Below are 112,841 nucleotides of genomic sequence, written 5' to 3'. Positions count from 1 at the left end.
AGTGGGATGCCAGTCGCCGGAACGCGGCCGTCAGCCGCCGCCAGTGTGCCCGATCCAAACCTGATCGGGACCGTCCCACGTTTGACGAACTCGATGTCGGTAGCTCGCACAAAGGTACCGACGAGAGGGACAACGTGACGCAGTAATCGCGCAGACTCGAGAAGACGGACTGCAGACGAGAGCCGAACGGGTGAGAGGCGAGGGGCATCGGCTGCACTGATGGCCGGCCAGCCCGCCCCATTGACGTGTCTTCCTGTGCCCCCGGATGGGGGCCACCAGTCAGGCGTACTTCGGCCGTTCCGTCGTGTGCTCGACGTCGCCGGTGACGCTCTCCTCGTCGCTGTCCTCGTCGTAGACGTACTGACCGGTCGCACCACAGAGGGTACACTCGTAGGTCTCAGAGATTTCGTTGATCATCTCGCCGTCCTCGAAGTAGACCCGGCTCTGGGTGATCTGCAGAAACTGGGCGGTCTCGCAGTTAGTGCAGGTGATCATATCCGTTCGATAGCCACTACTGGTTGTAGTTATCCGGCTTGTAACCGAACGGGACACGAGACTATAGGGTTCTTACCCGGGTCGCAGTTGTCGACGCGGATTCGGACAGCCCCGTCCGGCATTAGGGGTCGCTCGAGCCGGATTGAACGCGAGTAATACCATCATAATCGCAAGCCAGCAGCGGGTTTCGTGTCGACGATTCGCGAATGGATTACGCTCTCGAAAAACTGTCTTTCGAGACGAAACAAGAGCGTTACACTCCCGATGAGTCATACGGTCTGCTGTACCGAGCTATCGGTGGGTCCGCAGGGCGGGTCGCGCCGCGAGGCCGTGCGCTCGCTCTAACTCGGTCGTCATTGGCGTACTGCCGGTCTGCGGACACATCGGACTGGCGCAGTATTCTTCTGGAGGCGTCGCAAGCAAGCAGTCGCTGTTCGTTCGAGATCGTCTTGTGACGACGTGGGGGACTCGAGTTGTTCGAGTCGAATCCACCGTCGGGCAGTAGCAAGACGCTATACGCCGTTATACGCTGCCTGCGTGTGGTTTGGGGTCACTACGCCGTACCAAGCGGCTGCATAACTATTGGTGAATCACCCATCGACAGACGTGCGGGGTTGCAAACCCCCGCCGGGTACACGCTCGGCTCAAGCGACGCGCTGCCAGCCGATTGCGTGCGTTCGTGCCCGGATCGCTCGGACGTGGACTCGCCCCCGCTTCGAGTACGCTCATGTCTCTCACGCCCAGGGCGGCTCCCCCGCTCCGCCCGGGGTTCCCCGATACACGACTCGGTGAGTGCCAACGCACAACCGAAAGCGCGACAGGTTGGGGCAAGCCGACGGTGGCTGTGTCCTGTGCCATCGAGTGACTCATATTCGACACTGCTGTCCGGTACTTACGATCGGCTCCCATCCTCGAGACGTGTCGGACAGTCCCACCTCTGAAATAAATAATAGCTGATATATGTAGCAAACTACTAGATGATGAATACGTTCTCTCGTCGAAATCGTGCGGGACTGGTAATTAGCCCCCTTCACACCGAAATCATCACAGACGCAACTGTCTAGGCCCGCATAAATCAACGAATGAACGGTTGAAACCCCTTTCAGAACCGGAACTCAGCACGCTGCTAGACGAATCACGATCGCCGGATAAACATGACGTAATCTGCCGGGAGTGGGAAAGAGCGATTCCGGTGAAAACAGCAATCTAGCCGCCTTTAAGCCGTTTGAATCTCGACTTCCGTGCTGCTGGTGTCGGAAGCGTAATGACGATGTTCTAGACAATATGCGTTCCTTCTTCTCAGTATTCTATTTATTATTGAAAGCAAACAGCTATGATGGCTCGCGTAGCGGCGGACGTCCACACCGCGGTTTAGCTCTATCGTTTCCACCACCACAACTGTCGGGTTCCTGCTGGTGTGATGCTCGGATATACCCGCTAGAATTACATTCCTATTCGTGTAATTGACCGCTGCCTTCCGAATCGACGACACGACTCTGGGACGGGATGTCGGGTGATACCGACGATAGGGTCGTCGACGGTGGCTGGTCGCGTCGACGAGCGAGGCTTTTGACCTGACAGGGCGCGATCGGCGGTCAGGAACTGTCGCTCTGAGCGTCGACCGTCGCGACAGCCGCGAGGTTCACGATGTCTTTGACCTCGTCGCCACGCTGGAGCACGTGAACCGGCTTGTCCATCCCAACGAGCATTGGGCCGGTCGCTTCGGCCCCACCCAGCCGCTGGAGCAGCTTGTAGCCGATGTTCCCTGCCTCGAGGTTCGGGAAGACCAGCACGTTCGCGGGCTTTTCCAACTCGGAGAACTCGTAGGTCCCGGTCAGCATCTCTTCGAGGACGGCGGTATCGGCCTGCATTTCGCCATCGACAGGGAACTCGATCGTGGGATCCTCGCGTAGCTGGCGGGCGGCTTCACGGGGCTTGCGGGTCCCCTCGTTGTCGACGCTGCCGAAATCGGAATACGAGAGCAACGCTGCGCGTGGCTCGACGTCGAACCGCCGAGCCAGCTCGGCCGTGTGGCGGGTGACTTCCTCGAGGACGTCTTCGTCGGGGGCCTGATTAACCGTCGCGTCGGCGACGAAGACCACACGATTCTTGAACGTCAGCATGTAGACGCCGGCCGCGTAGTCGGCGTCGGCGGCTGTGCCGATTACCTGCAGCGGCGGGCGCAGCGCCGACGGATAGTGGTTCGTCAGCCCCGTCAACATCGCGTCGACGTCGCCACGATCGACCATGACGCTCCCGAAATAGTTGGTATCGTCGCGGATCATCGACGTGGCCTCGCGGCGGGTGATGCCGTTTCGCTTCCGGCGCTCGTAGAGATGGTCGGCGTAGGCTGCGTACGAACCGCTCGTTGGATCGACCACGTCGGGCTCGAACTCGAGACCGAGAGTTGCGACCGTCTCGCGAATTTCGTTCTCGTCACCGATCAAGACCGGCTGTGCGATTCCGCGGTCAACCATCTGGGAGGCCGCGCGGATGATCGTCTCGTTCGTTCCCTCCGCCAGCGCGATTCGTTTCGGATCGGATTTGGCCTTGTTGAGGACGACGCGCATCATCTCGCGGGATTTCCCGAGTCGAGCCTCGAGGCGCTCGACGTACCGGTCGGTGTCGAGATCGATGCGGGCTGCGCCTGACTCGATCGCCGCGCGGGCAACCGCGGGAGCGACTTCGAAGAGGACGCGCGCGTCGAGTGGTTTCGGGATGATATACTTCGGGCCGAACTGCAGCGGTTCGTCGCCGTAGGCTTTGACGACCGCGTCGGGGACGTCCTGTTTCGCGAGGTCGGCCAGCGCCCTCGCTGCTGCGACCTTCATCGCCTCGTTGATTTCGGTAGCGCGGACGTCGAGCGCACCGCGGAAGATGAACGGAAAGCCCAGCACGTTGTTGACCTGATTGGGGTAGTCAGAGCGCCCGGTTGCCATGATGACGGTGTCGTCGCGGGCCGCTTTGGCTTCCTCGTAGCCGATCTCCGGGTCGGGGTTGGCCATCGCGAAGATGATCGGGTCGTCGGCCATCGATCGCACCATCTCCTGGCTGACGATACCACCAGCTGAGAGGCCGACGAAGACATCCGCGTCGACCATTGCGTCTGCCAGCTCCCCGTCGGGGAGGTCCTGTGCGAACTCCCGGTTGTACGGGTTGAGATCGCCGGCTTCGGCCCGCTCGGTCGTCAGGATCCCGTCGATGTCGCACATCGTGATGTTCTCCCGTTTGACGCCCAGCGAGACGTAGAATCGCGCCGTCGCGACCGCGGCTGCACCCGCACCCGCGAACGTCACCTCGAGGTCCGCGAGGTCTTTCGCCGAGATTTCGACGGCGTTGAGCAAGGCGGCCCCGCTGATGATGGCGGTGCCGTGTTGGTCGTCGTGGAAGACAGGGATCGACAGGCGCTCGCGGAGCCGTTCCTCGATGGCGAAACACTCGGGCGCTGCGATGTCCTCGAGATTGATGCCGCCGAATGTCGGCTCCATTGCGGCGACCGACTCGACGAACGCGTCGGTGTCGTCGTGGGCGAGTTCGATGTCGAAGACGTCGATGTCGGCGAAGCGCTTGAACAGAACGCCCTTGCCTTCCATGACCGGCTTCGACGCCTGTGCGCCGATGTCGCCGAGCCCAAGGACGGCCGACCCGTTCGAAATGACACCGACGAGGTTCCCTTTCGTCGTGTACTGGTAGGCGGAAGTCTCGTCGTCGTGGATCTCGAGACACGGGGCAGCGACGCCCGGCGAATACGCAAGCGAGAGGTCACGCTGCGTGTTCGTCGGCTTCGTCGTCGCGATTTCGATCTTGCCCGGTGGGTCGCCCCCATGGTACTCGAGCGCGTCTTCATCCATTGGTATGTCCGTGTGTCTCCACTGCACCGACAAAAGTGTACGGTTGTGGTCGAATTTCCTGCCAACCGAAAACATGCGTCAGCAAACTCTCCGATACCGTCGGTAACTCCCTGTGACTGGACCGGCGCTTGTCGCATGTCCCACCGTTCGATCGGTCCGTTGACCAGCGCCCGTTCTTCGGCCTCGCCGACTCAGAACGGCTGCGGCGGGCTCCTAACCACAACATTTGTACGACGGGCATCACTGTCATTCGGTATGATTGACGGCTCGAGTCGCCGCCAAACCAAAGTCGAGCGCGTGATAGACGAGTACGACCTCGAGTCGTGGGGTGACCGTCTCGAGGCGAAATGGGTCGGCGACGGGACGGAGCGAACGAGTCTTCGCGATCTTGCAGGCGAGTTCAACAGGGCGGTCCTTCGGGCAGCCGTCCGCGATGCTGGCGGCTCGATGCTCGAGTCCGACATCGACACCCTCTACCGGGCACTGACCGACGACGACGTGTCCCGTTCTGAGACGGTCAGAAAGCGCCGTGAACTGGAACGAACGGGCGTCGATATCGATGCGGTCAGTTCGGACTTCGTCACGCATCAAACGATCTATACGTACCTGACGAACGTCCGCGATGCATCGCTTCCCGAAGCGGACACCGAGGACCGACTCGAGCGAAAGACCGAGACCGTCCAGCGACTCGCCGGTCGAACGCAAGTCGTCACCGAATCCACGCTCGAGGAGTTAGGCAACGCAGGCGAGATCGCGGACCGAGACTACGAGGTATTTGTCGACGTCCGGACGATCTGTGGCAACTGTGGGGCTGATTACCCGATCGCGACACTGCTCGATCAGGGTGGCTGCGACTGTGAGATCGCCGACGGGTCGTAGCGTGGGGCGGCCAGGGTTCCTGTAACCAAATAACATTTATATTGGCCGGCGAGAACCATCGATCGTGTCATCTCCAGCGTCAGTCACCTCCTCGATCACCGTTCTGGCGGAGAATATCGGCGGTATCGACAGTACCGACGTCACACTCACACCCGGTGTAAACGTGTTGACTGGCCGGAACGCGACGAACCGAACGTCGTTTCTCCAGACGATCATGGCGGCGCTGGGGAGCCGTCAGCCCTCGCTCAAAGGAGACGCAGACGCCGGCCGCGTCGAACTGACACTCGACGGCTGGCAGTACACGCGCACACTCGAGCGGTGCAACGGCGAGGTCGTTTTTGACGGCGAGCCCTACCTCGACGATCCCGAACTTGCTGATCTCTTTGCCTTCCAACTCGAGTCCAACGAAGCACGTCGCGCCGTCAGAAGCGGTGACGACCTGCGCGAACTCATCATGCGCCCGGTCGATACAGACGAGATCGAGGCCGAAATCGACTCCCTCGAGGCTGAAAAACGCGACCTCGATGACCAGCTCGAACACCTCGCCCAGCTCGAAACCGAACTCCCCGGGCTCGAAGAAGAGCGAATCGCCCTCGACGACGAGATCGAGTCTGTAACTGACCGGATCTCCGCTCTCGAGACCGAACTCGACGAGTTCGACCTTGACATCGAGGCGAGCCGTGCCCGGAAAGACGCGATCGAGTCAGCGTTTGCCGACCTGCAGGCGGCGCGAACCGAACTCGAGTCAATCGAGTACGATCTCGAGACCGAGCGGGAGAGCTACGCCGAACTCGAAGCCGAACGCGACGACCTGCAAGCGGAACTGGCCGCCCTCGATGATGAGCAGACGTCGCCGGACCGACTCGAGGGACGGATTCAGGAGCTTCGCGCTCGGAAGCGGTCGCTCGATACGACCGTCAGCGAACTGCAGAGTGTGATCCGGTTCAACGAGGACCGTCTCACAGACGATGGCTTCGAGATCGAACTCGAGGAAGCAGCCGACTCGGAGACCGAGACTGACGGCGACATCACTGAGCAACTCCTCGCCGACGACGACGTCGTCTGCTGGACGTGTGGCTCACACGTCGATCGTGACCGAATCGAGTCGACGCTCGAGCGGCTCCGGTCGCTCCGCCACCACAAACTCGAGGAACGGAGCGAGTTGCAGGCACAGATCGACGACCTCACGAGCCGCCGGAAAGCGCTTCGCGAGCGATCACAACGACGGGGCGAGCTCGAAACGCGACTCTCGGCGATCGAGGACGATCTCGAGCGCCGACAGCAGCGCATCGAGGAGCTCGAGGCCGAACGCGACGAACAGCGAGCCCGTATCGATGAGCTCGAATCGGACGCTGACACGTTCGAGAACGCCGAGTATAGCGACATCATCGAGACCCACCGCGAACTGAATCGTCTCGAACTCGAACGCGAAAATCTCGAGGCCGAACGCGACGAGGTGCAGGCCCGAATCGACGATATCGAGACCACACTGGCAGACCGGCGCGACCTCGAGGATCGGCGCGAGACCGTCGAGGAAGCCCTCACCGAGTGTCGGACCCGCGTCGACCGACTCGAAGAAACCGCCGTCGATGCGTTCAACGAGCACATGGACTCGATTCTTTCGCTGCTCGAGTACGAGAACCTCGATCGTATCTGGATCGACCGCCGCGAGAAGACGGTTCGTGAGGGTCGTCAGACGGTCACGAAAACGGCGTTCGATCTACACATCATCCGATCGACCGCGGATGGGACGAGCTACGAGGACACGATCGATCACCTCTCGGAGAGCGAGCGCGAGGTCACGGGCCTGGTCGTTGCACTTGCCGGCTATCTGGTTCACGATGTCTACGACGTCGTTCCGTTCATGCTGCTCGATTCGCTCGAGGCAATCGACTCGGATCGGATCGCCGCCCTCGTCGAATACCTTGAGGACTACGCCGACTGTCTCGTCGTCGCCTTGCTCCGCGAGGACGCCGAAGCGCTTCCGGACTCGTATTCGTACGTACAGGAGATCTAGGTCACATCACGCCGCCGAAGGGTGTCCGTGCTACTCGTCGGTCTCAGTCAGGTTCTCGAGGAAGGCGTCGCCGAGGAGAACGACCAACAGCGCGCCGACGAGGTCGAACACGAGATCAAGGGCGGTGTCGACTTTCCCGTAGGAGACGAGCAGTGGTTCCCAGCCGAGGTGGTTGGCCGTCGCGTGGACGATATACTCGCCGATCTCCCAGAGGACGCCGGCGCAGGCGACGACACCGACGACTCGAGGGTGGGGCTCGCGATCGTTCCGACGGGCCGCAGCAAAGGTCAGGCCGCCAAGCAGCGTCGCCGAGTGGGTGTGTGTCATATGGTCCCACCACCAGACATCGTCGTAGGGACCGAGCATGCCGATAGCGTGGGTGAGCATCGCGCTGTTGAGATACACGCGTTGCCACGGCCGGAAGGTCACATCGTATCGGCGTTCGAAGTGGCCGGGAAGATACGTCGCCACAAGCGCGATGAGTGCGTTGACGACCGCGCCCGGGTCCCGCTGACGGTACCCGACAGCGACCACGGCGAGAAGCGAATATCGGATGCCACGTTCGGCCTCTTTCGCTACCGAGGTCTGCATGTGTTTGCTCACAGGTTACAGCCGAAACTGATAATACTTCCGACAGAAACGCACCGACGCTGCCGTTCGATCGATCACTCGACGTAATCAGGGACGTACCGGGTGGGCAGCCGCGCAAGCATGTGATCCGGAATCGCTTGGAGCAGATAGCCCGCGATCAGCACTTCCGCGATCGCCGGGAGCAGCCGTCGCACGGCGGTATAGACGATCCCGATCAGCACGGCTGTGCCGACGATCACGCGGAGCGTGCCGTCGAGCGCGACCAGCAGCGGGACGGCGACGACCACCGAGAGGACCAGATCCTCGGGTGCGCCGTCGTACCGAATCCACCGTCGCGGTGCGAGCCATCGGTCGTGGTAATGGTTGTAGACGGCCCGGCTCGAGGTCGCTTCCCACGGCCGGAGCTCGAGTCCGCCGCCGAAGACGTCCATCACGCTGTGAGCTGCCGCGCCGAGGAGTCCCATCGCTGCAGCGATCGTCGCCGTCGTCGGGACGAGCGCGGCGACCGGTGCTGCCACGGCGGCGAGTGCCGAGTAGTAGACCGGATAGTGCAGCGTCTTTCGGTGGCCGATGTACATATCCAGATCCGGAATGAGGCCACCGAGCAACCCTGCAGTGAGCGCAATGTCGGCGTGCTCGGGGACGGCGACTGCGACGGGGAGTGCAAGCGCAAGTCCGACGAGCACGTGCGTTGGCAGCATCATTGTGTTACATTACAGGCGACACAACCCTTTGAGTATGTCGGTTACAATGCCATGTCGACACTAACCATGGGGGTACTCACATCGCTGCCGACGTGTTGGCATACCGGAGTTGTTGGGCTGGTGGATCGGTCAACTGGACCCGCTGTCGACTCAGTATGGTGGTCGCTGTTGCCGGATGACGCCCGCGAGCTCCTGTTGTTCGTCCGCGAGGAGTTCGTTGAGGTCGTCGATCGTAATGATGCCCGTCAGCGTGCCGTCCGAGTCCGTCACGGGAAGCCGTCGAACGCCGTGTTCGCTCATCAGTTCAGTGGCGTGGTAGAAGCCCGCGCGATCTTCGATCGTACACAGGTCCTTCGACATCACGTCTTCGGCGACGGCCTTGCCCGGATCGGTTCCGGACGCGAGGATTTGCATCACTAGATCGCGGTCGGTCACGATCCCGACCGGCGCGTCGTCGTCGGTAATCACGATACAGCCAACGCCCTCGTCTTGCATCGTCGCTGCGAGTTCCTGAATCGATTCGTCGGGTGCAGCGGTGACAATGTCGCTCCGAGCGAGATTCTGGACTGGCATAGGTGACTCACTCGTCGGTCCCACGACCAGTAGCATAATCCCTCGCAGCTATCAACGTTCCAACCTGATCGACGGTCCTCTCTTCCGGTCGCACGCACCTCCTCAGACCGTGGCTCACCGTATCTGGTCCGCAACGGCGTAGCGATCAGTTATGCGCTCGAGTACGGGACTCTCAGCTAGTCGCGGCCGGGAAGATCTGACAGGACGACTGACGGAGCTTTTATCTGGTTGTATGTAGTAGTTTTGTCGTGGTAAGTATGGGCTCGAGCACATCGAAACGGGAAAACCTGTACGAATGTATGGTCTGTGGAGCACGAACGAAAGCACGTCATCAAGCCGCCTGTGCGCACTGTGCGGGAGAGATGCAGAACCTCAGCAATACGCGGGAGTGAGGGCAGAGCGATCGCTCGTCGCCCGATGTGTGACCTGCGTCCTATGCCGATACGCGCATGCGGCTCCGTCCGCTGTGTCGGGCGGTGATGGACTATTCCGACGGCCAACCGTGTCGCTCCGTCCGGAGCTATTCTTTGACGAACTCGTTGACATTGTGAAAGAGGATGGCGACGGTCACCAGCGACGTCATCAGATAGATCCGAAGCGGGGTGGGTCGCCGATCGACGCACCGAGGATACCGCCCGTGATGCCGACGACGGTCAGCGCGATGACCGCCAGCCCGATGACGACGCCCGGTAGCCCGTCTCAGACGGACTCCTGTCAGTCAGTTCGGTGGGCCCGCGACCCGCACTGCGGTCCCACCGGGAACTCGTGACAGCAGACCGTCTCAGTCGTCGATCTCACGCGTGGCCGCCTGCGAGAGGTACGCCGCTAGGATCGCGGTATGGATCGTCCGCAGATCCGCCTCTTGAATCGTTGCCGCCGCCTGAAAGCGTTCGCGGGCGTTCGCGACCGCCTGTGGCTCGGCAGCGAGATACGCGAGGTCGAACGCGTCGGCGTCGACTTCGCGGGCAGTTTCGAAGGCCGCCCTGTCGTAGAGGTCGGCAAATTCGGTGACGAGGTCTGAGACGAGCCTGTCGGTCGCGTCAGCACCCGGATCACCCACGGGGATCGTCGACTCCGACGGGTCGAAGTAGCTCTCGTAGTCGACGACGCCAGCCGCTTCGTACAGGTAGTCGGCGAGCGCGTCGAACACGTTCTGAGAGACGTAGACACCGAACAACTTGTACCGATCGTCGGCAGTCATCACATCGGGGTTCTGTGCCGAGACCCATCAAACGTCGCCTTCGACGTCGCCTTCGATCCCGTCTCGCGCAAGCGCATGCGGAACTGTCCGGCGTTGACAGCGTCGATGTCCCGCCGCGCCGCTTAGGCCGTCTTCTTGACGTAGTGTTTGTAGACGTCGCCGTCCTCGACTTGCTCGAGCAACTCAACGCCGTCCGTGCCAGTCGCCCAGCCGTCGAGGTCGCTCATGCTTCCCGAGTCCGTGGCGACTACCTCGAGGACCTCGCCCTCGGCGAGGTCGTCGATGGCAGACTTCGTCTGGACAACCGGCATGGGACACGATGCACCTTTCACGTCGAGCGTCTCCGCGATCTGGTATTCCGAACTCATAGTTTGTGTGCTCTCTTGGAGCTATTTCACAATATTGGCCATGGATTCAAAAGGCCATCGATTCTTGCAGAGTATACAAACAACTGCCCAACCCACGCGCTCGATATATGGTGTATTCAGACACAGCGTTCCCTTTGACCCACTATTTGGCGGCACGGTATTGTGCAATAGTCGAAAAACTATGCAAAGCTTTATGTGGGACGGGCCGGTACTCGTTGGTGTACACAATGGACGACATGGACTTTCCAACCCCAGACGTCGAGGTCGAATCGATCACCCCCAGCGAACTCAAAGCGAGCATCGATGCGGGCGAGGACGTAACGCTCCTCGACGTGCGCGCCCAATCGGAGTACGAGGAGTGGCACATCGATGGCGACAGCGTCGAGTCGATCAACATCCCCTACTTCGAGTTCCTCGAGGACGAGATCGACGAGGACGTTCTTGCACAGATTCCCGACGACCGTGACGTGACGGTCCTCTGTGCGAAGGGTGGCTCGAGCGAGTTCGTCGCGGCCACGCTCAAAGATCGTGGCTACGACGCAAACCAGCTCGAGGACGGGATGAACGGCTGGGCGCGGATTTACGAGCGCGTCGAAGTGTCCGACTACGATGGCGCGGGCACACTCTACCAGTACCAGCGTCCTTCCTCGGGCTGTCTGGGCTACCTCGTCGTCGACGGTGACGAGGCAGCCGTTATCGACCCGCTACGTGCGTTCACGGATCGCTACCTCACCGACGCTGAGGAACTCGGCGTCGACCTGAAATACGCGATCGACACGCACATTCACGCCGACCACATCTCCGGCGTGCGTGCACTCGACGCCGTCGGTGTCGAGGGTGTCATCCCCGGGGCCTCGGTCCAGCGTGGCGTCACCTACGCTGACGACGTCACTCTCGCAGAGGACGGCGACGAGTTCGAGGTCGGCGACGCCACCATCGAGACGGTCTCCACGCCCGGGCACACCTCCGGCATGACCTCGTACCTCGTCGACGACTCGCTGCTGGCGACCGGCGACGGCCTCTTCATCGAAAGCGTCGCCCGCCCCGACCTCGAGGAAGGTGACGACGGCGCACCCGAAGCCGCTGCGCAACTCTACGAGAGCCTGCAGGAGCGTGTCCTTTCGCTGCCCGACGAGACGCTCATCGGTGGCGCACACTTCAGCGACGCTGCCGAACCTGCCGCCGACGGCACCTACACGGCACCGATCGGCCAGCTCGAGGAGGAGATGGATGCGCTCACGATGGACGAAGACGACTTCGTCGAACTCATCCTCTCGGATATGCCCCCACGGCCGGCCAACTACGAGGACATCATTCCGACGAACCTCGGCCAGCAGGAGGCTGACGACGACGAAGCATTCGAACTCGAGCTCGGCCCGAACAACTGTGCCGCCAGTCAGGAATCGCTCGCTGGCGACTAAGCGGAGCCGATCGACGCCAGTTCGTCCGATCACCTCTCGAATCGTCCGTGGTGATCCATCCCCTGCGATCGAGTGAATCGGCTGTTTAGCCGGTGACTCGAGCGGTCCATGCTCCCGAATCCTCGCTTCGCGGTTCGTGCGATCGTAGTTGTCGCGAGTAATGCGGCGTTTTTATGTTACATTATAATACGGGGTGAGTACAGCACCCTCTTCTACCGGTGTCTTCCCATACTCGCTTCGCTCATTTGGCCGCAGCTCGGTATTCCGGCGTCGCTGCCCGGGGTATGCCTATAGGGTTTGCGCTGGAAGACCGAGGCGATGGCCGATCCGCCACACGAGCAGCCGTGGTCACGGGTTCTCGAGGATCTCGAGTCGAACCCCAACGGACTGACGAGCGACGAGGTGCGCCGGCGACGGGAGGAGTACGGTGCGAACGATATCATCGAAGGCGGCGGGCGGACACCGGTCGACATTTTTATCGCTCAGTTCGACAGCGTCCTGATCTGGGTGCTGATCGTTGCGGCCGTGCTTTCGGTCTGGGCGGACCACACTGTCGACGCAGTGCTGATCGGCATTATCGTCATCGCAAACGGGATCTTCGGCTTCGTCCAGGACTACCGGGCCGAGCGAAGCCTCGAGTCGCTACGTGAACTGGCTGCGCCGACGGCAACCGTCCGCCGAGACGGCGAGGTCGTCGAGATCGATGCCCAGGAAATCGTCCCCGGCGATATCGTTGTCTTACGTGGCGGCGACGTCGTCCCCGCCGACGGTCGGTTGCTCGAGGAGACCGACCTTCAGGTCGACGAGGCGGCACTGACTGGCGAGAGCGTGCCGGTCTCGAAGGCAACCGCACCGGTCGAGTCGGAGACGCCGATCGCAGAGCGGACGAGTATGGTCTATAAGGGAACGAACGTCACCCGCGGCAAGGGTGTGGCTGTCATTACCGAGACCGGAATGGAGACGGCGGTCGGTGCGATTGCCCGTGAACTCGCCATGACTGAGGAGACGCAGACGCCGTTACAGACCGAGCTCGATCAGCTGGGTCGCATGCTCGGCGGCGGTGTACTCGTCCTTTCTGCACTGGTTGCCCCGCTGTTGCTCCTGCGCGGGACTGCTGCGATTCAGGCCGCGCTTACGGCCGTTTCGCTGGCTGTCGCCGCCATTCCAGAGGGGTTGCCGGCGGTGGTCACGCTTGCGCTCGCACTCGGCGTCCGGCGGATGTCCGACGAGAACGCACTCGTTCGTCGACTCCCGGCAGTAGAGGCGCTGGGTGCCGTCGACGTCGTCTGTACGGACAAGACCGGAACGCTCACGAAGGGCCAGATGACCGTCAGCAGACTCTGGGTCAACGACATGGCCCTCGACCTCGATCTCGACGGCAAGACAGGGGACACGCAACTCGCTGACCGTGAAGCCCTGCTCTTGCAAATTGGCGCACTCTGTAACGACGCGACGCTCGAGAGCGGTGATCCGACCGAGCAGGCCTTGCTCGAGGCGGCCGACCGTCACGGGTTCGATCTCGAGGACCTGCGGGACGAGTATCCCCGAACTGGCGAGGTGCCGTTTTCCTCGGATCGAAAGTGGATGGGGACCGTCCACGACGATATCGGCTACGTCAAAGGTGCGCCGGAGGTCGTCGTCGACCACTGTGACCGAATTCTGACAGCCGACGGGCCAGTGGCGCTGACCGACGCACGTCGCGATCGGATCGAGACGATGGTTCGCGAGTTCGGCGATGACGCGCTGCGTGTGCTGGCGATGGCCTACTATGAGGAGCCGGACGGTCCCGACGACCTCGCGGACGGGCTGACGTTCGTCGGACTAGCTGGCATGATCGATCCACCGCGAGAGGAAGTCGCCGACGCAATCGCAGCGACGGAACACGCCGGCATCGACGTGAAGATGGTGACTGGCGATAACGTCCGGACGGCCGGTGCGATCGCCAGCGGACTCGGGATCGGCGCTGAAGTGCTCACGGGACGGGAGATCGAACGGATGGACGACGAGGGGTTGCGCGAGCGCGTCGAGGCCGTCGACGTCTTCGCGCGTACGTCGCCAGAACACAAGGTGCGTATCCTGCAGGCGCTGCAAGACCGCGGTCACAACGTGGCGATGACTGGCGACGGCGTCAACGACGCACCGGCGCTGAAAAACGCCGACATCGGCGTCGCGATGGGGATCCGCGGGACTGACGTGGCCAGACAGGCCTCGGATATGGTCTTGCTCGACGACAACTACGCAACGATCGAGCGTGCGATCGAGCGCGGGCGAACGATCTTCGATAACATCTGGAAGTTCGTCGCCTACCTCCTCAGTGCGAACGTCGGTGAGGTGGCGCTCGTCTTCATCGCATCGCTGTATGGCTATCTCATCCTGCCTGCCGTGCAGTTGTTGTGGATCAACCTGGTGACCGACGGGCTGCCGGCGCTGGCGCTCGGGTCGGATCCGAAAAGTGAAGACGTGATGGACCGATCGCCACGCGACCGCGAGCAGGGGATCATCGGTCGCGCGATGCTCGTCATGATCGGCGGAATGGGTGCCGTGACCACAATCGTCCTCCTCGCACTCATGTTCTACACCCTCGAGGGAGCTCCCGCCGTCACCCCTCGCACGATGACGCTCGTGTTCACCGGTTTTGTCTTCCTCGAACTCGTCGGGCTCTACGTCATCCGATGGTTGCGCGAGACGCCGGTGCTATCGAACAACTGGCTCACGGCGTCCGTCGCGGTCTCGATCCTGCTGCACCTCTCGGTGCTGTATACCCCGCTCTCCCAGTATTTCGGGACGGTGCCACTCGATGTGGCTGACTGGGGTCTCATCGCTGTCGTCCTTGCCGTCTGTCTGCCGGGGTATCTCGGGGTTGCCGTCCTCGTCAGGCGTATGCAGGACTGAGCACGGTTTAGAACGGCTGAACGACCGCCGATGTCAGGAATACAGCGCCGTGACACGCGAGTCGTGATTCGGATCGCGTCGTTCGGGTATCGATCAGGAACTCGAGCGGCTCGGTCTCGAGACGGTCAGATGCCGGGCAGTCGGTGACATCCAGTAGCTATGCCGGTCGACGCCGTACTGTTCGATATGCAGCAGCTCTTTCGACGAGACGCCGACGAAACGGATCGACTCATTGCGCTGAGCGACGGTGTGATCGCGATCGCGATCACGCTGTTAGTGCTCGAAATCACGGTCCCGACCGTCCCGGCGGGCAGTTCGCTGTCGATTCTTCCTGAGCTCGTCATGGAGCAGTGGGACGAGTTCGTCGGCTACGTGTTGAGTTTTCTGATCATCGGGCTCTACTGGATGCTTCATCGTCACGTCTTCGTCCACATCGAACAGCACGATCGAGGCCTTCTCTGGCTCAATCTCTTGTTTTTGCTGATGGTCGCGTTCGTTCCGTACGGGACGAGTCTGTTCACCACCTATCCGAATCAGTTCGGGATCTCAGTCTACGCAGGGGTGTTGGCACTGACCGGACTCAGTCTTGCGCTCCTGTGGAACTACGCGTCACGGCAGGATCTCTTGGAGGAGGGGCTCACGTCTCGGATCGTGCTCGTTCAGGAAGCTCGGTTTCTCGCCTCACCACTGGTGTTTATCCTCTCGATCGCTGTTGCGGCAGTCGATCCGACACTGGCTGTTCTCACCTGGGGGCTCCTGCTTCCGATAAACGCCATGTTACAGTCACGGCTCGTCGATAGTCTGGAGCAGGCATCGCAACAGCCTCAGTGAGTGTTCATCACTGGGTTTGGGACACTTGACGGTTGAGATGCGTCCGGATCGGCGTCTGGCAAACAAGGGCAAGCGTTTCTTGGACTGAAAGCGGCCACGAAACGACTTCTACGCGTCGCTTTGCTCGCTCTCGGTCGAGGGTTGTGTTATCGCGTTTATGATTTATGGGTGCGGTCGTCGTACCGTCCCTATGCGGCTCGTGCAGGTGTTGATTCCGGAGGGGAACCGCGATTCGGTCATAGCGGCATTGGACGAACAGGAACTCGACTACGCTATCTTCGAGGAGACGGGCCGAGGCGAGTTCGAGGCGATGGTGCAGTTCCCAGTGCCACCGACCGGCGTCGAACCAGTCCTCGACAACCTGCGAGCCGCCGGCGTCAGTGAGAGCGCGTACACCATCGTGTTGCCGACCGAGACTGTTGTCTCTACGCGGCTACAGGCGCTGGAGGCGCTCTATCCCGGGGATCGACTCTCGCGCGATGAATTGAAGGCGAACGCAGAGAGTCTCGCACCGGAACTCGCGACGTATTTCTCGTTCATCGTGCTCAGTACCGTCATCGCCACGGGAGGGTTGTTGCTCGACTCCTCAGCGACGATCATCGGTGCGATGGTCGTCGCGCCGCTGATGGGGCCGGCGATCACCGCAAGCGCCGGCAGCGTGCTGGCGGATCGCGAACTGGCGACTCGAGGCGTCGCGCTACAGATCACCGGCCTTCTGCTTGCGATCGCCGTCGCCGCCGTGCTCGGGTGGCTGCTCAAGGGAACGGTAATCGTCCCACCCGGAACCGACATCCGGACGATTCCACAGGTCGCAGAGCGGACGAGCCCTGGTTTCCTCTCGCTGTTTATCGCGTTCGGCTCGGGAATCGCCGGTGCGATCAGCGTCTCGCGTGGTTCCGGGTCGACGCTCGTGGGCGTTGCGATCGCGGTCGCGCTCATCCCACCCGCGGCGACGGCGGGACTCGGCATCGCGTGGGGATACGCCGGGGTGGCCGGGAGCGCCGCGGTGCTGGTGTTGGTCAATCTCCTGGCGATCAACCTCTCTGCGCTGGTGATCTTCTGGTCCAGTGGATACCGGCCCGAAGTGACGGACCAACATGGTGCTGTGCGCGCCTCGGTTCTCAAGCGCGTCGCGGTGCTCGTCGTCGCGCTCGTCGGGCTGTCGGTCGTGCTCGGACTGGTCACGTACGGGTCCTATCAGACGTCGACGTTCGAGCACCAGGCGACCGCCGAAACGGAACAGTTCTTCGACCAGTCCGAGTTCTCAGAATACGAACTCGAGAGCGTCGAAGTTGACTACGACTCCCAAGACATTATCCTCGGAGACGACCCGACCGTCTCGGTCATCGTCGGACGGCCGAGTGATGCAGCTGTTCCACCGGATATCGCGGACCGCCTCGATGGGCGTCTCGAGGAAACGACCGGTCAGAACGTTGCCGTTCGGGTCGGATTCGTCATCGGGCAGGAGTCCGAACCGATTCCGCCGACGACCGGGACCTCGACGAGTGCGATGACGATCAGTGCGCCTCGTGCGGAGCGGCCGTTCGCGCCGGTCGATCTGGACGGGTCAGGCGGCCCCTGAAAAACGGTCGGCGATCGATTCACGCTGCAGTGGCCGATTCGTCACTGATGACGCGCCGCTCGGCCGAGCCGACAGACAGCAATGCGACGCCACTGACGACCAGGTTGACGCCAAGCAACACCCCGATCGCCCACAGTGCAGTCGACGGCCAGCCGGCCCAGAGCAAGCCGGCCAGCAAGAGTCCGATCACGCCGCTGACGGCGATCCACAGCCCGTTGGCTTCACGTGGCATGCTCAGCCCGGCGACGATCTCGAAGATCCCCGCGACGAACAGGTACGCGATCACGAGCAGCGTCAGCGTCGTCAGTCCGAGTACTGGGTTCGCCAGCAGGCTGATCCCTGCGATGACGTAAATCACCGCGAGGATCAACTGGACCAAACTGGCAGTCCAGCCGGGCACCGAGAACGCGTGGGCAACGTGGGCGAAGCCGCCGATCACGAGCAATGCACCGAGGAGCAACGACACCGATACGCCGGTGACGAACGGGAACAGGATCGCGAGCACGCCAAGGACGGCCAGCAAGACCCCACCGCCGGCAGGGACTCGCCAGTCGTGATCGGAATCGATACCAGTCGAATGGTCCGCTACAGTGTCTGCCATTGTCTCTCACCCACTATAAGATACGACGCTGCCATCCGTAAACACCAGTTCTCTCCGACTAGTAGCTCTCTCGAGGCGACCTGTCACAGAATTTTTCCGTCGTTGGGACAGTCCGTCCGGCTCCATCGGCCCTCGTCACTAAGGTCATCGAGCGAGACTGATACAGCATGGCAGCCCCGATACGACGGCTCGTTCTCGATGTGATGAAGCCACACGAACCCGACATTCTCGAGTTCGCCCAGTTCGTCGCTGACAGTGACGGAATCGCCGGCGTCAACGTCGCGCTGATCGAGACCGATCGCGTCGTCCAGAATTTGAAGGTGACGCTCGAGGGTGAAGACATCGATGCAGTCGCTGTCGAGGACGCTATCGCCGACCTCGGCGGCACCGTCCACTCGATCGACGCCGTCGTCTGTGGGACACGCATGGTCGACGACCACGAAACGCCACAGGACCCCTGATAGTTTCGAGCCGTGACTGCTATTCGCACGCTACTCGAGGACGAGGACGTCAGGTCGATCTCGCGACGGTACTTCATTTCCAACGGGTTCGACGGCACGCTGACGGCCATCGGGGTCGTCGTCGGCGCGTACCTGTCGGGGATCGACGACGGATTGACCGTCGTGACGATCGGGCTCGGCGCGGCCGTCGGGCTGGGTACCTCCGGTGTCTGGAGCGTTTGGGAGATCGAACGCGCAGAGAAACAGGCCGAGCTGCTGCGGATCGAACAGGCCATGCTAACCGATCTCGAGGACACGGAACTCCAGCAACGACGAACAGGTGCTCGAAAGATCAACGCGGTCGCCAGCGGCATCGGCCCGCTGATCGGCATTATCCTGCCGCTGTTACCGTTTCTTGCACACAACGTCTTTTTCTCGCTGCTCGAGGCGACGCTGGTCGCGGTCGGAATCGGCGTGACCGTCCTGTTTACGTTCGGCGCGTATCTCGGCTCGATCTCGAAGCAAAACTGGGTCGTCGCCGGCGTCCGGATGGGGCTTGCGGGGATCGTCGTCGCGTTTCTCAATCTGTTCCTACCTGGCTGACCGCAACGCGGCCGCGACAGCCGGTCAGTGATCCCCGTAGTCCTTCTCGCCGGCCTCGATCGGCACCTCGAGCCAGTTGTCCATTGGCGGCAGCGGACACTCGTATTGGTCGGAGTAGGCACACGTCGGGTTGTACGCCTCGTTGAAATCGAGGACCCAGTCGCTGTCGCTCGTCCGGTGGCTGTCGACTTCGAGATCGAGATACCGGCCGGCCCCGTAGGTCTCGTCGCCGCTGGTCGCGTCTCGGAAGGGCACCCACAGGCGGTCGTCGTCGGGTTCGGATTTGTAGGCCTGCAGCGTCACGTCCTCGCCGTCGACGGTAAACTGGAACTCGCCCCACTCGAGGTACTCCTGTTCGCCATCCGTGCTCGTTCCGACGGTGATCCCCTCGGGGTCGTCGTACTCCTGAAGCGGGAGTTCGAACCGATACTCCTCGTCGATGGGATAGTACTCGAGGCCGTCGAACGACTCGCGTTCGTCCGGCGAGAGCGGTGAGTGTGGATGCTCGCCGAAGTACTGATTTTTCTGTTCGCGCTGGGTCTCGATCGCGTCGCGCCAGTCGGCTGCCATCTGTACTATCTGGTACGGGTTCGACACATATGGTTCATCGGGCGACGTGAGTTGGTCGCTCTCGACTGGGCGCTGCAGGGGCGCTTGATTTCCTTACATAAATACCCGCATTGATCCGGCAGCACTCACACACGATAGCGGTGAGTATCGACGAGTGATGTCACAGTTGGCCGCCGATCCGTCTCACCGGGACCCAGCCCGTGGCAGCCGTCAGCTGACGACCACGTCGCTGGACGAGGATCGCCAGGTTGCCTATACCGAATACGGCTGTTCGGATGGCGTCCCGGTCGTCTTTCTCCACGGAACACCCGGCTCCCGCCGACTGGGAACACTCTTCGAGACGGTCGCACAGAAACAGGGGATTCGATTACTTGCGTTCGAGAGACCCGGCTATGGCCGCTCGACACCGTGGCCGTCACGCTCGTTGCGTGACGCCGGCACGGTCGTCAGCACCGTCCTCGACGACGCAAACGTCAAGCGCGCGGGTCTCGTCGCCTTTTCAGGCGGTGGACCACACGCACTCGCGACTGCTGTGACACGACCGGCTCGTGTCACCCGCGTCGATATCGTTTCGGGAGCTGTGCCACCCGACGTCAGCGAGGCCCAACCCGCGACACAGCGGCTACTCGCAGGCTTGGCGACGAGGACGCCCACCCTACTTCGTGGCCTCTTCCGGGGCCAGGCGTGGCTCGCCGCTCGGCTCGATCCGTCGCTCGTCGTCTCCCAGTACACGGCAGCTGGGGGCACAGCGTCGGTACCGGACGACACTGCGGCGATCGTGCAGGCGGATTTCGTCACCGCGTTCGCCCGGCACCGAAGCGGGGCCGTCACCGACGTCCGCAATACGGCGTCCGACTGGGGGGTTAATTTGGATGACCTCGAGCCCGACGTATGCTTCTGGCACGGCGAGAACGACACGAACGTCCCGATCGACGGCGTTCGCCGCCTTGCGGCACAACTCCCGACCGCGCAGTTACGGGTTCTCGACGATGCTGATCACCTGCAGACGCTCCTTCGAGCCGTTCCCGAGGTGTTACCCGCACACCGATGACGTGATCGAGATCCCAACTCGTTCTCGTCGACCGGCCTGCACCCAGGGTTGGAAATCACCGTGATTGATATGTCGCTCGAGCGAAACTCGGGTACCGGCGCGATGAAACGCGTTCAGTTCTCGGTCACGTACCCGGATCGGTTCGTGCACCCACTTCAACAGCGGCTCATGGAGACGCAGATATCGCGAGCCGAGTTACTGATGTGGAGTCCGACGGACGACGCAACAACCCTGTTTTGGTGTGACGGCAATCGAGAGGCAACCGAACAGCTCGTCACGGGGCTCGACTCGCTGCTCGTGAGTACCGCTGTCGACGTCTCCGATGGCACCTGCGTGTTTCTCCAGCAGGCCGACTACGAGTTTTCGCCGGCCATTCTCGAGACAATCGCGGATGCAGCGGTGATTTTCCTCCCGCCCGTCGTCTTTCTCGAGACTGGCGAAGTACAGTTCGAGGCGGCCGGCGAATCGGCGGCGCTCAGCACGTTCTACGAGGATCTCTCCGACCTCGGCGTGGTCACCGTCGAGCAGGTCCACGCGTTCGAACGCCGATCCACGCCGTCGGCGCTGACCGATCGCCAGCGAGCCGCCCTCGAGGCCGCTGTCTCGGTCGGCTACTACGAGGTTCCGCGGAACGGTACCGTCGCGGATGTCGCGGCGGTTCTCGAGTGTTCCTCGAGTACGGCCGGGGAACTGCTGCGAAAGGCAGAAGCGGCTGTGGTGACTGGGTTTCTCGAGCGGCGGTAACGGGCGAAGGACCAGACATGATCTTTGACGCTCGGTAGCTACCCAGGTCCACGCTATTTGGGGCTGAAAAGTGTGAGACTACTGTATGCCCCCAGATGGGTCTCCTTCCAACGGGAGTTCTCGTTTCTCTACGGACTTCAAAGCGAGAGTGAAATACTGGGCCCCAGCAATCGCCGTGAGTCTGACGACGTTCCTCATCGTCATCAATGCCTCCCTGATGAACGTGGCGATCCCCACGATGGTGGACGAGTTTGATACCTCGGTCACCGTGATTCAGGGGGCGGTTGCCCTCTACTCGCTGGTGATCGCTGCGCTGATTCTCCCGGCCGGGACGCTGCCATCTCGACATAGTCGGAGACGTATCATGGCAGTCGCACTGATCGTCTACGCCGGTGGGACGCTGGTGGCGGCGATTAGCTGGAATACAACGATTCTCTATCTCGGCTGGGCATTCATCGAGGGGGCCGCTGCCGCTGTGTTATATCCCCTGACATACACTGAATTGAGAGTCAGTTACGACGGCAATGATCGGGCGACGGCGTTCGGGCTGTTGGCTGGTGTAAGCGGGGTTGGAGGAACGCTTGGACCGATTATCGGTGGCGCACTCACCACGTACGCAAGTTGGCGGTGGGGATTTGCGATCCAACTCCTCGGTGTGGCGGTTATTCTCTTCTTCGTTCAGTATATGAGTTCGAACCCACTGTCGGAAACACGCAGTTCGTTAGATAAAGGTGGGACAGTGCTGTCCATCGTCGGTTCGACGTCGCTCGTCATTGGATTCCTTCTCAGTGGGAAGTATGGGTGGCTCCTCGAACGGCGGCCGTTCGCCATCGGCGGCGTGCAGTTCAACCCGTTCGGGACATCGCCGGCGATCTGGTTTCTCGGGCTCGGGTTCCTTGCGTTTGCTGCGTTCATTCAATACGAGCGCCGGCTGCAACGTGCTGGGACGTCACCGCTCGTTCCGCTGCACGTCCTGACGAACCGCCCCTTTGTATCCGGTGTTATCACATACAATATTCGAGCAATAATCTCGGCTGGCTTCTTTTTTATCTTCCCAGTCTATCTCCAGGCCGTACTGGGATACACCGCCTTTGAGACTGGGGTCGCGTTGTTACCGTATTCTCTCGCGTCGATTCTTTTTGCGACGTTTACACCCAACTGGCGGCAATACATCTCACCAAAGACGCTGATCCAGGCCGGGATCGTGTGTCTGGGCGTTGGACTGGTGCTATTGTACGAGCAGACAGGCCCCGAACAAACTATCAGCAGCATGGCGATCCCAATGGCGCTGTATGGAGCCGGTGTCGGGCTCGTCCTCGCACAGATATCCAATATGACAATGTCGGCTGTCCCGACCGCAGACTCCGCCGAGGCATCCGGCGTCCTAAACGTGAGCACTTCGATCGGCTACTCCTTGGGGACAGCAGTCGTTGGCTCGTATTTTCTCGGCCAGTTCTATGGGAGTGTCGTCGATGGCGTTCTCCGAGCAGAACACGTGACCGTTTCAACGGACCGACGAAATGAGCTGGTGATCGCGCTCGAGGATGCCGTCGAGACAGCGACCGACGCCACCCAACAACAGTTCCTGAATCAACTCACGCCGACCCAACGCCAGTTGCTTGAGGGGATCTTTGAGGCTGCGATGTTCGACGCGCAACGGGCAGGGCTGCTCCTCTTGGTACTTTTCGTGTTGCTCCTGCTCGTCGCATCCACGTTCCTGCCCCGGCAGATACCGGACGACGACGACCGAACCGATCACGCCGACTCACCGCAGGATGCAACACGTGAGGGTTCTGAAAGAGCTACGGAGGACTAACCGAACACCTCGGTTCGAGCTGTTATCTGTTCGGTTGGGTTCGTGTGGCTCGAGCGGTCTCTGATGGCTCTCAATTGATGGACTCAGGACGGTATCGGCTGTGATACGGACTCCCGTCCGTTGACTGCAGAAACTGAACAAGGGGTTGGGGCAGATTTGAACCACGCCGAGACGTGCTCGTGGTTCGAGAGAGCGAAGCTCTCTCGTCATCACGAAAGACGCGAAGCGTCTTTCGAACGACTACGCTGCGCGCGACTCGTCTAGTTCAAACTACCCAACGTGACGAATTTGCTGCTCGCGTAGTGCTCGCAGCAAAAGTAGTGGGTTGGGGCAGATTTGAACTGCCGACTTCCTCCGTGTGAAGGAGGTATCATAACCGGACTAGATCACCAACCCGCACGAAACCGTTCCCGTCCGTTCGACTTAAGACTTCCTTTCATCGATCGTCGGCGCACACGCTCGAGCGGCATCCCTTCATACGGTCGCGTGCGCTCCTGACTGTCTTCCGGGCGCGCGTTTCGGTGCGGTGCTCGAGTGCGCACACGCGGCCGACGCGGGTGGGGTTGCGACCAGGCACCTGGCCGAGCTGAGTGCGAACCCAGTCTGTGAGCCGTGCTCGATATGCAGCCACGCCGAGTCAGGAATGAGTGGCGGCTCGCCGCAGATAGTATCGGCTGTCATGGAAGGGTTTGTTCGTGTGGTGTGTTGTCGTATGGGGTCGAGTGAGAATGCGGTCTTTCCGTGGACAACAGAATTGGTAGGCAACGGTAACGAGTGGTGTGATTCGAGCCCGTCGAAGGAGTCATATGGCGAGACGTCGGGCTACGCGCTCACCGTCTGTCCGTCCTAAAATCCGCCGCGATCCGCTCGTTCCGGTACTGGAAAACCCGTGGGCGGGCGTTAGTAGTCCGGTGCGTCTTCTGGTTCGCCGTCGCGTGCGTTGACGACCCGCGCCAGTGTGAACAGTCCGTCCGAGAGCCGATTGAGGTACTGGATCGCATCCTCGTTGATCTGTTCTTCCATGCCGAGCGAGACTGCTCGTCGCTCCGCGCGTCGACAGACGGTACGAGCGTGGTGGAGCGCCGCGCCGTGGTCGCTGCCAGTTGGCAGGATAAACGAGGTCAGCGGCTCGAGTTCGTCGTCGTACGCATCGATCCACTCCTCGACGGTCTCGACGTGGGCGGGCCGAATCACGGGATCGTCCTCGTCAGGGTTGGGGTTTGCGAAGTCCGCCTGCACGACGTGGAGGTGGTTCTGAATCGTCGCCAACTTCTCGTTGATATCGTCGTGATCGGTCGGCCGGATCGTCCCGATCAGTGCGTTGAGTTCGTCGACGGTGCCGTACGCTTCGATGCGGGCGCTGGCCTTCGAGACGCGGGTCATATCGCGGAGGTCGGTCTCCCCTTCGTCGCCGCGACCGGTGTAGATCGACATGGCTTGACCGACGGATGGCGGCCACTTAACTTTCGTGTCACCGGCACTGCCGCCGGTTCGGCTCCTCGAGCGACCGGCGCGAACCCCGCCGGAACCAGTACGTTAAACTCGCTTCGCTGGCTACCACCGGCCATGGCTCTGGAACTCGAACACGAGTGTCCCAACTGCGGGGAGGAGAAGACGTTTTACCGCGCCGCTAGCACGACGCTGCACCTCGGCGAGAAGGTCAAATGGCACTGCCCGGACTGTGACTACGGCTTCGTTCGCATCGGCGATAACGGGACTGCCGTCGACTCGAGTACCGCGTAATCCGATACTTCGTTTTTGCTCTCGGTCTCGAGACTGTCGTTCGGGCTGCGCCCGCAGTCTAGCGGCTACGAATCGTCACTAAGCGCCTGCCACGACAGCCGCGGATTTCGCGCCGCGCTGGTCTGGTCGATCCGGCGGGCGGTGGTCCGTTCCGGCGCGGCCTCGAGCGTGTCGTTGTCCTCGTCGGCGACGGCGTTGAACGCGGCGGCGAGGCGATCTAAGGTGTCCTTGCTCTCGACTTCCGTCGGTTCGGTCATCAGGGCCTCGGGGACGATTTCGGGCCACTTGGTCGTCGGCGGGTGGACGCCGTAGTCGAGCATCCGTTTCGCTACGTCGGCGGCGTCCTGTTCGCCGGCGCTGGCGACGAACTCGTGGTGGAACGGCCCGTAGGGGATGTCGTAGTCGAGCTGTTCGGCGAGGTAGTTCGCGTTGAGCACTGCAGAGGCGCTCGCATCTGCAAGCCCATCATCGCCGAGGCGGGCGATATAGGCGAAGGTCTTGATGAGGACCAGCCAGTTGCCGTCGAACCCGTGGACCTTGCCGATGGTGTGTTCGGGATCGAAGCGTTCGTAGACCGGCTCCCCCGACTGTGACGGCTCGGAGCGCTCGCGGACGCGAGGCGCGGGCAGGAACGGTGCCAGCTTCTCGACGACGCCGACCGGGCCTGCACCCGGCCCGCCGCCGCCGTGGGGCGTCGCGAACGTCTTGTGGACGTTGTAGTGCATCACGTCGAAGCCCATGTCGCCCGGGCGAGCACGGCCGAGCAAGGCGTTGAGATTCGCCCCGTCGTAGTAGAGCAGCCCGCCGACATCGTGGACCATGTCGGCGATCTCCGCAATATCGCGCTCGAAAAGCCCGAGCGTGTTTGGATTGGTCAGCATGAGTGCGGCCGTATTTTCCGAAAGGGCAGCCTCGAGCGCCTCGAGGTCGACTCGGCCCTCGTCGTCGCTGGGCAGGGAAACCACGTTGTAGCCGCCGAGTGCGGCGCTCGCGAAGTTGGTGCCGTGGGCGCTTTCGGGGACGATAACTTCGTCGCGGTGGCCCTCGCCGTTGTGTTCGTGGTAGGCCGCAGCGACGCGGATGCCGACGAACTCGCCGGCTGCGCCCGCGGGCGGCTGGAGCGTCACCGCGTCCATCCCACCGATCCGGCCAAGATAGTCCTGCAGCCGGTAGAGCAGCTCGAGCGTGCCCTGGACGGACGCTTCAGATCGGTCGGGGTGGACCGCCGCCGACGGCAGCGCGGCCACGTCCTCGGTGAACTTCGGGTTGTACTTCATCGTACACGACCCCAGCGGGTAGGGACCGCTGTCGATCCCGTAGATCATCTGGGAGAGGCGCGTGTAGTGGCGCGCCAGTTCGGGTTCGGAGAGTTCGGGTAACTCGAGGGCATCCCGCGTCAGATCGTCGGGCAGCGGTGAGTCGGTCGCCTCTCCATCGTCGCCGTTGCCGTCGTCTTCGCTACCGATTGTGATCCGAGTCAGGTCCTTCTCCGAGAGCAGCGGTTCGTACTCGCCGTTTTCGACGTACCGGGCCTGATCGTAGCGCGACTGTTCGGGTGTGGTGTCGCGGCCGTCGGATCCGTCGTCGCTCATCGTGCCACCTCCTCGAGCGCCTCGACGAACCGATCGAGTTCTTCGTCGGGAACGCCGGCCACGCAGAGCTGAATCTCGTGGTCGCCAACGACGTGGACCGCAAAGCCGAGCCGCTCGAGGTCTTCGGCAACGGCGCTTGCAGGCTGGTCGACGTGGGCGACGAACTCTCGGAAATGCCGGCGGTCGTGGACCGGCGCTTGCACGCCGACGATATCGTCGACGCGCTCCGCGAGGGCCTCTGCGCGCGTGACAGCGCGCTTTGCGAGGTTGACCATCCCGCTTGGCCCGAGGACGGCAGCGTGGATCGCCGTTCGCAGCGCGACCCAGGCCTGATTCGTACAGATGTTACTCGTCGCACGCTCCCGGCGGATGTGCTGTTCGCGCGTCTGGAGCGTGAGCGTAAACGCCCGGCGGTCGGTTGCGTCCTCGCTGACGCCGACCAGTCGGCCGGGAACCTGCCGGAGGTAGTCCTCCTTGGTGGCAAACAGCCCGAGTCCCATCCCGTAGCTCGTCGGGAGGCCGAGGACGCTCGCGTCACCGACGACGACGTCCGCACCGACGTCGGCGGGGCGCTCGAGCAGCGACAGCGCGATCGGATCCGAGCCAAGCGCGAAGAATGCGCCGACGTCCGCTGCGAGGTCACCGATCGCTCCCAGTTGTTCTTCGATCGTCCCGCGCACCGTTGGATTCTCGGCGTAAACCATGACGACGTCCTCGTCGACGGCCGCCTCGAGTCCCGCGAGGTCGACGTTCCCGTCGTCGACCGGGTACGTCTCGACGACGAGGTCAGTACCGGCGACGTAGTTCTCGAGTGTACTTTTCCGTTCCTCGCGCATGCGTTCGGGCACCAGCACCCGATGGCCCGAGGTGTTTCGCACGCGGTCGGCCAGTGTTGCGGCCTCGCCGAGTGCGGTCGCGGCGTCGTAGATCGAGCAGTTCGCGATCTCGAGGCCGGTTAACTCGACCAGTAGCGACTGGTACTCGAATAAGGCCTGCAGGAACCCCTGCGAGATCTCGGGCTGATACTGCGTATATGAGGTCAGAAACTCCGAGCGGTCCGCGAGGTGGTCGACCAGCGACGGGATGTAGTAGCCGTAGTGGCCGCGTCCGAGCAACTCGGTGCGGTCGTCATTTTGACCAAGCACCGAGCGCACCAGTCGTCGCGTCTCCCGCTCCGTTCGTGCGTCGATATCGAACTGCCCGTCGAACCTGACGGCAGCCGGAATGTCGAAGAGTTCCTCGACCGTCTCCGCGTCGACCGCCTCGAGCATCGCCGTGCGGTCCTCCGCCGTATGGGGAGCGTACGGACTCCCCGTGGTGTGTGACCCGTGCATGACTAGGGGTGGTCTCGACCGATCACGCCGTTCGATCCCCCGCATTGATCGAGCCGTTCGGTCCGAGACACGATATTGGCCTCTAGCGGATAGGGGATTATAAACGACGCGAGGCAACGATGCTGGTCTTCAGGCAGGACAGACAGCTAACACGGTAGGTGCCGATCAATCGGTTCTGAGATGCAGCAGGGCGGTCTCTCGGTGTGTCCGTCCATGTGGACTCCGCTTTATCGGTGCGCCGATCGGTTATCCGTCCGACTCGGTGTCTACGTCCGTCGCATCACTCGTCTCTGTCGGCTCGATATCATCCTCAGCGATCGGCTCACCGGTGTGGACACGAGCGAACGAATCGAGGACGAGTTTCGCGCCGCCGAGGACGACGGGACCGATAAAGAGGCCGACGGCTCCGAAAACGACGAGGCCGCCAAAGATGCCGACGACGACGATCGCGGAATTGAAGGCGCTGGTCCGACCGATCAGTGCGGGTCGGAGATACGAGTCCGAGAGGCTGACGACGAGCCCATAAACGGTAACTGCCGCGCCAGCGGTGAGCTGTCCGACCGCGACGAGATAGGCTGCAACCGGAATCCAGACACCGAACGCGCCGACCAGCGGCAGTAGCGTCAGGATGAACGTCGCGACGGTGAGAAAGATAACTGCGGGGACGCCGGCGATCGCCAGTCCGGCACCGAGCATCACCGCCTGGATAGCCGCGACAGCGACGTTTCCGACGACGGAAGCCCACATGAGCCGATCCAGCCCCGTCTGCAGTTCTGCCAGCACGTCGTCGTCGATCGGCAGTACCCACTGGAACCACGCGACGAGTTGCCGCCCATCCCGCAATAGCGCAAAGAGGACGAACAGCGTGATTGTCAGTCCAATGAAAATACTTGGCAGGCCGCCGACGATGTCGATCGCCCCCGTTGTGACCCCCTGCAGGCCGGCTGCGATCCGGTTTTGATTTGCTTCATACAGGGCGACGAGATCGACCGCGTACCCGTTCGTCTCGAGCACCTGTTCGACAGTCTCGACGTCGAGTTGCCCTTGTCTGATCGCACGGACGAGTCGAAGCGACTGTCGAATCGCGAGCAATATGACGTAGACGAGCGGGAGTAACACGACGAGCAACGTCGCCACCACCACTGCTATCGCTGCGACTGTCGGGCGGACGTATTGCTCGAGGCGGTGCTGGACGGGCAGCATGATATAGGCAAGAACGACACCGAAGAGGACGTACTGCAGATACGGCAGAAGCACGAACAGCGCGAGGAGACTGCTCACTAGTGCAAGCACGGTCAGTCCCGGCTGTTCGACGACCCATTCCGGCGGGCCGAGTCTGTCTGTCATAGGTGAGTATACCACATGCCTATAAATTAGTCCGTTGATACGAACGATCGTCGCGGCGGTCGGTCGGGACGTTCAGCAGGTGAATCGTTACGAGGTGTCTATTTCAGCGGAAATAGTTTCCTTAGCACCTTAGTAGGTCCCGAAAACATACAACAAATTACACGTCTATCTCCGCGAGAGCTACTGAACACGGTGGCCCCGTCTAGCGAGCTATCCCGTATACTGAACACAGTGAGAACGTCGCCGCTGACTCTGCCAATGCTCGCGAAACTCCGATCAAAAAACGCGGCTATTCGACGTACCGGTACTTTCGCTCGCCCATGCGGCCCCAGCCGTCGAAGACGAACTCCTCGCTCGGCGTTGTGAACTCCTCGACGTCGACGTCCATCTCGTGGTTGTGGACGTCGTGGATCTCCTCGTAGTCTTCCCACGTCATCTCGTAGCGGTCGGCGAGCTGTTCGTCGACGTTCAAGGCCTCGATTTCGGCTTCCCAGCCGTCCTGAATCGTCTCGGCGTGAATCTCCGCCTGTGCGCCGCTGCCGTAGGAGCCCACGAGCAGTTTCTCACCCGTCATGTCGCGGCCTGCCTCGAGTGCGTGTTTGAGCGCGCTCGCGCGGGCGACGTGAACGGAGCCGGTATACCAGTTGCCCACGTTGCGGGAGATCGTCAGCGTCGGGTCGATCGTCGCGTCGTACCACTCGGCGTAGCGGTCGGTGTCCTTGAGCGCGTCCATGTACTCCCGGAGGGCGTCGCGATACTCCTCGTCGGAGTCGAACGCTTCGGGACGTGGCTGGCGACCGATCTCCTCGGCGAGTTCGTCTTCGGTCGGTGTATCGCGAATGACGTGGCGGAACGCCAGCAGGGCGGCCTTTCGGACCATCCCCGGGAACGGCGTGTGGAACGGCGCGTAGACGAAGTCGTCTTCGTGGACCTCGCCGGCGACGCTCTCGAAGTCCTCGAGTGCCTCGCGCATCCGTGCGAGGTAGACCTGCACGGAGCGTTTACCGTCGACCGACGGGAACTGCTGGTTAGGTTTGAGGAAGTCGGTCTCGTCGGCCGAGCCATACCCCTGCTCGGTCGAGAGTTCGACGAGGTTGGGGTCCTCGCTGATGAGCATCGCGACGGCACCGGCACCTTGGGTCGCCTCGCCAGCATCGCCTCGGGCGTAGAGAGCAGTGTCGGTCGCGATAACCAGCGCCGAGCGACCGCGGTTGCGGCCCGCGCGGATCCAGTTGCAGGCGTCGTCCAGACTCTGGGTCCCCGCGATACAGGCGAACTTCCGCTCGCCTTTGTTCGCATGGTGGAAGTCGCCGTCGTAGACCTGCTCGAGACAGCCAGCGACGTACGTCGAAACCGGTTTCGAGTTGTCGAAGGCACTCTCGGTCGCGACGTCGATTCGGCCGATATCGTCGGGCTCGAGGCCTTTGCGCTCCATCAGCCGGTGGGCGGCGTTTGCCCCCATCGTGACGATGTCTTCGTAGCTGTCGGGGAACGAACTGGCGTTGAGGCCAAGTCCCTTCGTGTATTTTTCCGGGTCTTCGCCCTTCTCCGCGGCGAACGTCCCCGGCAGATCGAGTTTGAGGTTCCCGGTCCAGATCTCGACGGCGTCGATGCCGACTGCTGTCATACCTGTCCAATACAGGTGATAGTACAAGGTATTGTCGTTCCCTGTTTCGACGATCGACGATATTCTCGTGGCACCGATCACGATCGACGTGCTCCATATCGTGCCCGCTCGCGATACGGCTCGAGCGGAAGACGGCGACTGAACGGCCCGTCATTCCTGCGTTCAACGGCTCTAGTAGCCACTGAACGTCACTGCACACCCGGTCGCACGACGGGAGCGGTTCGGAGCGCACCGCGACCGAGATCGCGGACTGTGTGATCGGTGTGTCAATCGGTTCAGTTGTTACTACCGTGACGATCGATCGATGAAAATCAGCACACGCCGCGATCGCGGTTACTCGTCTTCTTCGACGACTTCCGGATCGCTCATCGCGCTCTGGAGGCTGTCGAGGCCGTTGATCCACTCCGTGACCAGGCCGTACTCGAGGCCCTCGGCGACGGTCATATCGAGCTCCTCGCCATCGATGATGAGCGTGCCAGCCTGGGCTGCATAGCCGAGTGCGGCATCGAGGTCTTCCTCGGCTTCGGCGTCGGCGGCGGCGCTGAGATAGTCGCTGACAGTGCCGTCTTCGGCCGGGCCGTTGGCGACGTACTCCTCGGCCGCAAAGAAGACACAGACCAGACTCGTCTGGACACCGTCGACGAGGATCAGTTTCTCCTCGTCGTCGATGCCGACTTCGCTGAGGACGATCTCGCGGACGTCTTCGATCTCCGCGAGCGTTTCCTCCGCATCGAGTTCCCCGTCGTCGTAGGCGGCGACGATCTTTGCGATCGCGATCGCCGTGTCGTCTTGCAGGTTCAACAGGAGTCGGGCCGAGTCTTCGTCTTCCGGATCGATATCTTCGTCTTTGATGCGATCGATCCAGTTCTGCCAGCGTTCCTCCGAGTAGAACTCGGTCGGGGGATTGCTCATACAGACACCTACACCGGCCGCTTGAAATGCCTTTCTCTACATTAGCCGAACGGATCGACTATCAGAGTTCGATAAACGACCGCAACAGCGTCTCAGAAGGCCATTTTGCTGTTTAGCTATGGGTGGTCGCTGGTGTGCGTCCACCACCGCCCGAACGAGCGTCCTCGAGCGCGCCGGGAGCGACCCCGTCACACCCGGTTACGCCTCGCGCTCGAGTGTCGCTTCCGTGTCGATTCCGTACACTCGCTTCGGCGTCTCGACGTGGGCGTTGCGAACCGCCTCGTCGTAGCCGTTCTCGAGCAGCCACCGAACCCGCCGGGGGACCGTCTTGGGGCCGAGCACCGCCCCCGGTCGGTCGGGGTCGTCGATGTAGTCGGTCTCCATGAGGAACGGCTCGCCGCGCTCGGCAGCGCGCTCGAGTTCGTCTTTGTCGCAGATCACGCTCGGAGTCGGTCCCGCGAGTCGACCGCTCGCGTAGTGTTTGACGACCTTGTGGGCCGGCATCCCAGCCTCGATGGCCCAGTCGGCCACCTCGGTCATATCCTCGCTGGCCTCGGCATGCAGTTGGACGGCACACTCGAGATCGGCCGCATGGTCGAACGCCCGGCGCATAACCGCGTTTGAGGCGTCCCAGACGGCGTCGTCGACCTCGTAGTGGGGGCGACCGGATTTCAGCGCCAGCGCATCACCCGAGTCGACGTACTCCGCGGCGATGTCGATTCCGGCCTGCATCAGTTCGCGGGCTTCATCGGGCGTAAAATCGCGGTCATCGACCAGTCGCGAGATCAACCCCGGATGGATGCCCAGCACCGGCCAGGCCTGTCCTGCGAGTTCGCTCGAGGCTTCCTCGACGACCTCGATCGTGCGCTCGAAGACCGCCCGGAAGTCCTCGCCGGTCTCGGCTTCGACGCCGAGGTGCCAGGAGGGTTTGTTCACCACGAGCAGATGGGTGCCGCCGACGCGGGCGAAGTCTTTGACGGCGTCGATGCCCCGGTGGTTGTCCGGATCGAGGTGGAGGTGGTCGTCTAGCACCGGCCGATCGTCGATCATACTCGAGACTCTGCAGGCCGCGCTCGAAAAGTCACCGACTTCCGGACACCGGCGACGGACGGCAGTCCATGTCTATCAATGAGTGACACTCGAGTACCGAGCGATGTCCGCCTTCGCTGTGGCCGCCCAGTACCGACAGCGGGGAAGCGTGATCGATTCTGTTAGGAATAGTTATACTCACGGATACGTATAGTGCTACCGTACGCCAGTATGTGTGATCAAGTATGAGTGATACCGGAAACGGGTCGGCAGATGACGGACCGACAGACCAGTTTACACAACCGGATCGCGATCGTGGGCCGACCGTCGAGTTCTATGGCGGTCGGGGAATGAGCGCGTTCCCGATCGCGTTTTTCATCGTGTGGGCCATCGTCCAGACCGCGCTCTGGCGAATCGGCGACACGGGCGGGCTCATCGTCGGCATCCTGATCGGACTCATCGTCGGCATGTTCTTCGTCCGGGGCAACTGGCAGTCCTACGCCAACACGATATTCGAAGGGATGACCCAGCCGGTCGCCGTGACAGCCATCGTGGCGTGGATCTGGGCGGGGATGTTCGCCCAGCTCCTGCAAGACGGCGGCTTCGTCGGTGGCCTCGTCTGGCTGGCTGACACTGCGGGCATCGGCGCGGCATTATTCCCGGCGATCACGTTCGTCCTCGCGGCCGTCTTCACGACAGGGATCGGGACCGGCTACGGCGCGACCGTCGCCTTCGTTGGCCTGTTCTTCCCCGCTGGCGTGTTACTCGGTGCGAACCCCGTCTTGCTGTTCGGCGCGATCCTCTCGGGTGCGATCTTCGGCGACAACCTCGCACCCGTCAGCGACACGACGATCGTCAGTGCTGTCACCCAGGATGCCGACATCGGTGGCGTCGTCGCCTCGCGGTTCAAGTACGTGATCGTCGCCGCGGTGATCGCCTTCGTCGGCTACGTCGCCGCTGGCAGCGCGATGAGTGGCCTCGAGATCAGCGCCGAAGCCCAGGCGATCTTCCTCGAGAGCAGCGAGGCGATCGGTCTCGTCCACGTCATCTCGATGCTCGCAGTCATCGGCGCGGCGATCGCTGGCCGCCACATCGTCGAGGCGATCTCGTGGGGGATCGTCCTCGCAGTCGTCTTCAACCTCGCGTTCGGCCTGACGACCCTCGGCGACATCGTTATGTTCAACGCTCCACCGGACGCGCCGCTGTCCGAACCGCTTGCGAGCCTGCCGATCCTCACCGTCGTCGAAGAACCCAGTGCGATCGGCGTCACCGGTAGTCTGATGACCGGCGTCGCCGGCTTTCTCGAGCTCTCGATTCTCGTCCTCCTGATCATCGGTGCGGCCCAGATCATGATCCGCGGCGGCGCATTCGAGGCGCTGCTCGAGTGGTCGATCGACAACCTCGCGACGAACGTCCGTAACGCCGAACTCACGATGGTCGGCTCGGCAGCGCTGATCAACGCGATAATCACCATCAACACTGCTGCCGAAGTCGCGATCGGGCCTTACATCTCGAAGATCGGTGAGCGGTTCAACCTGAACGGCTACCGACGGGCGAACATTCTCGACGGCCAGACCGCAGCGTTGGGCTACATCTTCCCGTGGTCGGGCGGCGTGCTGGCCGGCTACAGCGCGATGCAGGAGTTGCCCGGCAATTACGAGTGGCTCGACCAGTCGATGCTCGTCACGCCGATCGACGTCGTCCCGTTCGTCTTCCAAGGCTGGCTACTCGTTGCGGTGTTCGTCGTCGCGGCACTCACCGGCTTCGGCCGCGAATACGTTATCGACCGCCAGAGCGAGGAGGTGGCCCGCGTATGAGCCTCTTCAGCAAGTATCTCAAGGGCTGGCGACTTCGCGCGAACCGGCCGACGCTCGAGCCCGGCTCCGAGATCGACGTTTTCGTCGCCGAAACCAACGGCACTAGCGGCCGCGCGTACATCGGCGATACGGAGCTAATCGTCAACGGTGCCGGCCCGGAGACGGTCGAGAAACAGGTCCGCGTGCGCGTAACCGACTTCGACGAGACGACCGCAACGGGGCAGGGCGAACTGCTCGAGGTCGTTGGCGAAAGCTCCTACAGCGGCTAAAACACGTCTTTTCCCGGCGCGCTCGCATTATGGCTCTGGCTCGAGCGTCACCGCCTCGTCGGCGGCGTTTCGCAGTGCGTCCGAGCGACCATGTGTGCCTGGGGCGATCGCGATCGTCTCGACGCCGACGGTCCCTGCGTGCTCGAGGACAGGCTTGAAATCGGTATCTCTCGAGGCGATCGCAAGCCGGTCGATGGTGCCATCGCCCGCGAACGCGGTCGCGTCGACGGCGAGTTTGACGTCGACGTCGCCGCTGGTGACGATTACTTCGAAGCCGCGGGCCTCGGCGGCCTGAATGAGGCCGGGTGTGGCGTGTTCGTCGAGATAGAGTCGGATAACGCCGATCCGGCCGAGGTCGCGCGCTGCGTCGCGCAGATCGTCGAGGTCGACATCGAACTCGTCGCGGAAGACGTTCGGCCCGTCGACGAACAGCCCCACCGCCGGCTCGGCGTCGAGTTGTGGGTCGACCAGCTGGGCGAGACGGGCGCGAACGCGGTCGAACATACCCTGCTTTCCCGTGGCCGCGAGATAGATGTGACGAAACGTCCCGACGAGTGTGGGAGACGAAACTGCAAGCGATCGCACCCGGCCGACGAAAAGACATTACTATGCTGCGGATGACGGTTCGAGTATGCCGCTTCAGACGCCGCCGTTACGTGGGTTACACGACGAGCGCGGAGCGAAGTTCACGGAGTTTGGCGGCTGGGACATGCCGGTCGAGTTCGATTCGATCCAGACCGAGCACGCGGCCGTCCGGGAAGACGTCGGCATCTTCGATGTCTCCCATATGGGCCAGCTTCACGTCACCGGTCCGGACGCGACGGAGCTCATGCAACGGCTGACGTCGAACGACGTCACCCGGCTCGCGGTCGGTGACTCCCAGTACGCCGCGATCACCGACGAGGACGGGATCATCATCGACGACACCGTCGTCTATCGCCTCCCCGACGAGGGCGAGACGCCCGCGGCGTCTCGGGGAGACGGCGACGCCGTCGATGGTGAGCCGACCTACCTGTTCGTCCCCAACGCCGGCACTGATGAGGCTACCCACGAACGGTGGCTCAGCTACCGCAACGAGTGGGACCTCGAGGCGACCGTCGACAACCGGACCGACGAGTACGCCATGTTCGCCATCCAGGGACCGAACGCGCCCGAGCTGGTCGCGGACGTCACCGACGAGTCGGTCACCGACCTTGAGCGCTTCGAAGCCCGGTACGCGACGATCGACGGCGTCGAGTGCTGGACCGCCCGGACGGGCTACACCGGCGAAGACGGCTTCGAGCTGATCGTCCCGTGGAACGCGGCTGAAGAGATCTGGACGGCATTCGACTGTCAGCCCTGCGGCCTTGGGGCCCGCGATACGCTCCGCATCGAGGCCGGACTACTACTCGCCGGACAGGAGTTCGACCACGAGACCGATCCGCGCACGCCCTACGAGGCCGGCATCGGCTTTACGGTCGCGCTCGAGACCGAGTTCGTCGGCCGCGATGCCTTGGCCGAGATTGACGAAACCGGCGTCGACGAACGGCTCGTCGGCTTCCAGCTGATCGACCGTGGCGTCCCCCGCCACGGCTACGACATCACGTCCACCGAGAGCCGGGTCATCGGCACCGTCACCAGCGGGACGATGAGCCCCACGCTCGAGCAGCCGATCGGCCTCGGCTACGTGCCGGTCGAGTACGCCGAACCGGGCACGACCCTACAGGTCGTCGTCCGCGGCCAGTCGAAAAAGGCAAGAGTTGAGACCACGCCCTTCATTGACACAGTATAACATGAGCTTCGACGTTCCCGACGAGAGACAGTACCTAGAATCGCACGAGTGGGCACTCGAGACAGACGGCGTCGTCCGCGTGGGCATCACCGATTTCGCCCAGGACGAACTCGGCGACGTGGTCTTCGTCGAACTTCCCGACGAGGGCGACGCCCTCGAGCAGGAAGGCGAGTTCGGCGTCGTCGAATCGATCAAAGCCGTCTCCGACCTCTACGCCCCCGTCAGCGGCGAGGTCGTCGCGGTCAACGATGAGCTGTTCGACGCTCCCGAACTCGTCAACGACGACCCATTCGGCGACGGCTGGATGCTCGAGATCGAGCCTGACGACGCTGACGAACTCGAGGACCTGCTGACGGCCGACGAGTACCAAGACCAGATCGCATAAACGAATTAGTTCTGTTCTTGCTCCTGGGCGATTCGGTGGAGTGCATCCGCGATTCCCTCCACAGCAGCGACGAATCGCCACGAGAGATAGAGCACTCCAAGCAGGAAACCAAGCCAGATTATAGTCATAGTATGTTGGGTTATAAATAAATATATTGACAGGATCCCGTAGAGGACACCAATCCCGACGAACCACTTCTGGGGAACTGTCGGCGGAGACCAACTAGACATATTTCATCCTTAAAAACATTCGTATATAATGGTGGCTATTGCTACTCAGATAGATCGCTAGAGACGGATCACTGCGCCGTCTACGCACGTAACTGGAAGCGAGACTCGAGTTGTAGTGGTGGCTCTTAGTTCGTGCTCACGATCTTGATCACGTCTCCTTCCTCGAGTTCGTAGTCCTCCCCCACTTCTCGATTCGACTTGGCGTTGACGGCGTGTAAATAGCCGTCGCCGATGTCGGAGTGGACCGCGTAGGCGAGATCGACCGGCGTCGAGCCATCGGGCAAGAGGAATGCGTCGGGAAGAATATTGCCGCTGCCGTCGGACCACTTTGCGGCGTCCTCAACCGGATAGGCGGTGATGTGCTCGAGTAGGTCGTAGACCGCGTGATCGAGGGCCGCCTGGACGCCGGTGCCGTTCCACTCGGCCATCGTGTCTGCGAGCTCCTCGAGGGCATTGCGCTGGGCGTCGTTGACGTCGTCGCCGATCGCGATCGTGTCGTCGCCAGGGTCGTAGTCGACGAGGCCGTTGTCGGCGGCCCGGCGAAGCGCGAGTTCGCCCTCCGCGGTGGTCGGGATGACAGGTTTGTTTAACTCGAGCAGGCGTTCGACGTTTTCCTCGGGCGCGATGTCGATCTTGTTCGCCGCGACGACGATCGGTTTGGTGCGCTGGCGGACGTCACGCGCGAGCGCCTCGCGGTGCTCGTCTTCCCACTGGATCGGATCGTCGGGGTAGTCCAGATCGCGGAGGACGATCGCGATCTGTTTCGGCGAGGCACCGAATCCGGAGAGCATCTCCGCCAGTGCGTCGTCGATGTCGAAATCGGGCGACCGGGATTTGCGCTCGACGGACTCCCAGTTGCGCTCGACGATGCCTGCCAGCCAGAGGTCCATCTCTTCCTCGATGAAGTCGATGTCCTCGAGCGGGTCGTGTTCGCCGATATCGACGGGTTCACCCTTTTCGTTCGTGCCGCCGGAGGCGTCGACGACGTTGACGATGACGTCCGCGTTCGTCAGTTCGTCGAGAAACTGGTTGCCCAGCCCCTTTCCCTCGTGGGCACCCGGGACGAGCCCCGCGACGTCTAGGAGTTCGATCGGGACGTAGCGCTTCCCGTCCTCGCAGTTGTCGGCGTTACAGCGCTCATCGCGCTCCAGGCAGGGACACTCGGTCCGGACGTAGCTGACCCCGCGGTTGGCGTCGATCGTCGTAAAGGGATAGTTGGCGACGTCTACATCCGCCATCGTCGCCGCCGTGTAGAACGTGGACTTGCCGGCGTTTGGCTTCCCGGCAAGCGCGATCGAAAGCATGGCTCAGGGTAGCAGGGTCCGGGAAAACTACCTTTCGATTCCGACGATGGCGGGTCGACCGAGTGGATCGCAGTCTCGCGTCTAGAGTTCGACGGCCATCATCACTTCGTCGACGTACTTGCCGTCGAGCTTGTAGTGGTCCTCGCGAACGGCCTCGGTCTCCCAGCCGTGGTTTTCGAGGAACGTGATCGCATCCTCGTTGGCCGAGGGCACGCTCTGGTAGACCTTCTCGTAGCCGTTGGACGCAGCCCACTCGAGGCCGCGCGAGAGGAGGTGTGAGCCGACACCGTGTCCGCGATACTCCTCGATGACCCCGACAGTGAGTTCGGCGGTGTGGCTCAGTTTTTCGAGTTCCGGCGCGTGGAGGTGGACCCAGCCGACGACGTCGTCGTCGACAGTGGCGACGAAGAACATCCGCGACTCGATCTCGTTGTGCCGGAGGAGGGCGCTTTCGTGGTCGATCTCGTCGGCGACGGTCTCGGCGACGATGTACGTTTTCTCCTCGGCGACCTGTCGGATCGCGCCGACAATCCCCGTCAGATCTTCCTGGCGCGCCGGCCGGATGTGAAACTCGAGATCCTCGTCGACGTACTCTTCCTCTGTGCCCGCTTCGAGGGACACCCTGAGCGTGCCGTCTTCTTCCTCGAGTCGTCCGTCTCGCTTGAGGATCGCGACGTGATGGCGGAACCCGCCCGGGTCGAGGCCGAGTTGTTCGCGCGTCTCTTCAGGATCGACTGCGCCGCGTCGTTCGACGTACTCGTAGATCTGTTTGCGGTCCGTGTGGCCGAACTCGAGCGTCTCTGCCGACTCCATGTCAGTCGCTACCACAAACCAATACTTAACGCTTGGCCGGCCGATCCAGCCAGTTCGACACCCGAGCCAGGCCGCAGCTGACGCGAGCAGTATTCACTTGCCGGATCGTGGAGCGATCAGCCACACCGGTCCTTAAGACGACAACTGGTACAGCCAAGCGACCTTCCACCGCCAGGCCCTCACTTCGAGTGCGTGAGATGGCGCTCGTGGGGTACAGAGCGTGCATCTCGCGGTCCCGATGATCGACGCGACCCTCATTGGTGCTGGCTGTGCGCTCGCCCTCTCCCTCGCGGTCGGACTGGTGGCCCACGAATGGGCACACGCGACAGTCCTTCGGCTCGCCGGGGTCGATTACGCTATCTCTTATTTTCCCGGCCGACCCGATGGAATTGTGGCGCTGGTAACGACCCATCCGTGGGCCGTCGTCGTCCCTCGCCCGACCGGACACGAACCAGCCTGGATCCTTCGTCTCGCCGCGCTTGCACCCGCTGCACTCGCTGTTCCTGTCTTCGGACTGGGGCTAGCTGGCACCGTGTCGATGGACACGCCGGTTGTCGCTGCAACCGCCATCGGCTGGCTCGCCTGTGCGCTCCCCAGTCCACAGGATTTCTCCGTTGCGTTCTACGCCGACCGACTCCTCGAGCGATCCCGCACAGTGAACACGGCGACCGGTCCTCGCGCCGACTGACGGTCGTCGTTCGGCCGCCGTGTTCGGACAGCGACGGGACACAATCGTCATCGTCGACTGACACGGACTCTTGTCGGTCAGTGCCGGCGCACCCGCGACTCGTCATGCGGGTGTGCCGGGACATCAGTAAAGCAGACCGTATGACACCCCATCTCCGATCGCACGACAGCACTCCGATCTGCCCGGCGTTCGTCTAATTGGACAACTCGAGATCGAACGCACCAGTCGACCACGCGTGTGCGCTCGTAACGATTGCGAACGCGACGAGGACGACCCACGCCCCGACGAGGCCGGTGATCGGAACGATGTCTGCGGTGACTGCCGCCATACCCAGTCCGCAGCAGACGACCGCTCCCGCGTATCGCCGCGGCCACCGGGGAGGCGACGGGGGTTGAGACGGCGGCTCGAGATACGGCTGCAACTGCTTGGTATGCGGCGTCGGCTCGACCCAGCCGCGGTCTTTGTCGTAGTTGACGATGCCGTGGTTGTCGAGTTTCGGGAGGTGTGACTGATACAGCGAGATGTAGACACGCTGGCGTTCGTCGGAGGTCAGGTTGTCGACGGTCGTTTCTTGTTCCCAGGCGGCGACCTGTTCGGCGAGGTCCCGCAACCGAACCCGGTCGTCTGCGGTACGAAGGTATCGAAGCACGTCCCGCCGGCGTTGTGTTTGAAGCAGATGGTAAATCTCGTCGAGCGAAAGGTCAGCCGAATTCTCAATCGACTCGGATGCTCGCGGCGATTCACCGACGGCATCCGTCCGACTACGTCCGATCACGTGAGTTCCCAGACAGAAGTATTCTTGTTCAACAAATAAAACTACGCACTCGTACAACCGTGAACCCGGTATCACCGTGAGAACGCAGTAGACGGCCGTGGGACGACTCGCGATGAGTCCCACAGCAACGCGATCATACAGCCACGAATGATCGCGAATCGTGATTGAGCATGGGTGAGCCACCGATACGCACCGCACTGCTCGGCGACTAAGCGGTCGGCACCACGCCGACAATAGAAATAATGCTCTGTTCGGTAATAAGCTTATTTATTAGCACAATTATGCCCTTCTGATCGAAAAGCAAAGCGAATGTGTGGTATATAGGCCACTGTGTGGGGAATAGTTGTTTTTGATGATGTGTTCAGCGACGCCGAGACACGCTCACGGCAACCTGTAGACTGTCCGACCACGCGCACAGCGACACTACGAGTAAGTGACGGGGTTACCGGTCGATTTCTATCGGCGCGGTTCGCTCAGATAGCTCGGCACTGACGAGGGCGGCGTGACTTCGCCGGAGGCGTTCCGACAGCGCCTGATGTGAAATGCCCAGTTCCGCGGCTAACTCCTTGAGCGTCACCCCCCTCGGAACGTCGAAGTAGCCGAGCTCGTGGGCTTTGCAAACGGTCTCGTACTGTGTTTCTGTCAAGGGTGTCTGTGCCCGTGCGAGGTCGTCAACGCCGCTGATCCGAGTGACGGTGACCCGAAACTCGTATTGCTCGAGCAACTCGTGGCATGCAGACACCGATTCCCGGTCGTGAAAGAGTAACTTCACCACCCACCGCCCGTCAGCACCGCGCGCTGTCAGGATCGCACCGTCGTTCTCGGTGACGATCTGTTCGAGCAGTTTCACGCCGTCTCCAAACTCGAGTCGGAACAGCCACCGATCGTTCTGGCTGGTGACAGCACTGTCATCTGTCGAGGATCGCTTGCCGTCGGCGACGCTCGCGACAACCTCGACCGAGGGATCCGTCTCGAGTGCCTGTTTGACCGTCTCGTGATCCGGCCCGTTCGTCCAGACAAGCGGTGCCGACCCACCAATCATCCCACCGACCTGAAACTCGAACGTCGACACTCGATCGAACGTCCGGGCGAAGCCAAGTCGCGCAGCCGGAATCTCGAGTTCGACGACTGTGGTCATCACCGAACCCCACCACGGTGACGTATAGACGGATTTGGTTTCCGGTAGCCTTTCCCGCCACCCAATTCCAGCGACTGTCATGTTTACATGACTTCTCACTGCACTCATTCGTCGCGTCTGAGGTGTCTTCAGCGGCAGCTGGCTGTCGTTACTCAGTAACGGTGTGTATTCGACTGCTAAATCATACGTAAGGGATCATTTCGAGACTGGTGGGGTGGTTGGTGCTTTATCAACCGTTTTCATTTCCTGTAATTACCAGACACTTACAAGTAGTCCCGTCTCCTTGGTCAGCATAGCCAACGGAAATTGGCTGACAGGGAATACAGGCTATGCGGCGTTTCTTCTCGCTGTAACGGCTTACCGGTGGAGCCGCGCAACGAGACTGGACCCATCGCGGTCGAGTTCGACGAGCCCGTCCGACTCGAGGTCCGCGAGCAGTCCCTCGAGCCACTCGCGGCCGTACTCGCCGTCAGGGGTGTAGTCGACACGAACTCGATGCCCGAGTGTGTCGAGCTCGAGTTCGTCGTACTCCCGGAGCGTGGCGATCACACGGCCCCGGAACTGTCGGCGACTCCCCTCAAAGCTCGGCTGGGTGGGGACGTCTGGTGCGGTGAAATCACCGCTGGTGTAGGAACCACACCACTCGCGCCACGGACAGCCGGCCTCGTCACAGTGTGGGGTTTGCTCACAGGCGACGCCACCGAGTTCCATAATTGCGTTGTTCCAGACCCGCGAGCGCCCTGCGGGCATGAGGTCGCTCGCAGCGTCCTCGAAGGCTCCGTCGTCGTCCGGCACGTCGAAGGCCCGATAGAGCACGCGTTTGACGTTCGTGTCGACGACCGCGTCGCCGTTGTTGAACGCGAAACTCGCCACCGCGTTAGCGGTGTAGGGTCCGACACCCATCAGCTCCTGCAGCTCGTCGGGGGTGTCGGGGAACGACCCATCGTATTCCGCTTCAACCTGCTGGGCAGCCTCGTGGAGGTACTTCGCCCGGTTGTTGTACCCGAGGCTGTGGGCCGTCCAGAACCCCACGACATCCGCGCGGTCGGCCTCGGCCAGATCGGCGGTCGTCGGCCAGCGCTCGAGGAATGCGCCCCAGGCATCGACGACACGGCCGAGCTGGGTCTGCTGGCTCATCACCTCGCTGACGAGGATGGCGTATGGATCGTCAGTCTGCCGCCACGGAAAGTCGCGGTGATCGGCCTCGTACCACGCGATCAGCGCCTCGCGAACCCCCTCGAGATCGTCGGGCAACGCCCACTCCTGGGCCCCTGCTGTCATCGACGGGGGTTGGGCCGTCGGCTGTAAGTGGGTGTCGCAACTCGCCGGACTGAACGTGATGAATCCCCATGATTTTCTCTCGAACAACAGACATCACGACCATGTCCTCGCGATCGCTCGGTCCAACGCTGATCGCCATCGGCATTGTGATCATCGTCGTCCCGTTTCTCGTCATGTTCTTTCTGGCGATCGGTCCCCTCGGCTGGGTGCTCCTTGGCGGCGCTGTCATCGTTCTTGGAATCGTCGTCTCGCTCCGGGAGTCGCCCGGCTACGACGACGTCGACCGCAGCAATCGGATCAACTGCGACGACTGTGGGGCACGGATCGATGCAGACGCCGACACCTGCGAGTACTGCGGGACTGCCCGGTAAACCGGAGCGACGGTAGACACCGCTCCTGTCGCCGTCTGACTCGACCACGAAAGGTCTATCCGGCCCGCACCAGTCCCCTCTCGTATGAGCCTCGACGATTTGACCGACGACGTGACGGACTCCTACTCGAGTATCGGCGGCGAACTAGCCGTCTCGCTCGACCGCGAGACACGCAACGAACTCGCCTTGCTCGAGACGGCCCTCGAGCCCGAGGAAACGGACGAACTCGTCCGCCGGGCGATCCACATGCTCTTTCAGTCGACTGTCGACACCGGCAAACTCGATTTCCAGCTTCGGACGGCCTACGACGTGACCTACGACGAGTATCTGTCCGGAATGACGTTCGAAGAGATGACCGGCGCGGACCAGTATCCGACGATGGACGACGAACGGCGCTATCAGTTCTAACACAGTCGCGGCCACTCACGAGCGGGACGCGATCGGCGTGACGACGTCACCACGTCACGGCATCTCTATGTGTTCTAGGCACAATATATACTTTGGCCAACATAAGAGGTGCGCTTATCAGTACGCGATTCCTCGCGTCGCACATGGCAATCAGTCAACGCTCACCCGACACCGACTACCGCTGTCCCGACTGTTCGGGCGTACTTACAGCCCGATACGACTCGCTGGTCTGTGACGACTGTGGCTACACGCCGCGCCACGGTTCCGACTGACCGATCGCTGAATAACGCGAGCGAACAGCACAGGTACGACGCCGAAAATAGATTTCTGTTGGTCCTGTCCGAACGTCCTTAGTCGTCGATCGGGGCCGCACTCGAGAGCGCTTCGTCGATGTTGGCCTCGGCCATCTTCTCGACTAAGGCGTCGATGACTTCCTCGCGCTTGCCGGAGACGAACTTGATAGAGCCGACGACGAGGTGGCCGCCACCGGAGACGCCGCCGCCTGCGATCTCGGCCTCGAGCTCAGAGACCATGTTGGGAATGTCGAGGCGAACGCCGTCACTGCGAAGCACGGCGAAGTCCGGGCCGTAGCCGACCGTGATGACCGGATCGCCGGTCTCCTCGATCTTGCGGTCGTGGATCTCGCCGGTCGTCTTCCCCGGTGCGGGGTAGGTAAACCGGTGGGCGTAGTTCTCGACGTCGATCCGGTAGAGGTGCGCGCCGTTGTCGAGCGTCTCGTGCTCGAGATGTGGCATTGCCGCATCGAGCTGTTCGTCGACTTCCTCGCGGCCGCGCTCGGCGAAGAACTCGACGAGTTCGCGGTGGCGCGCTTCGTCGCCGTTGGCGATCTGAAGCAGGTCTTCGATCAGCTGATCGCCGGAGTTGTAGCGCAGCCAGAAGGCGGCGTAGTCGAGTGCCTCGCTGACGTCCTGGAGGCGGTCCTCGTCGTATCCTTCCTCGGCGGCGAGTGCGAGGTAGTCGTCCATCGCATCGGCCTTCGAGCGGTCCGAGATGCCGGCGACGGCGGGAATGTGACGAAGCTCGTCGGTGAGATCAGGGTAGATCATCCGTGCGAGTTCGACACAGAGCATGCCCGTCGTGATCCGGTAGTCCTCGTCGTGGAGATACGGGTTGACGTGGGCGTCGAGTAAGTCCTCAACAGCGTCGGGGTCGGGGTGGTGGTGGTCGACGACCGCGATCGGGATGTCGTAGTGTGCCAGCGTCTCGTAAGCCGGGACGTCCTCGGCCGTCGAGCCGTTGTCCAGCATGAGCAAGAGGGGTAGCTGCTGGCCGTGTTTCTCGCGATCCTCGAGCGCGAAGTTCAGGTCGCGCGTCGCGTCTTCCATCTCGTAGAACGGCGCTTTCGCGGGCAGGCGCTTGATGAGGTGCCGTGGCGCGTCCTCGTCCTCGTGGACATCGGCGATAAAGCGCTCGAGGGCGATCTGGACGGGAACGGCGGCACACATCCCGTCGCCGTCGGCGTGGTGGCGCACGCGGATGGGACGTCCCTCAAGGACCGTCCGGCGGAGCAGTCGGGCGACTTCTTCGAGGCTCGGCCGCAGCTTCTCGAAGGCTGGCCAGTCGATCAGCGGGGCGACCTCGTGGGGTTCGGCGCGGGCTTCGAGCGCTTCTTCGAGTCGCTCACGCGCTTCCTCGGCGTCCTCGCCCTCGAGTTTCGAGAGTCCCTCGACTTCGACCTGGACCGAGTCTTCGCGGTGTTCGGGCGTGCCGGTGATGCGAACGACGTCGCCGATCTCGATGGCGGGGTAGGCACGAACGCCGGCCTCCTCGAATGCGGCACAGGGGACAACGCCGTTTTCGTCGGAAACGTGGAAGATGGTCGGGCCGCCGGTCTGTTTGACCTGCGTGACCTCGCCTTCGAGGTGAATCTGTTCGCCGAGGTTGTCCTCGAGACGGTGAGTGCCGGTCAGCGAGTAGTCGTGGCCGACTTCTTCGACCGAGTAGTCGTCGATATCGACGGGTTCGAAGGCCATGTCGCCGTTTTCCCGGACGCTCTCGAGTTCGACGACGAGTTCGTCGCCGACGGCGAAGGTGCCCTCGAGGACGGACTCGTGGACGAGTCCGGAGACGGAATCGGAGAGATCGACGAAGACGCCGTAGTCGACGATACCGTTGATTTCGGCGAGGTAGGGACGGTCTGTTTCGACGTCATCGGCGGTACAGTCAGGAGCGAGATCGTAGACGACGGAATCCCCGTCGTCTGCGCCGGGTTCCCCGGCGGAGTCACGTGTCATCTTAGTCTGCCGGTTGGAGGCGGTCGCGTATAACCCTTGTCAAGAAGCTATCGTGGCTCGAGTCGCCGTTCTCGACGTCGTGTTGAACAGTAGCTACAAGGGCACCCGTCGGGACCATCCGTGCATGGATGTCTCACACCCGCCCGAAGCGGGCGACGAGTACACGTTCGAACGGACGTTCGGCCACGAGGACGTCCGCGAGTTCGGCGAGCTCTCGGGCGACCAGCAGCCGATTCACACCGAACCTGACGAGCTGGGTCGGTTGACCGTCCAGGGACTGCTGACCGCGACGCTGCCAACGAAGATCGGCGGTGCCCTCCGCTATCTCGCACGCAGCATGACCTTCGAGTTCGTCCAGCCGGTCTACACCGGCGAGCGGATCACCTGTACGGTACGTCTCGAGTCGGTGACCGAACGCGACGGCTACTACGACGTAGAGAGCGCGGCGGTCTGTACTGACGAGCGCGACGAGGTGGTGTTGCGTGGCGAGATCGACGGGCTCATTCCGATGGACGCCGCTTCCGAGGCGGCGTAGGCCACGCGGTTTGTCCCTCCACAGCAAACAGGGACGGGAGCCAGCGGCATCGGAACGTTTAGCACTCGCAAAGCCCCAGTGAGAGACATGGGGCTGTTCGACGCGCTGTTTCGCTCGAGCGAGATCCTCGGCATCGCCGAGGAAACCCTCGAGTTCGCCCTCGAGTCCTCCGAGGAGACACACCCAAACGAGTACATGGGATTTCTCCGGGGGACCGAGGCCAAGCAGCTGGATCTTGACCGGGACGGGCTGGTCATTACGGACATCCTCGTGGTGCCCGGCACCGAGACAAATAGCGTCAGCGCGACGGTCAAGACGAACCAGATTCCAAACGACGTGAAGGCACTGGGAAGTATTCATTCCCATCCTAACGGCGTGATCAGCCCGAGCAGCGCGGATCTGGACACGTTCGGTCGGGGCAGCGTTCACGTCATCATCGGCGCGCCCTACCGCCGAACGGACTGGAAAGCCTTCGACTCACAGGGCAAGCCAACCCAGTTGAATATCCTCGACGTCGACTTACCCGAGACCGAGGACTTCTTCGATTTCACGCAGGCGGATATCGACGAGGAACTGCGATGATGAGATCTTGTATGCTCGAGACGATGCCATCCCGACCGACGACGGAATCGAGAGTGAGACAGCCATGACGCGAACGGTTATCGCACAGGGGACCTTCGACATCCTTCACCCCGGTCACGTCCACTATCTGGAGGAGGCAGCTGCGATGGGCGATGAACTGTACGTTATCGTCGCTCGCAAGGCGAACGTCGACCACAAGGCAAAACCCATCTGTCCTGCGACACAGCGACGCGACGTCGTCGACGCACTCGAAGCCGTCGACGAGGCCATCCTCGGCCACGAGGAAGACATCTTCGTCCCGATCGAGGAACTCGATCCCGACGTGATCGCACTCGGTCACGACCAACACCACGACGACGAGGCGATCCGCTCGGAACTCGAGGCGCGTGGCATCGACTGTGCGGTTCGCAGAGCGAGCACCGGCGAGCCAAGCGACGACGACCAGTTGCTCTCGACGCGGCTGATCATCGATCGGATCCTCGAGCGACGGGGCTAGGATCGAGAGAGTCGTCTCGAGAGACGCCGATCGAGACCTCTTACACGGTACCGCCAGCTATCGAGTCCGGCAGGTCTCTTCCACGTCAATTTTGCAGGACGATCGGTGGCGGCAACCGGATCGAGTCGACGGTGTGTCCCGTTTCAACGAAGTGTTCGATCGCCTTCTCGGAAATCTCCTCCTCGGTGTAGCCGTCGGCAGTGCTCATCTGCCAGTCGCACTCGAGACAATACTTGAACATGCGTCTGTCTACCAGAGAGTCGTTCACAGGGGCGGGAAAGACCCGTGCAGGAAATCGAAGGGGACGGCGCTGGCCGGGCCCCGAAACGAAAGATTTCGCTTGCGGCTGCCGACTAGTCGTCTTTGACGCCGGGGTTGGTCACCGCGCCGTTTTCCGCCGAGCCGAAGTCACGGCCGAACTTCGCCAAGACGCCGGTCTTGTAGTTGGGCTCGGGCTGGTCCCACTCCTCGCGACGGGCCTCGAGTTCCTCGTCGGAGAGATCGACCTCGAGTGTGCGGTCTTCGATATCGATCGTGATCACGTCGCCGTCTTCGATGAGGCCGATCGGGCCGCCGACGAACGCCTCGGGGGCGACGTGGCCGATCGAGAATCCACGCGTCGCACCGGAGAAGCGCCCGTCGGTGATGAGCGCGACGTCCTCGGCGTGACCCTGCCCGGCGACCGCGCTCGTGACGCCCAGCATCTCGCGCATGCCGGGGCCGCCCTGTGGGCCCTCGTTGCGGATGACGATCACGTCGCCGGTTTCGACGTGACCCTCCTGGACGTACTGCATGGCGTTTTCTTCGTCCTCGAAGACGCGGACGGGCCCTTCGTGGTGGAGGTCGTCGTCGCCAGTCACCTTAAGGACGGAGCCGCCGGGCGCGAGGTTGCCCGTCAGGATGCGGATGGCTCCCTGCTCGTCTTTGGGCTCGTCGACGGTATAAAGGAAGTCGACGTCGAGTTCCTCGATCGACGGTGGGTCGAGACGCTCGAGTTCCTCGCCGATCGTGTTCCCCGTGACCGTCAGCGCGTCGCCGTGGAGGAGGTCGGCCTCGTAGAGGGCGTTTAAGACGACCGGAACGCCGCCGACTTCATGGAGGTCGTTCATCACCCGCTGGCCGCCGGGCTGAAGGTCGGCGATCTTCGGGGTGCGCTGGCTGACCTCGTCGAATTCCTCGATATCGAGATCGACGCCGGCTTCGGCGGCCATCGCCAGCAGGTGGAGAACGGCGTTGGTCGAGCCGCCGACGGCGACCTGCAGCGCGATGGCGTTCTCGAAGGACTTCTTGGTGAGGAAATCGGAGGGCTTGCGCTGTTCTTCGACGACCTCGACGGCCAGTTCGCCGGCCTCGCGGGCGACATCGTAGCGTGACTCGGCCTCGGCGGGCGGACTGGCGCTGCCGAGCGGCGAAAAGCCGAGCGCCTCCGAGATCGAGGCCATCGTGTTGGCGGTGAACATCCCGCCACACGATCCCGCGCCGGGACAGGCGTGGCGCTCCATCTCGTCGAGTTCTTCATTGGACATCTCGCCGTCGGCGACGGCTCCAACACCCTCGAAGACGTTCTGGACGGTGACCTCGCGGCCCTCGTGCTCGCCGGGCATGATCGATCCACCGTAGAGGAAGACTGAAGGGAGGTCTGTCCGGATCGAGGCCATCATCATTCCGGGCATGTTCTTGTCACAGCCACCGATGGTGACCAGCCCGTCCATGCGTTCGCCAAAAGAGACGAGTTCGACGGAGTCGGCGATCATCTCGCGGGAGATCAGCGAAGCCTTCATCCCTTCCGTCCCCATCGAGATCGCATCCGAAATCGTGATCGTCCCGAACTCGATAGGCATGCCGCCGGCTTCGTCGATTCCGGTAAGCGCCGAGTCGGCGACGTCGTCCAAGTGAACGTTACACGGCGTGATGTCCGCTGCCGGGTTCGGCACGCCGATCATCGGCGCGCCGAAGTCCTCGTCGTCGAATCCCATCGCACGGAACATCGCGCGGTGTGGGGCCTTTTCTGCACCCTCAGTCACCTCGCGGCTCCGTAACTCCTCGTCTTTGCCGTAGTCGAACTCGCTATCGCCGCTCATAGTCAGACCTTACGTTGAAAGGCCATAAGTCACCCCTTCTCGGTCAGCCCCTCCCAAGCAGCGGTTCGGCCGAACCCGTTCGAATCGATACCCGGGGATGTCGTTCGTAGCGCCACCCCCTGTCGACTGGCCGACGAGTCATCGTCAGATCGACAACACTCGTTGCCACCGTCGAAACCCCCTTCCCGAGGGCCTCCATAGCCGGGAGCAAGAGACCGATCATGACGACCGCGACCGTCAGCGTGGGCGCACGACTCCACGTTGGCTTCCAGAACCTCTCGCTCGCCCGCGAGCGACTCTACGGCGGCATCGGCGTCGCTCTCGAGGAGCCGCGGGTAACCGTCATCGCCGAACCGGCCACCGACATCAGGACCGACGACGAGTTGGTCGGCCGGTACGCCCGTCGGGCCGTCGACGTGCTCTCCGTTCCCGGCGTCGCGGTCACGCTCGAGGAATCGCTGCCACGCCACGTCGGCCTGGGCAGCGGCACCCAGCTGGCACTCGCCGTGTTGACGGCGACGGCGCACGCCCACGGTCTCGAGGCACGCGTCCGCGAGCACGCGCCGGCGATGGGCCGGGGCGGCCGCAGCGGTGTCGGTGTCGCCACCTTCGAGGACGGTGGATTCGTCGTCGACGCTGGCCACCCGACGGCTCGGTTTACGACCGAGCCGCCGGCCGAAGGTGACTGGACGGTCCCGCCGGTCGTCGCCCGCCACGACCTGCCCACGGAGTGGCGCTTTCTCGTCGTCGTCCCCGACGCAGACTCTGGCCGCAGCGGCGACGACGAGGACGCAAGTATGCGCGCGGTCGTCGAACGCGCCGACCCCGCCGTGGCAGACGAGATTGCCGGCGTTGTCACCCGGAAACTGCTGCCCGCCGCTGCGGCGGGCCGGCTCGAGGCTTTCGGCGAGGCGATCGCCGAAATCGGTCGCAAAAACGGCGTCTGGTACACCGACGCGCAAGGTGGCGTCTTCCGACCGCCCGCAGGCGCACTCGTCGAATCGCTCGAGAGTTGTCCGGTGCTGTCGGGCATCGGCCAGTCGTCGTGGGGACCGGTCGTCTACGGTGTCACCGACGTCGCCCACGCCGCAGAAGCCGAGGCCGCGGCACGAGACGCACTCGCCGCCCACGGACTCGAAGGACGGGTTATCCTCGCGGAACCGGCACGACACGGGGCTTGGGTTTGCACGGACGGCGATCGAAGGCAGGCGTGACCGATCCGCTGTGAGGTGTGTTCGGGACGGCCTGACGCGACCGGCTCGATCGAAGTGGGGTCTTTTTGCGTGCCGAGTTCGTAGGCCCACGATATGCAGTTTTGCGACGATTGCGGCTCGATGATGAAAGCCCAGGGCGACCGCATGGTCTGTACGAACGACGAGTGTGGGGCCTCGAGCGAACGGGACCGCGAGCAGGAAGACGCGTTCGTCACGACCGAGTCACAGACCGACGGCGACGTGATCGAATCCGACGAGAACGCGAACTTCGAGGGGAAACCGAAGGCGACCGACGTTATCTGCGACGAGTGTGGTAACGAGGAAGCGTGGTACACCCTCAAACAGACCGCCTCGGCAGACGAGCCGCCGACGCGGTTCTTCAAGTGTACCGAGTGCGGCAAGAAGTGGCGCGGCTATAATTAACACTGGCTTTGCAGCAGCTTCAGCTACTAGTGGCGATAGCAGATCGCTCGACGATCGGTTAGGGACACGGTACCAATACACAAGGAATAAGCAGTGGGTCTTCATACAGTGCGTATGGACGCGATAGATCGGCCGACGTTTGCGTCTGAAGACAGCAGGCGAATTTACGAGTACGTCGAACGACACGGGACTGTCGAACGGCACAAACTCCGTGACGTCGTCTCGCTTCCGTCCGAGGAGTTTCAGGACCGTCTCGAGGAGTTGAAAACTGACGGGTATCTCGAAGAGGAAGGCGGCACGTTCCGGATCGCACTCGAGTTCGGGGCAATCGAAAAACACGACTTAGGCGAGTTCACCGTCACCGTTCGGCCCGCACGCCAGCGAGACTTCGACGGCCTCATCGAGACCATCCGTGACGTCACCGCGGAGGAGACCTACGTCGTCGCCGAGACGATTGCCGAGCAACTGCTGCACGAACATACCGTCAGCAGACATAACGCGGTAGAATCCCGGGTATTCTTCGTCGCGACCGTCGACGGCGACGTCGTCGGCTGGACCCACCTGGATCTCCATCAGGTCGATCCGGTTCGCGAAGTCGCCCAACAGACCGTCGGCGTCCGCGAAGCCTACCGGGGCCACGGCATCGGGAGCACGCTCTTACAGCGGGGGATCGAGTGGGCCGAAGCCAACGGCTACCGCAAAGTCTACAATAGTGTGCCGGTCGTCAACGACGGCGCACTCGAGTTCCTGACTGCACACGGGTGGAACACCGAGGCGATCCGCAAGGACCACTACACGATCGACGACGAGTACGTCGACGAAGTGATGATGGCCTACGAGCTGTAGCCGCCATCCCCGCGAGCGTCCCGTCGATCGATCCCGCGTCGGGCGCAACGTTCACGTCGGTTCGCACGAATCGACGGGTAGACGAATGTCCGATGGCCCGCGGTTGCCGGGCGTCGAACGCGAGGACGATGAGGACCGTATCGTCTGTCACGTCGACGCTGACTGTTTCTATGCTTCCTGTGAGCGATTGCGCGAGCCCGACCTCCGCGGCGAGCCTCTCGTCGTCGGCATGGGCTACGAGCCGGGCGAAACAGTCGGCGCGGTCGCCACCGCCAGCTACGAGGCTCGTGAGTTCGGCGTCGAGAGTGCACAGGCCATCTCGACGGCCTTAGAGCGACTGCCCAGACGCGCAGCGGACGAGGCCGGCGAGCTGGCCGACGAGCTCGAGCGCGGGGAGACCGGCTACTACAGGCCCGTCGACATGGACTACTACGAGTCGGTCGCGGCCGACGTCCGCGAAATCCTCCACGACTGTGCTGACGTGGTCCGCGAGGTCAGCATCGACGAGGCCTACCTCGACGTGACCGATCGCACGGCCTGGGAGGTCGCCGACGGCTTCGCCCGTCACATCAAGGATCGCATTCGCCGGGAGGTCGGCGTGACCGTCAGCGTTGGCGTCGCACCGACGATGAGCGCGGCCAAGATCGCCAGCGACTTCGACAAACCCGACGGGCTGACGGTCGTCCGGCCAGGCGAACTGCGGGACTTTCTCGAGCCGCTCGCGGTCGACTTGCTCCACGGCGTTGGCCCTGTAACTGCCCGCGAGCTTCGGGAGATGGGGCTGGAGACGGCCGGCGACGTCGCCGCGGCCGATCCGGTGCCGCTGGTCGAGCGCTTTGGCGAGCGCGGCCGGGAGCTATACGACCGCGCCCGCGGTGAGGACGACCGTCGGGTCGAGCCGAAAGGCGACCCCAAGAGCTTCTCGCGGGAGTCGGCCTTCGCCGAGCCGGTCACGGAGCCGACCCCGAAGTACGACCAGATCGAGACGCTCGCGGCGGCTGTCGCGGATCGCGCACAGCGAGAAGGCGCGCTCTACCGGACGATCGGCGTCAAAGCCGTCACGCCGCCGTACGACGTCAACACGCGCGAGCGATCGCTGCCCGGCCCGGTCGACGATCCCGAACTCGTCGACCGGATCGCTCGCGACCTCTTTGCCGAGTTCGAGGCCGAACCCGTCCGCAAACTCGGCGTTCGCGTGGCCAACCTCGAGTTCGCGGCCGCCGACCAGACCAGCCTCGAGAGCTGGGAACGAAACGGGGACGAGCCTGTGCCGAGCAGTGAGCCGTCCGGGGAGACTGCAACGAGCGACGAGCACGTGGCCGAACAGTCGTCGCTGACCGATTTTTCGTGAGAGTCACCACGCTGTCGCCTGTCCGATCGCGTTCGAGTGAGACGGACAGGAATCCGAACCAAATCGAACATTGAAATTATAACCCATGGCCAATAATCAGGGGACAGACGACAGCATCTCTACGCTCACATGACAGAGGACTTCTACGACCTTCTCGAGATCTCTCCTGACGCCTCTCAGGACGAGATCAAAGACGCCTATCGCGAACAGGTTCGGGTCTATCATCCCGACCTGAACGACGACGACCGTGCACAGGCCCAGTTCACCGCGGTCAAAACCGCCTACGATATTCTCGGTGATCCGGTCGAACGACAGGCCTACGACCGACTCGGTCACAAAGACTACGTCGCCAAACGGACCAGCGGCCTGCCCTCGCCCGACGTCTGGAAAAGCAACGATGGAGACGACGAGGAAACCGACGGGACGGAACTGAACTATTCGGAATCGGAGACGAAATCGGCCGCCGAAGCGACGGCCGGGTCCGGAACGGCTGGCTCGAGCGCGAGCGCGTCGAATCGCTCGTCGACCGCAACCGCTGGTGCGACCGGCTCGACAACGACCGGCACCGCCAGCGCGAGTACGACCGGCACTGCACAGCGTACCGCGAGCGCAACCGAAACGGGGACCGGGACCGCCGGAGGGAGTGACACGGGGACGGCCGGACGGACGACGAGTGCCGCAGGCGAAACGACGCGCGGAACCGGCGACTCGAGCGAGAGAGACACCCAGACCGGCGCACGGTCGGAGACGGCCGGCAACCCCGTCATTCGCTGGTGGCGTCGGCAGAATCTCTCGTTGCCGCTGCTCTGGCTGTCGCTGTTCGTCTACGTCGGTGGCCTCGGTCACTTCGCGCTCGCGAACGAATCGACACTTGCAACCCTTTGGGCCGACGTACGCGCGCTCGGGGCGGATCCATCGGGGATCTTGGCGTTGCTCTCGGCGAGTCGCCACGGACTCGAGACGACCGTGGCGTTCGTCCAGGGTGTCGAGATCGTGGCGTCGCCGCTCGAACCAACGCTGTGGTACGCCGCGTTAGCGGGTGTGGTCGCGCTCGCGGTAGCTGCGCTGCTCGTAACGCGCATCGTCCGCCGGGAGAACCCGTGGGGAGCAGTGACGATCGACGAGACGGTCGTCGTCGCGCTCGCGGTGGGAGTGGCGACGACGCTGGTCGGCGGGCCACTGCTCGCAGGAGCGGTTCTCATGCCGCTGTTGTTCGGCGTGATCGTCCGCCACACGAGGCGACTACCCGGCTGGACGCCGTCGTATTTGTACGTCGTGCCCGTACTCGCCCCGGCCGCGGGGTTCGTCGCTGCGACAGTGGACGCGGCCTCGCTGCCCGTCGACCTCGCCGCGTTCGTTTTCGTTCCGCTGTTCGGCGGGCTGGTGCTGCCGGTGCGAGCGACGATCCGGAAACACTTCGGTCGCTGAGACGGGCGCTGTCACTGTCTCCCGGCAGCCCACACGACAGGTCACGGGTGCGCCGACACTGACCGACAGCGGTCCATCGGAAGTCAGGAATTCGCGGGCTCGAGCGACGCTCGCGGGCCGATCCCGCCGGGCAGTTCTCCGTACCGAACGGTTAAAATGCGACAGGGGTCAATGTGTCGCATGGCCAAATATTCGACCGGTTCGTCCGGCGGCGGTGGCGGGACGAACTGTGAACTCTGTGGTGCCGAGAGCGACTCGCTTCGGCTCGCGTCGGTCGCGGGAGCCGAACTCGAGGTCTGTCCGGACTGTGCACCACACGACGATTCGCAGACCCACGGCCGGGACCGAACGCGAAGCGAGGGGAACGCGAGCGATCGTCGCTCGAGTGACGAGCCAAGTCGCAAACAGAAGGCTGCCCAGAACGTCGCGAAAGCGAACCCGGTCTGGGACGAAGACTCCGAACACTGGGAGAGCGAAGGGACGAATTATGACGACGATCCACTCCCATATCTCGTCTCGGGCTACGGCGAGGCCGTCGTCGAGGCTCGCCGGGAGGCCGGCCTCCAGCGTGCAGAACTCGCCGAGGAACTCGACGCACCGGAGACGGACATCCTCGCCGTCGAACAGGGTCGTGCAACCCAGGCCGGCATCGGTGGCGGCCTGATCACGGCGCTCGAGGAGCGACTCGACGTGACGCTGTCGGAGTAACAACTAAATTTCGGCTGTCGTGATAGTCATGGCGAGCAGACTTTTACTGGTGGACGACAGACTGTGACTGATGGCCGGGCAACGGGCGGCAGCGGAGCCGTACGCCACGCGGTTCGAGACCGAAGTGACGTCGATCGACGGCCGGCGACGAACTCGAGGACGTGTAAGTGCCGCTGGAATGTCGGACCTGACTCCGGATCGCTCGAGGGGAGAGTCAATCGAACCGGTCGCCACTGTCAAGTTTCTTCACTAATTTGTTCCCAGAGGCTACACCAGTCTTCGACTGCGACGTAGCCTTCGACTTTCGCACAGGCACCCCACGTATCTCCGTTCTGATCGGTAATGAACTCCGCACAGTTCCCACAGGATTGACCTGGGGGTGCCGTTTCCGCTGCGATCGCCTCGACGGACTCTATGAAGTTCACGTCCGCTTGTGTCTGCAGGTCGTCGGGATCACGCTGCTCACCGGCCTGCGAGGACGCCGTTCGGTACTCGTCCGGAACCGCAGCCGTGGCCAATTCGTCTTCGGATAGCCCGTCTGGAACCGACCGTTCGGGCAGTTCCTCGTAGATCGTACACCAATCTGCGCCGTCGATGTAGCCTTCGACCTCCGCGCAGGCACCGAACGTGTCGCCGTTCTTATCGGGGATGTAGTCGGCACAGTTCGCACAGCACATGCCCGGCTCGTGTGACGAGTAGTCACCAGCTTCGTCGTACTCCGAGAAGTCGACAGCCGCTTTCGGGGTCAGGTCGTCGGGATCTCGTTTTTCGTCACCGAGCGACAGCGCCGTCCGGTATTCTTCCGGCACCGGGCCGCGTTCGAACTCCGCTTCTGAGACGCCTTCTGGGAGTTCTTCCTCGGCTTCCGAATCTTCCTCTCCGTTTTCGTCTGTCCTGCCCTCACCGCGATCACCATTGCCCGTGTCATCGACACATCCGCTCAACCACACGATTCCTGCGGTGCTGCCAGCAGTGGCAGCGAGATACGCCCGCCGATTCCACTCGTCGATGTCGTCAGGCCACCGCCCAGGTGTGTTATCACCCACCATGGGGATTATATCTCTCCTGCGACAATAAATGACAAGGGTACATACATCCGATTGTGACCTTCCGGCCGGCGTGTACCCCGTGTTTCCCGGCAGTAGTTTCTGCTCGGATACGTGTGGGTCACCTTGCTTACGGAGGGTGGAAACTATTACTATCTTAGGAGTGAACGGCAACCCATGGGCATCGACTACTCACAGCTCCACGACCCGAACGCCGAGTACACGATGCGGGATCTCTCGAGCGAGACGATGGGGGTCACAAACGAACGCGGGCAGGGCCGGGACGTCGAGATCACCGACGTCCAGACGACGATGGTCGATGGCAACTTCCCGTGGACGCTCGTACGAATCTACACCGACGCGGGAATCACCGGCACCGGCGAGGCCTACTGGGGTGCCGGCGCGCCGGAACTGATCGAGCGGATGAAAGCCTTTCTGCAGGGCGAAAACCCGCTCGACATCGACCGGTTGACTGAACACCTCATTCAGAAGATGTCTGGCGAGGGCTCGGTCGGTGGTGTCACAGTGACGGCGATTTCGGGTATCGAGATCGCGTTGCACGACCTGGCCGGGAAGATCCTCGAGCTCCCGGCCTACCAACTGCTGGGCGGCAAGTACCGCGACGAGGTACGCGTGTACTGCGACTGCCACACGGAAGAGGAAGCGGATCCGATCGCCTGTGCGGACGAAGCCGAGCGCGTCGTCGAGGAACTGGGCTACGATGCCCTGAAATTCGACCTTGACGTGCCAAGCGGCCACGAGAAAGACCGCGCCAACCGCCATCTTCGCCCTGCCGAGATCGAACACAAGGCGTCGATCGTCGAGGCAGTCACCGAACGCGTCGGCCACCGCGCCGATGTCGCCTTCGACTGTCACTGGACGTTCTCGGCGGGCAGCGCCAAACGGCTGGCAAAGCGTTTGGAGGAGTACGACGTCTGGTGGCTCGAGGACCCGGTGCCCCCCGAGAACCACGACGTGCAACGTGAGGTGTCACAGTCGACGACGACGCCGATCACCGTCGGCGAGAACGTCTACCGAACCCATGGCCAGCGCCGACTGATCGAAGAGCAGGCCGTCGATATCATCGCGCCGGACATGCCCAAGGTCGGCGGGATGCGTGAGACCCGGAAGATCGCCGATCTGGCGGACCTCTACTACGTTCCGGTCGCAATGCACAACGTCGCCTCGCCGGTCGCGACGGTCGCAAGCGCTCACGTCGGCGCAGCGATCTCGAACGCACTGGCAGTTGAATACCATTCCTACGAACTCGGCTGGTGGGCGGATTTGGTCGAGGAAGACGTCATCGAGGACGGCTACATCGAGATTCCAGAATCTCCCGGACTTGGCGTCACGCTCGATATGGACGCCGTCGAAGCGCACATGGTCGACGGCGAGGAGCTCTTCGACGAAGTATAGGTCTCGAGCCACGCCTCGAGCGCCGGTCGATCACGCGTCGGCCGTCTCCACATCGGATGAGTGTGCTGGTCGTCCCTTTATGCCGCTTGTCGGGGTCGCTATGGCCATGTCTTCGGAACAACCAACCCGCAGACGAGCGCTGCGGATGATCGGGGCGACCGTGGCAGTCGGCGGACTCGGCGTCGGCTCGAGCGTCGCACAGGACGGGGGAGACGGTGACGACGGCGTCGACAGTCCGTATACGGCGGTGTATCGCGACACGATCGATTCCGTCGTCCTGGTGACCGTTGCTGGTCCGCGTGGCCGTGGCGGCCTCGGGTCGGGGTTCGTCATCGACGAGCAATACGTCGTGACAAACGACCACGTCGTCTCGAGTGCGACCGACGACGGGGTCGAACTCCAGTTTAACACCGAAGAGTGGCGCACCGCGTCGATCGTCGGTACCGATCCTTACAGCGATCTTGCGGTTCTGCGTGTCGAGAACATGCCCAACGCTGTGTCCGGACTCTCGATCGTCGATCGCGAACCCGCTATCGGCCAGGAGGTGCTCGCCCTCGGTAATCCGTTCGGCCTCGACGCTTCGATCTCGCAGGGAATCGTCAGTGGTGTGGATCGGGTCCTACCCAGTCCATCCGGGTTCTCGATTCCGGCTGCGATCCAGACCGATGCACCGGTCAACCCCGGCAACAGCGGCGGCCCGCTCGTGAGTCTCGAGGGTGAAGTGTTCGGGGTTGTCTTCGCCGGTGCCGGGCAGGCGATCGGCTTTGCGATCTCGCCGCGACTTGCCAACCGGGTCCTTCCTGCGCTCATCGAGGACGGCACGTACGAGCACCCGTACATGGGCGTCGCCGTCCAGCCCGTCGGGCCGGAACTCGCCGATGCGGTCGGCCTCGAGGACGCGACTGGTGTCCTCGTCGTGGAAGTCGTCCCGGACGCGCCCGCCGCCGATGTCCTCGAACCGGCGACACCCGGCCAGCCCAGCAGCGGCGACGTCATCGTCGCGATTGACGGCCAGCAGGTGCAAAATCAGGCACAGCTGTTGTCATATCTCGCGCTCGAGACCTCGCCCGGCGATACGGTCGACCTCACAGTCGTTCGGTCGGGTGACGAGCAGTCGGTCGAAGTGACGCTCGAGTCGCGGCCAGAATCGCAACTGCCACAGACGCCGATCGGCCCCGAGCGATGAGTCGATTTCGCGGGCCGATCGCGGCAGCCATTGCTGTTACTCCCACGCTGCCGTCCGGACATGCCGAAACCGCTTTCGGCCGACAGTAGCCGTGGCGAGGTCGATCGACGTCTGGATCGGTTCGGAGGCGCTCGGTGGCGGCGCTTGGATGCGTCCCAACGACGAGTCGGTGTGGCCACTGGTATGCAGGTTTGAGAGCGTCGTGTGCCACCTTCTGGTGGAGTATCACGTTGGCGTAGCCTTTTGCCGACCCGTCGCGTACTGTGTGTGATGTTACCACGACAACGCAGAAACGACCCGACCAGTGATCGGCGGGTCGCTGCAGAACTCACACGGCTGAAACGACAGGTCACGAAGATGGAAGCCGAACAACGCCGACTGCGAAATACGATCCGTGGGCTGGCCCGCGAAACGGATGTTACGCTCGGCTGTTCGTGTCCACACTGTGAACAGTCGTATATGCTCGTTCGAGACGGGCTGATGTACTGTCCGTCGTGTTCGAATCGCCGCTCGGTGTAGCTAGACAGCAGTTTGAACTGTTTGACTGTCATCCTGATCACCGCTAAAAACTATGTCACTCGTTGTGGGACGGACACTGGAGGGAACCCATGCCTATCGATAACCTTGCACGGAGTGATGTCGTGACAGCGTCGATCGACGAATCGGTTCACGAACTCGCAGCGATGATGCACGACGAAGCTGTCGGGAGCATCGTCATTACTGACGACGGGCCAGTTGGGATCGTCACCGACCGCGACCTGACGATGCAGGTGCTCGGCGAGCAGGCCGATCCGGACGAGCTGATGGCTGAAGACGTGATGTCGGACGGCCTCCAGACAATCGAACACGACGCCGGGTTCTACGAAGCGACTGAACTGATGAGCGAACACGGTATCCGACGGCTCCCCGTCACGGATGCAGACGGTGCCTTGCATGGTATCATCACGGCCGATGATCTCAACGAACTCCTCGCCGAGGAACATCAGGCGCTGGCGAAAGTCATTCAGGCACAACGGCCACCGTACTGACCGACCGTCCGAACCAGCTTTTAGCCCGCGTCGCTGGCGTCGCAACGGCCAGCGGACGCGTTCGTTCCACTGCCGGAGCCGTCACGATCGGTGTCGGTCGACCTGGGCACGCTGAACGTCTGCGGTACGACTACCTAGCCTCTAGGCCCCTTCTTGGAGGAAGCGCCCCTCCTGTTCGTAGATCGTGACGAGTTCTTCGATGAACTCTTCGAGGGTTTCGTCATCCTCGAGGTGGCCGTTCATTCGTTCGACGAGGTCGTCATCGAGTTCGATCGGTTGGACCATCACAGGTGTTACCACTCTCCATCCAAATAAAGTATCCCCGTCACAGTTCGCGGTCCCGAATCGAACGTTCGGTCTGTTGCGTGACCGCCTCGAGCCCGTCGCTGATCCGGAACTCGTATGGGTTGGGATCGGTCACGCGCCGGCAGCGCTCGGGCAGGGTCTCGAGTTCTCGACTGGCGCGCTGCCGGATCGTCGCGAGTTCCGGCGGGGTATAGACGAGCGATCCGTCCTCGAAAATCGGCTCGAGTTGGGGTTCTCCGGCCTCGAGCGCTTCGTCGCGTCGGGCGAGGATATCGTACTGATACTGCCCGTCGCGTTCGACCCGATGGAGCGCTTTCTGTCCGGGATAGGTGACTTTCCCGGGCGAGAGCTTCATGCTCGGGGCGAGCGTCCCATCGCGCTCGACGGCGGTCAGTTTGTAGACGACGCCGCTGTTGGGCGCGTCCGCGCTCGTGGTCAGTGCCGTGCCCGGACCGAACGCCGATGCGACGCCGTCGTCGTCGAAAAACTCCCGGAGGAAGAACTCGTCGACGCTCGAGGAGACGACGATGGACGCATCGTCGACGATCTCGCGGACCTGTTTCGAAAGCTCGGTCAAATCGCCTGAATCCAGACGCACCCCACCCAGATCGACATCGCGATCCGCGGCGACGGCGACCGCTCGCTCGGCACCGGTGACCGTGTCGTAGGTGTCGACGAGGTAGATCGCATCGTCGCCGTAGACGTCGGCGAACGCCGCGAACGACGCGCGTTCGCTCTCGAAACTCTGCACCCACGAGTGTGCCATCGTTCCATACGTCGGAATGCCGTATCGCTCGCCCGCTAGCATGTTCGAGGTGCCGTCGAAGCCGCCGATGTACGCCGCCCGCGCGGCCGTGAGTCCGGCGTCGGTCCCGTGAGCGCGGCGAGACCCGAAGTCGACGAGGTCCTGACTGTCGCCGCGTCGGCGAACGACATCGGCCATGCGCGCCCCCTTCGTCGCGACGAGCGTCTGGAACCCGACCTGATTGAGCACGAACGTCTCGAACAGCTGTGCCTCGTGGATCGGCGCGGTGACCTCGAGCAACGGCTCGTTCGGAAAGACAAGCGTCCCCTCGGGAAGCGCACGGATCTCGCCGGTAAACTCGAACCCGTCCAGATACGACAGGAAGTCCGCGTCGAATCCCTCCTCGGCCAGATACTCGAGCGCTTGGTCATCGAACGCGAGGCTCTCAACGTAGTCGATCACCTGCTCGAGGCCGGCGGCGATCGCGTAGCCGCGATCCGGTGGGAGCTTCCGGAAGTACAGTGAGAACGTCGCCGTCGGTGTGTGACCTGACTCGTAATACCCTTGCAGCATGGCGAGTTCGTACCGATCGGTAAACAGTGCACGATCGCGGGGGTCGAGGGAGCTGCCTGTCGGTTGCACCATGTTCTTCGTGTGTGTCGACACCGGGACGACCAAAATAGGTCCGACCTGATCTGGACCGCTGCTGGCGGCTGTTCGTCACAGCTGTCGTGATTGTCTGCTATCAGGACCGATCCGCGACGGTCGAAGCCGAAATCGCATCGACTGTCGCACACGATGTCTCGAGGAGTTCCGAACGAGACTCGAATCGGGCTCGCAGTCTTGATCGGCGACACAGAAATAGACCATCGAGTTATAATTCGCCGCGAAACAGTCGCGTTCTAGTGATTCTTGTCTGTACTATTGACAATTCTTTAGTCGTTTTGGCGCATCCCTGGGTACAGGTGGCGGGATTGTCCACTCAATCGTCAGTATCGCTCTCGTTTCAAGTGCTGGGAACGGTCGTCCTGTTCCTCTTTGCGATCCAGCTACTGAGTTCGACGGTCGAGACACTTTCACCGGTTCTCAGACAGATTCTCGAGCAAATCATCGTCGGCGATCGCTCGGCGCTCGGCGTGAGTTGGATCGCATCATACGTGTTAGCAAACGGATCGATCGTCGCTGCCCTGTCGCTGACGCTGTTCCGTTCGGACCTCGTCGTCCCGTCGCAGCTGTTTCTCATGGTCGTCGGCTCGCGACTCGGTGGGGCTGCGATCGTGCTCTTTATTGGGGCGTTCGATTATCTAAACGAAGAACTCGAGTCGGTGAGCGAGTCGGTGCGGCTCGGACTGCTGACGTTTTTGCTCACTCACTCGATCTATCTGCCGGTGCTCGTGGTGGGATACGTCTTGCTTCCCGTCGTCGAATCGTGGAACGTCTCCAATCCCGTGATCGCCGGCGAGACAGGACTCGCCGATCGGCTGGTACCTGAAACGGATGTGAACATTCCGGATCTCATCCCGATATTCACAGAGGGGATCATCAACGCTGTCGGCGCAGTCGTGGCGTTTCTCTTGGCGCTTGGGTTGATTTTCTTGAGTATGCGGCTTTTCGACCGCATACTCGACAGCGTCGACAAACAGCGGTTACGAGATCGATATGTGAAACGCTTGAACGACAAGTGGACCTCGTTTACCATCGGACTCGTTTTCACTGGGCTCACAATGAGTGTCGCGTTCTCCCTGGGCGTGGTCGTGCCACTCTACAACCGCGGTCATATCAAACGACGTGAGATCATCCCGTATATTCTAGGCGCAAATATCGGAACGCTGGTCGACACGCTCATTATCGCAGTTGCGCTGAACATTCCTGTCGGCGTGGTAACTGTCGCGTTGTTACTCAGTCTCGGATTTCTCGTCTCGTTGCTGCCGTTACTATTCTATAACCGGTATGTCAGCGGTATCTCCGAGCTCTATGAGCAACTCCTCGATAACAGAGGCTACTTCATCGGCTTTCTTGTCTCACTGTTGCTCGTCCCGCTACTGCTGATCGGGTTGCGCTAGGCCGTCACTATAAGCCTCGAGCCGTCGTGTCTGACGCTGTGACCAGCGCCGAGTCACCGCCGATCGAAACCGACGGGCTGACGAAGTACTACGGGGACGTCCGCGGGCTCGAGGACCTCTCGATTGCCGTCGAACGCGGGGAGATCTTCGGCTTTCTCGGCCCGAACGGCGCGGGAAAGTCGACGGCGATTCGCGTCCTCCTCGGGCTGTTGAAACCCACCGACGGCGAGGCCCGGCTGCTGGGACACGACGTCACGGATCGAACCGAACTGCGCGAGGCGAAACGCCACCTCGGCTACCTCCCGAGTGACGTGACGTTCTACGACCGGGTAACGGGTGAGGCGGTCCTCGACTACGTCGGCCAACTCCGGGGCGACGAGCGACGGGCCGAACTGCTCGAGCGGTTTCCGGTCCCCCTCGACCGAAACGTCAAGGCCTACTCGAGTGGCAATAAACAGAAACTCGCCATCGTCGCGACGTTCATGCACGATCCAGAGCTGGTCATCATGGACGAGCCAACGTCGGGGCTCGATCCACTCGTCCAGAACGAGTTTTACGACTTGCTCGATGAACACCAGCAACAAGGTGGGACGAGCTTCTTTTCCTCACACATCTTGAGCGAGGTGCGCCGCGTCTGCGATCGCGTCGGGATCATCAGGAAGGGCCGGCTGATCGAACTCGACACCGTCGACAACATCCTCGAAGCGGGTGGGACAGTCGTCACCGTCCGACTCGAAGAGAATCCACCGGCGTCGGCGCTCGAGTTTCCGGGCACAGCACACGTCGAACGGCAGGACGAGACGTACCGGCTCGTGCTCGCACAGGAGTTCGACACGCTGATCGATCGCTTACACGAGTACACTGTCCGCGACCTGACCGTCCGTGAGGCGTCTATCGAGGACGTGTTCATGCACTTCTACGGCGAGTCCGAGGAGGACGATCGAGAGCGCGAAACGCAATCGGAGTCCGACAGTTGAGACGATCGATCACCGTCTGCGAAGCCACCAGATCGCCGCGAGCACGAACACGACCGCGACGGCGGCGAACGGAGCGACTGAGTCGACATCGGTCGGCTCGTCGGTGTCAGCGATCGTGACTTGCGACGTCACCGGATCCGTACGCATACGGTCCCCTGTCTCGGTGTCGTAGATGAGCGTGACCTCGACGCCGGTCGTCGTCTCGATCGCATCCGTGGACGACTCGAGGGCGAACCGAACCGTTTCCGACTCGCCGGCCTCGAGCCGCCCGATGTACGCCGTTGGCGACTCGCTCGAGAGCGGCGGCGTCACGTTCAGCGTTGCGACGACGTCGGTCACTGTCTCGGAGCCGTCGTTCGTCACCCGAACCCGATAGACGCCAGACCCGTCGACCGGAATCCGGTCGCCGACCGGCGTGATGTCGAACGACCGAGCATCGTCGACGGGGATCAGCACTGGGGAAGGGCCGCCAGTCACGACGGTTTCGTCGTCGGTGTCGTCATCGTCGGTGTCATCGTCGTCATTATCGTCCTCGTCGTCCTCGTCATCATCGTCGTTCTCATCACCCTCGTCGATGGTGTACTGGACGGTTGCGAACACCGGATACTCCCCCGGTTCGACCCTGGCTGCACTGACGTCGATGGTGACGGTCTCGGTCTCGTCGTCGTCGAGTTCCTCGAGGGAGATCGACTGGCTCGTCTGCGGTGCCGTCGGCGGGCCAAACGTCACCGTCCCTGTCGACCGTAGCGTGACGACGACGTCTGTTACGTCCTCATCACCGTCGTTTGTCACCTCGAAGGCCATCGTCGTCGTCTCACCCGCACGGACGGACTCGTTCTCCGCGACGGCAACGGTGACGTTGTCATCAGCCGGCTGTAGTACGGGGAAGCCTGCCGTTTCCGCCGTCGATGGTCCTGTCCGTGAGGTGTCGATGGCCTCGGTATCCGCAGGTGCCGGCGATTCGGGTTGTGGACGAGGGCGGACGGCTGGTCTATCGGCAGTGCCATCGCCGTCGGCCGTCGGGGTCGACTCGTTGCGTTCCGTCACGTTGTCAGGAGTGCTGACTTGCGGCGCGACGACACCACCGCTATCGGGGAGCGCAGCGACACTGCCGACGCCGCTGGCGAACACCACCGCGGCGAGCACGAAGGTGACGACGACAGTGCGGCGACGTCGTCGCCGTGTCGACTCACGCTCCGCGTCCGTCATATCCGATCCGAAACGGGTGATTACGGCATAAACCACGAGGCCTGTTCCAGCCGCGAACGACCGACTTACTCGAGCGCTCGGCGACCAACAACGCGTTACGTTGCGTCGTCTCGCCCGACAGTCCAGCACCTATAAGCCGCTGTTGCCCGTCTGGACGCGACGGTTCGACGCCGCATGCTCGAGATCACCTCGTTCGAGGCGGGCCGTCGGCTCCGTGGATCGCTGTTACTCGCCGGTGCGCTGATCGCGTTGATCGTGCTTACGGTCGCGCTCTTTCCGTCGATCGAGGAGACGGGTGTCGATTTCGACGCCTATCTCGAGTCGCTGCCGCCGGAGGCGACGCGGGCGTTCGTCGGGAGCGTGACGACGCTGACGACGATCGAGGGGTATCTCGTCTCGCAGCTCTACCAGTTCGGCTGGGTGTTGCTGCTTGCGATCTACTATGCATACGCCGCCGCATCGACGGTCGCCAGTGAGATCGAACGTGGGACGGCAGAGGTGATGCTGTCGTTACCGATCTCGCGCACGCGCTTTGTCGTCGCGAAGTTCCTGTCACTGATTCCAGGGCTCGTCCTCGTCAATGCGATCACCTTTCTGGCGATCTATCTCGGCGTGGAACTCATCGGCGAATCGGTTTCCGTAAGCCGGCTGTTTGCCATCCATGCGTACTCCATCGCGTACTTACTCGCCTGTGCTGGCGTCGGACTGGCCGCTTCGGTCACGTTCGATTCCGTCCGTCGGGCACAGACCGTGGGTGCAGGGATCGTCTTCGGGCTGTTTTTGCTCGATACGTTTACCTTCGACACCGATTACGAGTGGCTTGGCAATATCGCGTTCTCACGCTACTTCGATCCGGGCGCGATTCTCGTCGACGGCGATCTCTCGTGGTCCGATCTGTCACTTCTCGTGGTCGCCGTCGTCGTCCTCGTCGTTGTGAGTAGCGAATTCTTCGAGCGACGCGATCTCTCCGGGTGAGATCGCTCGTTCGACGACCCGGAATACGCTTTTGAGACTGGGGGTAGCACAATGTGATGATGCCACATACCCTTCTGGTTCCATTCGACGGGTCGCCGCTGTCCAAACGCGCACTCGAGTACGCGGTCGACGAATACGACGACGTCTCTCTCGACGTGCTCCACGTGATCGACCCGACCGATCCCGGCTACAGTTCCGTCATCGACATCGACGTGCGAACCGAACCGCTCCACGGGTCCGACGCCTGGTACGACCGTGCCCACGAGGTCGAAGCACAACTCTTCGACGAGGCGCGCGAACTGATCGGCGAGATCGACGGCGAGGTCACGACCGAATCGGCGGTCGGCGACCCGGCACGCGAAATCGTCGACTACGCCGAGGCACACGACATCGACGAGATCGTTATCGGGAGCCACGGCCGCTCTGAGACGAGTCGCACCTTACTCGGGAGCGTCGCCGAACTGGTCGTTCGCCGCTCGCCGGTGAGCGTCAGCGTGGTTCGCGGTTCAGAGACGCGATAATCGCTCCAAGGCTCATCGCTGCTCGACGAGCGCGTCGGTCTTGCTCCGCACCCGGATCGGCTCGCGATCCGCAGCCAGCGTCTCCGCCGCGGCGCGTTTGTTCCCCGTCTCCGCGTAGATGGTATAGAGATCGTCGCCGGGTTCGACTGGGTCGGCCGTCGACTTGTGGATGACGAGCCCGGCGCGACTGTCCTTCGGTGCCCCTGCCCGCCGCGCGAGGTCACAGAGCTGTCTGTTGTCGACGCTCGTCACGACACCCGACCGCTCGGCCCGAACGGTCGTCGATTCGGACCCCGGTTCGAGGTCGTCGGGTTCGACATCAGGATCGCCGTCCTGTGCCGCGACGATATGCCGAAACCGCTCGAGTGCTGCCCCTGACTCGAGGATGTCGGCTGCCGATGCGTCGACGCCACAGTGTGTGAGGAGCATCTCGGCCAGCCGAACCGACTTCAACCGGAGCGACTCCGGCCCCTCGCCGTGCAAGACGGCGAGGATGTCCCGAGCCTCGAGGACGGGACCGACACCGTGACCGATCGGCTCCGTCCCGTGGGTGATCGCACAGGTGACCGCCACGTCGAGGTGAGCGCCGACGCGCTTGATGTCGTCGGCGAGTTCGCGGGAGTCGGCGAGGCTCTCGACTTTCGCACCCTCGCCGTAGGGAATGTCGATCACGACGTGTGTCGACCCGGCACTGCGCTTTTTCGAGAGCACCGAGGCCATGAGTTGGCCCGGCGGGTCGATTGACAGCGGGTTTTCGGCGCGGATGATCGCGTCGTCGACCGGCGAGAGGTCGACGCCGCCGCCCCAGACGAGACAGCCGTTCGCCTCGGCCACGATCGACTCGATTTCGTCCATCGAAAACTCGACGTCACAGAAGACCTCGACGACGTCTGCGGTTCCGGCTGGCGAGGTCACGGCACGCGAGGAGGTCTTCGGCATCGTCAGGCCGGCGGCTGCGACGATCGAGACAATGATCGGCGTGACACAGTTGCCCGCCACGCCGCCGATCGAGTGTTTGTCGGCGACGACTGGCGCGTCCCACGAGAGTTGCCGGCCGATGTCGGTCATCGCCCGCGTGAGGTGTTTGGTTTCCTGTAAGGAGAGGCCGTTTGCATACACCGCCGACACGTACGCGCTCAGTTCGATGTCCGACAGCCGGTTTTCGTGGATGTCCTTGACGATCGCCTCGAGTTCGTCGTCCTCGAGTTCGATATCGTTGAGCTTCTTGCGGACGTACTGAACCGATTGCGGTGTTCCGGCGAGTGCCACGTCGATGGGACCGCGAACGTGGTGCAGCGGCTCGGTCACCCCGAGGACGCCCTGCTCGACCAGTTCGTCGGTTACCTTGACGATCCCCGTCGTCGTGCCGTTTTCCTCGATCCGGAGCCGATCGAGCGGGTGTGCGCCGAGCTCGGTCGCGTCGACAGTGTTCAACAGAACAAGTGGCCGGGTCGTTCCGATGTCGATCCGGGTGGTCTCGAGTCGCATTCGTCTGTGTTAAACACTACCAACAAGCAAAACGATATGGGACGGGTCTCGCGCCCCTGATTGGGGCGCGTCGTCACCGATAACTGGCGGTGTTGCGACACAGTCATCTCGAGTGATCAGTGGGTGGCGCTACTAAGACAGCAGGCGTCGAACGGAGACTATGTCGGAATCGAACCTCGTGTCCATTCCGGTCGACGACGTCGACCTCGAGGGGAAACTCGTCGTCCCCGAGGGGGCAAACGGGCTCGTCGTCTTCGCCCATGGGAGCGGGAGTAGCCGGAAGAGCCCTCGCAACAACTACGTCGCCGACGTGATCCGACAGCGGGGGCTGGGAACGCTGCTGTTCGATCTGCTCACCGAAGCCGAAGACCAACGACGCGAAAACCGCTTCGACATTCCGCTGTTGACCGACCGACTCGTCGCGGTCACCGAGTGGCTGCGAGACCGCCCCCAAACTGCATCACTCCGGTATGGCTACTTCGGCTCGAGTACCGGTGCCGCGTCGGCGCTTCGCGGAGCGGCCCGCGACGCGACCGACATCGACGCCGTCGTCTCCCGTGGTGGCCGCGTCGACCTCGCGACACCGGTTCTCGAGGATGTTACAGCCCCCGTGTTGCTGATCGTCGGCGGCAACGACATGCAGGTGCTCGATTTGAATCGCGACGCTGCCGACGCGCTCACTTGCGAAACTGAACTGCACGTCGTCGAGGGCGCAGGCCACCTCTTCGAGGGGCCGGGCCAACTCGAGGAGGTCGCCGACGTTGCTGCCGACTGGTTCGAGGCAAACCTGGGATAGTCGACTGACACTGCAGAACCCGTCTCGGGCGGCGTCACTCGTGCTGGGACTGGTTCCTGTCACTGGGTCCCGGCGGGACCGCAGGACGGTCGCGGCCGGCCGGCACTGACTGACAGCAGACTGCCTGAGTCGCTTTCGATAGACGAGCCACTATATTCATTACTTCAGGGAAGCTAATACAATTGTGGGTCGACCCCACGCGCTGTCGCCCGCGAACCACGGTGGCGGGACGCCCAGCCCTCCACCGCACTTGTGCCATTACATCACGTCCAAATCACTCGTGAGTGGTGATACTCGAGTGAGTCTCGAGTCGTTTTTACAGAACATTTCACCATACAGTTCTGATTTATATACTTCTCAGATCCGTTATGAATCGGAACCGATCGATGCGATCATAGTAACACTCAACCCACATCACGAAGTCGACCACAGCCCCACTACCGTTCCCGCAAAGCCGCCGAACTGCCGATCTTCAGCCTGTCCTTCGGAAAACGGCCCTCGTACATCGTCGACGCAGCGACACTCGACGCTGGCCGAGAGTGAACTCGGATCGGCTCGATCACGAATATAACTCTAAAACGAGAGTTTAGAATATGTCTATTGTTTCTGCCACGTTCTGTTGGTCTCCAGCAGGACCTGCTGGTCTCGCGGCTGAACTCGCGTGTCTTTTCGCCTACCGGTCGGGTGCGTTCTCGCGAACGAACTCGATCGTCTCTTCGATCGACGTTCCGGGGCCGAAGATCGCCGCAACACCTGTGTCCTTGAGTTCGTCGCGGTCCTCATCCGGAATGACGCCGCCGGCGAGCACGAGCGTGTCGTCTTTCGCGCCGTATTCTTCCAACCCATCCATGATCTTCGGGACGAGCGTGTCGTGGGCCCCGGAGAGAATCGAGATTCCGAGGACGTCGATGTCCTCCTGGACTGCGGCCTGAACGATGTCGTCTGGTGCCTTGTGCAGTCCGGAGTAGATGACCTCGAAGCCGGCGTCACGGAACGCTCGAGCGATGACGTGTGCGCCACGGTCGTGGCCGTCAAGACCGACTTTCGCTACCATGCATCGAATCGTCCGCTCATCGTTCTCGGTACTCATGGACCGCGATTCGAAGAGGAGGTGTATGATTCTATCGGAGTCAGCTAGTTTAGCCGTTGAAACGACGGTCTCGCCTGGGGAAAGAATTAATTTCGGATAGATGGATGGTACCATATGACAATTCGCGACGCGACGACCGACGATATCGACGCTATTCAGCGTGTAGCACACTCGTCATGGGAAGCCGACTACCCTGACATTTTGAGCCGTGAGTCGATTCAGGAAGGGGTCGACGACTGGTACACCGAGGCGTTGATTCGCGACTCGATCATCTGGTCGCAGGCACTCATGCTGGTCGCCGAGCGGGACGACTCGATCGTTGGGTTCGCACACGCCACGTTCGAGCCGGACGAACACACAGGGACGATCCTCCGCGTGTACGTCGACCCCGACCACCGGGGTGAGGGAATCGGGAGCGATCTCCTGACCGAGACCCGCGACCGGCTGTTCGAGCAGGGCGTCGAGCACATCAACGCGATGGTGCTTGCAGCAAACGACGTCGGCAACGAGTTCTACCAAGCGTTTGGCTTCGAGCAGACGGCAACCGAACCAGTCACGATCGGCAACGAGCGCTACGAAGAGTGTACGTACTCCCTCGACGCGTCCGAAAGCCAGTGACCGAAGGCCGTCTCAGACTGGGCTGATCTCCTCGCGGTAGGCACCGTGGTGGTCTTCGAAGACCTGCATGATCTCGCCCATCGTCGCGTAGGCCTTGACGGCGTCGACGATGGACGGCATGACGTTCTCGTCGCTCGTAATTGCGTCCGACAGCGCCTCGAGCGTTGCGTCGACCTGCTCGTCGTCACGCTCGGCTTTGACCTGTTCAAGACGCTCAAGCTGGCGATCGCGCGTCGTTGCGTCGACGTGTAACAGTTCCGGCGAGGTGTCTTCCTCGATGGTGTATTCGTTGACGCCGACGACGACTTCCTCACCGCGTTCGACGCGTTGCTGGTACTCGTAGCTGGCTTCCTGGATCTCGCGGTGGTAGTAGCCCTGGTTGATGCCGTTGAGGACGCCGTCTCGAACCGAGCCGTCGCCCATCTCCTTGATTTCCTCGAGATAGGCCATGATCTCGGCTTCCATCTCGTTGGTGAGCTTTTCGATGGCGAACGACCCCCCCATAGGGTCGACGATGTCGGCCGCACCGGATTCCTCGGCGATGATCTGCTGGGTACGCAGGGCGACGCGGACGGCCTTCTCGCTTGGCAGCGCCAGCGCCTCGTCGAAGCTGTTGGTGTGAAGCGACTGCGTGCCGCCGAAGACGCCGGCCAGCGCCTGGATCGTCACCCGGACGATGTTGTTCAGCGGCTGCTGGGCTGTCAGCGATTGGCCCGCTGTCTGGGTGTGGAACTTCATGCGCTTGGATTCGGGCTTGTCTGCGCCGTACCACTCCTCCATCACGCGAGCGTAGACCCGACGTGCGGCTCGGAACTTCGCGACCTCCTCGAAGATGGAGTTGTGCGAGTTGAAGAAAAACGACAGCAGCGGACCGAACGCATCGACGTCGAGCCCACGATCGAGGCAGTCCTCGACGTAGGCAAAGCCGTCGGCGAGCGTAAAGGCGGCTTCCTGAGCCGCAGTCGACCCGGCCTCGCGGATGTGATAGCCCGAAATCGAAACGGGGTGGAACTTCGGCGTCTCCTCGACGGCGAACTCGATCGTATCGGTGACGACCTCGAGGGAGGGTTCTGGCGGAATAACCCACTCTTTCTGGGCGATAAACTCCTTTAACATGTCGTTCTGCAGGGTGCCCCGGATCTCGTCACGGGGGACGCCCTGCTGGTCGGCCAGCGCGATATACATCGCGTAGATGACCGCCGCCGACGGGTTGATCGTAAAGGAAGTCGACACTTCGCCGATGTCGATGCCGTCGAACAGCACCTCCATGTCCCGCAGCGTGTCGACGGCGACGCCTTCCTTGCCGACCTCGCCTTCGCTCATCGGGTGGTCCGAGTCGATTCCCATCAGCGAGGGCATGTCGAAAGCCGTCGAGAGGCCGGTCTGCCCTTCGTCGATCAGGTAGTGAAAGCGCTCGTTGGTCTCTTCTGCGGTCCCGAACCCGGCGAACTGGCGCATCGTCCACGTACGCCCGCGGTACATCGTCGGGTACGGCCCCCGCGTGTACGGCGGTTCACCGGGGAACCCAAGATCCTCGTCGAACTCGAGGTCGGCGATGTCCTCTGGCGTGTAGAGACGGTTGACCTCGTGGTTCGAGACCGTCGCGAACCGCTCTTTGCGTTCCCCGTGCTCTAAAAACGGCTCGAGCGTCTCTGCTTCCCACGATTCCCGTTGCTGGGCGATCGCTTCCAGCTCCTCTTTGTCGAACATTGTCTAACGTATAGATGCAACTCTTCTAAAGTGTTGCCCCGGTCAGGGTGGCTGTCCGGCGACATCGATGATCAACAGCGGACATGATCTTCGTATACCTGTCACACGATATCTACTACCAATAGTAACAAAAGCTATAAGAACGGCACCTCTGATTAGCAAGGTATGGGTGTTAATTACACCACAGAAGTAGACAGCTTCGAGTGGGACATTCCGGACTCGTACGCGATCACGTCGGTCATCGCAGACCACGCCGCAGCCGTCGGTGATCGTGTCGCCGTCCGGTTCTTAGACGATGAGGGAACCCGCGAGGAACGAACCTACGCCGACATTCGGGACGACATGAACCGCTTTGCCAACGGCCTCGAGGCACTCGGCGTCGGCGAGGGCGACCGGATCATGCACCTGTTCCCGCGCCATCCCGATGCCTTTGCCGTCCAACTCGGCGCGCTGGCGACTGGCTCGTTGCTGGTTCCCTGTTCGTCGATGCTTCGCGCGAAGGACATCGAGTTCCGGGCGAACGACTGCAACGCGACGAGCATCGTCGTCCACGAATCGCTGACCGATATGGTCGAGCCAGTGCTCGAGGAGACGCCCCTCGAGCGGGTCATCGTCCTCGACGGGTCCGAAGACGACCTGCAGGATGAGGGATGGACGACGGTCGCGGCCGTCATGGCCGAGGAGTCGACCGACTACGACGGCCCCAACCTGGCCGCCGAGGACCCGATGACGATCAACTACACCAGCGGGACGACCGGCCAGCCAAAGCCGGTTCTCCACAAACACCGCTGGCAGTACTGTTTCAACCGGATCAACGCCCCCTACTGGTGGGGCATCGACGAGGACACCGACCTCGATGACGAACTCCTGTGGGCGACGACCGGCACCGGCTGGGCGAAGTGGTTCTGGAGCCCGCTCGGCGTCGGCCTGACGACAGGGGCGACCCAGCTCATCTACGACGGCGAGTTCGAGCCCGACACGTTCCTCGAGATCATGGAAAAAGAAGGCGTCACCAAGCTCTGTGCCGTCCCGACGCAGTACCGGATGTTCGCCAACGCCGACCTCGCAGACTACGACGTGCAACTGAACGATGCGCTCTCGGCGGGCGAGCCCCTCAATCGCGAGCCGATCGAGCGGATTCAGGACGCCTGGGGGGTGACCCCGCGCGACGGCTACGGCCAGACCGAGACCGTCGCGCTCGTGACGAACTACCCCGGGATCGACGTCAAACCCGGCAGCATGGGCAAGCCGACACCCGGCGTCGGCGCGACGATCATCGACGTCGATGACGAGGACGAAGTCGAGCCCGGCGAGATCGGCGAGATCGCCGTGTCGATCAACTCACCGGCGATCTTCGACGGCTACTACGAGAAACCCGACCTCGACGAGGAGAAACTCTCCGGGGACTACTACCGCACGGGCGATCTCGCCTCCCGCGACGAGGACGGCTACTTCTTCTTCGAGGGCCGGGCCGACGACATCATCATCTCCTCGGGCTACCGCATCGGCCCCTTCGAGGTCGAGGACGCGCTCGTCACTCACGATGCCGTCGCCGAGGCTGCCGTCGTCGATAGCCCACACGAGGAACGGGGCAGCGTCGTCAAGGCCTACGTGATCCTCGCCGAGGAATACGAGGGCGGCGACGAGTTGAAAGACGAACTACAGGACTTCATGAAAGAAGAGACGGCACCCTACAAGTACCCCCGGCGGATCGAGTTCACCGACGAACTCCCCAAAACCTCGAGCGGGAAGATCCGCCGCGTCGAACTCCGACAAGAAGAACAAAAGAAACACGGCCTGTAGCGGGCTGACGACCGCTCGAGTGCGGTTTCTGTCGCGGCTCAGACTCAGTCGCTTACTCGGCCGGACGGAAGACGATCGTCTGCTCGTCGGTCGTCTCGTTGGATTCGACGGTCGCGGTGACGCGGTCGCCGATTTCGACATCGGCCTGGTCGATGCCCCGCACGACGCCCGTAAGCCGGACGCCGTCGAAGTCGACGACAGCGGTGACGTAGGGTGCGTCGTCCTCGAACTGTGGCGTTGGTACGAACACGGTCGTGTGCGTGACGATCTCACCGGACGCTGGGAGGTCCCGCTCCGTGAGGTCGCGGTCGCCACAGTGTGGGCAGGCACGCCGTGGGGGCAGCAGGCCGTGATCGTTCTCGCAGACGAGATAATAGCCCTCGCCCTCGGCGAGCGCGTCAAGGAACGCGTCGTACTCGCCGTTAGTTACGTCAGTCATCACTCCATCACCTCCAGGACGTGAACGGTCGCACTGGCGACCGTGCCACCGGCGTTCTGGGCAACGCCGACCGTCGCGTCGTCGTCGACGGCGTCGGCACGCGGATGAGTGCCATCGAGCAGCGTCGCGATGGCCGCCACTTGGGCGGCTCCGGTCGCACCCACCGGATGCCCCTTCGCTTTCAGGCCGCCGGAGAGGTTCACCGGCAACTCACCATCCCGGCGCGTCTCGCCACGGCGGGCCGCTCCGATCGCCTCACCGTGACTATAGAGTCCAAGCGCCTCGAGCGCCAGCACTTCCGCGATGGTAAAGCAGTCGTGGACCTCTGCGATGGCGATGTCGCTTGGATCGACGCCGGCATCGTCGTAGGCTTCCTCAGCAGCGTCGCGGGTTGCAGGCGTCTTCGAGAGCGACTGGCGATCGTGCAGCGCCATCGTATCGCCGCCGTGGCCAGCTCCGGTGATCGCAACGTTGGCCTCAAGATCGTGTTCGTCGGCGTACTCCGGCGAGGTCAAGACGAGCGCAGATGCCCCGTCGCTGATCGGACAAGAGTCATAGAGGGTAAACGGAGACGCGATTTCGGGCGCGCCGAGTGCCTCCTCGACCGTGATTTCCTGCTGGAGGTGCGCGTGGTCGTTGACCAACGCGTTGTCGTGGTTTTTGACCGCGATGTGAGCCAGATCCTCGTGGCTCCCGCCGTACTCGTCGAAGTACGCCCGCGCCATCAACGCGTACGCTCCAGGGAACGTGACACCAGACCGGACTTCATAGAGATCGTCGGCTGCGCCGGCCAGTCCCTTCGTCGCGCCGGCCGTGCCCATGTTCGTCATCCGCTCCATCCCGCCGGCAACGACGACGTCAGCCTCGCCGCTCCTGATCGCTCGCACCGCGTCACGGACCGCGACCCCGCTCGAGGCACACGCGCTTTCGATCCGGCGCGAGGGAGCGGTCGTCCCGAGCGCCTCCGCCATGAGCGGTCCCTGATGGCCCTGCCCTTCCGAGAGGGTGCCGACGAAGTTGCCATAGAAGAGTTCGTCGACGTCCGCGGCCGGGACGCCGGCATCCTCGAGGGCGGCAAGGCCGGCCTCCGCGAACATGTCCCTGCCCGTCCGGTCGGGATGCGATCCAAACGACGTCATTCCTGTTCCGGCGAGTCGTACCTGCGACATTAGCTACCAGAACCACATATCAGTTCGCGCGGTATAGCTGTGTCGGACGATGACCGCACGTTGCAACTGTCGTTTCCGCCACTGACGAGAGTCGGGACATTTACTACGACAGTCCGACCACCACAGAGTGATGGTTTCAGACCTAGAGACGATCGACCGTGTCGGCGTTGTCGGCGCTGGCACGATGGGCAGTGGTATCGCACAGGTCGCCGCAACCGCGGGCTACGACGTCGTCATGCGCGACATCGAACAGGAGTTCGTCGATAACGGCTTCGAGACGATCGACGACAGCCTCGGCCGACTCGTCAACAGAGACGCGCTCACCCAGGACGAGGCCGACGCGGCCCGCGACCGGATCACGGGCACGACCGAACTCGAGGACCTCGCGGACTGTGACGTCGTCGTCGAAGCTGCCCTCGAGGACCTCGAGGTCAAACGGGATATCTTTGCCGACCTCGATGCGGTCTGTCGTGACGATGCTATCCTCGCGACGAACACGAGTACGCTCTCGATCACCTCGATCGCGAGCGCGACCGAGCGGGCGGCGGACGTCATCGGCCTGCACTTCATGAACCCGGTGCCCGTGATGGAGGGTGTCGAGATCGTCACCGGCGAGAAGACGGCCGACGAGGTCACGGAACTGGCCCACGCCTTCGCCGAGGATCTCGGGAAGACGACCTGGGAATCCGACGACAAACCCGGTTTCGTCACCAACCGCATCCTGATGCCCTGGATCAACGAGGGCATTCGGGCCTACGACGAGGGCGTCGCGACGAAAGAGGACATCGACGCGGGGATGGAACTCGGCACGAACGCCCCGATGGGGCCGCTGACGCTCGCCGACCACATCGGCCTGGACATCTGTCTGCACGCTTCCGAGACGCTCCACGAGGAGTTAGGCGACCGCTACAAGCCAGCGTACCTGCTCAAGCGCAAGGTCGAAGCCGGCGAACTCGGCAAGAAGACTGGCAAAGGCTTCTACGACTACGAGTAAGTACTCGTCCTACTCGCCTAAGTGCCGTGAGATAACCTCCTTCTGTATTTCGGAGGTTCCCTCGTAGATCGTGGTGATCTTGGCGTCGCGGTAGTAGCGCTCGACGTCGAAGTCCTTGGTGTAGCCGTAGCCGCCGTGAACCTGCACCGCCTCGTCCGCGACGTCGACGGCCGCCTCGCTGGCGAAGTACTTCGCCATACTCGCCGCCTGTGGGTCGAGGCCACCGTCGTTTTTTCGGGCAGCGTCACGGGTCAGCAGGCGTGCGGCCTGGACGTTCGTCTGCATGTCTGCGAGCTTGTGGGCGATCGCCTGATGCTCGATGATCGGCTCGCCGAACTGTTCGCGTTCGTTGGCGTAGCTCACGGCAGCGTCGAGGGCTGCCTGGGCGACGCCGACGGCCTGGCTGGCGATCGCGATCCGGCCACCAGTCAGGATCGAGAACGCGGACTTCAGGCCGTCACCGACTTCCGTCAGACGGTTCTCCTCTGGAATCCGCACGTCGTCGAAGATGAGCGTCGTCGTGTCGCTGGCACGCAGCCCGAGCTTGTCCTCTTTCTTGCCGACCTCGAGTCCCGGCGTGTCCTTGGGCACCAAAAACTGGGTCACGGTATTGGGGTCATCGCGGTCGGTCTTGGCAAACAGGATCACGACGCCTGCACGCTTGCCGTTCGTGATCCACTGTTTCTTCCCGTTGATGACGTACTCGCCGTCCTCGAGCCGCGCTTCAGTACTCATCTCAGCCGGGTTCGAGCCAGCGTCGGGTTCTGAGAGCGCGAACGCACCGACTGGGCGGCCGTCGACCATTTCCGGCAGCCACTCGTCTTTGTGCTCCTCGGTGCCGAACTGGCGGATACATGACGTGGCCAGGCAGTGGACCGACAGCGCCGTCGCGACCGCCAGGTGGCCGCGTGCCAGCTCCTCGTTGACGATGCTGTAGGTCACTTCGTCGGCGTCAAACCCGCCGTATTCCTCGGGGACCGTCAGCCCGGTCAGATCGAGCTCCGCGAGCCCGTCCCAGACGTCCTCCGGGAACGTCTGGGCCTCGTCGTGCTCGTCGACCGTCTCGACGACTTCTGTGTCGACGAAATCGCGGACGGTATCCTGTATCAGTTGCTGCTCGGCTGTCAGCTCCATACCGGAGTGTTCGAGAGCGGGATAGTAAAGTGTCCGATTCCGGTATACAACCCTCGTCGATGCCGGTATTACTGCTCGAGACTGCGGTGTGTCCCAGATAGGTAACTAAAAATACTGCCTCCCGAGAGGGGTACGTATGACAGTTCGCCAGTCTAGAGAGGCGGCAGTCGAATGTATCGACGACGGCGATACGGTCGGCGTCGGCGGCTTCGTCGCCGTCGGGATTCCGGAGTACATTCTCGAGGCGCTCGGTGAACGGTACGCCGAAACGAGCCACCCCCGTGATCTCACGCTCTATCATCCCGCCGCGGAAGGCGACCGACAGGGCCGTGGGCTCTCGCATCTGGTTCAGGACGGCATGCTCGAGTGTACGATCGCGAGCCACTGGGGCTTTACGCCCGACCTGATGGAGAAAATCGTCGACAACGAGATCAAAGCCTACAACCTGCCCTTTGGCGCGATGGATCACATGCTCCGGGACACCGCCGCGGGCAAGCCCGGCACGATCAGCCACGTCGGGCTGGGGACGTTCGTCGATCCGCGCCAAGAGGGCGCGAAGGCCAACGACGTCACCGACGAGGACATCGTCGATCTCATGACCATCGACGGCGAGGAGTACCTCTTCTATCACTCGGTGCCGATCGATGTCGCGATCATCCGTGGGACGACGGCCGACGAAGACGGCAACATCACCATGGAACGGGAAGCCCTCGACTCGAACGTGCTGGCGATGGCTCAAGCCGCACACAACTCCGGTGGCACCGTGATCGCCCAGGTCGAACGCGTCACGGAGTCGGGCACGCTCACCGCTCGCGACGTGGCTGTCCCCGGCGTGCTGGTCGATTCCGTGGTCGAAGCGCCGCCAAGTCATCACCAGCAGACGTACGCCGAAGACTACAACCCCGCCTACAGTGGCGAAATCAAACAGCCGACCGACGACGATCGCGAGCCGCTTCCGCTCGACGTGCGGACGATCATCGCCCGCCGGGCTGCGATGGAACTCGAGCCGGATTCGGTCATCAACCTCGGCGTCGGCGTCCCGGAACTCGTCCCGGTCGTGGCGGCAGAAGGCGGCGTCGACGACGAGATCACCCAGACCGTCGAGTCGGGGCCGGTCGGCGGCGCTGCCTCCGGCGGGATCAGCTTCGGAACCGCGGTCAACCACGAGGCGCTAGTCTCTTCGACCCAGCAGTTCGACTTCTACGACGGCGGCGGCCTCGACATGGGCTTTCTGGGCATGGCACAGGTGGACGCCATGGGCAACATCAACGTCAGCCGATTCGGCTCGCAACTGCCCGGCTGTGGCGGCTTCATCAACATCACCCAGAACGCCGAAAAGGTCGTCTTCTGTGGCACCCTCACAACCGACGGTCTCGAGATCGAGACCGGCGACGGAGAACTCTCGATCGAACGCGAGGGGTCGAGTCCGAAATTCGTCGACTCGGTCGAGCAGATCACGTTCAGTGGCGAGTACGCCGCCGAGATTGACCAGCCGATCGTCTACGTGACCGAGCGCGCCGTCTTCGAACTCACCGCGGAGGGACTCGAGCTCACGGAGGTCGCGCCGGGAATCGATGTCGAAGCCGACATCATCGACCAGTTGGGCTTCGAACCGCTCGTTGCCGATGATCTCGCGGAGATGGATCCACGGCTCTTCGCTGACGAGCCGCTCGACCTGACCGACACGATCTAGGGCGCGACCGGGGTTGCTTTCGATACCTCGAAGCAGGAACCGTTAAGCGAGCTTACTTCGAACACCTGTTCTATGGTTGCATACGACAATCTCTCGATCGATCACGACAACGGCGTCGCAACAGTCACGCTCGAGAGCACGGCCGGTCGAAACGCACTCACGCTCGAGATGGCAAACGAGCTGGTATCGGCGGCGACGACGCTCGGCGAGGATCCCGAGACGCGGTGTATCGTCCTCACGCATGCGGGCGATTTCTTCGGCTCCGGTGCCGATCTCGGGGCCCTCTCCGGCGACGATTCCGACGCGGCACATATCCGGGAGCTGGCCGGTCGAGCCCACGAGGCGATCGTCCAGTTCCACCGGGCGGAGACGCCGATCGTCGGCGGCGTCAACGGCATTGCCGCCGGAATCGGCTTTAGTCTCACCCTGTTCCCGGACCTGCTCGTCCTCGGCGAGGATGCGACGCTCAAGTTTGCGTACCCGGGAATTGGCCTGACCGGCGACGGCGGCGCGACGTTTTTCCTGCCACGGCTCGTCGGACTGCGAACCGCCAAGGAGCTCGTCCTGAAAGACGAGCCCATCAGCCCCGAGGAAGCCCGCGAGTTGGGGCTGGCCAACGAAGTCGTCCCCACCGACGAGTTCGACGACCGGCTGGCCGAAGTCGCCGCCGAACTGGCAGCCGGGCCGACTCAGGCGTTCGGGACGACGACGCGCCTGCTGACCGACAGCTACGAGCGCTCGCTCGAGCGACAGCTCGCGGCGGAGACGAACGGCATCGCGGCCGCGACGCGAACGGAAGACTACGAGCGCGGCCTCGAGGCCTTTTTCGGCGACGACGATCCCGACTTCGTCGGCCGCTGAGCGTTCAGGTCGGGTGTGAATGAGCGTGCACTGATTGCTCGAGGTGACTGTGTTTCGGGGACAGTGAACGTGATACTTTATCACACTGTGTGTTGAACCGAACGGATATGCATCTCGGAGTAGTCATCCCGCGGACTGGCTCACACGATCCGACTGACCTCGCGATCAGCGCCGAAGCACAGGGGTATGACTCCGTCTGGATGGGCGAACTCTGGGGCTCGAGTTCGGTCGTGAAACTCAGCGAGATCGCCGCGCTGACCGACGAGATCGAACTCGGCACCGCCATCGTCAATGTGTTCTCGCGGACGCCGGCCGTCCTCGCGATGACTGCCGCGACGCTCGACCAGGTCGCCGACGGTCGTGCGGTCCTCGGCGTCGGCACGAGCACGCCCACTGCCGTCGAGAACGTCCACGGCATGTCCTTCGAGCGCCCGGTCCGTCGGTCCCACGAAACCATCGAGATCATTCAGCGCATCTTGACCGACGACGAGCCAGTCGACTACGACGGCGAACTCGTCAGCGTCTCGGGCGTGCCGCCGCTGGACCGGGACGTTCCGGTCTATCACGCAGCACTCGGCCCGGCGAATCGCCGCGTCGTCGGCCGCCTCTGTGATGGCTGGCTGCCACACAACGTCCCTTTTTCCCAACTCGACGAGGCGTTCGAAGTCGTCGCAACGAGCGCTCGAGAACGCGATCGCGACCCCGGCGAAATCACGATCGCGCCGTACGTCCCGTCGGCTGTCAGCGAAGATTCCGAGGCGGCCTACGACGCCGTTCGCGGTCACATCGCGTACTACGCGGGCAGCGCCGAGGGCTACCGGAAGGCGATCGCCACCGCGTTCCCAGAGCAGGTCGAGCGCGTCGCCGAGGCCTGGCAGGCGGGCGACCGTGCCGACGCGACGGCACTTGTCACCGACGAGATGGTCGACGATCTCGGCGTCGCCGGAACGCCGTCCGAGGCTCGCGAGCGGCTCCGCGGGTTGGTCAGCGAGACGATCGTCGACCGGCCGCTCGTGACGATTCCGGAGCAGGCTGCCGATGACGTTGCCGAAGACACGATCGAGGCGCTGGCACCGGTCGCCGACGACTGACGGCGTTCAAACGGACCGGAACCGAGTTAGACGTAATCCAGGTTGACCTGCGTCACGTTCGCCGACCGCTTGACGATGTCGGCGATCTCTGCGCGTCGTGCCTCGTCGATGCGACTCTGTGGCCCACAGACACAGATCGCGCCACGGATTTCGTCGCTTTTGTCCAGCACCGGTGCGGAGATACAGACCATGCCCGCGATGCGTTCACCCTCGTCGATGGCGTACCCTTGCTCGCGGATCTCCTCGAGCTGGTCGAAGAGCACGTCGGGGTCTGTGATCGTCTGGTTCGTCATCTCGATGAGCCCCTGTCGGTCGATGATCTCCTGGACGCGGTCGTCGGGCATGTGTGCCAGAATGGCTTTTCCGGGAGCCGCCGCGTGAAGGGGCATACGCGCACCGGGATACGCGAACAGATTGACGGCGTCAGGGCCTTCCTGGACCGCGACGATCACACACTGATCGTTCTCCTCGACCATCAGCGTCACGTGTTCGCCGGTCTCCGCCGCGATATCCTGCAGTTCGTCGCTGACGGCCTGAAACACTTCCAACCGGTGGCGCTGTCGGTGGCCCACCTCGAGAAACCGGGTCGTCGTCGTGTACTCCTTGTCATCGACCGAGACATAGCCTGTCTCGACGAGTGCCTGCAGGTAGTTGTGGACGGTACTGACGGGCATCTCGAGGCGGTCAGCGAGCTCTGAGACCCGTCCACCGCCGTTTTCCGCGAGTTCGTCGACGATCCTGAACGCCCGTTCGACCGATCGGTTTGACGCGCCCGTCATTACACGGTGCATTCGACCGGCCCCATAGAAGTGTTTCGGCTCTCCCGAATGAAATTTCGAGTTCGTTGTGCCGATCGCGAATGGGAGCGCGGTCCGAACTCGGCCGGCAGGGTCAGTGCAACCGCGAGCATCGCGCACTGTCGGATTTATCAATCGTTGTCAAACGCTGTCGTCCCTGAACGCGTCTCAAACGAGCGTCGCGTTACGTTTCGGGTGTGACGAAACGCGTTTCCCTCGGTATTGCCAGCTTTTCGTGGTAACTGTGGCGCTCGAGCGTTGTCTCCGTTGAAATATCCACATTCGGCCCCACCGAAAGTAGATGCCAGCCGGATATGGTCGTGTCTCTGTGTCGGACCGATCAGATGGCGGTGATCGTCCGGCCGCGTTGTTCGTGACGCGTCCGTCATAGCCTTACAATCATATGATTGTAATGGACTGGCTGAAGACTGACAGTGGCCGGTTCACACGAACCGCTTCACAATAATCGCGAATGTCATTCAACACGCATCGATAGATAGATTTTGGAATAAATGATGAAATCTTGATATATTGTAGTTCCACTCAGAACTTGATACTATTCGATAAAATAATTAATACTATAATAAAAGAATTTTTCTAAGACTCGATCCCTCGCTTAGAGGGATATTATTTGCTGTATACGATAGAAATACTGAATGTGGCTTCATATATACTATATTTTAACTTCCAGATTACTACTCACTACTTATTAGTCAAATATATTCTATTAGTCTATTACTTGTCGTGTTATTCTACTAGACATGTCAGAGAAGGATATTTGGGAAATTTGTTTCAAGCCCTTCGGCTGAATCAGCCCATCAGTAGATAGACGAACTTCTCGATTTCACGAAAAACATATTGGATATAATTTATCAAGTGCGTGTATGGAATCTCCCCCATTAGGCATAAAGATTCTTTGTATCATAGCTAGCATTTTCCCAATCATATCGCTATTATTAGTTCCATTTGTAGTAATAGACGCTCCTATTCTTGCTGTCGGAGAGACGATTATCTCAATAACTCAGTTAATAGTTATTTATGGCATTTGGCATATGGTATCGTGGGGGTGGTTCTGGGGGATGATCACACTTGGCTTCAATGCGTTAACTAGTATTGTTGTTGGTAATGTAATTGGATTAACCGTCTCGCTACTTTTACTGGTATATCTCTTGAGCCTTCGACCGTATTACCGAAGTAATTCTTACGACTAGTCAGCCAATCACGTCCAGATTTGCTGCCTGTCGATCGGTCTCGAGAACTCCACAGAAGAATCGGGGCTGGGTACCCTGCCCCACCGCAGGCGGGGGACCAGCAGATGAACCCATACGATTTAGTCACATGACATACTCATCCATGGTATGGTTCGACGAAGTGTCTTGTTCTCACCCGGCGATAAGCCCGACCTCATGCAGAAGGCAGCGATGGGCGACGCGGATGTCGTCGTGTTCGACCTCGAGGATGCCGTTGCGCCAGCCGATAAACGCGACGCACGCGATGCTGTCTGTGAGGTACTCGCTGATCTCGAAGCGGACTGTGAGATCGCTGTTCGCGTGAACCCGATCGGGCTTGGAGCGATGACCGACCTCGAGGCGATTCTCGAGGGACCACGCCCGGACAGCATCATGGTGCCGAAAACGGAAGACGCGACGGACATCCAGCGGGTACAGGCGCGACTCGCGGAAACCGGTGTGTCCTGTCCAGTGTTAGCACTGATTGAATCCGCGGCGGGCGTCCTTCGGGCCGACGAAATCGCCACGGTCGACGCGACCGACGCGCTACTGTTCGGGGCCGAAGACCTCGCAGCCGATATCGGTGCGACGCGTACGAGCGAGGGTATAGAAGTGTTGTACGCGCGCGAGCGAACGGTGATCGCGGCCAGCGCCGCCGGTATCGACGCGATCGATATCGTCTACACCGACTACGGGGATACGGATGGCCTCCGTGAGGAAACCACGTTCGCTAGACAACTCGGATACGACGGGAAAATGGCGATTCATCCGGATCAAGTGCCGGTGATCAACGACGCGTTCACGCCCAGCGACGACGATATCGAGTGGGCAGAACGCGTTCTCGCCGCCCGTGATCGGTCGGAGACGGGTGTGTTCGAAGTCGACGGTGAGATGATCGATGCACCACTCATCGCGCAGGCAGAACGCATCCTCGAGCGTGCTGACGAGGCTGAAAACTGATACGGGCTGCTGTCACGAGTTCCTGGCATGACCTCAAGACAGATCGTGGTTGTACCGGCACAGACACAGGAGCCCGTATGAGACGGTCCCGGAGCGCTTATCGCGCCTGCTCGATCTCCGCGAGCGCATCCGGATTTTCGATACTACTCATGTCACCGAGATCCTCGCCGGTGTAGGTCGCTTCGACCGCCCGGCGAATGATCTTGCCCGACTGTGTTTTGGGGAACTCGTCGACGAACAGCACCTCACGGGGGCGGAACGGTTTCCCGAGTTCTTCGCCGACCTGTGCGCGCAGTTCATCGCGTAACTCGTCGGCCTCCGCGTACCCGTTCTCGAGGACGGCGTAGGTGACAACGGCGGTGCCGGTCGTCTCGTCGGGCGCGCCGATGGCGGCGGCCTGGTTGACGGCTTCGTGGTCGATCAGTGCGCCTTCGACTTCGGCGGGGCCGACCTTGCGTCCGGCGACGTTGAGTGCGTCGTCAGCGCGGCCGTGGAGGAACCAGAAGCCGTCCTCGTCTTTCTGGGCCCAGTCGCCGTGATCCCACAGCGGCGGGTCCTCGAACGTCGACCAGTACTCCTCGAGATAGCGTTCGTCGCCCGACCAGAGCGATTTCGTCATCGAGGGACAGGAGTCACGCGCGACGAGGTAGCCGCGGTCGTGATCTTCCCTGACGGAATTGCCGTCGCGATCGACAATGTCGATGTCCATTCCGAGCCCTGGGCCGCCGAGCGTACAGGGTTTCAGCGGTTGAGTCGGCATCGGCATGAGGAAGCAGCCCATGATCTCGGTGCCGCCGGAGATGTTGATGATCGGGGTCTCGCTGCTACCGACGTGCTCGTAGAACCACTGCCAGGATTCGGGATCCCACGGTTCGCCCGTCGACCCCAGGATTCGGAGCGAGGAGAGATCGTGACCCTCGAGCCATTCGTCCCCATGCTTGCGCAGCGCCCGGATCGCGGTCGGTGAGATTCCGAACTGCGTGACCCCGTGACGGTCGATCAGCTTCCAGAAGCGATCTGGCTCAGGGTGGTCGGGTGCGCCCTCGTACATGACGACGGTCCCGCCGAAGGCATGCGCCCCGATCAGCGTCCAGGGTCCCATCATCCAGCCAATATCGGACACCCAGAAGAACCGATCGGCCGGTTTGAGGTCGAACCCGAAGTGCAGTTCCTTGGCCGGCTGGACGAGTGCGCCGGCGTGCGTGTGAACGATACCCTTCGGTTTCCCCGTCGTCCCCGACGAGTACAGCAGCATCGACTCCTGACTCGAGGCGAGCGATTTCGTCTCGTACGCGTCGTCCTGGGGGGCGACGGCGTCGGCCCAGCGCTCGTCCCGGTCGTCGTTCCAGGGCACTTCGCCGGCATCGACGTGACCCAGCCGATCGTAGACGATGGTATGCTCGACGTGGCCAGCCTCGTCGATGGCCTCGTCGGCACTTGCTTTGAGGCGAACCTCGCTGCCGCGACGCTGGAAGCCGTCGCCAGTGAACAGGACCGAACATTCCGCATCCGCGATCCGGGTCGCCGTCGCGTCGACGCCAAAACCCGAGAAGATCGGGACCGCAATCGCGCCGACCTTGAAACAGCCATAGAGGATCGCGATGACTTCGGGCACCATCGGCATGTAGAGCCCCACGGTATCGCCAGTCTCGATGCCGCGTTCCTCGAGCGCGTTGGCCACCTGATTGGCCTGCCGGTGAAGATCGTGATACGTGATCTCTCGCACCTCGCCATCTTCGCCCTCCCAGAGGCAGGCGACCGTGTTCCGCGTCTCGCTGTCGACGCCTGCGTGGCGGTCGACGGTGTTGTGGGCGATGTTGAGCTCGCCGCCGGGATACCAGTCGGTGAACTGCGGCCCCCCGCGGCTCGCGGTTTCACCGCTCGCGCCTTCCGAGGCGCTTCGCGCCTCGCTATCGTCTCGGACCTCGTCGTAGTCCTCGTCAAACTCGAGGCCGAGGTAGTCGACCAGTTCGTCCCAGAACCAGTCGACACCCGAATCCGGGACGTCGTCGAGTTCGGTGGTCGTGCGCTCGATAAGCGCGTCGTAGTCGTCGATGCCGTACTCCTGCATGAACTGCCAGACGTTCGTCGATTCGACGAACTCTTGACTCGGTTCGTGTGCGATTTCGTCGGTCGGTGGTGTCTCTGTCATTCGTGGGGTAGCTCGCGATGGGTGGTTAGCGGGCGATACGTCTCTCGGACGATCGTGTGATGAGAACGCATATTCCATCGCCGTCCGTGGTCGGCCGTATGAAGGCTATCGTCCGGACGAACTTCGACGACAGCGTCTCCGCCTACGACGCCTACGAGCAGCGAACCGGCCGGTTTACCGCACTCGCCAGACTGCTGGCCGCCGAACTGTCGGCGCGAGCCGACGAGCCGTTCGACACCGTCCTCGACGCCGGTGCCGGCACGGGCGCGAGCACGCGCGTCTTCGCCGAGCGGGCGCGACGAACGGTCGCACTGGACATCAGCCACGAGATGCTGTGCGAACTCGAGGGTGCGCCCCGCGTCGAGGGCGATTTCGATCATCTTCCCTTCGTCGACGGCGCGTTCGACGGCGTCGCGTTTACCGCGTCGCTCTTTCTCGTCCCCGACCCGGCGGTTGCAGCGCGAGAGGCCGCCCGCGTCCTGCGGCCGGGTGGGGTCGTCGGTGCCGTCGCGCCACTTGGCTGGGTCGATGCTGACGGGACGGATGTCTTTGCCGACCTCGAGCGGCAGTCGCGTTCGCCGACGGGTGCCGACGCGGTCGAGGGGGCGCTTGCCGACGCGTTTACCGTCACCACTGGCACCTGGCGGTTCGCGACGACGGCCGAGAACGTGCGGCGCTTCCACGCGATTCCGGCGATGGCGGCACGGCTCTATCCGAAACTCGCCGCCGATGAGCGCGTCGCGAAGGCGCGAGAGTTGCTCGCGGGCCTCGAGGGGACCGTCGAGCAGCGGTGGCGATGGATCGTCGGCGTCGCGGAGTGAGCCGGTTCGACCGCGATCAGCTGGCATCGTTACGTTGCGTGCTCGCGTTTCAGTGAGAGCGCTGTCCGGTCGAATTCACAGACCAGCGGCTCCTCCTCATCATTCACTTTGAACACTTCGACGTGCATGGTGACGATCCCGCGCTCGCCGTCGCTGGTCTCGTGTTTGCCGGTGACCGTCGACTGGACCCGGATCGTGTCTCCATGATAGACAGGGTTCGGGTGCTCGACGTTGTCGTACGAGAGGTTCGCGACGATCGTCCCGTCGGTGGTGTCGGGGATCGTGAGCCCGACGGCCAGGCTCATCGTGTAGAGCCCGTTGACCAGCCGCCCGTCGAACTGCGTCTCCGCGGCGAACACGGCGTCGAGATGCAGGGGTTGCTGGTTCATCGTCATGTCACAGAACTGCTGGTTGTCCGCTTCGCTGATCGTCCGGCGCTTCTCGTGTTCGATGGTCTCACCGACCTCGAAGTCCTCGTAGTAGCGTCCTGTCATGGTTGGGATGGGGATCAGAGGATCGTCCCGTGTTTCTTGTCGGGCAGGTCCTTCTCGACAGTCTCGTAGAACGCAAAGCGGTTGGTGAGTTCCTCCCGCAGACTGCTCGGCGGGACGATCTCGTCGATGACGACTTCGCTGGCCATCCGGTGGATGTCGATGTCCTCGCGGTACTCCTCGCGGAGTTCCTGTTCTTTGCGCTCGCGCTCGTCTGGATCGTCAATCTCGGCGAGTTTGCGCGCGTAGACGGCGTTGATCGCCGCTTCGGGCCCCATAATGGCGATCTCGCCCGAGGGAAGCCCGATGACGCTCTCGGGGTCGTAAGCGGGACCGGACATCGCGTAGATGCCCGCGCCGTAGGCCTTCCGGACGACGACCGACTGTTTGGGCACCGTCGCCGAGGACGTGGCGTAGATCATCTTCTTGCCCTGTTCTAAGATGCCGTCTTTCTCGACCTGCGAGCCGGCCATGAAGCCGGGCGTGTCACAGAGGTACAGCAGCGGGACGTCGTAGGCGTCACAGGTCCAGATGAACTGGGCCGCCTTCTCGGCGGCGTCGGGGAAGATCGCACCCGCGCGATGAGCGGGCTGGTTGGCGACGATCCCGACCGGCCGGCCGTCGATCCTCGCGAAGGCCGTGATGATCTCCTTGCCGAACTCCGGGCGTAACTCGAGCGTCGAGCCGGCGTCGACGACCCGATCGATGACGTCGAACATGTCGTAGCCCTTGTTCGGCTCTTGGGGCACGATCGCGTCGATGCCCTCGGGTGAAGCGGCAGGTGCCTGGCCGTCCGTCTGGGGCGGCTTCTCGTCTGCGTTGTTCGGCAGGTAGCTCATCAGTTTCGCGACCAGCTCCCGGGCGTGTTCCTCGTCGTCGGCAACGAGGTCCGCACTGCCGGAGTAGCCGGCGTGGACGTCCGGCCCACCGAGTTCCTGCAGGTCGATCTGTTCGCCGGTGACCATCTCGACCATGCGCGGGCTGGCGATGGCCATCGCCGACATATCTCGGACCATGACCGTGAAGTCAGCGAACACGGGCGTGTAGGCCGCGCCGGCGATACAGGGGCCATAGAGGACACAGATCTGTGGCACGCGACCCGAGAGCATCGAGTGGTTGTAGTAGTACTTCCCGATGCCCTCGCGGTTGGCGAAGAAGCCGGTCTGCTGGTCGATCCGGCCGCCCGAGGAGTCCATCAGGTACAACACCGGCTTGCCGGTCTTCAGGGCCCGCTGTTGCATCCGCAGGAACTTCTCGACGCCTTTCGCGGCCATGCTCCCGCGTTTGACCGTGTAGTCGTTGGCCATGAAGTGGACGTCCCGGCCTTCGAACTCGGCCGCGCCCGTGATCAGGCCGTCGGCCGGTAGCTGGTCGTCGGCGTCGAACTCCGCGAACCGGCCATCCTCGAAGAGGAAGTCGTCGCCGAACCAGAGGTCGATCCGGTCACGGACGAACAGCTTCCCCTCCTCGGGCAGTTGCTCCTTGTATTTCTCCGGGCCGCCTTCGAGGATTTCCTCGATTTCCTCGAGCAGCAGTTCTTCACGCTCGGTCGGCCCGAGGTCCGCCGCTGGCTGGGCCTCGGGTTCGGCCTCGGCCGTCGTTTCGGCGTCGCCGTCGTAGGACGCGCTGCTGATCTCCTCGCCGCCGTCGGTGACGACGGTCACGTCTTCCCGGTACTGTGACGCCATGGCTTCGGCGATGGCCCGTGCCTCCGTTTCGGTCGTGTCGTCTGAAATCTTGATTCGCATCGGTGATCACTCCAGTCGGACGAGGGTATCGCCCATGTCGACGGAGTCGCCCGCTGCGATCGGGACCGATTCGACCGTCCCGCCACTGGCGGCGACCACGTCGTTTTCCATCTTCATCGCCTCGAGCACGCAGACAACGTCGCCAGCGGCGACCTCATCGCCTTCCTCGACGGCGACCGAGAGGATGGTCCCTTGCATCTCCGCGGTGATGGCGTCGGCGGTGGCGACCTCGGCGGCACCCTCGGCCGCGGAGCCGCCGCTCGAGCCGTTGGCGCTGCCGCTGTCTGCGGGCTCGGCCGTCATCCGTGCGCGTGCGTCTTCGATGACGACGTCGAATCGCTTGCCGTCGACCTCGACGGCGACCTCGGTGGTCGTCGACTCCGTCCCGTCGCCGCCGGCCGCCTCAGCGGGCCCCCAGCGGTCGACGGCCGCCTCGAGCGCGTCGTCCTCGAGTTCCCGGTCGAGGTACTTCGTGGTGTGATCGCCGGCGACGAAGACGTCGTCGTCGAGCATCATCCGGTGGAACGGGATCGTCGTGTGGACGCCTTCGACCGCGAAGTGCTCGAGCGCGCGCTTCGACCGCTCGAGACAGTGGGCGCGATCCTCGCCGCTGACGATCAGTTTCCCGATCATCGAGTCGTAGTCGCCGCCGATCTCGTCACCCTGTGCAACCGCGTGGTCGAGGCGGATCCCGATGCTCGTCGGCGGTCGGTAGGTCGTCAGTTGCCCGGGCGTGGGCGTGAAGTCGGTGGCCGGGTTCTCGGCGTTGATTCGGTATTCGACCGCGTGGCCGTCGATTTCGACGTCGTCCTGGGAAAATGCGAGGTCCTCGCCGGCGGCGACCCGAAGCTGCCACCGGACGATGTCGATCCCGGTCACTTCCTCGCTGACGGTGTGTTCGACCTGGATGCGAGTGTTTACCTCCATGAAGTAGAACTCACCGTCCTCGACGAGGAACTCCACCGTGCCGGCGTTCGTATACCCGGCCTCCCGGACGCCCTGTCGGGCGGCTTCGCCGATCTCGGTGCGGAGCTCGTCGTCGAGCGCCGGGCTCGGGGCCTCCTCGATGACCTTCTGGTGACGACGCTGCAGCGAGCAGTCGCGCTCGCCGAGATGGCGGACGTTACCGTGCGTGTCCGCGAGCACCTGCACCTCGATGTGTTTGGGCGCTTTGAGGTACTTCTCGACGTAGACCGAATCGTTGCCGAAGTAGGCCTCGCCCTCGCGTTTGGCGCTCTCGAGGGCGTCGTCGACCTCGGCCTCGCTGCGGACGATTTTCATGCCGCGGCCGCCACCGCCGCCTTCGGCTTTGATGGCGATCGGGTAGCCGTACTCCTCGCCCAGTGCCCGCACCTCGTCGGCGTCGTCGACCGGTTCGGTCGTCCCGGGGACGACCGGGACGCCGGCCGCCTGCATGACGGACCGGGCTTTCGTCTTCTCACCGAGCGTCTCCATGGCGTCGCTCGGTGGGCCAACCCACGTGACGTCAGGCGTCTCCTCGACGCGACGGGCGAATTCGGCGTTTTCGGCGAGGAAGCCATAGCCGGGATGGATCGCGTCCGCGCCCGCTCGTTGGGCGACGTCGATGATCTCCTCCTGATCGAGGTACGACTCGCTGGCCGGTGCCGGGCCGACGTTGTACGCCTCGTCGGCGTAGTCGACGTGGCCGCCGTTGCGGTCGGCGTCGCTGTAGACGGCAACCGTCTCACAGCCGAGTTCCTCACACGCTGCCATCACACGGACCGCGATTTCGCCGCGGTTCGCGACGAGAACTTTCTCGAACATTGTCAGTAGGATTTGGGGAAGCCAAGCTGCTGGCCGATGTGGTTGTACGCCATCTGCTGGGAGACCGGCGCGAGTCGCGTGAGGTTGATCTCGCGCCACCAGCGCTCGACGTCGTACTCCGTGGCGTAGCCCCAGCCGCCGAAGGCCTGCATCGACTGCTTGACTGCCTCGATGCCGGCATCGACGGCCGTCGCCTTCGCGACGTTTGTCTCGTAGCCACACTCCTCGCCCTGGTCGTAGAGCCAGGCGGCCTTTTCGCGCATGAGCGCGGCCGTCTCCATCCGCGCGTAGGCTTTCGTGATCGGGAACGAGACCGCCTGATGGCTCCCGATCGGGGCGTCGAACACCTCGCGTTCGTTGGCATACTCGATCGCCGTATTCGCGGCGAGCTTGCCGATCCCCGTCCCGGCCGCGGCAAAGCCGATGCGCTCTGGGTTGAGCATGTCGACGAGCGCCCACCAGCCTTCGTCTTCCTCGCCAAGCAGGTCCTCTTCGGGGACGCGGACGTCCTCGAGGAACACCTCACAGGACTTCGAGTAGTTCATGCCGTGTTTGGAGATCGGCGAGACATCGATACCTGGGGTGTCCATGTCGACGATGAACAGGCTGATGCCGCCGGTGCCTCGATCGACCTCCTCGAGTGGCGTCGTGCGGGTGACGATGATCATATTGTCCGCCCGGTCGGAGAAAGTGATCCACGCCTTCTGTCCGTTGAGGACGTACTCGTCGCCGTCTTTCTCGGCGCGCGTGGCGACGTTTAGCGTGTTCGTCCCCGCTTCGGGTTCGGTGATGCCAATGCAGAAGTTCCGCTCGCCGGTCGCGATGTCGGTGAGGTATTTCTCTTTCTGGGCTTCCGTTCCGTTCTCGCGGATGCCGACAGCGGCCATGCCAGCCGTAAGCACCAGATACCAGGTACCGGCCATGCCACAGCCTTCGGCACAGAGCGTCTCCATGGCCAGCCCCATATCCTGCATTCCCATACTGGCACCGCCGTATTCCTCGGGAACCAGCAGGCCGTGGAAGCCGGCTTCGCCGAGCTCGTCCCAGAATCCCTGGGCGAACTCCTCGTTTTCCTCTTTCTCGCGCCAGTACTCCGGCCCGTATTCTGCTGCGACCGCTTGTGCGGTCGAACGGATCATCGACCGTTCTTGCGTAGACTCGAAATTCATGGTATGGTATATCGTTGTAGGTCGTCTCTAATAATTCGTCCTCCGGGGCGGCAGGTTACGTCGCCGCCTCGGCTTCGTCTTCCGCCTCGTCTTGCAGTTCGGTCCGGCGGATCTTTCCGGTGACCGTCTTCGGCAGTTCGTCGCGGAACTCGAGTTCGCGCGGGTACTCGTGGGCCGATAGCTCCTCTTTGACGTGGGTCTTGATGTTCTCCTTGAGGTCCTCGGAGGGGGTCGCGCTCTCGCTTGGCACGATGTAGGCTTTCACGATGTTGCCTCGTTCCGTGTGTGGTTTAGGAACGACGGCGGCCTCGGCGACGGCCTCGTGTTCGCCCAGCGAGCTCTCGACCTCGAAGGGGCCGATGCGGTAGCCCGAGGAGAGGATAACGTCGTCGGCCCGCCCTTCGAACCAGAAGTAGCCGTCCTCGTCTTTGTGTGCGAGGTCACCCGAGAGGTACCATTCGCCGTCGGAGCCGTCGACGAAACACGACGCGGTCTTCTCGGGTTTGTTCCAGTACTCGGCGAAGAAACAGGGGTAGTCCCCGCGCTCGGCGATCTCGCCGGTCTCGCCGGGCTCGAGCACTTCGCCCGTTTCGGGATCGACGATGTCGGCCTCGATCCCCGGCAGCGGCTTGCCCATCGAGCCGGGTCGGAGCTCCATCGTCGGGTAGTTGTTGATGATCATGTTGCCCGTCTCCGTCTGGCCGTACGTGTCAAGGATGGTGACGCCGAGTTCGTTCTCGCCCCACTCGACGACGCCCGCAGACAGCGGCTCACCGATCGAGAGCGCGTGACGCAGATCGAGATCGACGTCTGCGAGCACGTCCTCGTTCTCGCGGAGCATTCGGTAGGCCGTCGGCACCGAGAACAACACGGTGATCGGGTACTCATCGAGCAACTCGGCCCACGTCTCCGGGTCGAACTCGCCTTCGTAGGTGAACAGCGAGGCCCCCCAGAACCAGGCCCCAAGAGTGTTGATCGCGCCTGTCAGCCAGCCCAAATCGCCTGTACTCCAGTAGAGATCGCCGGGCTGGAGGTCGACGGCGTACTTCTGAGTCGCCGCGACGCCGGCTACCCAGCGCTGTTTGTGGAGAACACCTTTCGCCAGCCCGGTCGTCCCTGAGGTGTAGTAGAGCAACGCATCGTCTTCGCCGCCAGTGGCGGCAGCCTCGTACTCGGTGCTCGCGCCGTCGAGTGCCGTATTGAACACGACGTCGTCGGCAGGTGCGCCGTCGCCGCGGTCGACGGTGATGACGTGTTCGACCGTCGGCGCGTCCTCGAGTGCCTTCGCAACCGTCTCGCGGTTGTCGCTCGTCGTCACGAGGACCTTCGCATCGCAGTCGTCGAGCCGATAGGAGATGCCGTCCGGTCCGAAGCGTTCGTTGACGCTCCCCCAGACGGCCCCGCGTTTCAGCGTGCCGACCAGCGCCACGTAGTGTTCCGGAATCCGTGGCATATACGAGAACACGCGGTCGCCCTGCTCGACACCCAACTGCTCGAGGACGTTCGCGAACTGACTCGAGCGGTCGGCCAACTCCCAGAAGGTCAGCTTCGTCAGCTCGCCGTCGGTATCGACCTGATAGAGTGCGACCGACTCACGCTCGGTCGCATGCCGGTCGGCGACCTCGTGTCCGATGTTTAGTTCCGCCGGTGCATCCCAATCCGCATCCGCGTAGATATCGTCCCACGAGAACTGCTCCCGTTCAGTCTCGTAGTCCGAGAGGTTGTGGCTGGACACCATACACCAACCCGGATATCGTTCCCCTATATAATGCCACCGGTAAATTCCGCAGAGAAAACAGACGAATACTGTATGTTTTTGCAGAATAGACCCGCTTCATCAGACTACTGTACTGCGTAAACACTACTGTTTACGTACTATTGTATAACATATATGTTTGTTCAGTTTTATGTGAGTGGTACTGTCAGTCACTGCTCGTCGTGGTCGCTTCCAGCAGCGTCGCCATCATGGCGTGTCCGCCACGCCGTCCGTGCGGCCTCACGAACGGCCGGCGGAAACGACGTTTCGAACGTGACCCGTGGCGCGATATAGGAGTCCTCCCAGCGCGGATCCCAGGCCGCATTGACGTACAACCGGGAGCCGGTCTGTCCGTCCTGTCGATACCGGGGGCGTTGGGCCGCTGGCGCGGACGCGTCGCTGAAGATCCAGTCTCGAGAGGGATGTGCTTTCACCCAGATGTCACCGAGGACGCGGCCGAGATCCGTCGGTGCGACGTCTTCGTCGACGATAATGACGGTATCGAACAGCGACGAGAACGTAAACAGGATGTTCGCGAGCTGCCATTCGAAGCCAGCATAGAGGACATCGGTGGCGACGACACAGATGCCGAGTTCGGCTTCGGCCGGTAAGAGAACCCACTCGACGGGCGAGATTCCCCAATAGTTGTTGACGCGGTGGTACAGCGTCGCCGCTGTCGCTACGCCCGTCAGCTGCAGATCATCCGCCAGCGGTCGGCCGACGGGCGAAAGCGGCACGACCGGCTCGTCGGCCGCGATCACTCGCTCGACGGACAGCGCCAGCGGCGTGCTCTCGAGACAGTACTCCCACGCTTCACGCCGGTCCGACTGGAAGTCGGGCTGGCGGTCGGCGACTGTCGTCTCGATCACGACCTCAGTCGCGCTTGGCACGAGACCGCCGTTCGTGGGGACGAGCGGCACGTCGTCGGCGACACCGCAGGCCTGGATCGGCACCGCGACGTGGTCGGTCACGGCGAGGAGGTAGGCGGTCATAAGAGCAGCAGGTGGCACGCCGAGGGCGATCGATATCGTCTCGGTACCGTCGAGCAGGGCAGCCAGCGCGGCAGGTGTCCGCACTCTGAACGTTTCGTCGCCAACGATGAAGCCGTGAATCGGTGCCCAGTACGTGCCATCGGCCGTCGCGATCGACGCCATACCCAGCGTCAGCGCGGGCCAGACGTCGTCAGCACCCTGTGGGAGGCCCAGCGCCTGCACGCTGTCGACGGTTCGTGACGCCGCCTGCGTATCGTACGTCGGGCCGTCAGTCTGCCCGGCCGGTCCGAGGCCCGTGATCGTCTCGAGCACGGAGACGAACGACCCGTCAGGATCCAGACCGAGCCCGAGCGCCAGCCGCGACCACGGCTGTGCGTCTCGCCGCTGCATCCCATCGGGGCCGCTGAACACGCCGCTCGCGAGATCGACGCCGTCGGCCCGATCGTATCGGATCGCCGGCCCGCTCGCACGGAGCGCTTCAGCCGCGACGATGTCGGGTGGAACGTCGCCGAGTTCGTCGGCCGCGAGCGTCAGCAGGTCGTCGTCGCCGTCCAGACCACGGAGGTACTGGGCGAATGGAATCATCGTCGGTCACCGCCCCCGTACTGGCGCTGCTCGAGGAGTTCGAACGGCTCCGGCGAGACGCCCGCGTCGACGAGGAGTTGTTGTGCGCGTGCGCGCAGTGACTCCATTTCGGCGTCGTCTTCCGGCGGTCGGTCACTTGTCGCATCGATGTAGGCTTTCGCGGTCTTGGCTTTCGAGGTGCCGACATCGGCACTACCTTTCTCGTCGGGAGTCTGGTAGATGTTAAGCGGGACTTTCGGCATGCGCTCGACGCCGAACTGGTGAAAGTCCGTGTCCGGATCGGCGTTCAGCGCGATCGCTGTCAGGACGGCCCGTGGGTCGTGTGCGTCGACCGTCGAGTCGACGAACACGAAGAAATCGATGTGGAGCATGCCCCACGTTGTAAAAACGAAGTTCGCCAGTTCGTGGAGGACACCGGGATACGACCGGTCCGTCGCGATCACCCAAACGGTCCGGGAGGTAAAGCGCCACGGCACGGCAGCGTCGACGTCGAAGCCAGCCGCCTGCAGGCCAAGCGTCGCGTCGGGGCCGGCAGCGGCGGTCTGGAGCGTGCTGCTCGAGTTCTGGCCATAGCCGACGCCGGTCCCTTCGACGCAAAACGGCACTCGGGGCTCGGCTCGGTGGGTGATCGCGTCGACGGCGAACACGGGCATCGACCGCCGCGGGCCGTTCATGTAACCGAAATAGTCGCCGAAGGGGCCCTCGTCGAGGCGTTCGTTTGGGAGGACGTGACCTTCAATGACCAGTTCCGCCGTTGCCGGGACGGACAGGTCGTTCGTCTCGCAGGCAACGAGGTCGACGGGCCGGTCTTTCAGCCCGCCAGCGAAGGCCGCTTCGCTCCGGCCCGTCGGAATCCACATCTCGGTACTACACTGGACGGCCGGCTCTGCTCCGACGACAGCCGCTACCGGCATCGGCTCACCGCGCGGTTCGTACTCGTAGTAATAGCGATTCGGAACTTGCTCGCCCGCCAGAAACAGCAGGCTGGCGAGCGCATCGTCATGGATCATCATCCGGTGGCTCGACCATCGTCCCCACTCCGTCTCCGGGTCTGGCGCGACGATGGTGTGAAGATTCGAGTACCGCCCGCCGTCGCTTCGATGCACGTACGGCCAGGGGAACGACAGGAGGTCGACGTCAGCGCCGGTGTGAACGACGTCCTTGCAGGGTGCGCGCTCGGGCTCGAGGAGTCGGGGCTCGCAGGGCGAGCGAAGGCGGTCGATGACTGCGTCGTAGTATGCGGCCCCGGACAAGCCAGCTGACAAGTCGAACGACTGGGCGAAGTGATCCCACGGTCGACTCCGTGGCCCGCGGTACGGATCGCCGACGAGCGCTGCGTCGACGTCGGTCGCCCCGACCGACTCGAACAGCGGCACCTCGCCGTCGGTCCGGTTGGCGAGCATCGTGATCGCGCTTGCCTCGAGATCCCACGATACCGGCTCGTCGAACGAGACGAGCGCGTCGTCGTCGGCGAGTAACTGGAGATAGTCGCGAAACGAATCGGCTGCCATGACTATTCCTGATCCATCAGCGCACGTCGGAGTGGGTCGGCTTCGAACTCGGTTCGGACGGCGTCGTATGCCTCCAGCAGCGCGGGGCGATCCTCTGCGAGGCGCTCGAACGCGAGCTCGCGAAGCGCCTCAGCAGTCGACTCGTACTGGCCCGCTTCGACGAGGTAGGTGAGCACCACCTTGAGGTCGTCGGAGCGGGTATTGACGATGTTCGAGGTCGTTTCCTGCTCACGTGCGAGTCGCCGCAGGAGGTCCTCGTTGATCCCTGCTGCGTCGATTTCGTCCAAGAGTTCGACGTACCATTCCTTGCTGACGGTCTCGTGTGGCCCAGTGACGACCGTCAGTCGCTGTGGGTCCGTGAGTTCGTCGGGCTCGCGAGCGATCCGGACGCGTGCCTCGAAGATTCGCTTGGTTTCGGCGTCGGTGATCTGCAGCGTCGTCTCCGTACACTCCTCGTCGGGCAGATGCTCCTCTGCGGTGATATAGTGGTCCAACGTGGCCTCGTCGCTCCGGTCATGTGTCCCGTGTCTCATACTCTCATGCACCACTGGATCACCGTTATTCGTCACCTCCCTAAAGAGACGTGGTTCCGCGCCTCGGATTCACAATCCGTCGGCCGCCACAATACGAAAGCGCGTATGAAAACCTGAAACAGTCAGCAATTACTGGCGCACCCGCAACCGGCTCTAGTTTGTGCCGGGAAATCGAGTCCGGAGACCGGCTTAGTCGCCTTCGGCCGACGAGTGCTCGTTGGCCTGCTGGCGCAGGCCGGGCGCGATCCCGGGAACGTCTTGTGGCTCAACTGCGCCCTCGGCCTCGAGTTCCGCGAGCGATTTCGGGAACGTACGCAGGCTCATGTGGATCGCGATGCCAGCCTGTGCCCCCTGTCCCATCGCGACGGGGACCTGATTGTGCCCCGGCGTCAGATCGCCGACGGCGTACAGGCCATCGATCGATGTCCGGCCATGATCGTCGACGGCAACCGTGCCGTCATCGTTCATCTCTGCGCCCAGCGACGTCGCCAGGTCGTTGTGGTACTCCGAGCCGTACATCGCGAAGCCGCCTTTGTACTCGCGAACCGAGCCGTCCTCGAACTCGATCGCCTCGAGCCAGCCATCGTCGCCGTTTTGGATCCCAGTGATTTCCGCCTCGACGATATCGATGGGATGGCCCTCGAGTTGGGTGGCCCGCTCCTCGCTCCAGGTGGGGTCGTCGCCGCGCAACAGGATGTCGACATCGTCGGTGTAGTTGAGCATAATCATCGCGACGATGGCGGTGCTGTCGTCGTGGCCCATCACGTACACCGGCTCGTCGACGAACATGTACGCATCGCAGTGGAGACAGTAGTGGAGGCCGCGACCGGTCCGGGGAAGCGGTGGATCGGGCCGGCCGTCCGAAAAGCCGGTCGCGAGCACGACGGCTTCGGCGGTAACGGTTTCATCGCCCGTCTCGAGTTCGAACGCGCCGTCATCGCGGCGGTCGATTTCGGTAACGAACTCCGTTCGGTAGTCCGCGCCGTAGGATTCGATCTGATCGACAGCGGTCTGGAGGAACTCGTTGCCCGATACCGATTCAGGAACGCCGATGACGTTGTGGGTCTCTTGCATCATCGCGGCACGGCCGCCACCGCGGTCGAAGACGGCAGTTTCGTGCCCGAGTCGCGTCGTATACAGTGCGCTCGTCAGGCCGGCCGGTCCGCCGCCGATGACGGCAACCTCGTAGTCGTAGGTCGTGGATGGATCAGTAGACATCGTCACGGTTGAATTCCCTTCTGTCCCCCCGTTACCAGTGGGTGACTATAAACACAAGCCAACGCGTTCGTCACCGGGTTACCGGTTGGTAACCGCCTGTGGCGGCTGGTACCAGAGACCGATTCTCACACGAAAATTGAGGCTACGTCTCTGCCTGTTGAAATTCTGGATGATATGTGACGACACCATTTACGCTGTCTATCGCTCCTTCGTGTAACGGTTTGACCATGAACCCTTCGTCAGCACCATACTCATTACCGAGTCCATACTCGCTTGCCCGTTCAAAGCCAAAGCGAGAATAGTACTCGGGATCGCCTAATACGACCACTGCGTCGGCACCGGCTTCACGACACTTCTCTACCCCGTGCTGAATCAGTGATGAGCCGATGCCCTCGTTTTGATTCTCCGGTCGGACACCGACCGGTGCGAGCCCAACCAGTTCGACGTTCGCTCCCTGATCGGCTACGGTCGTCGGAGAAAACAGGATGTGGCCCACAATTTGGGTATCTACAACTGCTACAAGCGAGACCACAGCCGCGTCAGCATCGTGTAATCGCTGCACAATGCGTGACTCTTCGAGCCGGCCGTCGAATGCACGTCGATGCACTTCAGCGACGGCATCAGCATCACTCGCAGTGAAGGGTCGGATCTCCATTAATTGTCATCTGCTTGTAAAGAGCGACGCTGTACTACAAATCGTGATCGGTTTTATTCCTGTGGAATCCTGATCGCTATCCGTTCACTCTGATCCGTGATTTTGGTGTGGTGACTGTTTTCCCTGTATTGAGCACCGTTTTGCCGACAGCACCAATAGCTGATAGAAGTGGAGAAACGGCTGGTCGATAGGGCGGTCGTCACCGAGAAACCGGTCCGCATCGACTATTCGCTGACCGAACTCGGCGAATCGCTCGCACCCGTAATCGAAGCGATAGCCGACTGGGAAACGGACTACCAGACGGCTGCGGCAGATGAAGCCCGTTCGATCGCGTAGCCGGACTGGCGACCGGTAGGTGTCCGGGCTTACTCGGGGGTCGCGACCAGCAGGAACGTTTCCGGTCGGACGGCCTCGTGTACGATGGTAAAGCCGTGTTCGCGAAGTGCCGTTGCAGCGTCGTCGGCAGTGTAGCGTTCGTCGACTGGCGGCCCGTGCTCGCCGGTGCCGGTCCCGGCCCAGTCGAGGATAACGAGGCGGCCACCCGCCGTGAGGACCCGGCTGATCTCCTCGAGGGCGTCGTCGTTCGCGAACTCGTGGTAGGTCATCGTTGAGAACGCGGCGTCGATGGAGTCTGTCTCGAAGGGCAACTCGCTCACGCCGGTCGTGACGAGATCGACGTTCTCGGGAGTGCCTTTGTCCCGATAGTAGTCGTGCATCTCTTCTTGAAGGTCAACCGCGTACACGTCGCCCGCGTGTGGGGCGACAACGTCGGTGTAGAATCCGGTGCCACTGCCGAGGTCGGCGACGGTGTCAGTCGCGGCGGGTTCGAGCGCCCACAGCAGTTCTTCGGCCGAGAGGAATTGATACCGCCGGTCGGCTTGCTCTAGCTTGTCGGCCCGCGAGGAGTCAAACGTATGATGTCCCATTCGTGTGAGATATTGGGGTGTCCAAGAAAAATCTTTTCGACACCGACGCTCGCTCGCTTCGAACCGAGCGCACACGGTTGCAACGGAATCAAACGCCGACAGGTCATCTTTTCCTGATAGTCTCGCGCAGGAGGGTATCACTGACACTGGCGTCTCATACAGATGATATACGCAGAGTATTGTGATCTCTATGAACAACCTTATTGGTGACTAGGTCGTACTATCGGTTACGATGACCGATTCGGTGAGCGAATATCTAGACAGCGAACTGCAGTGTATCGACCTCCTCGAGTGCGTTCACGGGCTCAAAGACCTCGATCGAACAGTATTCAGGCTGCTGGTAACTGCGGACGAGCCGCTGACGGTTGACGACGTCGCTGACGGCATCAGTCGTGATCGGTCGACCGCCTATCGGTCGATTTCCCGGCTGCTCGACACCGGTTTCGTAACCCAAGAACAGCGGAACTACGAGAGCGGCGGCTACTACTACGTCTATCAGGTGCGGGAGCCGGACGCGCTCGCAGCCGACATGCAACGACTCCTCAACGACTGGTACGCCCGCATGGGCATCCTGATCCAGGAGTTCGAGGACACCTTCGATTCGGCCCCCGACGATGGGCGCGCGCCGGTCCAACGCGACGAATAAATCGATCACACCCTCGGTCATCGCCGGCCCGCTTCGGATCGACGATGACTGCCGCTCGTCGACAGCGAGCAGCAACGTTCGCTGTATTGTGTCTATCATACAAAACAACTAAGGCGATGTATCCCGTACCGGCGGGTATGACCGACGATCAGACGCTCGAGGAGATTCGGCAACGGAAACTCGAGGAGCTTCGCGACCGCGCGGCAGGCGAAGAGCCCGCGGACTCGACACAGGGGAGTCCGACGGAGCCGATTTCGATCCATGGCGCGGCCGAGCTCGACGACACTGTCGCGGAACACGATGTCGTCCTCGTCGACTTCTATGCCGACTGGTGTGGCCCATGTCAGATGCTCGAGCCAGTCGTCGAGACGATCGCCGCCGAAACCGATGCGGCCGTCGCAAAGGTCGATATCGATGCCAACCAGCAACTCGCTGCGGAGTACGGCGTCCGTGGCGTCCCGACGCTCGTGCTGTTTTCGGACGGCCAGCCCGCCGAACAGCTCGTCGGCATGCAACAGGAAGCCCAGCTTCGCAGCCTCGTCGGGAAGTACGCCTGATCGAGCGGGGCTGTCTGCCGATCCCCGCCTCTGCACTCCGTAGTCGCTGCGTCAGCAAATCACCACAACACATTTCTTTTCACTCGACAGAACGCCGACCATGGACTCGGACACCGCCTCTCGAGGGTCACTCTGGGGGCTTGCGACGCTGGCGAGTTTCTGCTGTGTCGGCTCCGGAACCGTCGCTGTCGCCGGTGGGACCGCCGTTGCTGGTGGGGCCGCTGTCGGCGGCCTGAGTAGCGGAGTCGTCCAGCTTGCGGTTTCGATCGTCACCCTCGGCCTCATCGGTATGATAGTTCGCTGGCGCGCCACCTGTTCGAACTGCGAGGCGTGAGCCGCGATCGTGAGAAGCGCCTCGAGTGAGAGATGACAGTGCTGGACGGCGGTCTCCCCGGCCGTCTCAAACGAACCCGGCGAGGGGCTCGAACTGGACGGCTGCGACGAGTACGGCGAGAAAGACGTACGATCCCCGAATGAGCAGCATGGTCGCGAGTTCGGGGCCGGCCCGTCGGGCGATGCCCGCGACCGCTGCGAACGCAAGCGCCGCGAGCAACGCTGTAACCGGGAAGAGCCGGCCGATGGCGAGGCCGATAACGGCCAGTAAAGCAGTGGCCATCAGCCCGTAGGCGACGTCGTAGGCGCGATCGGGGCCGACCGCGACCGCAACGGTCCGTTTCTCGATCGAGCGGTCGTAGGCGTAGTCCTGTGCGTCGTCGATCACTTTGATGCCCGAGAGGAGGACAAGAAAGACGACGGCGAACGCCAGCGAAACGGCGCTGATCGTCGTCGCTTGCACGTAGTAGCCGCCGAGCACTGACAGCGCAATTCCGAGCGGGTAGCCGGTCGTCGCCGTCACGGGGTTCGTATCGAGTTGTGGTGCGTGGTGGTAGGCGATCAGCCACGTCGGGACGACTAGCGTGACCGCGACGATATCGACGATAACTGCGAGGGCGATACAACACAGCGCGACCGTCGCCGTTGACAGCCCGAGTGCGAGCCGACAGCCCCGTTCAGTCAGCGGATGGTCGTCGTCCTCGTCCCGGACGTAGAAATCGACGTAGCCGTCCTTGACATGAGCCGTATAGACCGCTGCAAACATCGCGACGAGGTGAATCGCTGCGAGCAGCGGCGCGACGGTGCCGGCGAGGATCGCACCGAACACCGATGCCGCCAGCGGTGGTGTCATAAAGACGGGATGGACCTGTGACCAGAGCGCTCGAGCCGTCGTGCCCATCCCCGTCCCGTCCCTCGCGATGGCCATATCCGAGCGACAACGAACTGTCGTATAATACCCGGGCCGGGGCCGCACGCGCTGGAACCGATCAGTCGAAACGCATAGCTTGATGTGAACTGCCGTGCCACGAAACGGCATGACGGACGGCTACACGGGCGCAGACCTCGTCACCGATGCCCTCGAGTCCTACGGCGTCGACTACGTCTTCGGCAACCCGGGCACGACCGAGTTGCCGATCATGGACGCGATCGCCGAGAGCGACCTCGAGTATCGGCTCGGCCTCCACGAGGACATTGCGGTGGGGATGGCCGGCGGCTACGCGCAGCGGCGGCGGTATCACGCCCATCACGACGACTCGATCACGCCCGTCGGTGTGGCGAACCTCCACATCGCGCCCGGGCTGGCCCACGGGCTTGGCAACCTCTATGCGGCCAAGGTCGCCGGCGCACCGCTGGTCGTGACCGCGGGGAATCACAGCACCGACTTCCGCCACGAGGAGCCGATCCTCTCGGGCCGACTGGCAGACATGGCCCGGCAGTTCTGCAAGTGGTCGGCCGAAGTCCTCGATGTCGCGACGCTCCCGACGATGCTCCGGCGGGCGTTCCGAGTGGCGATGACGCCGCCGACGGGGCCGGTCTTCCTCGCCTTGCCGCTGGACGTGACGATGGCCGAAACCAACGCCGAACCCGAACGGCTCGGCCCGATTCCGAACGCCGGCAGTGGCGATCCGGGACAGCTCGAGCGCGCTGCTGACCTGCTGGCCGAGGCGGATGAGCCGGTACTGGTCGTCGGTGATGGTGTCGCCCGCTCGGGTGCCGACGCCGTCGCCGCGGCGGTTGATCTCGCAGAGAAAACGGGTGCGCGCGTCCACGGCGAAATCCTCTCGAGCGAGGCCAACTTCCCGACCGCCCACGAGCAGTGGGTCTCCTATCTGCCGACCAGCGAGGCCTCCACCGCGACGTTGCTCGACACCGATACGATCTGCTTTGCCGGCGTCTCGACGAACACGACGCTGACCCGCCACGACGAGGCGCTGGTCGATCCCGACACGACCTGCATCCACGTTAGCGACGACGCCTGGCAGGTCGGCAAGAACCAGCCTGCCGATGCAGCCGTGATCGGTGACCCCGGGCTCGTCTTTCAGGACCTCGCCGACCTCGTTCAGGGGAGACTCTCTGAGGACGCCGTGGCCGAGCGACTCGAGGCGGTCGCCGAGGTCAACGAACAAGTGGCGGCCACGCGAGCCGGTTTCGGCGAGGGCGATGGCGACGACGGACGCATCTCGAAGGCGCAACTGGTCGACGCTATGGAACGCGTCGCGGGCGACGCCGCCATCGTCGATGAGGGCGTCACCTCGAAGTTCGTCATGCTCAACCGGTGGGAGTTCGAGCCCGAACAGTACATCTCGAACAAGGGCGGCGGGCTAGGCTATGGGCTGCCGGCGTCGGTCGGCGCTGCCGTCGCGGAAGCACAACGGGACGACCCCCGCGATGTGGTTGGCTTCGTCGGCGACGGCTCCTACCAGTACTATCCCCACTCGATCTACAGCGCCGCCCGCTACGACCTCGATCTGACGGTCGTCATCTCGGACAACCGCAACTACCGCATCCTCAAGGACAACACGCTCGAGCTCATGGGCGGCACGGAAGAGGACTACGAGTTCGTCGGCATGGACTTCGAACCGGCGGTTGACCTCGTCAAAAACGCCGAGAGCCACGGCGCACGCGCCAACCGCGTCGAGACGCCCGACGACCTCGACGATTCACTCGAGGACGCGTTAGCCCACGACGGGCCGGACGTGCTCGACGTGTTGGTCCACGATTGATGCAGTCTGGAGGGTGTCGTGGATCGATTAGCGCAGCATTTCTTTCACCACAACCGAGATGAACTATCCGTTCACTACACCTGCGAACTGACCGTAGGGCTTCCTACCAGTATCAGATGATCTTCAGATCGTCGTACAAGATACAGGGCGCATATCTTGCACGACCATCCGTTCTAGTTTATCTGATCAGAGAACCGATTATCTGCATTTACCGTCGAGTCAGGAGCAAATTACGGGAGAGCAACAAGACTGTTCTAGGATAAATGCGTATTACTGGCACTGCTAGATTGAGGTTGAACTGAGCGGAGTTCTTCGAGGGAAGTGGAAACATGCTGTTCGAAGAACTCCAAGTCGATGTAACGGGTTCTTCTGATGTGGAATTTTTGGATAGCGATCGGACGCGCACGCCAGCCTGGCTGATCAGGCTGGCGTGCGCTGCCCATGCTGGAGCAGCCTCGTTAGCGGAGTGTCGAGACCTCTGTGAGTGGTTCGGCGTCGAACGACGCCGAGCAACGATTCAGCACTGGTACCAAGCCTACGCTGATTATTACGAGCAAGACTTCACAGCACAACCGGACCGTGTTGCGGTCGATGAGAAACAGATTCAACTCGGGAACGAAGAGAAAGCGTGGCTCTACGCTTCGATTAATGTCGATTCGAAAGTCGTGCATGGAGCACGACTTTCGAAGCACAGGGGCCTAGATCCCGCTGAACAGTTCTTAGAGGAGCTGAAAGAGAAGCACCGCGTCGCAGACGCGGAGTTTCTCGTTGATGGCATGGGCTACTTGACTGCCCTTGCCCGAACTAATCTCAGCGGCGATCTCAACTACACTGACCGCAACATCGTTGAAAAGCTCTTTCAGACCTATACGATGCGAATCGAGCGGTTCCACGAAACATGGAACGGCAGTCAGGCCAGCGCCGAGCGCTGGCTGACTGCCTACACCGCCTACTACAACCACCACCGCAGTCATCAAGCACTCGACAATCAGCCGCCAGTTGAAGCACTCACACAGAAGGGTTCAATCTAGCAGTGCCATATTACTTCTAATATTGGAATAGTAATAGGTCGAAAACAGCAATCGATTTCAATATTCCACGGTAGACACTATTGATAAATACACCATTTTGCTGCTACAGAAATGCGTTCTCTTGATCCCGAAGCCGTTCGTCCCAAGGTGGACAAACGGGCAGAGTAAGGTCGTCGTACCTCCGATAGAGCCGAGATACAGATCTCCCTCTCTCGATAGCACCGAAATAACGGTTTAACCATATTTACTAGTTTGTCGTTTCGAGCTGGTAACGAGAATATGTTAAATAACTGCTAATGACATATTGTCGTTACGATGGGGAGGAAATTCGAGTCATTGATAGAGATTCTGCGGAACCAGGACGTAGAAACGGCTATTCTCTGTGCCTGTGTTCTTGGCTTCGGAGTAGTTTTATCGTTCTTACCAGCAGCGGTCGTCAATCTGTGTCTGCTGGTCGGTGTTGTCGGATTAGCCTACCAGGCGCTACTCATATACCATGGACGCGATGGATGGCCCTCTCCATGGCTACTCTCTGAGCTTCCCTCCTGGATCGTTTTGGGTGTCCCGGTTGGCGGCCTCCTCGGGTATCATCTCTTCGAGGCAGAGGCGACGGTTGTTCAGGGCATCATCCTTGTCGCGGTATTGTTCGTCAGTTTTTACTTCTGGTACGTTCTCCCCGCAGCCTGGTTCCAGTCCCACCAGCAATCGTCTCCAGACGTGGAACAGAATCCACCGACTGTTCCTCTTTCGATCCTTGTCCCTGCCTACAACGAAGCGGGATGTATCGGACAGTGTATCGATCGGTTGGTCCAAGCAGAGTATCCCGGTCCAAAGGAGATCATCGTCATTGACGACGGGAGTACAGACGCGACCTATCAGGAGGCCTGTGCCCACGCGACGGCAGACGTACACGTTCTTCAGCAGGAAAACGGTGGGAAGTTCTCCGCGTTGAATACGGGTTTAGAGCGAGCCACTGGGTCGGTCGTCGTCACGGTCGATGCCGATTCTAGAGTTACCGACTCTACACTCGTCGAAATTGTTGCCGACCTCCTGGTGGACCCATCCGTTGGTGCTGTTGCGGGTACTGTGAAGCCCACCCGGGTTGACACGCTTGTTGAAAAACTCCAGGCGCTTGAGTATGCTGTCGGGATCAACACCTTTCGACGGGCGTTCGCGGCGACCGATTCCGTAAACGTCGTTCCCGGCTGTTTGGGGTGCTTCCGGAAGGTTGCAATCGATGGAGTCGGGGGGTACGACGGTGATACAATGACGGAAGACTACGATATTACGCTCCAGATTCTGCGTGCGGGCTGGTCTGTCCGGGCAAGTGAAGCGCTAGTGTATACGGAGGCACCGCGAACGTGGCGTGGATTAGCCAGACAGCGACTGCGGTGGAAACTCGGCACTCTCGAGACGCTCCTGAAGCATCGAGGATTGCTCCGCGGGACGGATCGTTCAACCTTCTCGGGGCTCGTCTTCCCCTACCAACTCATCTCCCTGTCCGCGATGCCGATTGTGACGCTGGTGATTCTTTGGACGATCCTCGCCGGGGTGGCCGCCGGGCAGTGGCTGTACGTCGCAGTTATCGTTACGTTGTTTGCGGCCCTCGAATTCCTTGGCACACTCTTCGCCTTGGAACTCAACGACAATCGCCTCTGGCTGGCTGCGTATAGTCCGTTGATTTTTGTCGTGTATCGGCACTTCCTCGCTGCGATCACACTCAAAGCTCTGTTCGACGTGCTCCAGCAACCGGAACGAACGTGGGATTCGTCCCGATATACCCCCTTAGAGACCGAAGCTTCCCCCTCTGACGAGCAGGTTAGCGAATCGGTCGAAATCTCATCTTGGGAGGAAAGCGATGACTGACCACTCGCGCCGAACGTTTCTCGCCACACTCGGTGGAGCTATCGGCGGGACTCTCGCCGTTAGAGAAGGCGCAAGTTGGACGCAACGGAAGGTCGGAGCGGTTCTCTCAGACGATTCGCACTCACGCCCCTCCGTCCCGTCACTTCAAGTTGAGACGCCAAGTCGGTCTCTAACTGCCCGGCTCAGCACCCGCCACCCACAGTTAAACTCGATTGACGCCTGGAACCTGCGTGCGGGGGACGGGTCGGTGACCCAAACTCCCGGGGCTACCGATTCCACCTCAATTGGACTCTTGCCATCTCCGGTTGGGCGGATCGAGCACACCTTCGAGCGAACGTTCGACTACACGCAGTCGTCCCTTTCGGTCTGGGTCTATTTCCCAAGCACTGCTCCGGCACGGCTTCAATTTCGGCTGTTCGCTCCCGACGAAGACAACCAGATTGTTACGACCCGGTATCCGAGTGATTCGCTGGCGAATACGTGGTTCGGGATCGAAATCGGCCCGACCGACGAAGTCGGGTCTCCTGACCCGACCGCGATCACTCGTATCCAAATCGATATCAGGGGGGACCGAACACCTGTTGTGTTCGACCGGTTCGAGATGCGCCCCGTTGCAGAGATGGGTCATGCGATGATAATCTTTGACGACAACCGGGCAAGCGTGGCTACAGCCTATCCAGAAATGACCCGTCGTGGAATCCCGGGTGCTGTCGCTGTAATTCCTGAGTTAGTCGGTGATGGCGGCCACCTTGGCAAGCGCCACCTTGAGACGTACGATGCAAACGGCTGGGACCTCCTCGCGCACCCGCAACTCGACGACCCCTTACCGGCCTACTCACCAACCGAACAGCGCGAGGCAATCATCCGAACTAAGCGGTGGCTCGTCGCCAACGGATATGAGGCGGGGGCGGATCACTTCGTTGCTCCGTACGGTGCGGTTGGCCCGAAGACACTCGAACTGCTCGCCGAATTCCACCATACCAACTTCCTCACGAGTCCAGGAGTATTGGGGACCCCACCAGCGGACCCACTTACCATCAACCGGGTCGCTATCGACGATGTCCAGAATGCGAAGCGATACATGGAACTTGCAGCGAAGTATGACCGGACGGTCGCACTTATGGCGCACACGGTTGGCAACAAGGACGATCAATGGATTTCAACACGAGACTTCCATGAGGTTCTGGATCAATTGGAGAACAGTGATCTTGATGTCGTGACGCCAACGTCATATTGGTCGGAAGTCATCGACCTTCTGTCGAATAGATAACGTCGTTCGGTGGTCACTCTATTTTCCAGATTTCACTGTATATTGAGAGTTATTTTTTGGTTTTGGCCTTACCGAAGTAGCGAAACACTTGTCCCTTAATTCTCTTGGGACGTGTCATTCAACAGGGGGGGGGAGGGATTCTCTATATCTTGTACGCGTCTCCTACCAGTCAACGTATAGATCCAGCTCGCCGCGGTAACTCTTTCACCTGTACTTACCGTTGTTGGGTAGTCTCAGGAGGGTGTACGAACTATTCTATGACACTCTCCCAGTCTGCGGTACCGATTTCCCGGTGCATCCGTGGGACGGGTCGCGGTCGACCGGAACCCACTGACAGGGGTTCGTATGGTTACGAGCGCCAGTACGCCGGCGTCAGGATGACCAGCACGGAGAGGATCTCGAGGCGGCCGATCCACATCAGGAAGACCATATAAAGCTTCGCCGCGTTGGAGAAGGGGTCGTAGCTGTTCATTGGCCCGACGACGCCGACGCCCGGACCGACGTTCCCCAGCGTCGCGATCACGGCGCTCGTCGTCTCGAGTGCCGACAGCGAGAGCCCGGGCGTGCGATAGGAATCGAGGAACAACAAGACACTCGAGACGACGAACAGCGTCAGGAACAGCGCCATGAAGACGAAGATGCTGTGGATCGTCTCCTCGTCGATGATGTCGCCGGTACCGCCCATTCGCACCGGCTGGACCGCCTTCGGGTGGACGACACGGAAGAGTTCGCGCCGCATGGATTTCTGGACGACGTACCAGCGAACGATTTTGATCGAGCCGGCAGCCGAGCCCGCCGAGCCGCCCAGAAACATCGCGAAGATGAGGATCAACTGTGTCGACTCACTCCAGGTGTTGAAGTCCATGCTGGCGTAGCCGGTCGTCGTCACGATCGCGAGCGTCTGGAAGAGACCGTGGCGCAGCGATCGCTCGAGGCTCCCCGGAATCGTCGCGACGCCGTCGGGAACCGTCGCGAGACCAGCGCCGAGAAAGAGCAGCGCCGAGAGGAGGCCGCCGACGATCCCCATCGACAGCAAGTAGGATCGGAACTCGGCGTTGCCGGTCAGTCGCTCGAGGCGGCCACGCCAGGCGTACCAGTAGAGCGCGAAGTTCGTCCCGGCGACGACCATGAAGACCATGATCGCCCACTGGACACTCGGCGCGAACGCCTCGGCGCTGCGTCCCTCCGGCGAGAAGCCGCCGGTCGGCAGCGACGTAAGCGCGTGTGCGACAGCGTTGTAGAAGGTCATGTTCGGGGCCACTCCCACGAGATGCAGCCCGTAGTAGACGACTACGGCAGCGAGCGTAAACCAGGCGTAAATCAGCCACAGCGCCCGCGCGGTTTCTCTGATCCGGGGCGTTAGTTTCTCGACTTCGATCCCCGGCGCTTCCTCGCGGATGATCTGGGTCCCACCGACGGAAAGCTCCGAGAGGATCGCGACCATGAGCACGAGAATACCCATCCCGCCGAGCCACTGCGTGAGCTGTCGCCACATCATGATCGACCGCGAGTGGGTTTCGACGGAGATACTCCCCATGACCGTCGCGCCCGTCGTCGTAAAGCCGCTCATGCTCTCGAACAGCGCATTGACGGGATCTGCGATCGTTCCCGTACCGGCGACGAGATACGGAATCATCCCAACCAGCGGAACGACGAACCACGTCAGCGCGACCAGCAAAAAGGCCTCGCGGTGCTCGAGGGTCGGGTCGGGCTCGAGGCGCTCGAGGCCAATGCCGACGGCGACGGCAAAGACCAGCGCAACGAGGAAGGGAAGCGGGGACTCTCGGTAGTACAGCGCGACGACGGTCGGAAATAGCAGCGTCAGCGAGAGATACTTCAGTACCGTTCCGACGAGGCTGCAACTGGATCGAACGTCGACATAAAGCCTTCGTGCCATATATTAGCTATCTCTTATCGCACCGCGAATTACTCACCGGCAACCGATTGTCGTATTTGCGATAGAGTCGCGGTCTCACAATAAACACTGCGTTCGACCCTTGCCACCGAGCCGCCGGGATCGACTCCCGTATCGCGTTCGAGTTTCGGGGCCGGCTCCACGTCGCCCGAGACGGAAACGCGACCGTTTTATGTGAGTTCGTCACGGGGTGTGGGGTGATGAGACTGCGAGCTGTGACTCGAGGATTGCTGTGGAGGGAGTGCCGTGACCGCTGAACTGGATCTGCTGGTGCAACTCGGTGATTACGACCGGCCACAGGGAGTCGCCGAGCGAGCCGTCCAGGCCGAAGCGCTGGGATTCGATCGGATCACCGTCGGCGAGACGACCGGCTGGAACATCATTCCGCCGCTGACGCTGGCGGCCGACCGAACCGACGAACTGGGCATCTCGAACGACGTGATCTCGCCGTACGGGCGATCGCCGGCGATGCTCGCCCAGACGGCGCTGACGATGCAAGACGCCGCCGACGGCCGGTTCCGGTTCGGGATCGGTCCGAGTTCGCCGGCGATCACCGAGCGCTGGCACGGAAAGGAGTTCGATCGGCCGCTGCGTCGGACCCGCGAAGTAATCGAGATCATGCGCGGGGTCTCCGAGGAGGGTACGCCCGCCTACGAGGGCGACATCTTCGAGATTCCGGGCCTGAATTACGAGCGCGGCCCCCACGAGAACCCGCCGCCGATCGACCTCGGCACCCTTGGCCCGACGGCTACCGAAATGGCCGGCCGCTTCGGCGATGGCTGGGCTCCGCAGCTGTTCACGAAAGACGGCCTTCGGGACCGACTCGAA

The 112,841-nt window shown here is 62.2% G+C and carries 108 protein-coding genes and 1 tRNA gene (2 of these 109 cut by a window edge); 57 read left to right on the top strand and 52 right to left on the bottom strand.

The annotated features are described in order from the left end of the window. Positions 1–146, top strand: partial view of a gas vesicle protein GvpM gene (gvpM, locus tag BSG09_RS05730; protein ID WP_092931057.1) — the 3' end only. 178 nt of this gene lie to the left of the window's left edge; 146 of the gene's 324 nt are visible here — the last part of the coding sequence; its start codon lies off the left edge, out of view; the stop codon is at positions 144–146. Positions 147–279: 133 nt separating this feature from the next. On the opposite strand, the gene BSG09_RS05725 is transcribed toward gvpM, so the two are convergent. Beyond that, complete coding sequence (locus tag BSG09_RS05725) at positions 280–495, bottom strand: hypothetical protein (RefSeq protein ID WP_092931055.1); 216 nt, start codon at positions 493–495, stop codon at positions 280–282. Positions 496–2,090: 1,595 nt separating this feature from the next. Further along, positions 2,091–4,346, bottom strand: a complete 2,256-nt coding sequence (locus BSG09_RS05720) for an NADP-dependent malic enzyme (protein WP_092931053.1) — start codon at positions 4,344–4,346, stop codon at positions 2,091–2,093. A gap of 255 nt (positions 4,347–4,601) precedes the next feature. On the opposite strand from BSG09_RS05720, the gene rdfA reads away from it, so the two are divergent. Both rdfA and BSG09_RS05710 read left to right on the top strand, forming a co-directional pair. Beyond that, positions 4,602–5,225: a rod-determining factor RdfA gene (gene rdfA, locus BSG09_RS05715; RefSeq protein WP_092931051.1), complete on the top strand. Its 624-nt coding sequence runs from the start codon at positions 4,602–4,604 to the stop codon at positions 5,223–5,225. Between the two features lie 64 nt (positions 5,226–5,289). Beyond that, a complete protein-coding gene (locus tag BSG09_RS05710) occupies positions 5,290–7,242 on the top strand; it encodes an archaea-specific SMC-related protein (protein ID WP_092931049.1) in 1,953 nt (650 codons plus the stop codon). 30 nt (positions 7,243–7,272) lie between these two features. On the opposite strand, the gene BSG09_RS05705 is transcribed toward BSG09_RS05710, so the two are convergent. The 3 genes from BSG09_RS05705 to BSG09_RS05695 form a co-directional block, all read right to left on the bottom strand. Then, the gene (locus tag BSG09_RS05705) at positions 7,273–7,833 is read right to left on the bottom strand and encodes a hypothetical protein (protein ID WP_092931047.1); all 561 of its coding nucleotides are present in this window, start codon (positions 7,831–7,833) and stop codon (positions 7,273–7,275) included. Between the two features lie 74 nt (positions 7,834–7,907). Continuing rightward, entirely contained in the window at positions 7,908–8,537 is a 630-nt protein-coding gene (locus BSG09_RS05700; protein ID WP_092931045.1) for a metal-dependent hydrolase, read from the bottom strand. Between the two features lie 150 nt (positions 8,538–8,687). Beyond that, on the bottom strand, positions 8,688–9,110 hold the full coding sequence (locus tag BSG09_RS05695; protein WP_092931043.1) for a CBS domain-containing protein: 423 nt from the start codon (positions 9,108–9,110) through the stop codon (positions 8,688–8,690). A 257-nt stretch (positions 9,111–9,367) separates the two neighbouring features. Here BSG09_RS05695 and BSG09_RS21705 point away from each other — a divergent pair, with 257 nt between their 5' ends. Continuing rightward, on the top strand, positions 9,368–9,502 hold the full coding sequence (locus tag BSG09_RS21705) for a rubrerythrin-like domain-containing protein (protein WP_139246188.1): 135 nt from the start codon (positions 9,368–9,370) through the stop codon (positions 9,500–9,502). A 389-nt stretch (positions 9,503–9,891) separates the two neighbouring features. On the opposite strand, the gene BSG09_RS05690 is transcribed toward BSG09_RS21705, so the two are convergent. Both BSG09_RS05690 and BSG09_RS05685 read right to left on the bottom strand, forming a co-directional pair. Next, positions 9,892–10,311 carry a hypothetical protein gene (locus BSG09_RS05690; protein WP_092931041.1) on the bottom strand — a complete coding sequence of 140 codons (420 nt, stop codon included), beginning with the start codon at positions 10,309–10,311 and terminating at the stop codon, positions 9,892–9,894. 122 nt (positions 10,312–10,433) lie between these two features. Further along, the gene (locus tag BSG09_RS05685; protein WP_092931039.1) at positions 10,434–10,679 is read right to left on the bottom strand and encodes a sulfurtransferase TusA family protein; all 246 of its coding nucleotides are present in this window, start codon (positions 10,677–10,679) and stop codon (positions 10,434–10,436) included. A gap of 227 nt (positions 10,680–10,906) precedes the next feature. Between BSG09_RS05685 and BSG09_RS05680 the strand changes: the two genes are divergently transcribed. The 4 genes from BSG09_RS05680 (at position 10,907) to BSG09_RS05665 (ending at position 17,405) form a co-directional block, all read left to right on the top strand. Next, on the top strand, positions 10,907–12,100 hold the full coding sequence (locus tag BSG09_RS05680) for an MBL fold metallo-hydrolase (protein WP_092931037.1): 1,194 nt from the start codon (positions 10,907–10,909) through the stop codon (positions 12,098–12,100). 318 nt (positions 12,101–12,418) lie between these two features. Further along, the gene (locus BSG09_RS05675; protein WP_092931035.1) at positions 12,419–14,992 is read left to right on the top strand and encodes a calcium-translocating P-type ATPase, PMCA-type; all 2,574 of its coding nucleotides are present in this window, start codon (positions 12,419–12,421) and stop codon (positions 14,990–14,992) included. A 186-nt stretch (positions 14,993–15,178) separates the two neighbouring features. After that, positions 15,179–15,823, top strand: a complete 645-nt coding sequence (locus tag BSG09_RS05670) for a TMEM175 family protein (RefSeq protein WP_092931275.1) — start codon at positions 15,179–15,181, stop codon at positions 15,821–15,823. A gap of 190 nt (positions 15,824–16,013) precedes the next feature. Beyond that, positions 16,014–17,405 carry a TIGR00341 family protein gene (locus BSG09_RS05665; RefSeq protein WP_092931033.1) on the top strand — a complete coding sequence of 464 codons (1,392 nt, stop codon included), beginning with the start codon at positions 16,014–16,016 and terminating at the stop codon, positions 17,403–17,405. Between the two features lie 19 nt (positions 17,406–17,424). Here BSG09_RS05665 and BSG09_RS05660 read toward each other — a convergent pair whose 3' ends face one another. Then, entirely contained in the window at positions 17,425–18,006 is a 582-nt protein-coding gene (locus BSG09_RS05660) for an HdeD family acid-resistance protein (protein WP_092931031.1), read from the bottom strand. 167 nt (positions 18,007–18,173) lie between these two features. Here BSG09_RS05660 and BSG09_RS05655 point away from each other — a divergent pair, with 167 nt between their 5' ends. Together BSG09_RS05655 and BSG09_RS05650 are read left to right on the top strand one after the other, a co-directional pair. Beyond that, positions 18,174–18,467, top strand: coding sequence for a DUF211 domain-containing protein (locus tag BSG09_RS05655; protein WP_092931029.1), 294 nt, complete (start codon positions 18,174–18,176; stop codon positions 18,465–18,467). Between the two features lie 12 nt (positions 18,468–18,479). Further along, entirely contained in the window at positions 18,480–19,049 is a 570-nt protein-coding gene (locus BSG09_RS05650; RefSeq protein ID WP_092931027.1) for a VIT1/CCC1 transporter family protein, read from the top strand. A gap of 24 nt (positions 19,050–19,073) precedes the next feature. On the opposite strand, the gene BSG09_RS05645 is transcribed toward BSG09_RS05650, so the two are convergent. Continuing rightward, positions 19,074–19,619 (bottom strand): DUF1684 domain-containing protein, encoded by a 546-nt coding sequence (locus BSG09_RS05645; protein ID WP_092931025.1) that lies wholly within the window; start codon positions 19,617–19,619, stop codon positions 19,074–19,076. A 157-nt stretch (positions 19,620–19,776) separates the two neighbouring features. Here BSG09_RS05645 and BSG09_RS05640 point away from each other — a divergent pair, with 157 nt between their 5' ends. The 3 genes from BSG09_RS05640 to BSG09_RS05630 all read left to right on the top strand — a co-directional run bounded on the left by BSG09_RS05640 (position 19,777) and on the right by BSG09_RS05630 (position 23,230). After that, positions 19,777–20,670, top strand: coding sequence for an alpha/beta fold hydrolase (locus tag BSG09_RS05640; RefSeq protein ID WP_223174684.1), 894 nt, complete (start codon positions 19,777–19,779; stop codon positions 20,668–20,670). A 102-nt stretch (positions 20,671–20,772) separates the two neighbouring features. Beyond that, positions 20,773–21,414, top strand: a complete 642-nt coding sequence (locus BSG09_RS05635) for a helix-turn-helix domain-containing protein (protein ID WP_092931271.1) — start codon at positions 20,773–20,775, stop codon at positions 21,412–21,414. Positions 21,415–21,589: 175 nt separating this feature from the next. Next, complete coding sequence (locus BSG09_RS05630; protein WP_092931269.1) at positions 21,590–23,230, top strand: MFS transporter; 1,641 nt, start codon at positions 21,590–21,592, stop codon at positions 23,228–23,230. Positions 23,231–23,551: 321 nt separating this feature from the next. On the opposite strand, the gene BSG09_RS05625 is transcribed toward BSG09_RS05630, so the two are convergent. After that, positions 23,552–23,626 (bottom strand) — tRNA-Val (locus tag BSG09_RS05625). A 504-nt stretch (positions 23,627–24,130) separates the two neighbouring features. After that, entirely contained in the window at positions 24,131–24,664 is a 534-nt protein-coding gene (locus BSG09_RS05620) for a cob(I)yrinic acid a,c-diamide adenosyltransferase (protein WP_092931023.1), read from the bottom strand. A 132-nt stretch (positions 24,665–24,796) separates the two neighbouring features. Here BSG09_RS05620 and BSG09_RS20675 point away from each other — a divergent pair, with 132 nt between their 5' ends. Further along, positions 24,797–24,973 (top strand): DUF7838 family putative zinc beta-ribbon protein, encoded by a 177-nt coding sequence (locus tag BSG09_RS20675; protein ID WP_008012739.1) that lies wholly within the window; start codon positions 24,797–24,799, stop codon positions 24,971–24,973. 65 nt (positions 24,974–25,038) lie between these two features. Here BSG09_RS20675 and gcvPB read toward each other — a convergent pair whose 3' ends face one another. The 6 genes from gcvPB to BSG09_RS05590 form a co-directional block, all read right to left on the bottom strand. Next, positions 25,039–26,565 carry an aminomethyl-transferring glycine dehydrogenase subunit GcvPB gene (gene gcvPB / locus BSG09_RS05615; protein WP_092931021.1) on the bottom strand — a complete coding sequence of 509 codons (1,527 nt, stop codon included), beginning with the start codon at positions 26,563–26,565 and terminating at the stop codon, positions 25,039–25,041. After that, positions 26,562–27,899, bottom strand: a complete 1,338-nt coding sequence (gene gcvPA / locus BSG09_RS05610; RefSeq protein ID WP_092931019.1) for an aminomethyl-transferring glycine dehydrogenase subunit GcvPA — start codon at positions 27,897–27,899, stop codon at positions 26,562–26,564. Before gcvPA ends, gcvPB begins: the two co-directional genes overlap by 4 nt. Before the next feature lie 246 nt (positions 27,900–28,145). Further along, a complete protein-coding gene (locus BSG09_RS05605) occupies positions 28,146–29,246 on the bottom strand; it encodes an AI-2E family transporter (RefSeq protein WP_092931017.1) in 1,101 nt (366 codons plus the stop codon). A gap of 289 nt (positions 29,247–29,535) precedes the next feature. After that, positions 29,536–30,873, bottom strand: coding sequence for a hydroxymethylglutaryl-CoA synthase (gene hmgB, locus BSG09_RS05600; RefSeq protein WP_092931015.1), 1,338 nt, complete (start codon positions 30,871–30,873; stop codon positions 29,536–29,538). A 333-nt stretch (positions 30,874–31,206) separates the two neighbouring features. After that, on the bottom strand, positions 31,207–31,785 hold the full coding sequence (locus BSG09_RS05595) for a DUF2150 family protein (RefSeq protein WP_092931013.1): 579 nt from the start codon (positions 31,783–31,785) through the stop codon (positions 31,207–31,209). A gap of 198 nt (positions 31,786–31,983) precedes the next feature. Then, positions 31,984–32,835 carry a TatD family hydrolase gene (locus BSG09_RS05590; RefSeq protein ID WP_092931011.1) on the bottom strand — a complete coding sequence of 284 codons (852 nt, stop codon included), beginning with the start codon at positions 32,833–32,835 and terminating at the stop codon, positions 31,984–31,986. Positions 32,836–33,059: 224 nt separating this feature from the next. Here BSG09_RS05590 and BSG09_RS05585 point away from each other — a divergent pair, with 224 nt between their 5' ends. Together BSG09_RS05585 and BSG09_RS05580 are read left to right on the top strand one after the other, a co-directional pair. Beyond that, positions 33,060–34,631, top strand: coding sequence for a Na+/H+ antiporter NhaC family protein (locus BSG09_RS05585; protein WP_092931009.1), 1,572 nt, complete (start codon positions 33,060–33,062; stop codon positions 34,629–34,631). Next, positions 34,628–34,900 (top strand): DUF7513 family protein, encoded by a 273-nt coding sequence (locus BSG09_RS05580; protein ID WP_092931007.1) that lies wholly within the window; start codon positions 34,628–34,630, stop codon positions 34,898–34,900. Before BSG09_RS05585 ends, BSG09_RS05580 begins: the two co-directional genes overlap by 4 nt. 27 nt (positions 34,901–34,927) lie before the next feature. Here BSG09_RS05580 and BSG09_RS05575 read toward each other — a convergent pair whose 3' ends face one another. Continuing rightward, positions 34,928–35,404, bottom strand: a complete 477-nt coding sequence (locus BSG09_RS05575; protein WP_092931005.1) for an NYN domain-containing protein — start codon at positions 35,402–35,404, stop codon at positions 34,928–34,930. Between the two features lie 127 nt (positions 35,405–35,531). Between BSG09_RS05575 and gcvT the strand changes: the two genes are divergently transcribed. Next, complete coding sequence (gene gcvT / locus BSG09_RS05570; protein ID WP_092931003.1) at positions 35,532–36,671, top strand: glycine cleavage system aminomethyltransferase GcvT; 1,140 nt, start codon at positions 35,532–35,534, stop codon at positions 36,669–36,671. Between the two features lies 1 nt (position 36,672). Next, complete coding sequence (gene gcvH, locus BSG09_RS05565) at positions 36,673–37,056, top strand: glycine cleavage system protein GcvH (RefSeq protein ID WP_092931001.1); 384 nt, start codon at positions 36,673–36,675, stop codon at positions 37,054–37,056. Between the two features lie 5 nt (positions 37,057–37,061). Here gcvH and BSG09_RS21530 read toward each other — a convergent pair whose 3' ends face one another. From BSG09_RS21530 to BSG09_RS05550, 3 genes are all read right to left on the bottom strand, one after another. Continuing rightward, positions 37,062–37,184: a hypothetical protein gene (locus BSG09_RS21530; RefSeq protein ID WP_262488507.1), complete on the bottom strand. Its 123-nt coding sequence runs from the start codon at positions 37,182–37,184 to the stop codon at positions 37,062–37,064. A gap of 227 nt (positions 37,185–37,411) precedes the next feature. Beyond that, on the bottom strand, positions 37,412–38,590 hold the full coding sequence (locus tag BSG09_RS05555) for a redox-regulated ATPase YchF (RefSeq protein ID WP_092930997.1): 1,179 nt from the start codon (positions 38,588–38,590) through the stop codon (positions 37,412–37,414). A gap of 81 nt (positions 38,591–38,671) precedes the next feature. Continuing rightward, the gene (locus BSG09_RS05550; protein ID WP_092930995.1) at positions 38,672–39,403 is read right to left on the bottom strand and encodes a GNAT family N-acetyltransferase; all 732 of its coding nucleotides are present in this window, start codon (positions 39,401–39,403) and stop codon (positions 38,672–38,674) included. A 238-nt stretch (positions 39,404–39,641) separates the two neighbouring features. Between BSG09_RS05550 and BSG09_RS05545 the strand changes: the two genes are divergently transcribed. Then, positions 39,642–40,091, top strand: a complete 450-nt coding sequence (locus BSG09_RS05545; protein WP_092931267.1) for a hypothetical protein — start codon at positions 39,642–39,644, stop codon at positions 40,089–40,091. 193 nt (positions 40,092–40,284) lie between these two features. Here BSG09_RS05545 and BSG09_RS05540 read toward each other — a convergent pair whose 3' ends face one another. The 3 genes from BSG09_RS05540 to BSG09_RS05530 form a co-directional block, all read right to left on the bottom strand. Further along, positions 40,285–40,866, bottom strand: coding sequence for a DUF7344 domain-containing protein (locus tag BSG09_RS05540; RefSeq protein WP_092930993.1), 582 nt, complete (start codon positions 40,864–40,866; stop codon positions 40,285–40,287). 442 nt (positions 40,867–41,308) lie between these two features. Further along, a complete protein-coding gene (locus BSG09_RS05535) occupies positions 41,309–42,004 on the bottom strand; it encodes a helix-turn-helix domain-containing protein (RefSeq protein ID WP_092930991.1) in 696 nt (231 codons plus the stop codon). 357 nt (positions 42,005–42,361) lie between these two features. After that, positions 42,362–43,285 carry an HhH-GPD family protein gene (locus BSG09_RS05530; RefSeq protein WP_092930990.1) on the bottom strand — a complete coding sequence of 308 codons (924 nt, stop codon included), beginning with the start codon at positions 43,283–43,285 and terminating at the stop codon, positions 42,362–42,364. Positions 43,286–43,386: 101 nt separating this feature from the next. On the opposite strand from BSG09_RS05530, the gene BSG09_RS05525 reads away from it, so the two are divergent. The 3 genes from BSG09_RS05525 (at position 43,387) to BSG09_RS21525 (ending at position 44,336) form a co-directional block, all read left to right on the top strand. Further along, complete coding sequence (locus BSG09_RS05525) at positions 43,387–43,656, top strand: hypothetical protein (RefSeq protein ID WP_139246187.1); 270 nt, start codon at positions 43,387–43,389, stop codon at positions 43,654–43,656. Positions 43,657–43,740: 84 nt separating this feature from the next. Continuing rightward, positions 43,741–44,064, top strand: coding sequence for a hypothetical protein (locus tag BSG09_RS05520; RefSeq protein ID WP_092930986.1), 324 nt, complete (start codon positions 43,741–43,743; stop codon positions 44,062–44,064). Positions 44,065–44,207: 143 nt separating this feature from the next. Beyond that, positions 44,208–44,336 (top strand): hypothetical protein, encoded by a 129-nt coding sequence (locus tag BSG09_RS21525; RefSeq protein WP_262488508.1) that lies wholly within the window; start codon positions 44,208–44,210, stop codon positions 44,334–44,336. A gap of 78 nt (positions 44,337–44,414) precedes the next feature. On the opposite strand, the gene BSG09_RS05515 is transcribed toward BSG09_RS21525, so the two are convergent. After that, positions 44,415–46,319, bottom strand: a complete 1,905-nt coding sequence (locus BSG09_RS05515) for a DHH family phosphoesterase (RefSeq protein ID WP_092930984.1) — start codon at positions 46,317–46,319, stop codon at positions 44,415–44,417. A gap of 124 nt (positions 46,320–46,443) precedes the next feature. On the opposite strand from BSG09_RS05515, the gene BSG09_RS05510 reads away from it, so the two are divergent. From BSG09_RS05510 to BSG09_RS05500, 3 genes are all read left to right on the top strand, one after another. Next, on the top strand, positions 46,444–46,854 hold the full coding sequence (locus tag BSG09_RS05510) for an FAS1-like dehydratase domain-containing protein (protein WP_092930982.1): 411 nt from the start codon (positions 46,444–46,446) through the stop codon (positions 46,852–46,854). An 87-nt stretch (positions 46,855–46,941) separates the two neighbouring features. Continuing rightward, positions 46,942–47,436 carry a Mov34/MPN/PAD-1 family protein gene (locus BSG09_RS05505; protein ID WP_092930981.1) on the top strand — a complete coding sequence of 165 codons (495 nt, stop codon included), beginning with the start codon at positions 46,942–46,944 and terminating at the stop codon, positions 47,434–47,436. 64 nt (positions 47,437–47,500) lie between these two features. After that, positions 47,501–47,932 (top strand): FAD synthase family protein, encoded by a 432-nt coding sequence (locus BSG09_RS05500; RefSeq protein WP_092931265.1) that lies wholly within the window; start codon positions 47,501–47,503, stop codon positions 47,930–47,932. A gap of 85 nt (positions 47,933–48,017) precedes the next feature. Here BSG09_RS05500 and BSG09_RS21520 read toward each other — a convergent pair whose 3' ends face one another. After that, positions 48,018–48,140: a hypothetical protein gene (locus tag BSG09_RS21520; RefSeq protein WP_262488509.1), complete on the bottom strand. Its 123-nt coding sequence runs from the start codon at positions 48,138–48,140 to the stop codon at positions 48,018–48,020. Positions 48,141–48,285: 145 nt separating this feature from the next. Beyond that, positions 48,286–50,013, bottom strand: a complete 1,728-nt coding sequence (gene ilvD, locus BSG09_RS05495; protein WP_092930979.1) for a dihydroxy-acid dehydratase — start codon at positions 50,011–50,013, stop codon at positions 48,286–48,288. Between the two features lie 221 nt (positions 50,014–50,234). On the opposite strand from ilvD, the gene BSG09_RS05490 reads away from it, so the two are divergent. The 6 genes from BSG09_RS05490 (at position 50,235) to BSG09_RS05465 (ending at position 55,983) form a co-directional block, all read left to right on the top strand. Beyond that, positions 50,235–51,227 (top strand): beta-ribofuranosylaminobenzene 5'-phosphate synthase family protein, encoded by a 993-nt coding sequence (locus tag BSG09_RS05490; RefSeq protein WP_092930977.1) that lies wholly within the window; start codon positions 50,235–50,237, stop codon positions 51,225–51,227. A 93-nt stretch (positions 51,228–51,320) separates the two neighbouring features. Next, positions 51,321–51,650 carry a transcription factor S gene (locus BSG09_RS05485; RefSeq protein WP_092930975.1) on the top strand — a complete coding sequence of 110 codons (330 nt, stop codon included), beginning with the start codon at positions 51,321–51,323 and terminating at the stop codon, positions 51,648–51,650. Between the two features lie 114 nt (positions 51,651–51,764). After that, the gene (locus BSG09_RS05480) at positions 51,765–52,496 is read left to right on the top strand and encodes a GNAT family N-acetyltransferase (protein ID WP_092930973.1); all 732 of its coding nucleotides are present in this window, start codon (positions 51,765–51,767) and stop codon (positions 52,494–52,496) included. Positions 52,497–52,581: 85 nt separating this feature from the next. Continuing rightward, positions 52,582–53,847: a DNA polymerase IV gene (gene dinB, locus BSG09_RS05475; RefSeq protein ID WP_092930971.1), complete on the top strand. Its 1,266-nt coding sequence runs from the start codon at positions 52,582–52,584 to the stop codon at positions 53,845–53,847. A 129-nt stretch (positions 53,848–53,976) separates the two neighbouring features. Further along, positions 53,977–55,275 (top strand): J domain-containing protein, encoded by a 1,299-nt coding sequence (locus BSG09_RS05470; protein WP_092930969.1) that lies wholly within the window; start codon positions 53,977–53,979, stop codon positions 55,273–55,275. 180 nt (positions 55,276–55,455) lie between these two features. Then, positions 55,456–55,983, top strand: coding sequence for a helix-turn-helix domain-containing protein (locus tag BSG09_RS05465; protein ID WP_092930967.1), 528 nt, complete (start codon positions 55,456–55,458; stop codon positions 55,981–55,983). A 236-nt stretch (positions 55,984–56,219) separates the two neighbouring features. Here BSG09_RS05465 and BSG09_RS20670 read toward each other — a convergent pair whose 3' ends face one another. Further along, on the bottom strand, positions 56,220–57,032 hold the full coding sequence (locus BSG09_RS20670; protein WP_149782301.1) for a high-potential iron-sulfur protein: 813 nt from the start codon (positions 57,030–57,032) through the stop codon (positions 56,220–56,222). A 174-nt stretch (positions 57,033–57,206) separates the two neighbouring features. Between BSG09_RS20670 and BSG09_RS05450 the strand changes: the two genes are divergently transcribed. From BSG09_RS05450 to BSG09_RS05435, 4 genes are all read left to right on the top strand, one after another. Next, complete coding sequence (locus BSG09_RS05450; RefSeq protein ID WP_092930965.1) at positions 57,207–58,445, top strand: mandelate racemase/muconate lactonizing enzyme family protein; 1,239 nt, start codon at positions 57,207–57,209, stop codon at positions 58,443–58,445. Between the two features lie 106 nt (positions 58,446–58,551). After that, on the top strand, positions 58,552–59,631 hold the full coding sequence (locus BSG09_RS05445; protein ID WP_223174686.1) for a S1C family serine protease: 1,080 nt from the start codon (positions 58,552–58,554) through the stop codon (positions 59,629–59,631). Positions 59,632–59,901: 270 nt separating this feature from the next. Continuing rightward, a complete protein-coding gene (locus tag BSG09_RS05440) occupies positions 59,902–60,150 on the top strand; it encodes a hypothetical protein (RefSeq protein WP_092930961.1) in 249 nt (82 codons plus the stop codon). Between the two features lie 89 nt (positions 60,151–60,239). Beyond that, positions 60,240–60,659: a CBS domain-containing protein gene (locus BSG09_RS05435; protein WP_092930959.1), complete on the top strand. Its 420-nt coding sequence runs from the start codon at positions 60,240–60,242 to the stop codon at positions 60,657–60,659. Between the two features lie 141 nt (positions 60,660–60,800). Here BSG09_RS05435 and BSG09_RS20665 read toward each other — a convergent pair whose 3' ends face one another. Then, positions 60,801–60,944 carry a DUF7557 family protein gene (locus BSG09_RS20665; protein ID WP_175542148.1) on the bottom strand — a complete coding sequence of 48 codons (144 nt, stop codon included), beginning with the start codon at positions 60,942–60,944 and terminating at the stop codon, positions 60,801–60,803. Positions 60,945–60,984: 40 nt separating this feature from the next. Further along, positions 60,985–62,355 carry a nicotinate phosphoribosyltransferase gene (locus BSG09_RS05430; RefSeq protein WP_092930957.1) on the bottom strand — a complete coding sequence of 457 codons (1,371 nt, stop codon included), beginning with the start codon at positions 62,353–62,355 and terminating at the stop codon, positions 60,985–60,987. A gap of 365 nt (positions 62,356–62,720) precedes the next feature. Between BSG09_RS05430 and BSG09_RS05425 the strand changes: the two genes are divergently transcribed. After that, positions 62,721–63,773 carry a Na/Pi cotransporter family protein gene (locus tag BSG09_RS05425; protein WP_175542147.1) on the top strand — a complete coding sequence of 351 codons (1,053 nt, stop codon included), beginning with the start codon at positions 62,721–62,723 and terminating at the stop codon, positions 63,771–63,773. Positions 63,774–63,811: 38 nt separating this feature from the next. Continuing rightward, positions 63,812–64,750: an ABC transporter ATP-binding protein gene (locus tag BSG09_RS05420; RefSeq protein ID WP_092930955.1), complete on the top strand. Its 939-nt coding sequence runs from the start codon at positions 63,812–63,814 to the stop codon at positions 64,748–64,750. Between the two features lie 9 nt (positions 64,751–64,759). Here the strand turns inward: BSG09_RS05420 and BSG09_RS05415 are convergent, their stop codons facing one another. Continuing rightward, entirely contained in the window at positions 64,760–65,959 is a 1,200-nt protein-coding gene (locus BSG09_RS05415) for a COG1361 S-layer family protein (protein WP_092930953.1), read from the bottom strand. A 174-nt stretch (positions 65,960–66,133) separates the two neighbouring features. Here BSG09_RS05415 and BSG09_RS05410 point away from each other — a divergent pair, with 174 nt between their 5' ends. Together BSG09_RS05410 and BSG09_RS05405 are read left to right on the top strand one after the other, a co-directional pair. After that, positions 66,134–66,934 carry an ABC transporter permease gene (locus tag BSG09_RS05410; protein WP_092930951.1) on the top strand — a complete coding sequence of 267 codons (801 nt, stop codon included), beginning with the start codon at positions 66,134–66,136 and terminating at the stop codon, positions 66,932–66,934. Positions 66,935–66,993: 59 nt separating this feature from the next. Further along, positions 66,994–67,455: a universal stress protein gene (locus BSG09_RS05405; protein WP_092931261.1), complete on the top strand. Its 462-nt coding sequence runs from the start codon at positions 66,994–66,996 to the stop codon at positions 67,453–67,455. 12 nt (positions 67,456–67,467) lie between these two features. Here the strand turns inward: BSG09_RS05405 and BSG09_RS05400 are convergent, their stop codons facing one another. Then, complete coding sequence (locus tag BSG09_RS05400; protein ID WP_092930949.1) at positions 67,468–68,943, bottom strand: AMP phosphorylase; 1,476 nt, start codon at positions 68,941–68,943, stop codon at positions 67,468–67,470. Between the two features lie 160 nt (positions 68,944–69,103). On the opposite strand from BSG09_RS05400, the gene BSG09_RS05395 reads away from it, so the two are divergent. Further along, the gene (locus BSG09_RS05395; protein ID WP_092930947.1) at positions 69,104–69,739 is read left to right on the top strand and encodes a dienelactone hydrolase family protein; all 636 of its coding nucleotides are present in this window, start codon (positions 69,104–69,106) and stop codon (positions 69,737–69,739) included. A gap of 673 nt (positions 69,740–70,412) precedes the next feature. Here the strand turns inward: BSG09_RS05395 and BSG09_RS05390 are convergent. Beyond that, on the bottom strand, positions 70,413–70,829 hold the full coding sequence (locus BSG09_RS05390; RefSeq protein ID WP_092930945.1) for a cobalamin B12-binding domain-containing protein: 417 nt from the start codon (positions 70,827–70,829) through the stop codon (positions 70,413–70,415). A gap of 114 nt (positions 70,830–70,943) precedes the next feature. On the opposite strand from BSG09_RS05390, the gene BSG09_RS05385 reads away from it, so the two are divergent. Next, complete coding sequence (locus BSG09_RS05385; protein ID WP_092930943.1) at positions 70,944–71,447, top strand: GNAT family N-acetyltransferase; 504 nt, start codon at positions 70,944–70,946, stop codon at positions 71,445–71,447. A 12-nt stretch (positions 71,448–71,459) separates the two neighbouring features. Here BSG09_RS05385 and BSG09_RS05380 read toward each other — a convergent pair whose 3' ends face one another. Continuing rightward, positions 71,460–73,157: an acyl-CoA mutase large subunit family protein gene (locus BSG09_RS05380; protein ID WP_092930941.1), complete on the bottom strand. Its 1,698-nt coding sequence runs from the start codon at positions 73,155–73,157 to the stop codon at positions 71,460–71,462. Between the two features lie 165 nt (positions 73,158–73,322). On the opposite strand from BSG09_RS05380, the gene BSG09_RS05375 reads away from it, so the two are divergent. Next, positions 73,323–74,960 carry an acyl-CoA synthetase gene (locus BSG09_RS05375; protein WP_092930939.1) on the top strand — a complete coding sequence of 546 codons (1,638 nt, stop codon included), beginning with the start codon at positions 73,323–73,325 and terminating at the stop codon, positions 74,958–74,960. Positions 74,961–75,012: 52 nt separating this feature from the next. On the opposite strand, the gene BSG09_RS05370 is transcribed toward BSG09_RS05375, so the two are convergent. Together BSG09_RS05370 and BSG09_RS05365 are read right to left on the bottom strand one after the other, a co-directional pair. Further along, positions 75,013–75,399 (bottom strand): Zn-ribbon domain-containing OB-fold protein, encoded by a 387-nt coding sequence (locus BSG09_RS05370; protein WP_092930937.1) that lies wholly within the window; start codon positions 75,397–75,399, stop codon positions 75,013–75,015. Beyond that, positions 75,399–76,568 (bottom strand): thiolase C-terminal domain-containing protein, encoded by a 1,170-nt coding sequence (locus BSG09_RS05365; RefSeq protein WP_092930935.1) that lies wholly within the window; start codon positions 76,566–76,568, stop codon positions 75,399–75,401. Before BSG09_RS05365 ends, BSG09_RS05370 begins: the two co-directional genes overlap by 1 nt. 130 nt (positions 76,569–76,698) lie before the next feature. On the opposite strand from BSG09_RS05365, the gene BSG09_RS05360 reads away from it, so the two are divergent. Beyond that, positions 76,699–77,562, top strand: a complete 864-nt coding sequence (locus BSG09_RS05360; RefSeq protein ID WP_092930933.1) for a 3-hydroxyacyl-CoA dehydrogenase family protein — start codon at positions 76,699–76,701, stop codon at positions 77,560–77,562. A 9-nt stretch (positions 77,563–77,571) separates the two neighbouring features. Here the strand turns inward: BSG09_RS05360 and BSG09_RS05355 are convergent, their stop codons facing one another. Continuing rightward, complete coding sequence (locus tag BSG09_RS05355; protein ID WP_092930931.1) at positions 77,572–78,696, bottom strand: acyl-CoA dehydrogenase family protein; 1,125 nt, start codon at positions 78,694–78,696, stop codon at positions 77,572–77,574. 136 nt (positions 78,697–78,832) lie between these two features. On the opposite strand from BSG09_RS05355, the gene BSG09_RS05350 reads away from it, so the two are divergent. The 3 genes from BSG09_RS05350 (at position 78,833) to BSG09_RS05340 (ending at position 82,341) form a co-directional block, all read left to right on the top strand. Then, complete coding sequence (locus BSG09_RS05350) at positions 78,833–80,389, top strand: acyl CoA:acetate/3-ketoacid CoA transferase (RefSeq protein WP_092930929.1); 1,557 nt, start codon at positions 78,833–78,835, stop codon at positions 80,387–80,389. A gap of 72 nt (positions 80,390–80,461) precedes the next feature. Further along, a complete protein-coding gene (locus tag BSG09_RS05345; protein ID WP_092930927.1) occupies positions 80,462–81,250 on the top strand; it encodes an enoyl-CoA hydratase/isomerase family protein in 789 nt (262 codons plus the stop codon). 107 nt (positions 81,251–81,357) lie between these two features. After that, positions 81,358–82,341: an LLM class flavin-dependent oxidoreductase gene (locus tag BSG09_RS05340; RefSeq protein WP_092930925.1), complete on the top strand. Its 984-nt coding sequence runs from the start codon at positions 81,358–81,360 to the stop codon at positions 82,339–82,341. A gap of 26 nt (positions 82,342–82,367) precedes the next feature. Here BSG09_RS05340 and BSG09_RS05335 read toward each other — a convergent pair whose 3' ends face one another. After that, the gene (locus BSG09_RS05335; protein WP_092930923.1) at positions 82,368–83,120 is read right to left on the bottom strand and encodes an IclR family transcriptional regulator; all 753 of its coding nucleotides are present in this window, start codon (positions 83,118–83,120) and stop codon (positions 82,368–82,370) included. A 1,376-nt stretch (positions 83,121–84,496) separates the two neighbouring features. Between BSG09_RS05335 and BSG09_RS05330 the strand changes: the two genes are divergently transcribed. Further along, positions 84,497–85,327 (top strand): HpcH/HpaI aldolase/citrate lyase family protein, encoded by an 831-nt coding sequence (locus tag BSG09_RS05330; protein ID WP_092930921.1) that lies wholly within the window; start codon positions 84,497–84,499, stop codon positions 85,325–85,327. Positions 85,328–85,424: 97 nt separating this feature from the next. On the opposite strand, the gene BSG09_RS05325 is transcribed toward BSG09_RS05330, so the two are convergent. After that, entirely contained in the window at positions 85,425–87,479 is a 2,055-nt protein-coding gene (locus BSG09_RS05325) for an AMP-binding protein (protein WP_092930920.1), read from the bottom strand. A gap of 98 nt (positions 87,480–87,577) precedes the next feature. Here BSG09_RS05325 and BSG09_RS05320 point away from each other — a divergent pair, with 98 nt between their 5' ends. Next, complete coding sequence (locus BSG09_RS05320) at positions 87,578–88,300, top strand: class I SAM-dependent methyltransferase (protein WP_092930918.1); 723 nt, start codon at positions 87,578–87,580, stop codon at positions 88,298–88,300. Between the two features lie 29 nt (positions 88,301–88,329). Here BSG09_RS05320 and BSG09_RS05315 read toward each other — a convergent pair whose 3' ends face one another. The 10 genes from BSG09_RS05315 to BSG09_RS05270 form a co-directional block, all read right to left on the bottom strand. Beyond that, the gene (locus BSG09_RS05315) at positions 88,330–88,794 is read right to left on the bottom strand and encodes a MaoC family dehydratase (RefSeq protein WP_092930916.1); all 465 of its coding nucleotides are present in this window, start codon (positions 88,792–88,794) and stop codon (positions 88,330–88,332) included. Between the two features lie 14 nt (positions 88,795–88,808). Further along, positions 88,809–90,539: an acyl-CoA carboxylase subunit beta gene (locus BSG09_RS05310; protein WP_092930914.1), complete on the bottom strand. Its 1,731-nt coding sequence runs from the start codon at positions 90,537–90,539 to the stop codon at positions 88,809–88,811. 6 nt (positions 90,540–90,545) lie between these two features. Further along, positions 90,546–92,324: an acetyl-CoA carboxylase biotin carboxylase subunit gene (locus BSG09_RS05305; RefSeq protein ID WP_092930912.1), complete on the bottom strand. Its 1,779-nt coding sequence runs from the start codon at positions 92,322–92,324 to the stop codon at positions 90,546–90,548. Positions 92,325–92,326: 2 nt separating this feature from the next. Then, positions 92,327–93,493: an acyl-CoA dehydrogenase family protein gene (locus BSG09_RS05300; RefSeq protein ID WP_092930910.1), complete on the bottom strand. Its 1,167-nt coding sequence runs from the start codon at positions 93,491–93,493 to the stop codon at positions 92,327–92,329. 55 nt (positions 93,494–93,548) lie between these two features. Continuing rightward, positions 93,549–95,231, bottom strand: a complete 1,683-nt coding sequence (locus BSG09_RS05295; protein ID WP_092930908.1) for an acyl-CoA synthetase — start codon at positions 95,229–95,231, stop codon at positions 93,549–93,551. 188 nt (positions 95,232–95,419) lie between these two features. Beyond that, on the bottom strand, positions 95,420–96,826 hold the full coding sequence (locus tag BSG09_RS05290) for a UbiD family decarboxylase (RefSeq protein ID WP_092930906.1): 1,407 nt from the start codon (positions 96,824–96,826) through the stop codon (positions 95,420–95,422). Continuing rightward, positions 96,823–98,337, bottom strand: a complete 1,515-nt coding sequence (locus BSG09_RS05285) for a UbiD family decarboxylase (RefSeq protein ID WP_092930904.1) — start codon at positions 98,335–98,337, stop codon at positions 96,823–96,825. Before BSG09_RS05285 ends, BSG09_RS05290 begins: the two co-directional genes overlap by 4 nt. 2 nt (positions 98,338–98,339) lie before the next feature. Beyond that, positions 98,340–98,870, bottom strand: a complete 531-nt coding sequence (locus BSG09_RS05280; protein ID WP_092930902.1) for a ubiD operon protein — start codon at positions 98,868–98,870, stop codon at positions 98,340–98,342. A 189-nt stretch (positions 98,871–99,059) separates the two neighbouring features. Beyond that, positions 99,060–100,088, bottom strand: a complete 1,029-nt coding sequence (locus BSG09_RS05275; RefSeq protein ID WP_092930900.1) for an NAD(P)/FAD-dependent oxidoreductase — start codon at positions 100,086–100,088, stop codon at positions 99,060–99,062. A gap of 142 nt (positions 100,089–100,230) precedes the next feature. After that, positions 100,231–100,743 (bottom strand): GNAT family N-acetyltransferase, encoded by a 513-nt coding sequence (locus BSG09_RS05270; RefSeq protein WP_092930898.1) that lies wholly within the window; start codon positions 100,741–100,743, stop codon positions 100,231–100,233. 168 nt (positions 100,744–100,911) lie between these two features. Here BSG09_RS05270 and BSG09_RS05265 point away from each other — a divergent pair, with 168 nt between their 5' ends. Then, entirely contained in the window at positions 100,912–101,079 is a 168-nt protein-coding gene (locus tag BSG09_RS05265) for a winged helix-turn-helix transcriptional regulator (protein WP_223174687.1), read from the top strand. A gap of 29 nt (positions 101,080–101,108) precedes the next feature. On the opposite strand, the gene BSG09_RS05260 is transcribed toward BSG09_RS05265, so the two are convergent. Next, positions 101,109–101,669: a class I SAM-dependent methyltransferase gene (locus BSG09_RS05260; protein WP_092930894.1), complete on the bottom strand. Its 561-nt coding sequence runs from the start codon at positions 101,667–101,669 to the stop codon at positions 101,109–101,111. A gap of 232 nt (positions 101,670–101,901) precedes the next feature. Here BSG09_RS05260 and BSG09_RS05255 point away from each other — a divergent pair, with 232 nt between their 5' ends. The 3 genes from BSG09_RS05255 to BSG09_RS05245 all read left to right on the top strand — a co-directional run bounded on the left by BSG09_RS05255 (position 101,902) and on the right by BSG09_RS05245 (position 103,206). Further along, positions 101,902–102,315 (top strand): helix-turn-helix domain-containing protein, encoded by a 414-nt coding sequence (locus BSG09_RS05255; RefSeq protein ID WP_092930892.1) that lies wholly within the window; start codon positions 101,902–101,904, stop codon positions 102,313–102,315. Between the two features lie 137 nt (positions 102,316–102,452). Next, positions 102,453–102,872, top strand: a complete 420-nt coding sequence (gene trxA, locus BSG09_RS05250) for a thioredoxin (RefSeq protein ID WP_092930890.1) — start codon at positions 102,453–102,455, stop codon at positions 102,870–102,872. A 100-nt stretch (positions 102,873–102,972) separates the two neighbouring features. Then, positions 102,973–103,206 (top strand): hypothetical protein, encoded by a 234-nt coding sequence (locus BSG09_RS05245; protein WP_092930888.1) that lies wholly within the window; start codon positions 102,973–102,975, stop codon positions 103,204–103,206. Positions 103,207–103,272: 66 nt separating this feature from the next. Here BSG09_RS05245 and BSG09_RS05240 read toward each other — a convergent pair whose 3' ends face one another. Continuing rightward, positions 103,273–104,133, bottom strand: a complete 861-nt coding sequence (locus BSG09_RS05240) for a UbiA family prenyltransferase (RefSeq protein WP_092930886.1) — start codon at positions 104,131–104,133, stop codon at positions 103,273–103,275. A gap of 109 nt (positions 104,134–104,242) precedes the next feature. Here BSG09_RS05240 and BSG09_RS05235 point away from each other — a divergent pair, with 109 nt between their 5' ends. The 4 genes from BSG09_RS05235 (at position 104,243) to BSG09_RS20660 (ending at position 110,098) form a co-directional block, all read left to right on the top strand. Beyond that, on the top strand, positions 104,243–105,931 hold the full coding sequence (locus tag BSG09_RS05235; RefSeq protein WP_092930885.1) for a thiamine pyrophosphate-binding protein: 1,689 nt from the start codon (positions 104,243–104,245) through the stop codon (positions 105,929–105,931). A gap of 332 nt (positions 105,932–106,263) precedes the next feature. Next, positions 106,264–106,962: an IS6 family transposase gene (locus BSG09_RS05230; protein WP_092931259.1), complete on the top strand. Its 699-nt coding sequence runs from the start codon at positions 106,264–106,266 to the stop codon at positions 106,960–106,962. Between the two features lie 315 nt (positions 106,963–107,277). Next, complete coding sequence (locus tag BSG09_RS05225) at positions 107,278–108,828, top strand: glycosyltransferase family 2 protein (RefSeq protein WP_092930883.1); 1,551 nt, start codon at positions 107,278–107,280, stop codon at positions 108,826–108,828. Positions 108,829–109,411: 583 nt separating this feature from the next. Then, entirely contained in the window at positions 109,412–110,098 is a 687-nt protein-coding gene (locus tag BSG09_RS20660; RefSeq protein WP_175542146.1) for a polysaccharide deacetylase family protein, read from the top strand. A gap of 349 nt (positions 110,099–110,447) precedes the next feature. Here the strand turns inward: BSG09_RS20660 and BSG09_RS05215 are convergent, their stop codons facing one another. Beyond that, positions 110,448–111,995 (bottom strand): TrkH family potassium uptake protein, encoded by a 1,548-nt coding sequence (locus BSG09_RS05215; protein ID WP_092930879.1) that lies wholly within the window; start codon positions 111,993–111,995, stop codon positions 110,448–110,450. Positions 111,996–112,259: 264 nt separating this feature from the next. Between BSG09_RS05215 and BSG09_RS05210 the strand changes: the two genes are divergently transcribed. Further along, positions 112,260–112,841, top strand: the 5' portion of a protein-coding gene (locus tag BSG09_RS05210) for a TIGR04024 family LLM class F420-dependent oxidoreductase (RefSeq protein WP_092930877.1). It continues 426 nt past the right edge of the window; only the first 582 of its 1,008 coding nucleotides appear in the window; it begins with the start codon at positions 112,260–112,262; its stop codon lies off the right edge, out of view.

Source organism: Natrinema hispanicum (genome assembly GCF_900111485.1).
Taxonomy (GTDB): domain Archaea; phylum Halobacteriota; class Halobacteria; order Halobacteriales; family Natrialbaceae; genus Natrinema; species Natrinema hispanicum_A.
This window is presented reverse-complemented; position numbering and strand designations above follow the sequence as displayed.

What these genes read in the sequence shown, in the direction of transcription:
- BSG09_RS05725 (WP_092931055.1), bottom strand. Translation starts at nt 495, where the DNA reads ATGATCACCTGCACTAACTGCGAGACCGCCCAGTTTCTGCAGATCACC.
- BSG09_RS05720 (WP_092931053.1), bottom strand. Translation starts at nt 4,346, where the DNA reads ATGGATGAAGACGCGCTCGAGTACCATGGGGGCGACCCACCGGGCAAG.
- rdfA (WP_092931051.1), top strand. Translation starts at nt 4,602, where the DNA reads ATGATTGACGGCTCGAGTCGCCGCCAAACCAAAGTCGAGCGCGTGATA.
- BSG09_RS05705 (WP_092931047.1), bottom strand. Translation starts at nt 7,833, where the DNA reads ATGCAGACCTCGGTAGCGAAAGAGGCCGAACGTGGCATCCGATATTCG.
- BSG09_RS05700 (WP_092931045.1), bottom strand. Translation starts at nt 8,537, where the DNA reads ATGATGCTGCCAACGCACGTGCTCGTCGGACTTGCGCTTGCACTCCCC.
- BSG09_RS05695 (WP_092931043.1), bottom strand. Translation starts at nt 9,110, where the DNA reads ATGCCAGTCCAGAATCTCGCTCGGAGCGACATTGTCACCGCTGCACCC.
- BSG09_RS21705 (WP_139246188.1), top strand. Translation starts at nt 9,368, where the DNA reads ATGGGCTCGAGCACATCGAAACGGGAAAACCTGTACGAATGTATGGTC.
- BSG09_RS05690 (WP_092931041.1), bottom strand. Translation starts at nt 10,311, where the DNA reads ATGACTGCCGACGATCGGTACAAGTTGTTCGGTGTCTACGTCTCTCAG.
- BSG09_RS05685 (WP_092931039.1), bottom strand. Translation starts at nt 10,679, where the DNA reads ATGAGTTCGGAATACCAGATCGCGGAGACGCTCGACGTGAAAGGTGCA.
- BSG09_RS05680 (WP_092931037.1), top strand. Translation starts at nt 10,907, where the DNA reads ATGGACGACATGGACTTTCCAACCCCAGACGTCGAGGTCGAATCGATC.
- BSG09_RS05675 (WP_092931035.1), top strand. Translation starts at nt 12,419, where the DNA reads ATGGCCGATCCGCCACACGAGCAGCCGTGGTCACGGGTTCTCGAGGAT.
- BSG09_RS05670 (WP_092931275.1), top strand. Translation starts at nt 15,179, where the DNA reads ATGCAGCAGCTCTTTCGACGAGACGCCGACGAAACGGATCGACTCATT.
- BSG09_RS05665 (WP_092931033.1), top strand. Translation starts at nt 16,014, where the DNA reads ATGCGGCTCGTGCAGGTGTTGATTCCGGAGGGGAACCGCGATTCGGTC.
- BSG09_RS05660 (WP_092931031.1), bottom strand. Translation starts at nt 18,006, where the DNA reads ATGGCAGACACTGTAGCGGACCATTCGACTGGTATCGATTCCGATCAC.
- BSG09_RS05655 (WP_092931029.1), top strand. Translation starts at nt 18,174, where the DNA reads ATGGCAGCCCCGATACGACGGCTCGTTCTCGATGTGATGAAGCCACAC.
- BSG09_RS05645 (WP_092931025.1), bottom strand. Translation starts at nt 19,619, where the DNA reads ATGGCAGCCGACTGGCGCGACGCGATCGAGACCCAGCGCGAACAGAAA.
- BSG09_RS05640 (WP_223174684.1), top strand. Translation starts at nt 19,777, where the DNA reads ATGTCACAGTTGGCCGCCGATCCGTCTCACCGGGACCCAGCCCGTGGC.
- BSG09_RS05635 (WP_092931271.1), top strand. Translation starts at nt 20,773, where the DNA reads ATGAAACGCGTTCAGTTCTCGGTCACGTACCCGGATCGGTTCGTGCAC.
- BSG09_RS05620 (WP_092931023.1), bottom strand. Translation starts at nt 24,664, where the DNA reads ATGTCGATCTACACCGGTCGCGGCGACGAAGGGGAGACCGACCTCCGC.
- BSG09_RS20675 (WP_008012739.1), top strand. Translation starts at nt 24,797, where the DNA reads ATGGCTCTGGAACTCGAACACGAGTGTCCCAACTGCGGGGAGGAGAAG.
- gcvPB (WP_092931021.1), bottom strand. Translation starts at nt 26,565, where the DNA reads ATGAGCGACGACGGATCCGACGGCCGCGACACCACACCCGAACAGTCG.
- gcvPA (WP_092931019.1), bottom strand. Translation starts at nt 27,899, where the DNA reads ATGCACGGGTCACACACCACGGGGAGTCCGTACGCTCCCCATACGGCG.
- BSG09_RS05605 (WP_092931017.1), bottom strand. Translation starts at nt 29,246, where the DNA reads ATGACAGACAGACTCGGCCCGCCGGAATGGGTCGTCGAACAGCCGGGA.
- hmgB (WP_092931015.1), bottom strand. Translation starts at nt 30,873, where the DNA reads ATGACAGCAGTCGGCATCGACGCCGTCGAGATCTGGACCGGGAACCTC.
- BSG09_RS05595 (WP_092931013.1), bottom strand. Translation starts at nt 31,785, where the DNA reads ATGAGCAATCCCCCGACCGAGTTCTACTCGGAGGAACGCTGGCAGAAC.
- BSG09_RS05590 (WP_092931011.1), bottom strand. Translation starts at nt 32,835, where the DNA reads ATGATCGACGATCGGCCGGTGCTAGACGACCACCTCCACCTCGATCCG.
- BSG09_RS05585 (WP_092931009.1), top strand. Translation starts at nt 33,060, where the DNA reads ATGAGTGATACCGGAAACGGGTCGGCAGATGACGGACCGACAGACCAG.
- BSG09_RS05580 (WP_092931007.1), top strand. Translation starts at nt 34,628, where the DNA reads ATGAGCCTCTTCAGCAAGTATCTCAAGGGCTGGCGACTTCGCGCGAAC.
- BSG09_RS05575 (WP_092931005.1), bottom strand. Translation starts at nt 35,404, where the DNA reads ATGTTCGACCGCGTTCGCGCCCGTCTCGCCCAGCTGGTCGACCCACAA.
- gcvT (WP_092931003.1), top strand. Translation starts at nt 35,532, where the DNA reads ATGCCGCTTCAGACGCCGCCGTTACGTGGGTTACACGACGAGCGCGGA.
- gcvH (WP_092931001.1), top strand. Translation starts at nt 36,673, where the DNA reads ATGAGCTTCGACGTTCCCGACGAGAGACAGTACCTAGAATCGCACGAG.
- BSG09_RS21530 (WP_262488507.1), bottom strand. Translation starts at nt 37,184, where the DNA reads ATGACTATAATCTGGCTTGGTTTCCTGCTTGGAGTGCTCTATCTCTCG.
- BSG09_RS05555 (WP_092930997.1), bottom strand. Translation starts at nt 38,590, where the DNA reads ATGCTTTCGATCGCGCTTGCCGGGAAGCCAAACGCCGGCAAGTCCACG.
- BSG09_RS05550 (WP_092930995.1), bottom strand. Translation starts at nt 39,403, where the DNA reads ATGGAGTCGGCAGAGACGCTCGAGTTCGGCCACACGGACCGCAAACAG.
- BSG09_RS05545 (WP_092931267.1), top strand. Translation starts at nt 39,642, where the DNA reads ATGATCGACGCGACCCTCATTGGTGCTGGCTGTGCGCTCGCCCTCTCC.
- BSG09_RS05535 (WP_092930991.1), bottom strand. Translation starts at nt 42,004, where the DNA reads ATGACCACAGTCGTCGAACTCGAGATTCCGGCTGCGCGACTTGGCTTC.
- BSG09_RS05530 (WP_092930990.1), bottom strand. Translation starts at nt 43,285, where the DNA reads ATGACAGCAGGGGCCCAGGAGTGGGCGTTGCCCGACGATCTCGAGGGG.
- BSG09_RS05525 (WP_139246187.1), top strand. Translation starts at nt 43,387, where the DNA reads ATGTCCTCGCGATCGCTCGGTCCAACGCTGATCGCCATCGGCATTGTG.
- BSG09_RS05520 (WP_092930986.1), top strand. Translation starts at nt 43,741, where the DNA reads ATGAGCCTCGACGATTTGACCGACGACGTGACGGACTCCTACTCGAGT.
- BSG09_RS21525 (WP_262488508.1), top strand. Translation starts at nt 44,208, where the DNA reads ATGGCAATCAGTCAACGCTCACCCGACACCGACTACCGCTGTCCCGAC.
- BSG09_RS05515 (WP_092930984.1), bottom strand. Translation starts at nt 46,319, where the DNA reads ATGACACGTGACTCCGCCGGGGAACCCGGCGCAGACGACGGGGATTCC.
- BSG09_RS05510 (WP_092930982.1), top strand. Translation starts at nt 46,444, where the DNA reads ATGGATGTCTCACACCCGCCCGAAGCGGGCGACGAGTACACGTTCGAA.
- BSG09_RS05505 (WP_092930981.1), top strand. Translation starts at nt 46,942, where the DNA reads ATGGGGCTGTTCGACGCGCTGTTTCGCTCGAGCGAGATCCTCGGCATC.
- BSG09_RS05500 (WP_092931265.1), top strand. Translation starts at nt 47,501, where the DNA reads ATGACGCGAACGGTTATCGCACAGGGGACCTTCGACATCCTTCACCCC.
- BSG09_RS21520 (WP_262488509.1), bottom strand. Translation starts at nt 48,140, where the DNA reads ATGAGCACTGCCGACGGCTACACCGAGGAGGAGATTTCCGAGAAGGCG.
- ilvD (WP_092930979.1), bottom strand. Translation starts at nt 50,013, where the DNA reads ATGAGCGGCGATAGCGAGTTCGACTACGGCAAAGACGAGGAGTTACGG.
- BSG09_RS05490 (WP_092930977.1), top strand. Translation starts at nt 50,235, where the DNA reads ATGACGACCGCGACCGTCAGCGTGGGCGCACGACTCCACGTTGGCTTC.
- BSG09_RS05485 (WP_092930975.1), top strand. Translation starts at nt 51,321, where the DNA reads ATGCAGTTTTGCGACGATTGCGGCTCGATGATGAAAGCCCAGGGCGAC.
- BSG09_RS05480 (WP_092930973.1), top strand. Translation starts at nt 51,765, where the DNA reads ATGGACGCGATAGATCGGCCGACGTTTGCGTCTGAAGACAGCAGGCGA.
- dinB (WP_092930971.1), top strand. Translation starts at nt 52,582, where the DNA reads ATGTCCGATGGCCCGCGGTTGCCGGGCGTCGAACGCGAGGACGATGAG.
- BSG09_RS05470 (WP_092930969.1), top strand. Translation starts at nt 53,977, where the DNA reads ATGACAGAGGACTTCTACGACCTTCTCGAGATCTCTCCTGACGCCTCT.
- BSG09_RS05465 (WP_092930967.1), top strand. Translation starts at nt 55,456, where the DNA reads ATGGCCAAATATTCGACCGGTTCGTCCGGCGGCGGTGGCGGGACGAAC.
- BSG09_RS20670 (WP_149782301.1), bottom strand. Translation starts at nt 57,032, where the DNA reads ATGGTGGGTGATAACACACCTGGGCGGTGGCCTGACGACATCGACGAG.
- BSG09_RS05450 (WP_092930965.1), top strand. Translation starts at nt 57,207, where the DNA reads ATGGGCATCGACTACTCACAGCTCCACGACCCGAACGCCGAGTACACG.
- BSG09_RS05445 (WP_223174686.1), top strand. Translation starts at nt 58,552, where the DNA reads ATGTCTTCGGAACAACCAACCCGCAGACGAGCGCTGCGGATGATCGGG.
- BSG09_RS05440 (WP_092930961.1), top strand. Translation starts at nt 59,902, where the DNA reads ATGTTACCACGACAACGCAGAAACGACCCGACCAGTGATCGGCGGGTC.
- BSG09_RS05435 (WP_092930959.1), top strand. Translation starts at nt 60,240, where the DNA reads ATGCCTATCGATAACCTTGCACGGAGTGATGTCGTGACAGCGTCGATC.
- BSG09_RS20665 (WP_175542148.1), bottom strand. Translation starts at nt 60,944, where the DNA reads ATGGTCCAACCGATCGAACTCGATGACGACCTCGTCGAACGAATGAAC.
- BSG09_RS05430 (WP_092930957.1), bottom strand. Translation starts at nt 62,355, where the DNA reads ATGGTGCAACCGACAGGCAGCTCCCTCGACCCCCGCGATCGTGCACTG.
- BSG09_RS05415 (WP_092930953.1), bottom strand. Translation starts at nt 65,959, where the DNA reads ATGACGGACGCGGAGCGTGAGTCGACACGGCGACGACGTCGCCGCACT.
- BSG09_RS05410 (WP_092930951.1), top strand. Translation starts at nt 66,134, where the DNA reads ATGCTCGAGATCACCTCGTTCGAGGCGGGCCGTCGGCTCCGTGGATCG.
- BSG09_RS05405 (WP_092931261.1), top strand. Translation starts at nt 66,994, where the DNA reads ATGCCACATACCCTTCTGGTTCCATTCGACGGGTCGCCGCTGTCCAAA.
- BSG09_RS05400 (WP_092930949.1), bottom strand. Translation starts at nt 68,943, where the DNA reads ATGCGACTCGAGACCACCCGGATCGACATCGGAACGACCCGGCCACTT.
- BSG09_RS05395 (WP_092930947.1), top strand. Translation starts at nt 69,104, where the DNA reads ATGTCGGAATCGAACCTCGTGTCCATTCCGGTCGACGACGTCGACCTC.
- BSG09_RS05390 (WP_092930945.1), bottom strand. Translation starts at nt 70,829, where the DNA reads ATGAGTACCGAGAACGATGAGCGGACGATTCGATGCATGGTAGCGAAA.
- BSG09_RS05385 (WP_092930943.1), top strand. Translation starts at nt 70,944, where the DNA reads ATGACAATTCGCGACGCGACGACCGACGATATCGACGCTATTCAGCGT.
- BSG09_RS05380 (WP_092930941.1), bottom strand. Translation starts at nt 73,157, where the DNA reads ATGTTCGACAAAGAGGAGCTGGAAGCGATCGCCCAGCAACGGGAATCG.
- BSG09_RS05375 (WP_092930939.1), top strand. Translation starts at nt 73,323, where the DNA reads ATGGGTGTTAATTACACCACAGAAGTAGACAGCTTCGAGTGGGACATT.
- BSG09_RS05370 (WP_092930937.1), bottom strand. Translation starts at nt 75,399, where the DNA reads ATGACTGACGTAACTAACGGCGAGTACGACGCGTTCCTTGACGCGCTC.
- BSG09_RS05365 (WP_092930935.1), bottom strand. Translation starts at nt 76,568, where the DNA reads ATGTCGCAGGTACGACTCGCCGGAACAGGAATGACGTCGTTTGGATCG.
- BSG09_RS05360 (WP_092930933.1), top strand. Translation starts at nt 76,699, where the DNA reads ATGGTTTCAGACCTAGAGACGATCGACCGTGTCGGCGTTGTCGGCGCT.
- BSG09_RS05355 (WP_092930931.1), bottom strand. Translation starts at nt 78,696, where the DNA reads ATGGAGCTGACAGCCGAGCAGCAACTGATACAGGATACCGTCCGCGAT.
- BSG09_RS05350 (WP_092930929.1), top strand. Translation starts at nt 78,833, where the DNA reads ATGACAGTTCGCCAGTCTAGAGAGGCGGCAGTCGAATGTATCGACGAC.
- BSG09_RS05345 (WP_092930927.1), top strand. Translation starts at nt 80,462, where the DNA reads ATGGTTGCATACGACAATCTCTCGATCGATCACGACAACGGCGTCGCA.
- BSG09_RS05340 (WP_092930925.1), top strand. Translation starts at nt 81,358, where the DNA reads ATGCATCTCGGAGTAGTCATCCCGCGGACTGGCTCACACGATCCGACT.
- BSG09_RS05335 (WP_092930923.1), bottom strand. Translation starts at nt 83,120, where the DNA reads ATGACGGGCGCGTCAAACCGATCGGTCGAACGGGCGTTCAGGATCGTC.
- BSG09_RS05330 (WP_092930921.1), top strand. Translation starts at nt 84,497, where the DNA reads ATGGTTCGACGAAGTGTCTTGTTCTCACCCGGCGATAAGCCCGACCTC.
- BSG09_RS05325 (WP_092930920.1), bottom strand. Translation starts at nt 87,479, where the DNA reads ATGACAGAGACACCACCGACCGACGAAATCGCACACGAACCGAGTCAA.
- BSG09_RS05320 (WP_092930918.1), top strand. Translation starts at nt 87,578, where the DNA reads ATGAAGGCTATCGTCCGGACGAACTTCGACGACAGCGTCTCCGCCTAC.
- BSG09_RS05315 (WP_092930916.1), bottom strand. Translation starts at nt 88,794, where the DNA reads ATGACAGGACGCTACTACGAGGACTTCGAGGTCGGTGAGACCATCGAA.
- BSG09_RS05310 (WP_092930914.1), bottom strand. Translation starts at nt 90,539, where the DNA reads ATGCGAATCAAGATTTCAGACGACACGACCGAAACGGAGGCACGGGCC.
- BSG09_RS05305 (WP_092930912.1), bottom strand. Translation starts at nt 92,324, where the DNA reads ATGTTCGAGAAAGTTCTCGTCGCGAACCGCGGCGAAATCGCGGTCCGT.
- BSG09_RS05300 (WP_092930910.1), bottom strand. Translation starts at nt 93,493, where the DNA reads ATGAATTTCGAGTCTACGCAAGAACGGTCGATGATCCGTTCGACCGCA.
- BSG09_RS05295 (WP_092930908.1), bottom strand. Translation starts at nt 95,231, where the DNA reads ATGGTGTCCAGCCACAACCTCTCGGACTACGAGACTGAACGGGAGCAG.
- BSG09_RS05290 (WP_092930906.1), bottom strand. Translation starts at nt 96,826, where the DNA reads ATGATTCCATTCGCCCAGTACCTCCGTGGTCTGGACGGCGACGACGAC.
- BSG09_RS05285 (WP_092930904.1), bottom strand. Translation starts at nt 98,337, where the DNA reads ATGGCAGCCGATTCGTTTCGCGACTATCTCCAGTTACTCGCCGACGAC.
- BSG09_RS05280 (WP_092930902.1), bottom strand. Translation starts at nt 98,870, where the DNA reads ATGAGACACGGGACACATGACCGGAGCGACGAGGCCACGTTGGACCAC.
- BSG09_RS05275 (WP_092930900.1), bottom strand. Translation starts at nt 100,088, where the DNA reads ATGTCTACTGATCCATCCACGACCTACGACTACGAGGTTGCCGTCATC.
- BSG09_RS05270 (WP_092930898.1), bottom strand. Translation starts at nt 100,743, where the DNA reads ATGGAGATCCGACCCTTCACTGCGAGTGATGCTGATGCCGTCGCTGAA.
- BSG09_RS05260 (WP_092930894.1), bottom strand. Translation starts at nt 101,669, where the DNA reads ATGGGACATCATACGTTTGACTCCTCGCGGGCCGACAAGCTAGAGCAA.
- BSG09_RS05255 (WP_092930892.1), top strand. Translation starts at nt 101,902, where the DNA reads ATGACCGATTCGGTGAGCGAATATCTAGACAGCGAACTGCAGTGTATC.
- trxA (WP_092930890.1), top strand. Translation starts at nt 102,453, where the DNA reads ATGACCGACGATCAGACGCTCGAGGAGATTCGGCAACGGAAACTCGAG.
- BSG09_RS05245 (WP_092930888.1), top strand. Translation starts at nt 102,973, where the DNA reads ATGGACTCGGACACCGCCTCTCGAGGGTCACTCTGGGGGCTTGCGACG.
- BSG09_RS05240 (WP_092930886.1), bottom strand. Translation starts at nt 104,133, where the DNA reads ATGGCCATCGCGAGGGACGGGACGGGGATGGGCACGACGGCTCGAGCG.
- BSG09_RS05235 (WP_092930885.1), top strand. Translation starts at nt 104,243, where the DNA reads ATGACGGACGGCTACACGGGCGCAGACCTCGTCACCGATGCCCTCGAG.
- BSG09_RS05225 (WP_092930883.1), top strand. Translation starts at nt 107,278, where the DNA reads ATGGGGAGGAAATTCGAGTCATTGATAGAGATTCTGCGGAACCAGGAC.
- BSG09_RS05215 (WP_092930879.1), bottom strand. Translation starts at nt 111,995, where the DNA reads ATGGCACGAAGGCTTTATGTCGACGTTCGATCCAGTTGCAGCCTCGTC.